This is a genomic window from Kluyvera intermedia (assembly GCF_021440345.1).
In the GTDB taxonomy this organism is placed as follows: Bacteria; Pseudomonadota; Gammaproteobacteria; order Enterobacterales; family Enterobacteriaceae; genus Kluyvera; species Kluyvera intermedia_A.
Genome location: NZ_JAKCNS010000029.1, coordinates 1 through 80952, shown reverse-complemented (window position 1 = coordinate 80952; position 80952 = coordinate 1). Strand labels below are relative to the sequence as shown.

Annotated in this window: 70 protein-coding genes and 1 pseudogene; 51 read left to right on the top strand and 20 right to left on the bottom strand. The window is 55.7% G+C overall.

Annotated elements, in window-relative coordinates; translation table 11 throughout:
* The coding region (locus tag LZ634_RS09755) for a MipA/OmpV family protein (protein WP_234504461.1) at window positions 1-563 on the top strand (563 nt) is incomplete at its 5' end.
* 78 nt (window positions 564-641) lie between these two features.
* Here the strand turns inward: LZ634_RS09755 and gorA are convergent.
* Both gorA and LZ634_RS09745 read right to left on the bottom strand, forming a co-directional pair.
* Window positions 642-1994, bottom strand: a complete 1353-nt coding sequence (gorA, locus tag LZ634_RS09750) for a glutathione-disulfide reductase (protein WP_234504458.1) — start codon at window positions 1992-1994, stop codon at window positions 642-644.
* Between the two features lie 105 nt (window positions 1995-2099).
* Window positions 2100-2942 carry a 23S rRNA (adenine(2030)-N(6))-methyltransferase RlmJ gene (locus LZ634_RS09745; protein WP_061282626.1) on the bottom strand — a complete coding sequence of 281 codons (843 nt, stop codon included), beginning with the start codon at window positions 2940-2942 and terminating at the stop codon, window positions 2100-2102.
* A 193-nt stretch (window positions 2943-3135) separates the two neighbouring features.
* Here LZ634_RS09745 and LZ634_RS09740 point away from each other — a divergent pair, with 193 nt between their 5' ends.
* On the top strand, window positions 3136-4407 hold the full coding sequence (locus LZ634_RS09740; protein WP_234504454.1) for an acid phosphatase: 1272 nt from the start codon (window positions 3136-3138) through the stop codon (window positions 4405-4407).
* Window position 4408: 1 nt separating this feature from the next.
* On the opposite strand, the gene LZ634_RS09735 is transcribed toward LZ634_RS09740, so the two are convergent.
* Window positions 4409-5302 carry a LysR family transcriptional regulator gene (locus LZ634_RS09735; protein WP_234504451.1) on the bottom strand — a complete coding sequence of 298 codons (894 nt, stop codon included), beginning with the start codon at window positions 5300-5302 and terminating at the stop codon, window positions 4409-4411.
* A 117-nt stretch (window positions 5303-5419) separates the two neighbouring features.
* On the opposite strand from LZ634_RS09735, the gene LZ634_RS09730 reads away from it, so the two are divergent.
* The 3 genes from LZ634_RS09730 to rsmJ all read left to right on the top strand — a co-directional run bounded on the left by LZ634_RS09730 (window position 5420) and on the right by rsmJ (window position 8923).
* Window positions 5420-6034, top strand: coding sequence for a LysE family translocator (locus LZ634_RS09730; RefSeq protein ID WP_234504448.1), 615 nt, complete (start codon window positions 5420-5422; stop codon window positions 6032-6034).
* 85 nt (window positions 6035-6119) lie between these two features.
* Entirely contained in the window at window positions 6120-8162 is a 2043-nt protein-coding gene (gene prlC, locus LZ634_RS09725) for an oligopeptidase A (protein WP_234504446.1), read from the top strand.
* A gap of 8 nt (window positions 8163-8170) precedes the next feature.
* A complete protein-coding gene (gene rsmJ / locus LZ634_RS09720; protein ID WP_234504444.1) occupies window positions 8171-8923 on the top strand; it encodes a 16S rRNA (guanine(1516)-N(2))-methyltransferase RsmJ in 753 nt (250 codons plus the stop codon).
* A gap of 140 nt (window positions 8924-9063) precedes the next feature.
* Here the strand turns inward: rsmJ and LZ634_RS09715 are convergent, their stop codons facing one another.
* On the bottom strand, window positions 9064-10263 hold the full coding sequence (locus tag LZ634_RS09715) for an NAD(P)/FAD-dependent oxidoreductase (protein WP_234504443.1): 1200 nt from the start codon (window positions 10261-10263) through the stop codon (window positions 9064-9066).
* A 232-nt stretch (window positions 10264-10495) separates the two neighbouring features.
* Between LZ634_RS09715 and LZ634_RS09710 the strand changes: the two genes are divergently transcribed.
* Window positions 10496-11002, top strand: coding sequence for an RrF2 family transcriptional regulator (locus tag LZ634_RS09710; protein ID WP_234504441.1), 507 nt, complete (start codon window positions 10496-10498; stop codon window positions 11000-11002).
* Between the two features lie 49 nt (window positions 11003-11051).
* Here the strand turns inward: LZ634_RS09710 and uspA are convergent, their stop codons facing one another.
* Window positions 11052-11489 (bottom strand): universal stress protein UspA, encoded by a 438-nt coding sequence (uspA, locus tag LZ634_RS09705; RefSeq protein ID WP_035894835.1) that lies wholly within the window; start codon window positions 11487-11489, stop codon window positions 11052-11054.
* Between the two features lie 381 nt (window positions 11490-11870).
* Here uspA and uspB point away from each other — a divergent pair, with 381 nt between their 5' ends.
* A complete protein-coding gene (gene uspB / locus LZ634_RS09700; protein WP_234504439.1) occupies window positions 11871-12206 on the top strand; it encodes a universal stress protein UspB in 336 nt (111 codons plus the stop codon).
* 50 nt (window positions 12207-12256) lie between these two features.
* Here uspB and pitA read toward each other — a convergent pair whose 3' ends face one another.
* Window positions 12257-13744 (bottom strand): inorganic phosphate transporter PitA, encoded by a 1488-nt coding sequence (gene pitA / locus LZ634_RS09695; protein ID WP_234504437.1) that lies wholly within the window; start codon window positions 13742-13744, stop codon window positions 12257-12259.
* Between the two features lie 230 nt (window positions 13745-13974).
* Between pitA and LZ634_RS09690 the strand changes: the two genes are divergently transcribed.
* On the top strand, window positions 13975-15165 hold the full coding sequence (locus LZ634_RS09690) for an NAD(P)/FAD-dependent oxidoreductase (protein ID WP_234504435.1): 1191 nt from the start codon (window positions 13975-13977) through the stop codon (window positions 15163-15165).
* Window positions 15166-15170: 5 nt separating this feature from the next.
* Here LZ634_RS09690 and LZ634_RS09685 read toward each other — a convergent pair whose 3' ends face one another.
* The gene (locus LZ634_RS09685) at window positions 15171-16031 is read right to left on the bottom strand and encodes a LysR family transcriptional regulator (RefSeq protein ID WP_234504433.1); all 861 of its coding nucleotides are present in this window, start codon (window positions 16029-16031) and stop codon (window positions 15171-15173) included.
* A 96-nt stretch (window positions 16032-16127) separates the two neighbouring features.
* Here LZ634_RS09685 and LZ634_RS09680 point away from each other — a divergent pair, with 96 nt between their 5' ends.
* The 9 genes from LZ634_RS09680 to LZ634_RS09640 all read left to right on the top strand — a co-directional run bounded on the left by LZ634_RS09680 (window position 16128) and on the right by LZ634_RS09640 (window position 25658).
* Window positions 16128-16637 carry a phenolic acid decarboxylase gene (locus LZ634_RS09680; RefSeq protein WP_234504473.1) on the top strand — a complete coding sequence of 170 codons (510 nt, stop codon included), beginning with the start codon at window positions 16128-16130 and terminating at the stop codon, window positions 16635-16637.
* 384 nt (window positions 16638-17021) lie between these two features.
* Window positions 17022-18161 carry a UDP-4-amino-4-deoxy-L-arabinose aminotransferase gene (gene arnB / locus LZ634_RS09675; RefSeq protein ID WP_234504430.1) on the top strand — a complete coding sequence of 380 codons (1140 nt, stop codon included), beginning with the start codon at window positions 17022-17024 and terminating at the stop codon, window positions 18159-18161.
* 1 nt (window position 18162) lies between these two features.
* Window positions 18163-19143 carry an undecaprenyl-phosphate 4-deoxy-4-formamido-L-arabinose transferase gene (gene arnC / locus LZ634_RS09670; RefSeq protein ID WP_234504427.1) on the top strand — a complete coding sequence of 327 codons (981 nt, stop codon included), beginning with the start codon at window positions 18163-18165 and terminating at the stop codon, window positions 19141-19143.
* Window positions 19143-21128 (top strand): bifunctional UDP-4-amino-4-deoxy-L-arabinose formyltransferase/UDP-glucuronic acid oxidase ArnA, encoded by a 1986-nt coding sequence (gene arnA / locus LZ634_RS09665; RefSeq protein ID WP_234504424.1) that lies wholly within the window; start codon window positions 19143-19145, stop codon window positions 21126-21128. Before arnC ends, arnA begins: the two co-directional genes overlap by 1 nt.
* Window positions 21125-22027: a 4-deoxy-4-formamido-L-arabinose-phosphoundecaprenol deformylase gene (gene arnD, locus LZ634_RS09660; RefSeq protein WP_234504421.1), complete on the top strand. Its 903-nt coding sequence runs from the start codon at window positions 21125-21127 to the stop codon at window positions 22025-22027. The genes arnA and arnD overlap by 4 nt, the downstream gene beginning before the upstream one ends.
* Window positions 22024-23679 carry a lipid IV(A) 4-amino-4-deoxy-L-arabinosyltransferase gene (arnT, locus tag LZ634_RS09655; protein ID WP_234504419.1) on the top strand — a complete coding sequence of 552 codons (1656 nt, stop codon included), beginning with the start codon at window positions 22024-22026 and terminating at the stop codon, window positions 23677-23679. The genes arnD and arnT overlap by 4 nt, the downstream gene beginning before the upstream one ends.
* A complete protein-coding gene (gene arnE / locus LZ634_RS09650) occupies window positions 23676-24014 on the top strand; it encodes a 4-amino-4-deoxy-L-arabinose-phosphoundecaprenol flippase subunit ArnE (RefSeq protein ID WP_234504417.1) in 339 nt (112 codons plus the stop codon). The genes arnT and arnE overlap by 4 nt, the downstream gene beginning before the upstream one ends.
* The gene (gene arnF / locus LZ634_RS09645; RefSeq protein ID WP_234504415.1) at window positions 24014-24403 is read left to right on the top strand and encodes a 4-amino-4-deoxy-L-arabinose-phosphoundecaprenol flippase subunit ArnF; all 390 of its coding nucleotides are present in this window, start codon (window positions 24014-24016) and stop codon (window positions 24401-24403) included. The genes arnE and arnF overlap by 1 nt, the downstream gene beginning before the upstream one ends.
* A 64-nt stretch (window positions 24404-24467) precedes the next feature.
* The gene (locus LZ634_RS09640) at window positions 24468-25658 is read left to right on the top strand and encodes an MFS transporter (RefSeq protein WP_234504413.1); all 1191 of its coding nucleotides are present in this window, start codon (window positions 24468-24470) and stop codon (window positions 25656-25658) included.
* A 33-nt stretch (window positions 25659-25691) separates the two neighbouring features.
* Here the strand turns inward: LZ634_RS09640 and LZ634_RS09635 are convergent, their stop codons facing one another.
* Window positions 25692-26249 (bottom strand): DcrB family lipoprotein, encoded by a 558-nt coding sequence (locus LZ634_RS09635; protein ID WP_234504410.1) that lies wholly within the window; start codon window positions 26247-26249, stop codon window positions 25692-25694.
* A gap of 73 nt (window positions 26250-26322) precedes the next feature.
* Entirely contained in the window at window positions 26323-26988 is a 666-nt protein-coding gene (locus LZ634_RS09630; protein ID WP_234504407.1) for a 7-cyano-7-deazaguanine/7-aminomethyl-7-deazaguanine transporter, read from the bottom strand.
* Window positions 26989-27169: 181 nt separating this feature from the next.
* Here LZ634_RS09630 and tusA point away from each other — a divergent pair, with 181 nt between their 5' ends.
* Window positions 27170-27415 carry a sulfurtransferase TusA gene (tusA, locus tag LZ634_RS09625; RefSeq protein ID WP_061282604.1) on the top strand — a complete coding sequence of 82 codons (246 nt, stop codon included), beginning with the start codon at window positions 27170-27172 and terminating at the stop codon, window positions 27413-27415.
* Window positions 27416-27642: 227 nt separating this feature from the next.
* Window positions 27643-29544 (top strand): bifunctional metallophosphatase/5'-nucleotidase, encoded by a 1902-nt coding sequence (locus LZ634_RS09620; RefSeq protein ID WP_234504405.1) that lies wholly within the window; start codon window positions 27643-27645, stop codon window positions 29542-29544.
* A gap of 77 nt (window positions 29545-29621) precedes the next feature.
* Here LZ634_RS09620 and zntA read toward each other — a convergent pair whose 3' ends face one another.
* Entirely contained in the window at window positions 29622-31832 is a 2211-nt protein-coding gene (gene zntA, locus LZ634_RS09615; protein WP_234504402.1) for a Zn(II)/Cd(II)/Pb(II) translocating P-type ATPase ZntA, read from the bottom strand.
* Window positions 31833-31910: 78 nt separating this feature from the next.
* Window positions 31911-32537 (bottom strand): lysoplasmalogenase, encoded by a 627-nt coding sequence (locus LZ634_RS09610; RefSeq protein WP_234504398.1) that lies wholly within the window; start codon window positions 32535-32537, stop codon window positions 31911-31913.
* Between the two features lie 140 nt (window positions 32538-32677).
* Between LZ634_RS09610 and LZ634_RS09605 the strand changes: the two genes are divergently transcribed.
* Window positions 32678-33034, top strand: a complete 357-nt coding sequence (locus LZ634_RS09605) for a DUF2500 domain-containing protein (RefSeq protein WP_234504396.1) — start codon at window positions 32678-32680, stop codon at window positions 33032-33034.
* 37 nt (window positions 33035-33071) lie between these two features.
* On the opposite strand, the gene LZ634_RS09600 is transcribed toward LZ634_RS09605, so the two are convergent.
* Both LZ634_RS09600 and rsmD read right to left on the bottom strand, forming a co-directional pair.
* Entirely contained in the window at window positions 33072-33353 is a 282-nt protein-coding gene (locus tag LZ634_RS09600) for a DUF1145 family protein (RefSeq protein WP_061282599.1), read from the bottom strand.
* Window positions 33343-33939: a 16S rRNA (guanine(966)-N(2))-methyltransferase gene (gene rsmD, locus LZ634_RS09595; RefSeq protein ID WP_234504392.1), complete on the bottom strand. Its 597-nt coding sequence runs from the start codon at window positions 33937-33939 to the stop codon at window positions 33343-33345. The genes LZ634_RS09600 and rsmD overlap by 11 nt, the downstream gene beginning before the upstream one ends.
* A 179-nt stretch (window positions 33940-34118) precedes the next feature.
* On the opposite strand from rsmD, the gene ftsY reads away from it, so the two are divergent.
* From ftsY to livJ, 6 genes are all read left to right on the top strand, one after another.
* A complete protein-coding gene (gene ftsY, locus LZ634_RS09590) occupies window positions 34119-35849 on the top strand; it encodes a signal recognition particle-docking protein FtsY (RefSeq protein WP_234504388.1) in 1731 nt (576 codons plus the stop codon).
* Window positions 35850-35851: 2 nt separating this feature from the next.
* On the top strand, window positions 35852-36520 hold the full coding sequence (gene ftsE, locus LZ634_RS09585) for a cell division ATP-binding protein FtsE (protein ID WP_234504385.1): 669 nt from the start codon (window positions 35852-35854) through the stop codon (window positions 36518-36520).
* The gene (gene ftsX / locus LZ634_RS09580; protein WP_234504384.1) at window positions 36513-37571 is read left to right on the top strand and encodes a permease-like cell division protein FtsX; all 1059 of its coding nucleotides are present in this window, start codon (window positions 36513-36515) and stop codon (window positions 37569-37571) included. The genes ftsE and ftsX overlap by 8 nt, the downstream gene beginning before the upstream one ends.
* A 256-nt stretch (window positions 37572-37827) precedes the next feature.
* A complete protein-coding gene (gene rpoH / locus LZ634_RS09575) occupies window positions 37828-38682 on the top strand; it encodes an RNA polymerase sigma factor RpoH (protein ID WP_234504383.1) in 855 nt (284 codons plus the stop codon).
* Between the two features lie 185 nt (window positions 38683-38867).
* Window positions 38868-40133, top strand: coding sequence for a 4-aminobutyrate--2-oxoglutarate transaminase (locus LZ634_RS09570; protein WP_234504382.1), 1266 nt, complete (start codon window positions 38868-38870; stop codon window positions 40131-40133).
* 258 nt (window positions 40134-40391) lie between these two features.
* Window positions 40392-41495: a branched chain amino acid ABC transporter substrate-binding protein LivJ gene (gene livJ / locus LZ634_RS09565; RefSeq protein ID WP_112203516.1), complete on the top strand. Its 1104-nt coding sequence runs from the start codon at window positions 40392-40394 to the stop codon at window positions 41493-41495.
* 83 nt (window positions 41496-41578) lie between these two features.
* Here the strand turns inward: livJ and panM are convergent, their stop codons facing one another.
* A complete protein-coding gene (panM, locus tag LZ634_RS09560) occupies window positions 41579-41962 on the bottom strand; it encodes an aspartate 1-decarboxylase autocleavage activator PanM (protein WP_234504381.1) in 384 nt (127 codons plus the stop codon).
* A 442-nt stretch (window positions 41963-42404) separates the two neighbouring features.
* On the opposite strand from panM, the gene livK reads away from it, so the two are divergent.
* The 10 genes from livK to ugpQ all read left to right on the top strand — a co-directional run bounded on the left by livK (window position 42405) and on the right by ugpQ (window position 52658).
* Complete coding sequence (gene livK / locus LZ634_RS09555; RefSeq protein WP_234504380.1) at window positions 42405-43514, top strand: high-affinity branched-chain amino acid ABC transporter substrate-binding protein LivK; 1110 nt, start codon at window positions 42405-42407, stop codon at window positions 43512-43514.
* A 54-nt stretch (window positions 43515-43568) separates the two neighbouring features.
* On the top strand, window positions 43569-44495 hold the full coding sequence (gene livH, locus LZ634_RS09550) for a high-affinity branched-chain amino acid ABC transporter permease LivH (protein ID WP_234504379.1): 927 nt from the start codon (window positions 43569-43571) through the stop codon (window positions 44493-44495).
* A complete protein-coding gene (gene livM / locus LZ634_RS09545) occupies window positions 44492-45772 on the top strand; it encodes a branched chain amino acid ABC transporter permease LivM (protein ID WP_234504378.1) in 1281 nt (426 codons plus the stop codon). Before livH ends, livM begins: the two co-directional genes overlap by 4 nt.
* Window positions 45769-46536 carry a high-affinity branched-chain amino acid ABC transporter ATP-binding protein LivG gene (gene livG / locus LZ634_RS09540; protein WP_234504375.1) on the top strand — a complete coding sequence of 256 codons (768 nt, stop codon included), beginning with the start codon at window positions 45769-45771 and terminating at the stop codon, window positions 46534-46536. The genes livM and livG overlap by 4 nt, the downstream gene beginning before the upstream one ends.
* A gap of 1 nt (window position 46537) precedes the next feature.
* A complete protein-coding gene (gene livF / locus LZ634_RS09535) occupies window positions 46538-47251 on the top strand; it encodes a high-affinity branched-chain amino acid ABC transporter ATP-binding protein LivF (RefSeq protein WP_234504373.1) in 714 nt (237 codons plus the stop codon).
* A gap of 331 nt (window positions 47252-47582) precedes the next feature.
* Window positions 47583-48899 (top strand): sn-glycerol-3-phosphate ABC transporter substrate-binding protein UgpB, encoded by a 1317-nt coding sequence (gene ugpB, locus LZ634_RS09530; RefSeq protein WP_234504370.1) that lies wholly within the window; start codon window positions 47583-47585, stop codon window positions 48897-48899.
* Window positions 48900-49118: 219 nt separating this feature from the next.
* The gene (gene ugpA, locus LZ634_RS09525; RefSeq protein WP_234504367.1) at window positions 49119-50006 is read left to right on the top strand and encodes a sn-glycerol-3-phosphate ABC transporter permease UgpA; all 888 of its coding nucleotides are present in this window, start codon (window positions 49119-49121) and stop codon (window positions 50004-50006) included.
* Window positions 50003-50848 (top strand): sn-glycerol-3-phosphate ABC transporter permease UgpE, encoded by an 846-nt coding sequence (gene ugpE, locus LZ634_RS09520; protein WP_234504364.1) that lies wholly within the window; start codon window positions 50003-50005, stop codon window positions 50846-50848. The genes ugpA and ugpE overlap by 4 nt, the downstream gene beginning before the upstream one ends.
* A 2-nt stretch (window positions 50849-50850) precedes the next feature.
* The gene (locus LZ634_RS09515) at window positions 50851-51921 is read left to right on the top strand and encodes a sn-glycerol-3-phosphate import ATP-binding protein UgpC (protein WP_234504361.1); all 1071 of its coding nucleotides are present in this window, start codon (window positions 50851-50853) and stop codon (window positions 51919-51921) included.
* Complete coding sequence (gene ugpQ / locus LZ634_RS09510) at window positions 51918-52658, top strand: glycerophosphodiester phosphodiesterase (protein WP_234504358.1); 741 nt, start codon at window positions 51918-51920, stop codon at window positions 52656-52658. Before LZ634_RS09515 ends, ugpQ begins: the two co-directional genes overlap by 4 nt.
* An 8-nt stretch (window positions 52659-52666) precedes the next feature.
* Here ugpQ and LZ634_RS09505 read toward each other — a convergent pair.
* A pseudogene (locus LZ634_RS09505) lies at window positions 52667-52978 on the bottom strand (DUF2756 family protein); the annotation flags it as partial.
* Window positions 52979-53100: 122 nt separating this feature from the next.
* Between LZ634_RS09505 and ggt the strand changes: the two are divergent.
* Entirely contained in the window at window positions 53101-54840 is a 1740-nt protein-coding gene (gene ggt, locus LZ634_RS09500) for a gamma-glutamyltransferase (protein ID WP_234504469.1), read from the top strand.
* 118 nt (window positions 54841-54958) lie between these two features.
* Here the strand turns inward: ggt and yhhY are convergent, their stop codons facing one another.
* Window positions 54959-55450, bottom strand: a complete 492-nt coding sequence (gene yhhY / locus LZ634_RS09495; RefSeq protein ID WP_234504355.1) for an N-acetyltransferase — start codon at window positions 55448-55450, stop codon at window positions 54959-54961.
* Between the two features lie 266 nt (window positions 55451-55716).
* Between yhhY and LZ634_RS09490 the strand changes: the two genes are divergently transcribed.
* From LZ634_RS09490 to gntU, 5 genes are all read left to right on the top strand, one after another.
* Entirely contained in the window at window positions 55717-56754 is a 1038-nt protein-coding gene (locus LZ634_RS09490; RefSeq protein ID WP_234504352.1) for an oxidoreductase, read from the top strand.
* 121 nt (window positions 56755-56875) lie between these two features.
* On the top strand, window positions 56876-57571 hold the full coding sequence (locus tag LZ634_RS09485) for a pirin family protein (protein ID WP_234504349.1): 696 nt from the start codon (window positions 56876-56878) through the stop codon (window positions 57569-57571).
* 101 nt (window positions 57572-57672) lie between these two features.
* A complete protein-coding gene (gntR, locus tag LZ634_RS09480; protein WP_234504346.1) occupies window positions 57673-58668 on the top strand; it encodes a gluconate operon transcriptional repressor GntR in 996 nt (331 codons plus the stop codon).
* A 147-nt stretch (window positions 58669-58815) separates the two neighbouring features.
* Complete coding sequence (gene gntK / locus LZ634_RS09475) at window positions 58816-59349, top strand: gluconokinase (protein WP_052282858.1); 534 nt, start codon at window positions 58816-58818, stop codon at window positions 59347-59349.
* Entirely contained in the window at window positions 59346-60686 is a 1341-nt protein-coding gene (gene gntU, locus LZ634_RS09470; RefSeq protein ID WP_052282857.1) for a gluconate transporter, read from the top strand. The genes gntK and gntU overlap by 4 nt, the downstream gene beginning before the upstream one ends.
* A 91-nt stretch (window positions 60687-60777) precedes the next feature.
* Here gntU and LZ634_RS09465 read toward each other — a convergent pair whose 3' ends face one another.
* Window positions 60778-61371, bottom strand: a complete 594-nt coding sequence (locus LZ634_RS09465) for a YhgN family NAAT transporter (protein ID WP_052282856.1) — start codon at window positions 61369-61371, stop codon at window positions 60778-60780.
* A gap of 234 nt (window positions 61372-61605) precedes the next feature.
* Between LZ634_RS09465 and asd the strand changes: the two genes are divergently transcribed.
* From asd to glgP, 6 genes are all read left to right on the top strand, one after another.
* Window positions 61606-62712 carry an aspartate-semialdehyde dehydrogenase gene (gene asd / locus LZ634_RS09460; protein WP_234504344.1) on the top strand — a complete coding sequence of 369 codons (1107 nt, stop codon included), beginning with the start codon at window positions 61606-61608 and terminating at the stop codon, window positions 62710-62712.
* 252 nt (window positions 62713-62964) lie between these two features.
* On the top strand, window positions 62965-65151 hold the full coding sequence (gene glgB, locus LZ634_RS09455; RefSeq protein WP_234504341.1) for a 1,4-alpha-glucan branching enzyme: 2187 nt from the start codon (window positions 62965-62967) through the stop codon (window positions 65149-65151).
* Between the two features lie 2 nt (window positions 65152-65153).
* The gene (gene glgX, locus LZ634_RS09450; protein ID WP_234504338.1) at window positions 65154-67130 is read left to right on the top strand and encodes a glycogen debranching protein GlgX; all 1977 of its coding nucleotides are present in this window, start codon (window positions 65154-65156) and stop codon (window positions 67128-67130) included.
* Window positions 67131-67209: 79 nt separating this feature from the next.
* The gene (gene glgC / locus LZ634_RS09445; protein ID WP_234504336.1) at window positions 67210-68505 is read left to right on the top strand and encodes a glucose-1-phosphate adenylyltransferase; all 1296 of its coding nucleotides are present in this window, start codon (window positions 67210-67212) and stop codon (window positions 68503-68505) included.
* The gene (gene glgA / locus LZ634_RS09440; RefSeq protein ID WP_234504466.1) at window positions 68505-69938 is read left to right on the top strand and encodes a glycogen synthase GlgA; all 1434 of its coding nucleotides are present in this window, start codon (window positions 68505-68507) and stop codon (window positions 69936-69938) included. The genes glgC and glgA overlap by 1 nt, the downstream gene beginning before the upstream one ends.
* 17 nt (window positions 69939-69955) lie before the next feature.
* The gene (gene glgP / locus LZ634_RS09435; protein ID WP_234504332.1) at window positions 69956-72403 is read left to right on the top strand and encodes a glycogen phosphorylase; all 2448 of its coding nucleotides are present in this window, start codon (window positions 69956-69958) and stop codon (window positions 72401-72403) included.
* 49 nt (window positions 72404-72452) lie between these two features.
* Here glgP and glpD read toward each other — a convergent pair whose 3' ends face one another.
* The gene (gene glpD / locus LZ634_RS09430) at window positions 72453-73961 is read right to left on the bottom strand and encodes a glycerol-3-phosphate dehydrogenase (protein WP_234504330.1); all 1509 of its coding nucleotides are present in this window, start codon (window positions 73959-73961) and stop codon (window positions 72453-72455) included.
* Window positions 73962-74162: 201 nt separating this feature from the next.
* Between glpD and glpE the strand changes: the two genes are divergently transcribed.
* From glpE to LZ634_RS09415, 3 genes are all read left to right on the top strand, one after another.
* The gene (glpE, locus tag LZ634_RS09425; protein ID WP_234504327.1) at window positions 74163-74492 is read left to right on the top strand and encodes a thiosulfate sulfurtransferase GlpE; all 330 of its coding nucleotides are present in this window, start codon (window positions 74163-74165) and stop codon (window positions 74490-74492) included.
* Between the two features lie 138 nt (window positions 74493-74630).
* Entirely contained in the window at window positions 74631-75461 is an 831-nt protein-coding gene (gene glpG / locus LZ634_RS09420) for a rhomboid family intramembrane serine protease GlpG (RefSeq protein ID WP_234504324.1), read from the top strand.
* Between the two features lie 17 nt (window positions 75462-75478).
* A complete protein-coding gene (locus LZ634_RS09415; protein WP_234504321.1) occupies window positions 75479-76237 on the top strand; it encodes a DeoR/GlpR family transcriptional regulator in 759 nt (252 codons plus the stop codon).
* Window positions 76238-76297: 60 nt separating this feature from the next.
* Here the strand turns inward: LZ634_RS09415 and LZ634_RS09410 are convergent, their stop codons facing one another.
* Together LZ634_RS09410 and malT are read right to left on the bottom strand one after the other, a co-directional pair.
* Window positions 76298-77665 carry a glycoside-pentoside-hexuronide (GPH):cation symporter gene (locus LZ634_RS09410; RefSeq protein ID WP_234504318.1) on the bottom strand — a complete coding sequence of 456 codons (1368 nt, stop codon included), beginning with the start codon at window positions 77663-77665 and terminating at the stop codon, window positions 76298-76300.
* 225 nt (window positions 77666-77890) lie between these two features.
* Window positions 77891-80596: an HTH-type transcriptional regulator MalT gene (malT, locus tag LZ634_RS09405; RefSeq protein WP_234504315.1), complete on the bottom strand. Its 2706-nt coding sequence runs from the start codon at window positions 80594-80596 to the stop codon at window positions 77891-77893.
* Between the last annotated feature and the right edge of the window lie 356 nt (window positions 80597-80952).

Genomic DNA, 80952 nt, shown 5'->3' with positions numbered 1-80952 from the left:
ATAAGTTGGAGTCATTACCTGCTTTATTTAAAGATAAACGCGATGAACTGAGCCTGACGGCTTCGTGGATGCCGCTGACGTTTGACCCATCGGAAAACGATGACCGCGATATGAAGATGCTGGATAAGCGTGAGAGCACGGCGATGGCCGGCGCCGCGTGGTATCACCATGAAAAATGGGGCAGCCTGAAGCTGTCGGCGGCGGCGGATGTTCTGGATAACAGCAACGGTTGGGTCGGTGAGTTTTCCTATTTCCGCGTGCTGCCCGTTGGCAAGCTGTCGATTACGCCTGCGCTGGGGGTTTATTACTACGACGCGAGCTTTAACCGTTACTACTACGGCGTGTCGGGCGCGGAGTCCCAGCGCAGCGGTTTGGCACACTGGTCGCCGGGCAGCAGCTGGATGCCGTACGCAGGATTAACGCTGAAATATCCGCTCACCCGAAACCTGGTGCTGCTGGCGAACGCGTCCTACAGCGTGTTGCCGGACGAGGTCAAAAACAGTCCGATGGTCGATAGAGACGATAGCTTTACTCTGTTAACCGGCTTGAGTTGGCGCTTCTGATAACCCTCGCCGGCAGATAGCCGATATAAAAAAGCCAGACTCAGGTCTGGCTTTTTTGTCTCACCGCGTCGCGCTGAATTAACGCATGGTGACGAATTCTTCTGACGCCGTTGGGTGAATGGCGACGGTGTTGTCGAAGTCTTTCTTAGTCGCGCCCATTTTCAGCGCCACGGCGAAGCCCTGCAGCATTTCATCCATCCCGAAGCCGATACCGTGAATGCCAACAATTTTCTCTTCCGGGCCGACGCAAACCAGCTTCATACGGCACGGCTGACGGTGCGAGGTCACGGCGGTATACATGGCGGTGAAGGAGGATTTATACACCTTCACGGCGTCGTCGCCGTACTGCTCACGCGCCTGCGGCTCGGTTAAACCGACGGTACCGATTGGCGGGTGGCTGAAGACCACGGTCGGAATATTGCTGTAGTCCAGATGCTCGTCCGGTTTGTTGTTAAACAGACGTTCGGACAGGCGACGGCCTGCGGCCACCGCGACCGGCGTCAGTTCAACGGCACCGGTGTTATCGCCCACCGCATAAATTCCGGACACGTTAGTGTTCTGGAACTTATCCACCACGATATAGCCTTTATCGTTGGTTTTCACGCCCGTTACCGACAGATTGAAATCATCGGTCGCCGGTTCACGACCAATCGCCCAGATCAGGCAATCGACGGTCTGGCTGCGGCCATCTTCCAGCTCCAGGGTCAGGCTGCCATCGGCATTCTTCACCACGGCTTTTGGAATGGCGTTGGTGTGCAGCTGCGGGCCTTCAGCGTTCATCACTTCGACCAGCGTCTCGACGATCAGCGGATCAAAGGTACGCAGCGGCGCGTGTTTACGCACGAACAGGTGAGTCTCTGCGCCCAGGCCATTAATCACGCCGGCCAGCTCAACGGCAATGTAGCCTGCGCCGACCACCGCAACGCGTTTTGGCAGCGCGGGCAGTTCGAAGAAACCGTTGGAGTCGATACCGAACTCGACGCCCGGAATGTTCGGGTGACTAGGGCGGCCGCCGGTGGCGATCAGAATGTGATCGGCAGTGATCGTTTCACCGTTCACTTCAATGGTTTTCGCATCGACGAAGCGGGCAAAACCTTTAATTACGTCGACCTTGTTCTTACCCAGTACGTTGTCGTAGGAGGTATGAATACGGTCGATGTAGGCGGTACGGCTGGCGATAAGACGGTCCCAATCGAAGTTATTGATGGTGGCGTCAAAACCGTAATCCGGGCCATACAGGTGGATGGCTTCGCGAATTTGCGCGGCATGCCACATCACTTTCTTCGGTACGCAACCGACGTTGACGCAGGTGCCGCCCAGGTCTTTGGCTTCAATCAACGCACACTTCTGGCCGTACATGGCTGCACGGTTAATCGAGGCGATACCGCCGCTGCCGCCGCCGATGGCGATGTAGTCGTAATGTTTGGTCATGGCCGCTCCTCAAACGTTCAATGTCGGACGGGTGGGCGTCGTGCCCACCGTCAAAATACTCACGATTGTATACCTGAAATTAATAGGTTCCACCGATGTCTGTGATTACTCCGGCACAATCCAGTTGACCAGCGTATGGCCGATGCCGGTCGGTACCAGCTTGCTGTGCAGCCACGGCAGAACGTTGTTCATCTGGGCTTCCAGCTTCCACGGCGGGTTGATAACAATCATCCCGGAAGCGGTCATGCCGCGCTGATCGCTGTCGGGACGAACCGCCAGTTCGATCTGTAGAATTTTACGAATGCCGGTGGCTTCAAGATCTTTAATCATGCGCTTGATCTGCGCGCGCAGTACCACGGGATACCACAGCGCGTAGGTGCCGGTGGCAAAACGTTTGTAGCCTTCGTGAATACCGGCAACTACCGCCTGATAGTCGCTTTTAATTTCGTACGGCGGATCGATAAGGATCAGGCCGCGACGAGAAGCCGGTGGCAGTTTGGATTTAAGCTGCTGGTAGCCATCGGCTTTTTCCACGCGTGCGCGATTGTCTTTCTGGAACTCCGAGCGCAGCAGCGGGAAATCGCTTGGGTGCAGTTCGGTCATCTGCAGGCTGTCCTGCTCGCGCAGCAGCTGGCGGGCAATCAGCGGTGAGCCTGGGTAGTAGCGCAGCTGGCCGCTACGGTTGAAGTGCTCCAGCACGGAGATATACGGCTTGAGCTCTTCCGGCAGATCGTCTTGCTGCCAGATACGCGAGATGCCTTCGAGGTATTCCCCGGTGCGCTCGGCGTGCTCACCGCTCAGCTGATAGCGGCCTGCACCGGCGTGGGTGTCCAGATAAAGAAATGGTTTTTCTTTCTCTTTGAGTGATTCAATTATCAGACTCTGAACGGTATGTTTTAGGACGTCGGCGTGGTTGCCAGCGTGAAAGCTGTGGCGATAACTGAGCATGGATGCAGAGATTCCGGGAATTAAACAAGATAACCGACAGTTTACCGCAGATCCGTACAGATTACCGCTGTACCGCGACGACGTTTCCATTGTGGCATTTATGTTGCAAAACATGACGGTGTCATAAAAACGTCAAGCAGCAGGATTAGCGTCAACGGCAGGCAAGGTAATTGTTTGAATAAAAGGAAAAATAATGAAACTGCAAATCACGTTATTGGCATCGGCGCTGGTGCTGGCGCTGCCGGTACTGGCAAAAGACGTTTCGGTGTCTCAGGCGGCGGCAATCGCCAACAGCGTCACGCCGACGGCGGAGCGCCCGGCATTTGATGCGCTGGAAGCCCAGTCGCTCACCGCGCTGCGTGCGGCGCTAAAAGGCACTGCTGCCAGCCTCACGCGCGACCAGCTGGAGAAGGCTAAACAGAATAAAACGCAGGCCGACAAAGCCTGGCTGAAAGCCAGCGGCTATGATTTCCAGGCTAAAGCCAATCAGCAGGCCGGAATCGAATTGCTCTCTTCTTTCAGCACGCTGCCGGAAGCGGTGGTGAAGCAGAACCTGGCGACGGTCACCGACATTAACCGCGATGCCAGCCAGAGCACGCGTCATCAGGCGCTGGCCGATGCCGAAGGCATTAACTATCTCTATTTCCTCAGCGATGCGATGGGGCCGCGTCTGGGCAAAGCGTTTATCGCCGCCTACGACAAAGGCGAATTGAGCAAAGCGGCGGCGCTGATTAAAGCTTCAGAGATCAGCACCGGGGCGGCGAAAAAACACTTCAACAACCCGCGTCCGTTCCTTATCCAGGGGAATACCATTCACCTGGTGCCGGATGACGTGGTGGTGAAAGATAACCACCCTTACAGCGCGGATGCGGGCTCGTTCCCTAGCGGCCACACCAATACCGGCTATACCGACGCGCTGCTGATGGCGCAGATGATCCCCGAGCGATTCGATGCGCTGGTCACCCGCGGTGCACGCTACGGTTATTCGCGTATTGTGCTTGGCGTGCACTATCCGCTGGATGTGATGGGCTCTCGCATGGTGGCAGAGCGCAATGTAGCCCACTACCTGAACGATGCAAAATACCGCGCGCTGTTTAATGAAGCGCGCGATCAGCTGCGCACGGCGCTGGAAAAAGAGTGCGGTACAACGCTTGCCGAATGTGCGAAAACGGCGGGCAAAGATGACCCGTATCGCGACCCGGCGATGCGGGATTTCTATCGCTTCACCATGACCTACGATTTGCCGCAGCAAAAAGGTGAAAAGCAGGTCCTGAATGTACCGGATGGGGCGGAAGTGCTGCTCGAAGCCGCACTACCAAACCTGTCTGCCGCCCAGCGCCGCGCGTTGATGGTGAAAACCGCGCTCCCGGCGGGCTATCCGCTCTCCGGGGCGACGGTCGATCAGCAGTTCTGGCAGCGTGTGAACCTGCCAGCCGCTTATCAGATGGCGAAAAAAGCGCATTAATCTAGCGTAGATAGTTGAGCGAGGGCGGTACCGGCTGCGGTATCGCCTGTTTTAACCCCTGATACAGCGCATCGATGGCCGGTGCATGGGGTGTCCCTTTCGGCCACACCAGCCAGTAGCCGTCGCCTGTCGCCACCGCCTCGTGAAACGGCAGCGCCAGCAGCCCACTCTCAATGGCTTCCAGGCTTAGCAATAAATCCCCAACCGACACGCCGTGGCCGCCGATGGCCGCCAGATAGCCATGCTCAAGGGTATCGAACACTTTTCCGTGCGCGGTATTGAGGGCGTCGTGCTGCTGCGTTCGCTTGAGCCAGCGCCGCCAGTCCCGTCGGTCGGAGGAGGGATGAATCAGTTCACAGCCCGCGATATCGTTCCGCGCTTTAGCGACGAGCGTTGGCGCACAGATTGGCACCAGCCACTCCTCAAACAGCAGGCGGCTCTCGGTGTCCGGGCCAAAATGCCCGTTGCCGAGCAAAATCGCACAATCGTAAGGTTCACGCTTAAAGTCCACGCTATCGGTATCCATCCAGACGCTCGCCAGTTCAACCGGCGGCGTCGGGTGGTTCTTTAACGCCGCCAATAGCCAGCGTAGGGTGAGCGTGGAGGGGGCTTTTAGGCGCAGCTCCCGGCGACGGCGGGCAAACGCCTCGCAGGCCAGCTCCAGGCTGTGAAAACCTTCGCCAAGCTGGGCGGCGAGAACGCGGCCGGTGGCGGAAATCTCCACCCGCGGCCCGCGGCGGCTGAAAAGCTCGCAATCAAACCACTGCTCCAGCGTGCGGATATGACGGCTCACGGCACCGGGCGTGACGTTGAGTAATTCGGCGGCTTTACTGAATGAGCCTAAGCGGGCGGCGGCTTCAAAGGCGCGCAGGGCATACAGCGGCGGTAAGGGCATGAGGATTGTCTATGTTGAGTTTGACTCACATTGAAGCGCAGTTTTTTACGTTTTTCAACGCGCGGCGTCCACTCAATAATGACGGGCATTGCTCACTCTGGTTTAAGGATTTTCTGGATGAATTTTCCCCTGCTGACGGCCTATATACTGGCCGTTTTACTGCTGCTGGCTACCCCTGGCCCGGTGGTGGCGTTGATCACCGCCACCGCTGCGCGCGATGGCCGACGCCGCGCATTCGCCACGCTGGTGGGCACCAACTCTGCCTCGCTGGTGCTGATGCTGCTGGCGATGTTGATGCTGCTGGGCGTGGTTGCGATCGCCCCGGTTTACCTTTCCCTACTGGGCATTGCTGGGTCGCTATACATTGGCTGGAGCGCGCTGAGCGGGCTGGTGAGTCAGGCCCAGTCTTGTGAGACGGTGAACCATCGTGGCGGCGTCATCAAAGGTTTTCTGACCGGGATTGCCAACCCGAAAGATATTCTGTTTTTCGTCGCCTTCTTCCCCCAGTTTATCGCCGTCACCGATAATTTTGCCCTCAGCATGGTGACGCTATCGCTGGTGTGGACGGTTTTTGATGTGCTGGTGCTGTCGCTGTACATTCTGGCAGTGACGCAGTGGCTGCCCGGACGGCATCACCGTCGTCTTGAACGGCTTTCATCGCTGATTTTGCTGGCTATCGCGGCGGTCGGTCTGTTCTACAACGTGGGTGAAATGAGTCGCCACTATCATTGAAATTCCCCTAACTATCCCCCATTCTAGATCTATCGCTAAAGCGCCGTTGAGCGCTTCATTTCTTTCTTAGACCAGGACTGCGCATATGACCAATCCATTACTGACCCCCTTCGAGCTGCCGCCGTTTTCCCAGATTCAGCCAGAGCACGTTGTTCCTGCCGTCACCAAGGCGCTGAACGACTGCCGTGAAAATGTGGAACGTGTCGTCGCGCAAGGGGCGCCGTATAGCTGGGAAAACCTCTGCCAGCCGCTGGCGGAAGTGGACGATGTGCTGGGGCGTATTTTCTCGCCGATTAGCCACCTGAACTCGGTTAAAAACAGCCCGGAGCTGCGTGAAGCCTATGAGCAGACGCTGCCGCTGCTGTCTGAGTACAGCACCTGGGTTGGGCAGCATGAAGGGCTGTACAAAGCCTACCGCGACCTGCGCGATGGCGATAACTACGCGACGCTGAGCGTGGCGCAGAAGAAAGCGGTGGATAACGCACTGCGTGATTTTGAACTGTCCGGTATTGGTCTGCCGAAAGAGAAACAGCAGCGCTATGGCGAAATCGCTACCCGCCTGTCTGAACTTGGCAACCTCTACAGCAACAACGTGCTCGACGCGACCATGGGCTGGACCAAGCTGGTGACCGATGAGTCCGAGCTGGCTGGCATTCCGGAAAGCGCGCTGGCCGCGGCGAAAGCCCAGGCCGAAGCCAAAGAGCAGGAAGGTTTCCTGCTGACGCTGGATATCCCAAGCTACCTGCCGGTGATGACCTACTGCGACAATCAGGCGCTGCGTGAAGAGCTGTATCGCGCTTATTCGACTCGTGCTTCCGATCAGGGGCCGAACGCCGGTAAATGGGACAATAGCCCGGTGATGGCAGAGATCCTCGCGCTGCGCCACGAGCTGGCACAGCTGCTGGGCTTTGAAAGCTACGCCTTTAAATCGCTGGCCACCAAAATGGCCGAGAACCCGCAGCAGGTGCTCGACTTCCTGACTGACTTAGCAAAACGCGCCCGTCCGCAGGGTGAAAAAGAGCTGGCCCAGTTGCGTGCCTTTGCTAAAGCTGAATTTGGCGTCGATGACCTGCAGCCGTGGGATATCGCCTACTACAGCGAAAAACAGAAACAGCATCTGTACAGCATCAGCGATGAGCAGCTGCGCCCATACTTCCCGGAAAACAAAGCCGTTAACGGCCTGTTTGAGGTGGTAAAACGCATTTACGGTATCACCGCCAAAGAGCGTACCGACGTGGACGTCTGGAACCCGGAAGTGCGCTTCTTCGAGCTGTACGATGACCACAACGAACTGCGTGGCAGCTTCTACCTTGACCTGTACGCGCGCGAACACAAACGCGGCGGGGCGTGGATGGATGACTGCGTGGGGCAGATGCGCAAGCTGGATGGCACGCTGCAAAAACCGGTTGCCTACCTGACCTGTAACTTCAACCGTCCGGTCAGCGGCAAACCCGCGCTGTTCACCCACGACGAAGTGATCACCCTGTTCCACGAATTTGGTCACGGTCTGCACCATATGCTGACCCGTATTGAAACCGCAGGCGTGTCCGGCATTAGCGGGGTACCGTGGGATGCCGTCGAGCTGCCGAGCCAGTTTATGGAAAACTGGTGCTGGGAGCCGGAAGCGCTGGCGTTTATCTCCGGCCACTATGAAACCGGCGAGCCGCTGCCAAAAGAACTGCTGGATAAAATGCTGGCGGCGAAGAACTACCAGGCCGCGCTGTTCATTCTGCGTCAGCTGGAGTTTGGCCTGTTCGATTTCCGCCTGCACGCTGAATTTAGCCCGCAGCAAGGGGCGAAAATTCTCGAGACGCTGGCCGAGATTAAAAAGCAGGTTGCCGTGGTGCCAGGCCCAAGCTGGGGCCGCTTCCCGCACGCCTTCAGCCACATCTTTGCCGGTGGCTACGCGGCGGGTTACTACAGCTATCTGTGGGCCGACGTGCTGGCAGCTGACGCCTTCTCCCGCTTTGAAGAGGAAGGCATCTTCAACCGCGAAACCGGCCAGTCGTTCCTCGATAACATCCTGACCCGCGGCGGTTCTGAAGAGCCAATGGCGCTGTTCAAACGCTTCCGTGGCCGTGAACCTCAGCTCGACGCGATGCTGGCGCATTACGGGATTAAAGGCTGATTATTCGCGTGAAAATCTGCTTAATGGATGAAACGGGCGCCGGAGACGGCGCCTTATCTGTTCTTGCCGCCCGCTGGGGGCTGGAGCACGACGATGACAACCTGATGGCGCTGGTGATGACGCCAGAACATCTGGAACTACGTAAACGCGATGAGCCGAAGCTTGGCGGAATCTTTGTCGATTTTGTCGGCGGAGCGATGGCGCACCGGCGTAAATTTGGCGGCGGTCGCGGCGAAGCGGTGGCGAAAGCCGTAGGCGTCAAAGGTGACTATCTGCCGGATGTGGTGGATGCGACGGCAGGACTGGGGCGCGATGCGTTCGTTCTGGCCTCGGTGGGTTGCCGCGTACGGATGCTGGAACGTAACCCGGTTGTGGCGGCGCTGCTCGACGATGGTCTGGCGCGCGGTTATGCCGACCCGGAAATCGGCGGCTGGTTGCAGGAGCGCTTACAGCTTATCCACGCGTCCAGCCTGACGGCGTTAACCGATATCACGCCGCGCCCGCAGGTGGTGTATCTCGACCCGATGTTCCCGCATAAGCAGAAAAGCGCGCTGGTGAAGAAAGAGATGCGCGTGTTTCAGTCGCTGGTGGGGCCGGATTTAGATGCCGATGGGTTATTGGAGCCAGCGCGATTGTTGGCGACCAAACGGGTGGTGGTGAAACGCCCGGATTACGCCCCGCCGCTGGCAGACGTGGCCACGCCGAATGCGGTGGTGACCAAAGGACATCGCTTTGATATTTATGCCGGGACGGCAGAGTAGTTTCCCCTCACCCTAACCCTCTCCCCACAGGGGAGAGGGGATCGTTCAGAACTGGCTGTGGGCTGGGTTCGTTATGCGCCCTCTCCCTGTGGGAGAGGGCTGGGGTGAGGGCAACAGCAAGAGCTATTGCCTCTTATCACTTAAACAAACGGTGCGTACGGATCCGCCATGTCAAACGCAGCCTTTCTTTCCGCTTTCGGCGGGTAAATCAGCTCGCTGACAATCGACACCTTCAGCTTTTTCGCTTCTTCGCGGGTCAGTTTAACCTGCTGATCCCAGCCTTCAGAGTACACCGCACCCCATGCGCCCAGATCCAGACAGGTGACGTACATCTCCTGACGATACGGCAGAGGCTCGACCTCCAGCAGGCTCGCCGCCGCATTGTTACCGGCAAATTTACCCAGCAAAATCGCATGCTGACAGGTCATCAGCGCATGGTTGCCTTTGTCATCGGTGGCCGCGTAGGCCACGTCGCCGGTGGCAAAGATATCGTCATGGCCCAGCACCTGAAGATTGCTGTCCACGTGCAGACGCCCCTGGCGGTCGCGCGGTGCGTCAATCTGCGATGTCAGGCTGCTCGCCTGAACGCCAACCGTCCAGATAACCGTCTGTGAGGTGATAACCTGACCGTCTTTGAGCGTTACGCCGGAGGCATCAACGCTTTCAACTTCGGTATTCACCAGCCACTCAACGCCCAGCTCGGCAGACGCTTCGATAATCACGTCGCGCAGTTCTTTGCTCCAGCGACCACCCGGCTGGGCACCGCGTTCAACTACGACCACTCTGGTCTTAGCATCGTGACCCAGAATTTCGCGCAGACGGCCCGGCAGCTCCAGCGCCATTTCAATGCCGGTGAAGCCACCGCCGCAGACGACGACGGTATTACGCGCATCGCTTTCCGGCTGCTGGGCCAGACCTTGCAGGTGTTGCTCCAGTACGCTGGCGCTTTCCAACTGGTCAAGATCGAAGGCGTGTTCTGCGGCTCCCGCGACCATACCGCGGTTGACGTGGCTGCCGCTGGCCAGAACCAGACGGTCATAGCGACGCAGGCGGATTTCACCGTTGTCATCTTTCCAGCTCACCTCTTTGGAGGCGGGAAGAATTTGCTCAACGGTGCCGCGCAGGAAGTTAACGCCGGTCACGTCGAACAGCGGCTGCAGCGGAGCAACCAGCGTCTGAACGGCGCTTTCATAGAAACGTGGACGCACGCGCAGCTCGGGCTGTGGCGCAATCACCGTAATATCAATGGATTGCTTATTTAGCTCCGCCAGACGAGCGGCGCTCAGGGCTGCCCACATACCGGCAAAGCCAGCGCCGACGATCAGAATTTGTTTACGCATTGGGTTTTTCTCACTGGTGACTACGATTTATTTACTCGGATTTTATTGGTCGTAGTTAAGAATTGCAATGCGGATCCACATTTAATAACAAATTAGCCGGGCATTATGTGGTTATTTTATTGATATTTAACTAATTATATTTTTATCTTTCCGGGCGTGATGTTGACCATCTGGAATCTTTAAGCTGAAAAAGATACAATTAACTCAGATTAATTTTGGCTGAGATAAGAGCATGGCATTCTACAGTTCTGGGGTTGAGTACGGCATTCATAGCCTGATGTGTATGGTAGACAGCAAAGGTGATGCCCGCGATATGAGCGTGCGTGAAATCGCCGAGCTGCAAAGCGTGCCCTACGACTATCTGGCCAAGATTTTCACCCGTCTCTCTAAGGCCGGGCTGGTGCGCAGTATCGAAGGCAAGGGCGGCGGATTCCAGCTGGCGAAACCTGCCGAGCACATTACGGTGCTGGACGTGGCGAATGCGATTGATGGCGATAAGCGTATTTTTGAATGTCGTGAGATTCGTCAGCGTTTAGCGGTTTTTGATGAGCAGCCGCCGGAGTGGGCCTGCGAAGGGATTTGCGGCGTGCGTTCGGTGATGGATATGGCGCAGCAGCGAATGGAAGAGGCGCTGGGCCAACATACGATTCTCGATCTGGCGCGCAAAATGTACCGCAAAGCACCGGACACCTTTGTGGTGGAAGTGCAGGAATGGATTGCCGGACGTAAGCAAGGGTGAGAAATAAAAACGCCTGCATCAGCAGGCGTTTCTCGATGCTCGACGGGACTTATTCTTCTTCGTCGTCGCGCAGCGGAACAATCAGCATATCGACGTGGACGGTGTTGATCAGCTGACGTGCAGACGACATCAGTTTGCTCCAGAAATCCTGGTGATGACCGCAAACAACCAGATCCATATCGTATTTCTTAATGGCATCAACCAAGACCTGACCCAGGTCGCCGCTGCCGCTCAGGGTTTCGGTGATTGGATAGCCAGCGCCAGTGGACAGCTCGCTCAATGCGTGGTGGGTTTCTTCAGAGATACGTTTTTGCATATCGCCCAGATTAACGTCGATAAGACCGGTGTACAGGTCTGAATAGTTCACATCAACGTGAATCAGAGAGACTTTGGCATTGTAAGGGCGAGCCATAGATACCGCTTTCTCGACCAGCACTTTGCTTTCTGGTGAAAGGTCGACGGCAATGAGAATGTGTTTGTAAGCCATGGTGTTACTCCTTCCATAAAGTTGTCGATGACTGTTGGACCAGACAGCCCATACGCTGTCCCTTGCCCGCGTCCTGCGTGCAACATGCGCGGGGTAGCCATTAAAGACCTAATTGTAGTAGATATTTCTACCTTATCTTGGCCTTCAGGCGCCGTCAATGCATCCGGTTCACCAATTAGTTAAACAAATTTTTCTGTTCTACGTATTGATAACGATTAACCTTGTGGTAAAAAATTTAACGGATCTCCTACACTATTAAATGAGCCGATCGAATATTTAAACGTGATCGGTATCTCACTCTTATACTGAGCCGATGGTTGGATATGGGGAAGCGGTATGTTCCTGGAGATGTCTTTGGGAACTGGTCGCCGGGGAGGCGTTATGATCAGCACGATTGCGCTGTTTTGGGCCCTGTGTATCGTTTGTGTTGTAAATATGGCACGTTACTTTTCATCATTGCGTGCGTTATTGGTTGTACTACGTGGTTGCGATCCCTTGCTCTATCAGTACGTTGATGGCGGTGGTTTCTTTACCTCCCACGGCCAGCCTGGCAAGCAGGTGCGCCTGGTCTGGTACATTTACGGACAGCGCTACCGCGATCATCACGACGACGAGTTTATCCGTCGCTGCGAGCGGGTGCGTCGGCAGTTCATTTTGACCAGTTCCCTGTGTGGGCTGGTGGTGATTAGCTTGATTGGCCTGATGATTTGGCACTAAGCAAAAAAAACGGGCCAGTTTCCTGACCCGTTTCTCTTTGTTTCTGACGCTTAGATAAGCTTCAGAGACAGCCAGTACAGCACACCAGACAGCAAAATTGATGCCGGTAAGGTGAAGATCCAGGCCATCAGGATGTTGGTCACGGTTTTTCTTTGCAGACCACCGCCGTCAACCACCATGGTACCCGCCACGGAGGACGACAGTACGTGGGTTGTTGATACCGGCATCCCGGTATAGCTCGCCAGACCGATGGAGACAGCAGAGGTCATCTGCGCCGCCATACCCTGTGCGTAGGTCATGCCTTTCTTACCGATTTTCTCACCGATAGTGGTTGCCACGCGACGCCAGCCGATCATCGTACCCACGCCCAACGCCAGAGCGACGGCCATGATAATCCAGATTGGAGCGTACTCAATGGTGCTCAGCATGTCGGTTTTCAGCTTTTTCAGCAGACGCTGATCGTCGGCATTCACTTCCGGCATCTTCGCCACTTTATCGGTGGTATCGGAGATACAAAGCATAATGCGGCGCAGCTGGCCACGCTGTTCAACGGAGAGCTTATCGTAGCTTTCGATGTTGGCCAGCATTGCTTTCGTGCGGTCGAGCGCGTTGATGGTATTCGCCGGGTGACAGTGGAATTCCACCGCCGCCGCCGCTTCTGGGGTCAATTGCTCAGCGTTGTTGGCCACTTTCTGCAGCAGCTCAGGGCGCTGCTGGAAGAAGGTTTCAACGTTGTTGATTGCATCACGGGTACGGGTAATTTCGTAACCGGAAGCATTCATATTGACCACGAAACCAGCCGGGGCAACGCCAATCAGCACTAGCATAACCAGACCAATGCCTTTCTGACCGTCGTTAGCGCCGTGGGAGAATGCCACGCCAATCGCCGAGAGAATCAGAGCAATACGGGTCCAGAATGGCGGTTTTTTCTTACCGTCTTTCTTTTCACGTTCAGCAGGAGTCAGGTGGATACGGGCGCGTTTTTTGGTACCGCTCCAGTAACGACGCAGCAGGAAAATCAGGCCGCCAGCGACAACCAGACCCACGATTGGCGAGATGATCAACGACGCGAAAATGTTAATCACTTTCGGGATGTTGAGGGCATCAACCACTGACGTGCCGGTCATCAGCGCATTGGTTAAACCAATACCGATGATAGCGCCGATCAGCGTGTGGGAACTGGACGCAGGCAGACCGAAGTACCAGGTGCCGAGGTTCCAGATGATAGCAGCCAGCAGCATGGAAAAGACCATGGCGAGGCCGTGCGCGGAGCCCATATTGAGCAGAAGATCCGTCGGCAACATATGCACAATCGCATAGGCTACACTCAGACCGCCCAATAGAACGCCGAGGAAGTTAAAGATTGCTGCCATTGCAACCGCAAGCTGCGAGCGCATGGCACGAGTATAAATCACGGTGGCAACCGCGTTAGCCGTATCATGGAAGCCGTTAATGGCTTCATAGAAAAGAACAAACACAAGTGCCAAAACTAACAACAGCCCGGTATGTAAATCCAGGCCAGCGAACAAATGTAACATAGGACGTTACGCCATTTTGAGGACATGAACGCGCGGCATTATCAGGGACTTTGGCAGCGCGGGCAAAGTGAAATCTCTATTTTTTTTGATAATTATCTGCGCCTTGTCAGTGAATGCAAATAATTATTTCTATTGTATCAATCAGATAAGTCGGGTTTGTGGATATTTCACTGGTATGACATCCATGAAAAATTTACACTTCCCGACAATACCTATGTTGAGGATAGTGCGTGGAAAGGTTTGATGCCATTGTAGTGGGTGCCGGAGCGGCAGGAATGTTTTGTGCAGCCATGGTCGGGCAGGCGGGGCGTCGCGTTTTGCTGCTGGATAACGGTAAAAAACCGGGGCGTAAAATCCTTATGTCCGGCGGTGGTCGTTGCAATTTCACTAACCTTTATGTCGAACCCGCGGCCTATCTCAGCCAAAACCCGCATTTTTGCAAATCTGCGCTCGCGCGTTACACCCAGTGGGACTTTATCGACATGGTTGGTAAGCACGGCATTGCCTGGCATGAAAAGACGCTGGGGCAATTGTTCTGCGATGACTCTGCCGAGCAGATTGTCGCAATGCTGGTCGCCGAGTGTGAAAAAGGCAACGTGACCACCCGCCTGCGCAGCGAAATTCTTAGCGTCACTCAGGATGAAACGGGCTATACCCTGCAGCTTAACGGCGACGCGGTGGCGGCGGATAAACTGGTTATTGCCAGCGGCGGCCTGTCGATGCCGGGTCTGGGTGCTTCACCATTCGGTTATAAAATTGCAGAGCAGTTTGGTCTGAAGGTGCTGCCAACTCGCGCAGGGCTGGTGCCATTTACGCTGCACAAACCGATGCTGGAACAATTCCAGGTACTTTCTGGCGTCTCCGTTCCATCGACGATTACCGCTCAGGACGGCACGCTATTCCGCGAAAGTCTGCTTTTCACCCACCGCGGGCTTTCTGGTCCGGCAGTCCTGCAAATCTCCAGCTATTGGCAGGCGGGCGAGTTTGTCAGCATTAACCTGCTGCCAGATGTTGATCTCGCCGACTTCCTCGATGTGCAGCGGGCCGAACACCCTAATCAGAGTCTGAAGAATACCCTGGCGATGCAGCTGCCAAAACGTTTGGTGGAATGCTTGCAACAGCTTGGGCAGATCCCCGACGTGACGCTAAAGCAGCTCAACGTGCGTGAGCAGCAAACGCTGGTAGAGACGCTGACAAATTGGCGCGTTCAGCCAAACGGCACCGAAGGCTACCGTACGGCGGAAGTGACCCTCGGCGGCGTTGATACCAACGAGCTTTCCTCGCGCACGATGGAAGCGAAGAAAGCACCGGGCCTGTATTTTATTGGCGAAGTGATGGACGTGACCGGCTGGCTGGGTGGCTACAACTTCCAGTGGGCGTGGTCGAGCGCCTGGGCCTGCGCGCAGGCGCTGGCTGAATAACCGCCTTATCTCTCCTGCTGGCTAAACAGCGCCAGCAGCATTTCCACCTGTTCGTCGAGCGGGGCCAAATCCTGTTTGACGATCAGATGCAGCGGCGTGGCGCGCCTGATCCCGTGACTCAGCGGCAAAAGTTTTAACGTCCCTTGGGCTAGCTCCTCCGCAATTCTCTCCTCCGGCAGCCAGCCGTAACCGACCTGATACATCACCGCATCGATAGCGGCATCAATGGTGGAGAAGGTCCATGCATCGCGGCCCGCCTGCCGGTCGCTGTCGGCGATACGAATCAGCGGCCACGGGCGCAGCAGCTCATCGTTGAGGGGTTCTGGCTGATTGAATAAAGGGTGAGCGCGATGGGCCACGGCAACAAAATCGATATTCATCAACCATTCGCCGCGTCCGGTGATGTCCTGACGACGCGTCAACACCATCACATCCGCCTCGCTCTGCGCAACATCATTGCCACTGGCGTTTTCCAGCACTTCGGTCAGCCGCACCTGGGTTTGCGGGTAGCGCTGCTGAAACTGACGCAGTATGGCGAACAGCCGTTGGCGAGGGAAAATACTGTCGACCACCAGATCCAGCCGGGTACGCATCCCCTCGCGCAGCGTGGCGGCGCGGCTTTCAACCCGGGTAAAGGCTTTCAGCAGCGGTTTTACTTGGCCCAGCAGCAGTTCGCCCGCTGGTGTTAATACCGCCCGCCGACCTTCTGCGACCAGCAGCGCCACTCCCAGCCGTTCTTGTAACAGCGCCAGGTTATAGCTCACCGACGACTGGCTACGGTTGGTCTGCTCTGCGGCTTTGGCAAAGCTACCTAGCTCGACCACGTTCTCCAGTAAAGCCCATTGTTCCAGCGTCGTTCTATGCATAATTGATTTAATAATTAGATGAATTTCATTAAAACATAGCGTTATTCATTCGCTTTTTAAAGCAATAAGATCTCTGCATCGACACAAGGAGATTTCATTATGAGCAACTTTGATAAACATGATTTGAGCGGTTTCGTTGGCAAACATTTGGTCTATACCTACGATAATGGCTGGAACTACGAAATTTACGTTAAAAACGGCAGTACTCTGGATTACCGTATTCACAGCGGCATTGTGGCGAATCGGTGGGTGAAAGATCAGCAGGCGTACATTGTGCGCGTTGGCGAAAGCATCTACAAAATTTCCTGGACTGAGCCGACCGGTACCGACGTAAGCCTGATTGTGAATCTGGGCGATAAACTGTTCCACGGCACGATCTTCTTCCCGCGCTGGGTGATGAATAATCCAGAAAAAACGGTGTGCTTCCAGAATGACCACATCCCGCTGATGAACGCTTATCGTGATGCGGGGCCCGCTTATCCAACGGAAGTGATTGATGAATTTGCCACAATCACCTTTGTTCGCGACTGTGGTGCCAATAACGATAGCGTAATTAACTGCCCGGCGAGTGAATTACCAAAAGATTTTTCTGCTAATTTACGTTAATTGTTAAGTTCATCTATATGCATTATTTATTACACTAATATGCAACGAAGGTTAATTTAGTCACTAAATAAAATTCTTGTTTAGATGGCGTTGAATAATGTGATTTCGCGCTCAGTTAGCATGTAAGCTGGGCGCTTTATTTTCATTATTAAGCTGACGTAATTAATTGATAAACAATTAATTTCGTTTATTTCTCATTTATTGTCTCAACCCGCCCACCTTTCTTAATCTTATCCTAAGATAACACTGTTACTTTTACCGCAATCGAATGTTGCCGGTTTAAATATCATGTCTATTCATTCCTGATTTTAACAAAACAACTGTCGTTGGGTTTTATTCACTGTTCAGGCGTGCTCATTTTAGGTAATAGGGTAAGGAACATTCATGAGTGATTTTCTGCCGTTTTCCCGCCCCTCCATGGGCGAGGCGGAGTTCGCGGCGCTCAAAGAGGTGCTGCAATCCGGTTGGATCACCACCGGGCCAAAAAATCAGGCGCTGGAAGAGGCGTTCTGCGCCTTAACGGGGAACCGTTTTTCTATCGCTGTCAGCTCCGCTACCGGTGGGATGCACGTAACGCTGATGGCGATGGGCATTGGCCCCGGCGATGAAGTGATTACCCCGTCCCAAACCTGGGTCTCCACCCTCAATATGATCGTTCTGCTGGGGGCTACGCCGGTGATGATCGACGTCGATCCCGACAATCTGATGATCACCCCGGAGGCCGTTGAAGCCGCCATTACGCCGCGGACTAAAGCGATTATCCCGGTGCACTATGCCGGCGCACCTGCTGATATCGATGGCATTCGCGTCGTCGCCGACCGCCACGGTATTCCGTTGATTGAAGATGCCGCGCACGCCGCTGGCACCTACTACAAAAATCGTCACGTTGGCTGGCAAGGGACGGCGATTTTCTCCTTCCACGCTATCAAGAACATGACCTGTGCTGAAGGCGGGTTGATTGTTACCGACGATGAGCAACTGGCGAACCGTATTCGTAGCCTGAAGTTCCACGGCCTGGGCGTGGATGCCTATGACCGTCAGACTCTTGGCCGCGCTCCGCAGGCGGAAGTTATCAGCCCGGGCTTTAAGTACAACCTGGCGGATATCAATGCCGCGCTGGCGTTGGTGCAACTGGGGAAACTCGGGCTGGCCAATCAGCGCCGTAGCGAGATAGCAACGCGCTATACCAAAGAGTTGGCCGACACGCCTTTCCAGCCGCTGGCCGTTCCGGCCTGGTCGCATCTACACGCCTGGCATCTGTTCATTATCCGCGTAGACGAGCAACGCTGTGGTATCAGCCGCGATGCATTGATGGAACAGCTGAAGGCGAAAGGCATCGGCACCGGGCTGCATTTCCGCGCAGCGCATACACAAAAATATTACCGCGAGCGTTTTCCTGACCTGTCGCTGCCGAATACCGAATGGAACAGCGCGCGTATCTGCTCGATCCCCTTGTTCCCGGATATGACCGATGACGATGCCACCCGCGTGATTACGGCGCTCCATCAGCTCGCAGGACGTTGAAATGTTTGAATACCCGAAAGTTAAAAAAGTTTCCGTGGTGATCCCGGTGTACAACGAGCAGGAGAGCCTGCCGGAGTTGATTCGTCGTACCGACGAAGCCTGTGCCCTGTTGGATTGCGAATATGAAATTCTGCTGGTTGACGACGGCAGCGTTGATGACTCGGCGCAGATGCTGGTTGCCGCCGCCGAAGCCCCGGACAGCCATGTGGTCGCGGTGCTGCTCAACCGTAACTATGGTCAGCATTCGGCGATTATGGCCGGGTTCAGCCACGTGACCGGTGATTTGATTATCACCCTTGATGCCGACCTGCAAAACCCGCCGGAAGAAATTCCGCGCCTGGTTGAGAAGGCGAACGAAGGCTATGACGTGGTCGGCACCGTACGACAAAACCGCCAGGACAGCGTATTCCGTAAGACCGCATCGAAGATGATTAACCGCCTGATCCAGCGGACCACCGGTAAAGCGATGGGCGATTACGGCTGCATGCTGCGCGCTTATCGTCGCCACATTATTGACGCGATGCTCAACTGCCATGAACGCAGCACCTTTATTCCGATTCTGGCAAATACCTTTGCCCGCCGCGCCGTGGAGATCCCGGTGCACCACGCCGAGCGCGAGTTCGGCGACTCGAAATACAGCTTTATGCGCCTGATTAACCTGATGTACGACCTGGTGACCTGTTTGACCACCACACCGCTGCGTCTGTTGAGCGTGGTCGGCAGCATTATCGCCGCCCTCGGTTTTGCCTTCTCGATTCTGCTGGTGGTACTGCGTCTGGTGCTCGGTGCGGAATGGGCGGGCGACGGCGTGTTCATGCTCTTTGCCATTTTGTTCATGTTCATCGGCGCCCAGTTCATCGGTATGGGGCTGCTTGGGGAATATATCGGCCGTATCTACAACGATGTGCGCGCCCGTCCCCGCTACTTTATTCAACGAGTTGTACGCCAGGAAAGCCTGGTGTCTGAAGAGGAAAATCAGTAATGAAAGCTGTTGTATTTGCCTATCACGACATGGGTTGCACTGGTATTCAGGCACTGCTGGACGCCGGATACGACATTGAGGCTATCTTCACGCACCCGGATAACGCCGGTGAGAATAATTTCTTCGGCTCCGTTGCCCGTCTGGCGGCTGAACAGGGCATTACTGTCTATGCCCCTGAAGATGTTAACCACCCGCTGTGGGTTGACCGCATTCGTGCGATGTCTCCAGAAGTCATTTTCTCTTTCTATTACCGCAATCTGCTGAGCGATGAGATCCTCAAGCTGGCCCCGAAAGGCGCATTCAACCTGCACGGTTCGCTGCTGCCGAAATACCGTGGCCGTGCGCCGCTGAACTGGGTGCTGGTTAACGGCGAGAATGAAACCGGTGTGACTTTGCATCGCATGACTTCTCGCGCCGACGCGGGCGATATCGTTGCCCAGCAGTCCGTGGCGATTGCTGACTCTGATGTGGCGCTGTCGCTCCACCGTAAACTCTGTTCTGCCTCCCAGATGCTACTGGGCGATGCGCTGCCGAAAATCCGCAGCGGTCAGGCACAGGAGCGTGCGCAGGATGATTCTCAGGCCACCTATGTGGGCCGCCGTACTCCGGAAGATGGCCGTCTGGAGTGGGAAAAACCGGCGCAGACGCTGCACAACATGGTTCGCGCGGTGAGCGATCCGTGGCCGGGCGCGTTTGGCTTTGTGGGGACCAGCAAATTTATCGTCTGGAAATCCCGCGTACGTACCGATCTGCCGGCAGTGAAACCGGGCACCGTACTTTCCGTTGCGCCGCTGGTTGTCGCTTGTGGTGAAGGCGCGCTGGAAATCGTCACCGGCCAGAGCGCCAACGGCGTCTACATGCAGGGCGCACAGCTGGCACCGGCGCTGGGCCTGGTCGCCGGCGCGCTGCTCTCCAGCCGTCCGTTTACTGCCGTAAAACGCCGTACCCGCGTGCTGATTCTGGGGGTTAACGGCTTTATCGGTAATCACCTGACCGAACGCCTGTTGCAGGATGATAACTACGAAATCTACGGTCTGGATATTGGCTCCGATGCCATCAGCCGTTTCCTCGACTGCCCGCGCTTCCACTTTGTTGAAGGGGATATCAGCATTCACTCCGAGTGGATCGAATATCACATTAAGAAATGCGACGTGGTACTGCCGCTGGTGGCGATCGCCACGCCAATTGAATACACCCGCAACCCGCTGCGCGTGTTCGAGCTGGATTTCGAAGAGAACCTGAAGATTATTCGCGACTGCGTGAAGTACAACAAACGCATCATCTTCCCGTCGACTTCGGAAGTGTACGGTATGTGTACCGACGCCAATTTCGATGAAGATACCTCGAACCTGGTGGTGGGGCCTATCAACAAGCAGCGCTGGATCTACTCAGTGTCCAAGCAGCTGCTTGACCGCGTAATTTGGGCCTACGGTGACAAAACCGGCCTCAAGTTTACGCTGTTCCGTCCGTTTAACTGGATGGGGCCACGTCTTGATAACCTGAACGCCGCGCGTATCGGTAGTTCACGCGCCATCACCCAGTTGATTCTGAACCTGGTTGAAGGCTCACCGATTAAGCTGATTGAAGGCGGTAAACAGAAGCGTTGCTTCACCGACATCAGCGACGGTATCGAAGCGCTGTTCCGCGTTATCGAAAACAAAGATGGCCGTTGCGACGGGCAGATTATCAACATCGGTAATCCGGACAACGAAGCGAGCATCAAAGAGCTGGCGGAAATGCTGCTGGATTGCTTCGAGCGCCACCCTCTGCGCGACCGTTTCCCTCCGTTTGCCGGTTTCCGCGAAGTGGAAAGCAGCGACTATTATGGTAAGGGTTATCAGGACGTTGAGCACCGTAAGCCGAGCATCCGCAACGCGAAACGCTGTCTCGACTGGCAGCCAACCGTTGAGATGCAGCAGACGGTTGAAGAGACGCTGGACTTCTTCCTGCGTACGGTGGAACTGACGGACGAAAAACCATCATGAAAAAAGTAGGTTTGCGCGTTGATGTGGATACCTTTCGCGGTACGCGTGAAGGGGTTCCCCGGCTGATGGCGGTGCTAAAAAAGCATCGCGTCCAGGCCAGTTTTTTCTTCAGCGTCGGGCCGGATAACATGGGGCGCCATCTGTGGCGCCTGGTAAAACCGAAGTTCTTGTGGAAGATGCTGCGCTCGCGCGCGGCATCGCTGTATGGCTGGGATATTCTGCTGGCCGGTACCGCCTGGCCTGGCCGTCGTATTGGCACGGCTAACGCTGAGATTATCCGCAATGTGGCGCAGGTCCATGAAGTCGGGCTGCATGCCTGGGATCACCACCGCTGGCAGCAATGGAGCGGCGTGTGGAAAGAGCAGCCGCTGGTGGAGGAAATTGGTCGCGGTCTGCGTGAACTCGAGTCCATTCTTGGGCGTCCGGTTTCCTGTTCTGCGGTAGCCGGTTGGCGCGCCGATCAGCGGGTGGTGAAGGCCAAAGAGTCGTTTGATTTTCACTACAACAGCGATTGTCGCGGCACGCAGCCGTTTCGCCCGCAGTTGAGCAACGGTGAACTCGCCACGGTGCAAATCCCCGTGACGCTGCCGACCTGGGATGAAGCGGTGGGAACCGTAGTCAGCGCCGATGGCTTTAACCGCTGGCTGCTGGAAAAAATTCGCCTCGATAGCGGAACGCCGGTTTATACCATTCACGCGGAAGTTGAAGGCGGCGTTTGTGCCGAGCAATTCGACCATTTGTTGACTCTGGCCGCCCAGCAGGAAATTCATTTTTGCCCATTGAGCCAGCTTCTGCCGGATGACTTTGGTCAGCTTCCGGTTGGGAAAGTGGTGCGTGGAGAGATTGCCGGTCGTGAAGGCTGGCTTGGTTGCCAACAACTTTTGAGCCCCGATGTATGAAATCCCTTCGCTACGGAATTTCGTTAGTTGCATTGTTCGTGCTGTATTACCTGGTTCCACTCAACTTCCGGCTGCTGTGGCAGCCGGATGAAACCCGCTATGCGGAGATCAGCCGTGAGATGCTGGCGACCGGCGACTGGGTCGTCCCTCATTTCCTGGGGTTACGCTATTTTGAAAAGCCAATTGCCGGTTACTGGATTAACAGTATCGGACAGTGGCTGTTTGGCCACAACAACTTTGCCGTGCGCTTTGGCGTGGTGTTCTCCATTACCGTTTCCGCACTGCTGGTAGTCTGGCTGGCGTGGAAAATCTGGCGTGACCGCAAGGTAGCGCTGCTCTCCGGCGTGATTTTTTTAACCGCGTTCCTGGTTTACGGGATTGGCACCTACGCGGTTCTCGACCCGATGATCACCCTGTGGATGACCATGGCGATGGTCAGCTTTTGGCTGGCGGCGTCGGCTGAAACAACCGGCCAGCGATTCTGGGGTTATGTGCTGCTGGGTATCGCCTGCGGGATGGGGGTGATGACCAAAGGTTTCCTCGCGCTGGCGGTGCCGGTGATTGGCGTTCTGCCGTGGGTGATTGCCCAAAAACGCTGGCGGGAAGTGCTGATGTGGGGCTGGCTGTCGGTGCTGGTTTGTGTGCTGACCGTCTTGCCGTGGGGGCTAGCGATTGCCGAACACGAAGGTGATTTCTGGCGCTATTTCTTCTGGGTGGAGCATATTCAGCGTTTCGCCCAGAGTGATGCCCAACACAAAGCGCCATTCTGGTACTACATCCCGTTCCTGATCGCCGGAAGCTTACCGTGGCTGGCGTTACTGCCGGGAGCGCTCAAACGTGGCTGGCGCGAGCGCGAAGGGCACGGGGGAGCGCTGTACCTGCTGGGCTGGGTTGTCATGCCGTTCCTGTTCTTCAGTATCGCCAAAGGCAAGCTGCCAACCTATATTCTGCCGTGCTTTGCGCCGCTGGCGATGCTGATGGCACGCTATGCGGTCGAGGCCGCCAAAACCGGCACCAAAGCGCTGCGGGTGAACGGTATTATCAACATCGTCTTCGGCGTTGTGGGCCTGATTGCCGTGGTGGTCGTCTCGCCGTGGGGGCCGATGAAGCACCCGGTGTGGATGCAAATCGAGTTGTATAAATGCGTACTGGCTGCGGTGGCGTTCTTTGTCTGGGCGCTGATGGGCTGGCTGTCGATAAAACCGGGAACCCAGCGCTGGACGCTGGCTGCGCTCTGTCCGTTGGGGCTGGCGCTGCTGGTGGGTTTTGCGATTCCTGACCGCGTAACCGACAGCAAGCAGCCGCAGTTCCTGGTCGACATAGTGAACGAGTCGCTGGCACCGAGCCGCTACGTGCTGAGCAACAGCGTCGGGGTGGCCGCAGGGCTGGCGTGGGAGCTTAAGCGCAGCGATGTGATGCTGTATGGTCAGCAGGGGGAGCTGAAATATGGCCTTTCATATCCTGACGCCAAAGACCGCTATCTCTCAAGCGATGATTTCCCGCAGTGGCTGGCGGCACACCGTCAGGAAGGCCCAATCTCATTGGTGCTGCTACTGTCGCGCAACGTGAAGTTGGCGGATCTGCCGCTGCCAAAACCAGATGAGGTGTACATGATGGACCGCACCGTCTTTATTCAGTATCGCCCGCAATGATTGTTTGGGCCTGCTTGCTGCTCGCCAGCCTATTGAGCTGCGCCGGGCAGCTGTGCCAAAAACAGGCGACGCGTCCCGCCCCACGAGGGCGGCGTGGTCGTCACCTGCTCACCTGGCTTGGGCTGGCGCTGGCGCTGCTCGGGCTGGGAATGCTGCTGTGGCTACTGGTATTGCAGCAGATCCCGGTCAGCGTGGCCTATCCGATGCTGAGCCTGAACTTTGTGTGGGTGACGCTGGCGGCGCGAATCATTTGGCGTGAACCGGTAAGCCGTCGCCACTGGGCGGGCGTGGTGCTGATTATTATGGGCATCATGCTATTGGGGAGCAGCGTCTGATGGGTCTGTTATGGGCATTAATGAGCGTTGCGCTGGTGAGCGCTGCGCAGCTGACGCTGCGTACGGCGATGACCACGCTGCCGTCAGCGGAACAACCGTGGGTTCTGGTGCTGCATCTGCTGCACTTCGGCGATGGAACGCTGGCGCTGCTGTTGGGGCTGCTGGGCTATGTGGCGTCGATGGCCTGCTGGTTCTTCGCGTTGAAGCGCCTGCCGCTGGCGAAGGCGTATGCGTTACTGAGTCTGAGCTATATGGTGGTGTGGCTGGCCGCCATTTGGCTACCCGGCTGGCATGAGCCGTTCTCATGGCGCGGGCTGCTGGGCGTGGTGCTGATTGTGGGCGGGGTGATTACCATTTTCTGGCCGAATAAATCAGCGCGCACTTCCTGACGCGTCTCGCCCCGGCGACAAAATATGCAATAATGCCGTTTTGTCGCGCTTTAAGGGATTATCTATGCCAGCGGCCGACGCAGAGGTGCAGCTTAGCGGTCTGCGCCTCAACTTGCGTATTGTCTCCGTCGTTATCTTTAACTTCGCCAGCTATCTTACGATTGGCCTGCCGCTAGCGGTGCTGCCAGGCTATGTCCATGATGTCATGGGATTTAGCGCTTTTTGGGCGGGGCTGGTGATTAGCCTACAGTATTTCGCCACGCTGCTCAGTCGCCCTCACGCCGGGCGTTATGCCGACCAGCTAGGGCCGAAAAAAATCGTCGTCTTCGGTTTATGCGGCTGCTTCCTCAGCGGGGTTGGCTATCTGCTGGCGTCACTGGGTAGCGGCTGGCCGCTGGTGAGCCTTGTGCTGCTGTGCATTGGCCGCGTGATCCTCGGTATTGGCCAAAGTTTTGCGGGAACCGGCTCCACCCTGTGGGGCGTTGGCGTGGTCGGTGCTCCCCATATTGGGCGGGTTATTTCCTGGAATGGTATCGTCACCTACGGTGCGATGGCGATGGGCGCGCCGCTGGGTGTGCTTTGCTATCGCTATATCGGCCTGCAAGGGCTGGCGCTGGCGATCATGGCGGTAGCCGCGGTGGCTATTCTGGCAGCACTTCCACGTGCAGAGGTGAAAGCCACCAAAGGCAAACCGATGTCGTTTCGTGCCGTGCTGGGCCGCGTCTGGCCCTATGGAATGGCGCTGGCCCTGGCATCGGCCGGGTTTGGCGTCATCGCCACCTTTATCACTCTGTTCTACGACGCTAAAGGTTGGGATGGTGCGGCCTTCGCGCTCACGCTGTTTAGCTGTGCTTTCGTCGGCACCCGGCTGCTGTTCCCCAACGGTATAAATCGTCTGGGTGGTCTGAACGTGGCGATGATCTGTTTTGCCGTTGAGGTGATCGGTTTGCTGCTGGTGGGCGTCGCGGCGACGCCGCTGATGGCAAAAGTGGGCACCTTCCTGGCAGGCGCGGGCTTTTCGCTGGTTTTCCCGGCTCTGGGCGTCGTTGCCGTTAAAGCGGTGCCGCAGCAAAATCAGGGCGCGGCGCTGGCCACCTATACCGTGTTTATGGATCTGTCGCTGGGGATAATCGGGCCGCTGGCCGGGCTGATGATGGCGTGGATGGGCGTGTCGACTATCTATATTGCGGCGGCAGGGCTGGTCATGCTGGCGCTGCTGCTGGGATGGCAGCTAAAAAAACGGCCTCTGGCGTAACCACGCGAGAGGCCGTTGGGTCATCAAACGAAATTAGTTGATGACCAGCGTATTAATGATTTTTTCCGCATCGGCCTGCGCCTGCTGCTGGTTGTCCGCTGGCAGCGTAACCTGCAGGGTCAGCAGTTTGTCGTCGACTTTACCCAGCACCACGGAAGAGTAAGCGGTCTGCCCTTTGGCAGAAATGATGCTATCGAGCTGTTGCAGGGTATGGCCCTTCACGTCGATAGATTTGTTGGTGACAACCTGCAGCTGTGGATCACGACTGCGCTGTTGTTCTTCCAGACGATTGGTCAGTACGGCCAGATCTTCATTGGTGCCGTCGCCGACGATAACGATGATTGCTTTCTGGCCGGTGGCATCGGAATAAACGTGCATGTTGTTGCTTTGGGTACCGAGCTTACCGCTCTGGTCGGTCATCCCGGCCGGCAGCGTGAAGCTGAGTTTACCGTCTAACAGGCTGATAGCCTGACCGGCGGCGTCACTTGCGGCAGCCGAACCCTGTGCTGGGGTGCTGGTATCGCTGTTGTCACAGGCAGCAAGACCCATAACCAGCAGGCCAATACCAACGTATTTCACCATTTTGCGCATTGACTTCTTCCTTTCGATAAACAGCCACTAACGGCTCATTCCGCTATCTTATCACAACCAATGTCATGAACTCTTAGCCGGGCTGTGCTGCGGATAAATCGGATTTATCTGCCAGCCTTTTCATCAGCATATTCAACAATACGCCATACATCGGCAGGAAGAAAACAATGCTGATCAGCACCTTAAAGGTGTAGTCCACGAGGGCGATTTCCACCCAATGGGCCGCCATAAAGGGATCGGTGCTGCGCCAGAAGGCGATGAAGAAGAACGCCAGCGTATCGCTGATGTTACCGAACAGCGTGGAAGCCGTAGGCGCCAGCCACCAGTGTTTGCTTTGACGCAGACGGTTAAACACGTGGACGTCGAGAATCTGCCCCAGGGCGTAGGCCATAAAGCTCGCGGCGGCGATACGGGCGACAAACAGGTTGAAGTGCGCCAGCGCGCCGAAGCCCTGCCATTCTCCCATGTAAAACAGAGAGGAAATGACGTAGGAGATCATCAGCGCCGGGATCATCACCGCGAAGACGATGCGACGAGCCAGTGGTGCGCCAAAGATCCGCACGGTGAGGTCGGTTGCCAGGAAAATAAACGGAAAGCTAAACGCGCCCCAGGTGGTGTGGAATCCGAAAACGGACACCGGTAGCTGCACCAGATAGTTACTGGAGGTGATCACCAACAGGTGAAATAGCGATAGCCAAACAAGCGCATGACGGCGCTGCGTGGAGGTAAAGGGAGTCATATTGTACCTTTTTAGTGGTTGGGGTGAGGGAACCCAATAATCTGCAAAACAATTGCAGGGGCGGAATGATACTGCTTTCCCGTTTCATTGCAATGGTTGTTTTTCACGCAATCGTTAACCTTGTTGCGTTGCGAGAGGGTCGGCGTAAACTAATGCCGTTTTTTCACATGACGAGATGATAATGACCGATTTGTTCTCCAGCCCCGACCACACTTTAGACGCGCAGGGACTCCGTTGCCCGGAGCCGGTCATGATGGTGCGCAAAACCGTGCGTACGATGCCGGTGGGCGAAACGCTGCTGATCATTGCCGACGACCCCGCGACTACGCGCGATATCCCCGGTTTTTGCCGTTTTATGGAACATGAACTGATTGCTGAGCAGACCGAGTCGCTGCCGTATCAATACCTGTTGCGTAAAAGTCACTAATGCCGGATGACGGCTGCGCCTCTATTAATGAGCATGCTTATCATAACATATTGATTTTATTTGTTTGGTAGGCGCAGCCCCTCTCTGCTTCCCCCTGAAGGAGGGTTCGTAGGGCTAATCTTGAGCTGCCTCTCAGTTTCAATGTCTATCCTGTAAAGCCGCTAGCCAATTTATTGATGTGAATCGCATAATTTCCCCTCATTTTCCTTCCGGCACATCAAATAAAAATGAAAAAATCGATTCTTGCGCTTTTACTTGGCTTAGGTACCTCTGCGGCGATGGCTGAACCCGTCAATATCACTATCCTCGGCACCTCCGATCTTCATGGCACTTTTGTGCCATGGGACTATTCCACCGATACCGAAAATCTGGCGGGTAGCCTGAGTCAGATTGCCACCCAGGTGCGCAAAGTTCGCAGTGAACAACCGAACGTCATTTTGGTCGACGCGGGCGATACCATTCAGGGCAACTTTGTCGAAACCTTCAAGAACGACAAAACCAGCCCGATGATCCTCGGATTTAACGCGCTGGACTATGACGTCTGGGTGATGGGCAATCATGAATTCGACTTCGGCCTGAAATCGCTGTCGACCTCGCTAAACCAGTTCAAGGGCACGGCGCTGGCCGGCAATATTCTGTGGGACAGCGGTAAACCGTATCTCCCGGCGTCTAAAATCATTGAACGTCAGGGCGTGAAGATCGGCATTATCGGAATGGATACGCCGATGACCGCCGAGTTCGCCAAAGGCACCGACCGGGTGAAAGGGCTGAATTTCACCGATCCGGTCGACGCGGTGAAAAAGACCATTGAGCAACTTCAGGGGCAGGTAGATGCCATTGTGCTGGTGGCGCATATGGGTATTGATAACGAAAACCAGCGTCCGGGCACCGGCGTGGGTGATATCGCGCGCGCGAACCCTGAGCTGGCGGCAATTGTTGCTGGGCATATGCATGTGAAGGTCGATAAAGAGGTCATTAACGGCGTTATCGTCACCGAGCCGGACAAATATGGCCGCGCGCTGTCGCGTATCGACCTGCAGTTTGAGCAGCACAACGGTAAGTATGTGTTGATCAATAAAGACAGCTACACCTACACCATCAAAGGCATGGCTTCTGATAAGACTCTGGAAGAGGTGTATCAGCCGTATCACAAGATTTTACGCGCCAACGCCAATCGCCCGATTGCTCAGTTGAGCGGCCAGGATCTGGTGCCGCCGGATGCGGTGAAGGGCATTCCGCAGGTGCATATCCAGGATACCGGTATTAGCAAGATGTATCAGGAGGCCAGCCGCCACTACGCGCCGAAGGCACAGGTGATTGCGTTGCAGATTGATAACGACCGTCCGAAATTAAACGTCGGCACCATCACAGCGAAAGATATCGCCTTTAACTATCAGTATGCGGGCGGGGAAATCACCGTCTATCAGCTGACGGGCAAAGAGCTGAAGAAATACATGGAGTGGTCTGCGGGTTACTTCAATCAGCTGCATGACGGTGACGTAACCTACAGCTTTAATCCGCAGCGCCGGGCGTCCAAATATTCTACCAACGATTTCTTCGACGGGGTGACCTACAAAATCGATCTGCGTCAGCCCGCCGGGCAGCGTATTCAGGACCTGAAAATGACCGACGGGACGCCGGTGACGGACAGCACGCCGATTCGCCTCGGAATGAACAGCTACCGCATGGGCCATCTGACGCAAAAAGGCGGCGCGCTGGAAGGCATGCAGTTCCCGGTGCTCTCGGACAGTAAAGCGGAGTATGGCGAAGAGGCCGGTACGATTCGCAATCTGACGATCCGTTATCTGACCGAAGTGAAAAAGGGGCAATATCAGGGCGTGACGGAGCAGCGCTGGCAGCTGGTTGGCCTGCAAGGCTATGACCGTGAACGTAAAATCGTCGAAACGCTGCTCAATGAAGGCAAAATCAGCGTCCCAACCACTGACGATGGGCGCTACAGCAACGTGGCGTCATTCAATGTGAAAGAACTGCTGTTCAGTGACCAACAAGCGAAGCAGCAGAAAAAGGCGGCATTGCAGGCGGAGCTGGCGGCGGCAGGTTCTCCGGCAGCGAAGAAATTCGTCAGTGACCAGCTGGTGGTGCTTGAGGCGATAAATCAGCCTGGATGATATTGATAGGCCGGGCGGTCGGGTTGACCGCCCGGAACGTGGGCTGGATAAGTATCGTGCCAGCCCGCCACTCCCCATTAAGCGCTAAATTTCCCTCGCAGCAGACGCAGTGCGTTGAGCGTCACCAGCACCGTAGCGCCGGTATCGGCCAGCACGGCCAGCCACAGCCCGGTCATCCCCAGCAGGGTGGTGACAAGGAAAATCCCTTTCAGCCCCAGGGCGATGGTGATGTTCTGCCGCACGTTGGCATGGGTGGCGCGTGCCAGACGAATCATCTGTACCAGCCCGGTTAAACGGTTGTGGGTCAGCGCCGCATCGGCGGTTTCCAGCGCCACATCGGTACCGCTGCCCATCGCAATCCCCATCGCCGCCGCTTTCATTGCCGGAGCGTCGTTAATACCGTCGCCGACCATCGCCAGCGGCCCCTGGGCGTTAAGCGCGGTGACTTCTGTCACCTTATCGGCTGGCAGCAGGTTGGCGCGGTAGACCATACCAAGTTCATCGGCAATCGCTGCCGCTGCCCGCGGGTTATCGCCGGTCAGGATAATCCCCTGAATCCCTAGTTCGCGCAGGCCATCGACCGCCTGACGGGCTTCCGGACGCACCGTATCGCGCAGCGCCAGAATCCCCAGTAGCGTGTTGTCGCGAGTCACCAGCACCACCGTGTTACCCTGGTTTTCTAATTGTTCAATCTGCGCCTGCTGCGTATCGGCGGGGAACTTGCCCGCTGCGCAGATAACGATACGCTGACCGTCAACTTCCGCCTCAATCCCCGAGCCGACCAGCGCGCGCTGTGCCTGAGCCTGCGGAATGGTCAGATTGCGCTGCTGTGCTTCACGCACCACCGCCTGGGCCAGTGGATGAGTTGAACCCTGCTCGACGGCGGCCGCCATCGCCAGCAGCGCTGCTTCATCGACATCCGCCGTTGGGATGACCGCCGTCACCTGCGGTTTGCCCAGCGTCAGGGTGCCGGTTTTATCAAAGGCCATCTGGGTGATGCGGCCTAACTGTTCCAGCGCCGCGCCGCCTTTAATCAGCGCACCGTGGCGTGCGGCGGTCGCCAGACCCGAGGTAATCGCCGCCGGCGTGGAGATTACCAGCGCACATGGACAGCCAATCAGCAGCAGGGTCAGTCCTTTGTAAATCCACTCTTCCCATGATGCGGAAAGCAGCAGCGGCGGGACTAGCGCGACCAGCAGTGCAATCGCCATAATCACCGGCGTGTAAATGCGGCTGAAACGGTCGATAAAGCGTTCGATTGGCGCGCGGCGTTCTTCCGCTTCTTCAATCAGACGCAGGATGCGGTCGATGGCGCTGTCGCCGGGTTTGGAAATCACGCAGAGCTGCACCAGACGGTCGGCGCTGGTCGCGCCAGCCGGTACGCTTTCGCCCGCGCTGCGTTCAACCGGGATCGACTCGCCGGTGAGGGCGCTTTCATCGAAGCTGGCGAATGGCGTGATGAGCTTACCGTCAGCAGGCAGACGACCACCGGCGGCGACTTCAATCACATCACCGGGCTGTAAATCTTTCTGCGCCACCGTTTCACGCTGACCGTCGCGCACCCGCACGGCGGTATCGGGTTTTAGCGCCATCAGCGCGCTTACGCCCTGACGCGCGCGGTTGGCGGCCCAGCCTTCGAGCCGTTCGCCGATTAAAAACAGCAGCAGTACCATCGCCGCTTCCGCCGTCGCGCCGATAAATAGCGCACCAATAGCCGCCACGCTCATCAGCGTTTCGATGGCAAACCAGCTGCCGCTCTTAATCAGGCGCAGTGACTGTCGAGCGATCGGGAACAGCCCGACCAGGGTGGTGGCGATAAAGGCTAAATTGCCGAGCGGATGGTTGAGCTGCTCCAGCCCCCAACTGATGGCCATCATCACGATGAGGGCTATCAGCGGCAGGTTTTCCTTCAGGCGGGAGACTTCAACTTCTGGTGTGGAGGCGTCCTCGCCGCGCAGTGTATAGCCCGCGGCGCTGACCGCTTTTTCAATCTGTGCGCGGACGTCTTCGTCGGCGTCGACCAGCAGTTTTTCCGTGGCGAACAGCACTTTGGCCTGTTTCACGCCGGGGACCTGGCGCGCGGCGGTTTCCACTTTGCGGGCGCAGGCGGCGCAGTCCATCCCGTTAACCACCCAGCTGTAGCGTGCTTCCAGTGCGCTTTCTACCGGTGTTTCCACGGTGGAGCATTGGCTATCGCAGCAGCAATCGTCCTGCGCCTGCGGGGCAGGAGCCAGCTTGAATGAGGAGAACTGCGGGGCTTTTTTGTCATGCGTCTCTGGAGTCGACATCGTATCCTCCGGTTAATGATCGTTGTTTCATTAAGCGCAGCATACACTCTGGAGTCGACTCCAGAGTCAAGCAGGAAATTACAAATAAAGTGCGCGAACGATAAAGAAGTGTCCAGCAAAGTAGCAGGCGGCGTAAATGGCGGTATCCGCGCGGAAACGGCAGCGATACTGACTCACCAGCCATATAATATTGCCGAGCAGCAATAGCGCGGCGCCGAAGAATCCGGACATCGCGGTATCGGTTGGGCGCAGGAACCACAGTTCGCCCGCCACCCAGACCATCACCAGGGTAATGCCAACAAAGGCCAGCACCGGCAGACGCATCTCTTCCAGCCTTGTCCAGATCGTGACTAGCAGCAGCGCGCCAATCACCAGTAATATTACCGGCAGCGGCCAGAAGAAGGTGAAGGTCAGCTGGCCGGCAAACCAGATGGTATAAAGCAGGTGCGAGAGGAAAAAGGCCCCCACCGCGTAGAGCATGCGCTGTCGCGGCAGCAGCGTTAGCGCATCACCGACCAGCGCGGCACACAGACCCGCCAGCACCAGATAGCTGATGGCGTTAAACATCGGCGCCTGCCAGGCGAGAAACAGCAATAAAATGAGGGTGATAGGTTTGAATGCCCAGCGCTGCCAGGTTGGGCCACGGTAGGCGGCGTCAACGTAGAGCCACCCGGAGAAGAAAACTGCGATAAACGACCAAAGCATATTAAGTCCCTGTATCTGTTATCTTAATAGGTACGGTGTTGCCAGTCCTGAATGTCCAGTGTAGTAGTGGGGAATGCAGGATGACAATGACTGACTGCACCGTTTACTCTGATTTGCGTAAATTCTTATGAGAACCTGAAATGAGCAAAATGCCTTTGTTTTTCGTCGTTGTGGTGGCGATTATCGTCATTGCCGCTTCGTTTCGCTACGTTCAGCAGCGCCGGGAAAAAATGGATAACGACGCCGCGCCGCTACTGCAAAAGCGGGTGGTGGTGAGCAACAAACGGGAAAAAGTGCTCAACGATCGCCGTTCGCGTCAGCAGACGGTGGCGCCCGCAGGCAGTGAAATGCGCTATGACGTGAGCTTTAAGCCCGAACAAGGGGGGCTGGAGGTGAGTTTCCGCGTGGAAGCCGCGCAGTATCACCAACTGACGGTCGGAGATAAAGGAACGTTGAGCTATAAAGGCTCGCGCTTTGTCGAGTTTAAGGCGGATTAAGTCATGCGGGCCTGGTGTGGTCACCAGGCCGACAGGTTTATTTCTTCTTTTTCAGGCTGGCAGCCGTTTTCTTTTGCCACACCAGCAGCTCAAACACGCCAAAGAGGAAGATGCGGACTTTCTCGCCGAACGTCATCTGTGGGCCATCTTTTGGCATCGTGGATTGCAGCAGTGCCATCTGCATACCGTGCATTAACACCATAAAAATCAGCGCGACGTTGACGAAAATATTCAGCGGGCGCGGGAACGGCTGAATGACATTCAGCACCAAAAATGCCCATACGCATAGCATCAACAAGCGACCCAGATTAATCAGCATCCTTTTCTCCCTGAACTTCACGATGATAGAGGCGGTAAGCGACCTGACCGGCAATTTTCTCCCGGTGCAGATCCCAGCTGGCGGGTACCGGTGGCATACCGTTTTCCACTTCACTTTCAACGTAGATGAGCGCGCTATCCGCTAGCCAGCCGTTTGTTTCCAGCAGATTTAGCGTCTCTTCCAGTAGCCCTTTACGGAACGGCGGATCGATAAACACCACATCATGCGGTGTGCCGCTTTGGTTAAGGTAGGTCAGGGTGTTGGTGTTCACCACTTTGCCGTGTTCGGCTTTTAGCGTGGCAAGATTTTTTTGCAGCTGCTGAGCAACGTGACGTTCCATCTCCAGCAGCGTCGCGCTGGCGGCATAGCGGGAGAGTGCTTCCAGCCCTAACGCGCCGCTACCGGCGAAACAGTCCAGACAGCGGGCGTCTACCATTGACGGTGCCAGCCAGTTAAAAAGGGTTTCACGCACGCGGTCGGTGGTGGGTCTGAGACCTGGGCTGTCGGGGACAGGAAGTTTACGGCCGCGCCACTGCCCGCCAATAATGCGGATCTGGCCACTGCCGCCGGAGGTTGGTTTTTTCATTTGCTCGCTCTGATCGCTCTTTCAGCCTGCTATTCTAGCGATCTGCTCTGCCGGGTGAAAGCGGTGAAGCCAGGGAAGTTAAGTGGTAGACTAAGCGACTAATTTCATCATTATTTCAGCCTTCGCGTCGATTGTGGCGAAGTGGCGCCATCAATTATCTGCGGGGAGTGTGGTTGCAAATGGCAAAAGAGAAAAAACGCGGGTTTTTTTCCTGGCTGGGCTTTGGTCAAAAAGAACAGGATCAGGTTGTTGAATCAGAAGAAAAAATTGAAGAACAGCCGGCGGTAGAATCGTCGGCCGTCGAGCCTGAAACGGTTGTTGAAACGCCCGCTGTTGAAGATGTGGTGGCCAAAGAGACTGCCGTAGCGCATACGGTTGAAGAAAGTGAAGTTTTCGCCGCCGATGTGGTTGACGTCACTGAACAGGTTGCGGAAAGCGAAAAATCGCACGAAGTTGCTGACGAAGTTGTACCTGCCGTTGAAGAGACTCTGGTCGCCGAAGAGGCCGCACCGGTGCGGGCGGAAGAGCTGCCGGTGGTTGAGGACAACGCGCCAATCGTCATGGCCGAAACGCCGAGCGTCGAAGAGCCGGTACGGGTAGAAGATTTCCCGGTGGCGGAAGAAAACGCACCTGCCGCGGTAGAAGAGGCTCCGGTTGTCGAAGAGATTGCCCCGGTATTGGTTGAAGAGCTGCCGGTCGTTGAAGACAACGCGCCAGTGGCCCCGGAAGAAACGCTGGTTGTCGAAGAAACTGCGCCGGTACGCGTTGAAGATCTGCCGGTCGTTGACGTGATTGCGCCTGAAGTTGAAGCCGTTGCCGAAACCGTCGCGACCGAAGAAGCCGACGCTGAAGAGACTGAGCTGACCGACGAAGAGTTGGAAGCCCTGGCGCTGGCCGCCGAGCCGCAGGACGAGACGGCGGTTGAAGATATTGAAGAAGAGGCGGTGAATGAAGCGCCCGCCGCGCAGCAGGAACAGGAAAAACCGACCAAAGAAGGTTTCTTCGCGCGCCTGAAACGCAGCCTGTTAAAAACCAAAGAAAACCTCGGTTCCGGATTTATCAGTCTGTTCCGCGGCAAGAAAATCGACGATGATCTGTTTGAAGAGCTGGAAGAGCAGCTGCTGATTGCCGACGTCGGCGTGGAAACCACCCGTAAAATCATCGCCAGCCTGACCGAAACGGCCAGCCGTAAGCAGCTTAAAGATGCGGAAGCGCTGTACGGCCTGCTGAAAGATGAAATGGGTGAAATCCTCGCAAAAGTGGATGAACCGCTTAATATTGAAGGCAAAACCCCGTTCGTTATTCTGATGGTCGGCGTCAACGGTGTGGGTAAAACCACCACCATCGGCAAGCTGGCGCGTCAGTTCGAACAGCAGGGTAAAACGGTGATGCTGGCGGCGGGCGATACCTTCCGTGCGGCAGCGGTTGAGCAGCTCCAGGTGTGGGGCGAGCGCAACAATATTCCGGTGATTGCGCAGCATACCGGCGCGGATTCCGCCTCGGTGATTTTCGATGCGATTCAGGCGGCAAAAGCGCGTAACGTTGATGTGCTGATTGCCGATACCGCAGGGCGCTTGCAGAACAAGTCGCACCTGATGGAAGAACTGAAAAAAATCGTCCGCGTGATGAAGAAGCTGGATGTTGAAGCACCGCATGAAGTGATGCTGACGATTGACGCCAGCACCGGGCAAAATGCCATTAGCCAGGCCAAACTGTTCCATGAAGCGGTGGGGCTGACCGGCATCACGCTGACTAAACTCGACGGAACTGCCAAAGGCGGGGTGATATTCTCCGTGGCAGATCAGTTCGGCATTCCGATTCGTTATATCGGCGTCGGCGAACGTATTGAGGACTTACGTCCGTTTAAAGCGGGCGATTTTATTGAGGCACTTTTTGCCCGAGAGGATTAATCATGATTCGCTTTGAACACGTCAGCAAAGCCTATCTCGGCGGGAGACAAGCGCTGCAGGGGGTGACTTTTCACCTGCAGCCAGGCGAGATGGCATTCCTGACCGGCCATTCCGGCGCAGGTAAAAGTACTTTGCTGAAACTTATCTGCGGGATTGAGCGGCCAAGCGCCGGGAAGATTTTGTTCGGCGGCCACGATATCAGCCGCCTGCAAAACCGTGAGGTGCCGTTTCTGCGCCGCCAGATCGGCATGATTTTCCAGGATCACCATCTGCTGATGGACCGCACCGTGTTTGATAACGTGGCTATCCCGCTGATTATCGCGGGGGCGAGCTATGATGATATTCGCCGCCGTGTCTCTGCGGCACTGGATAAAGTTGGCTTGCTCGATAAAGCGAAAAATCTCCCGATTCAGCTATCCGGCGGTGAACAGCAGCGCGTGGGGATCGCCCGTGCGGTGGTCAACAAACCGGCAGTTCTGCTGGCGGATGAACCAACCGGTAACCTCGATGACGCGCTGTCGGAAGGCATTCTGCGCCTGTTCGAAGAGTTCAACCGCGTGGGGGTGACGGTGCTAATGGCGACGCACGACATCAATCTGATTTCTCGTCGTTCATACCGCATGCTGACGCTGAGCGACGGCCACTTGCATGGAGGCTTGACGGGTGAATAAGCGTGAAGCAATGAATCAAATTCGCCAGTTCGGCGGTCGTCTCGATCGTTTTCGCAAGTCGGTAACGGCATCTGGCGATGCGGGGCGTAATACACCGAAGCGCGGCAAACCGGCACCAAAGCCTAATTCGCGTAAAACCAACGTGTTCAATGAACAGGTGCGTTACGCCTGGCAGGGCGCGGTGCAGGACCTGAAAAGTAAGCCTATTGCCACTTTCCTGACGGTGATGGTTATCGCTATTTCCCTGACGCTGCCAAGTGTTTGCTACATGGTTTACAAGAACGTCAACACGGCGGCTTCGCAGTACTATCCTTCTCCGCAAATCACCGTCTATCTGGAAAAAACGCTGGATGACGATGCGGCGGCGAAAGTGGTTGGACAACTCCAGGCCGAGCAGGGTGTCGACAAGGTTAACTATCTTTCCCGCGATGAAGCATTGGGTGAGTTCCGTAACTGGTCGGGCTTTGGCGGTGCGCTGGATATGCTGGAAGAAAACCCGCTGCCTGCCGTGGCGGTGGTTGTGCCGAAAATCGATTTCCAGACCACCGATGCCTTAAACACATTACGTGACCGTGTGGCGCAGATTCAGGGCGTCAACGAAGTGCGTATGGATGACAGCTGGTTCTCCCGTCTGGCGTCCATTACCGGACTCGTTGGTCGCGTATCGGCGATGATCGGCGTGCTGATGGTGGCGGCGGTCTTCCTCGTCATCGGTAACAGCGTGCGTCTGAGTATCTTCGCCCGCCGTGACACCATTAACGTGCAGAAGCTGATTGGTGCAACGGATGGCTTTATTCTGCGCCCGTTCCTCTACGGCGGCGCGCTGCTGGGCTTCTCCGGCGCGTTCCTGTCGCTGATTCTGTCGGAAATTCTGGTGATGCGGTTGTCATCGGCGGTGACGGAAGTGGCGCGGGTATTTGGCACTCAGTTTGAGCTAAGCGGGCTGTCGTTTGATGAATGCTTGCTGCTGCTCCTGCTGTGCTCGATGATTGGCTGGGTGGCAGCCTGGCTTGCCACGGTCCAACATTTACGCCACTTTACCCCCGATTAAAAAAGTTCTGTTATACTCTCCCCCTGCGACGACTCACGTCCGCAGGGGATGCGTTATAAACCCCATCTTTCTGCCCTCGCGGCTATCGCGTGTCACATTTTGTGCGTAATTTGTTCACACTGTTGCATTGAACTTGTGGATAAACTCACTGTCTGATAAAAGAGCGGATGATATTCTCGTTGCTCATAGAGCCTGGCATGTTTGTTGCGTCTAGCGGCAAGCCTACGTCAGTATGAAGTGAATTGAGAGGATTTGAATGACCAAAGAAATGCAAAATTTAGCGTTAGCCCCTGTCGGTAACCTGGAATCTTATATCCGGGCTGCGAACACATGGCCGATGTTGACGGCTGATGAAGAAAAGGCGCTTGCTGAACGGCTGCATTACCAGGGCGATCTGGAAGCAGCTAAAACGCTGATCCTGTCTCACCTGCGCTTTGTTGTTCATATTGCTCGTAATTACTCGGGCTATGGCCTGCCGCAGGCGGACCTGATTCAGGAAGGCAACATTGGCCTGATGAAAGCGGTGCGTCGTTTTAACCCGGAAGTGGGCGTTCGCCTGGTCTCCTTTGCCGTGCATTGGATCAAAGCGGAAATCCACGAGTACGTGCTGCGTAACTGGCGTATCGTCAAAGTGGCCACCACCAAAGCACAGCGTAAGCTGTTCTTTAACCTGCGTAAAAACAAGCAGCGTCTGGGCTGGTTTAACCAGGATGAAGTGGAAATGGTTGCCCGTGAGCTGGGCGTATCCAGCAAAGACGTGCGCGAGATGGAATCTCGTATGTCAGCGCAGGACATGGCGTTTGATATGTCCTCTGACGATGATTCTGAAAGCCATTCCGTTGCACCGGTGCTCTATCTGCAGGATAAATCGTCTAACTTTGCTGACGGCATCGAAGACGATAACTGGGAAGAGCAGGCAGCCAACAAGCTGACCGACGCGATGCAGGGTCTGGACGAACGTAGTCAGGACATCATTCGCGCCCGCTGGCTGGACGAAGACAACAAGTCCACGCTGCAAGAACTGGCTGACCGTTATGGTGTTTCCGCCGAGCGTGTTCGTCAGCTTGAAAAGAATGCGATGAAAAAGCTGCGCGCGGCGATTGAAGCATAATAACGCCGGTTAGCTCGTTGCCCCGATAACCCCTGGATGCCCATCCGGGGGTTTTGTTTTTTATCCCGCCGTCATCACGCTTTCCTCTGTTTATTTCCATTTTGCCGCTGGCGTTAATGCAAACGATGGCAAAGACTGAATATGCGCTACGTATTTTTCCGTCTTTTATCGGCAGGGGGTTTACCGTGAGTAACGAGTCACTGAATCATCGGCGTTTACAGGCGACGCCACGCGGCGTTGGCGTGATGTGCGGTTTCTACGCAGAGCGCGCGGAGAACGCCACGCTGTGGGATATTGAGGGCAATGAGTATATTGATTTTGCCGCCGGGATTGCGGTGCTGAATACCGGCCATCGCCACCCGCAGGTGATTACCGCCGTGGAGAATCAGCTCAAGGCGTTCACCCATACCGCCTATCAAATCGTACCCTATGAAAGCTATGTATCATTAGCAGAACGTATTAATGCTGCGGCGCCAATTGCCGGGAATGCCAAGACCGCATTCTTCAGTACCGGGGCCGAGGCGGTGGAAAACGCGGTGAAGATTGCCCGTGCCTATACCAAACGCCCGGGACTTATCACCTTCGGCGGCGGATTCCATGGCCGTACCTTTATGACCATGGCGCTGACTGGCAAAGTCGCTCCGTACAAAATTGGCTTTGGCCCGTTCCCGGGCTCGGTCTATCACGGTATTTATCCGAACGCCGCCCACGGTGTCACCACCGAAATGGCGCTGAAAAGCCTGACCCACATCTTTAAAGCCGATATCGCGCCCGATCAGGTAGCAGCGATTATCCTCGAGCCGGTACAGGGCGAAGGCGGTTTTAACGTCGCGCCAGCCGACTTTATGCAGGGCCTGCGTGCGCTGTGCGATACCCACGGTATTTTGCTGATTGCCGACGAAGTGCAGACCGGTTTTGCCCGCACCGGCAAACTGTTCGCCATGGATTACCACAGCGTGAAGCCTGACCTTATCACCATGGCCAAAAGCCTGGCCGGCGGCTTCCCGCTTTCCGGCGTCGTTGGACGCGCGGAAGTGATGGATGCACCGGCACCGGGCGGTTTAGGCGGCACCTACGCCGGTAACCCGCTGGCGGTGGCCGCGGCGCATGCCGTGCTGGACGTTATTGAAGAAGAGGCATTGTGCACGCGGGCTAACCATCTTGGTCAGCATCTGATTGAAGTGCTCAATAAAGCGCGCGAGTCCTGCCCGGCGATTGCCGATGTGCGCGGCTTAGGATCGATGGTAGCGGTCGAATTTATCGACCCGCAAAGCGGCGAGCCGTCGCCGGAGTTTACGAAATTAGTTCAGGAGCGCGCGCTGGCGGAAGGCGTTCTGCTGCTGAGTTGCGGTGTGTACGGCAACGTTATCCGCTTCCTCTATCCGCTCACCATCCCAGAGAAACAGTTCCAGCAGGCGCTGGAGGTCATTCGTCGGGCGCTGACCGCATAGTTCTCTGCTGAACCCTGCCAGCCATTAAGCCACTCCGATGAGTGGCTTTTTTTTGTCATTTTTGCGTTACAAATCCGTCAAAATTATCGTTTCAATTCCATAAAAATGGGGTATGTTTTAGCAGAGTATGCTGCAAAAGCACAGGCAGTATCCCTTAATATTAATATCTTATACTTAGCGTGAGCCGCATATAAGAATAATGTGCTAAATAACAACATCACAACAAATGCAATAACCATAACAATGGGGAACCTCAGGATGAATATGAAGGGTAAAGCGTTACTGGCAGGATGTATTGCACTGGCATTCAGCAATATGGCATTAGCAGAAAATATTAAAGTTGCTGTCGTGGGTGCTATGTCTGGTCCGGTTGCGCAGTATGGCGATCAGGAGTTCAGCGGTGCAGAACAAGCGGTATCGGATATCAATGCTAAAGGCGGTATCAAAGGCAACAAACTGGAAATCGTGAAGTACGACGATGCCTGTGACCCGAAACAAGCGGTCGCGGTTGCTAACAAAGTGGTCAACGACGGCATCAAGTACGTTATCGGCCACCTGTGTTCCTCTTCCACTCAGCCAGCGTCTGATATCTATGAAGATGAAGGCATTCTGATGATCACCCCAGCGGCGACCGCTCCAGAGCTGACCGCGCGTGGCTATAAGCTGATTCTGCGTACCACCGGCCTGGACTCCGATCAGGGCCCAACTGCGGCCAAATACATCATCGACAAAGTGAAGCCGCAGCGCATCGCTATCGTGCATGACAAGCAGCAGTACGGTGAAGGCCTGGCACGTTCCGTACAGGATGGCCTGAAGAAGGGCGGTGCTAACGTGGTCTTCTTCGACGGTATCACCGCCGGTGAGAAAGACTTCTCCACGCTGGTGGCGCGTCTGAAGAAAGAAAATATCGACTTCGTTTACTTCGGTGGCTATCACCCGGAAATGGGGCAGATCCTGCGCCAGGCGCGCGCGGCGGGTCTGAAAACCCAGTTCATGGGTCCAGAAGGGGTCGCGAACGTGTCGCTGTCTAACATCGCGGGTGATTCTGCGGAAGGCCTGCTGGTGACTAAGCCGAAGAACTATGATCAGGTTCCGGCGAACAAACCAATCGTGGATGCGATCAAGGCGAAGAAACAGGATCCGAGCGGCGCATTCGTGTGGACCACTTACGCAGCGCTGCAATCTTTGCAGGCTGGCCTGAACCACTCCGACGATCCGGCTGAGATCGCCAAATACCTGAAAGCCAGCACCGTTGATACCGTGATGGGCCCGCTGTCATGGGATGAGAAAGGTGACCTGAAAGGCTTTGAATTCGGCATCTTTAACTGGCACGCCAACGGCACTGCAACCGACGCGAAATAAGATTCACCGCGCGGTGTGAGAACGTCAGACGCCCGGGCTACATGCGAGTAGTCCGGGCGTCATTCGCTAAGCCGGGGTCTGCGTTACCCTCTAACCCAGCCGTCATTCTGCATCGTAAAGCCCAATGCTTTGGCAAACGCCGCTATTTCCTGGCTCTCTTCTACGCCAGATTGGCTGAGCACCCAGCGGCTAACCTGCAGGTTGTCGTGCATGACCTCTTCAATCAGGTACTGACCCACGCCGCGGCGGCGGGTGATTTCGCGTACGCAAAGATCGTCCAGCATGCCCTGATTGCCGTTGAGCGTGACCCGCACCGCCGCAAGCAGGCGCTCGTTGAAACGCGCGGCGTACAAACGGTGGGTGTCATCGAGAGGAAGGTCGGTGGCGGTAACGCCAGGCCAGATCTTACCGAGACAGATACGATCCTGGTCGCTAAACGTGGTTAAACGAATGATGGTCAGTTTCATGGACGGTTTGCTCAAATCGAAAAAATTGCGGTCAGTTTACTCAATTTATCCTGCTGGCGGCTTTCTCTTTTTACGGCGTCTAACAGGGGATTAGTTTTTCGATACCGACACAGGCAGTTTGAAACATTATAGATAGAAAAATAACCAGAATTTTAACCTGAAAACCAGCGTTTTATTCGGCCATATGTGTCGTTATTTTATGCTGAAATCTGACTTATTTTTGTTTATCTATGACAAAAATCAGAATATTATCTTTTCTTAATAGACTGAAAAATAGAGAATTTAGTCTGTATTTGGTTAAAAAGCTGCGCTAACCCATTAAAGATAATGGTAAAAGTAGCGTTGTATAATAAAAGTACAGAATGCTTTTTAACCGCACAATTACAAAATATATACACGCCACGACGTGTAAACACGACATCACGAATGGGGATCCCGAAGCATGAAAAGGAATACAAAAACAGTAATCGCAGGGATGGTCGCACTGGCTATGTCACACACGGCGCTGGCGGCTGATATTAAAGTCGCGGTGGTAGGGGCGATGTCCGGCCCGGTCGCGCAGTGGGGCGACATGGAGTTCAACGGTGCGCGCCAGGCGATCAAAGACATCAACGCCAAAGGCGGCATCAAGGGCGACAAACTGGTGGGTGTGGAGTACGACGACGCCTGCGATCCAAAACAAGCGGTGGCGGTTGCCAACAAGATCGTCAATGACGGTATTAAATACGTGATTGGCCACCTGTGCTCTTCTTCCACGCAGCCTGCTTCTGATATCTATGAAGACGAAGGCATTCTGATGATCTCTCCGGGTGCGACTAACCCAGAGCTGACCCAGCGTGGCTATCAATACATCATGCGTACCGCGGGCCTCGACTCCTCCCAGGGGCCAACGGCGGCCAAATACATCCTGGAAAAAGTCAAGCCGCAGCGTATCGCCATCATTCATGACAAGCAGCAATACGGTGAAGGTCTGGCGCGTTCCGTCCAACAAAGCCTGAAAGCGGCGAAGGCCAACGTAGTCTTCTTTGACGGGATCACCGCCGGTGAAAAAGACTTCTCCGCGCTGCTCGCCCGTCTGCAAAAAGAGAACATCGACTTCGTTTACTACGGCGGCTACTACCCGGAAATGGGCCAGATGCTGCGCCAGGCGCGCTCGGTGGGCCTGAAAACTCAGTTCATGGGGCCGGAAGGCGTCGGTAACGCTTCGCTGTCGAACATTGCCGGTGATGCGGGTGAAGGGATGTTGGTGACCATGCCAAAACGCTATGACCAGGATCCGGCAAACAGCGCTATCGTCGATGCTCTGAAAGCGCAGAAGAAAGATCCGAGCGGTCCGTACGTGTGGATCACCTATGCCGCCGTGCAGTCTCTGGCAACCGCCATGGAACGTACCGGCAGCGACGATCCGCTGGCGCTGATTAAAGATTTAAAAGCTAACGGGGCAAAAACCGTGATTGGGCCGCTTTCCTGGGATGAAAAAGGCGATTTGAAAGGATTCGAGTTTGGCGTCTTCCAGTGGCATGCCGACGGCTCGTCCACGATCGCGAAGTAACCTTCATTCCCCCCTGGCGGGCGTAGATCCGCAGGGGTAGCAAAAGGCTAATGTATGTCAGAGCAGGTTCTCTACTTTGTGCAGCAGATGTTTAACGGCGTTACGCTGGGAAGCACCTATGCACTGATCGCCATCGGTTACACCATGGTGTACGGAATTATCGGCATGATTAACTTCGCCCACGGCGAGGTCTACATGATCGGTAGTTATGTCTCCTTTATGATCATCGCCGCGCTGATGATGATGGGCATCGACACCAGCTGGCTGCTGGTGGCGGCTGGCTTCATCGGGGCGATTGTGATTGCCAGCGCCTACGGCTGGAGCATCGAACGGGTGGCCTATCGCCCGGTACGTAACTCCAAGCGCCTGATTGCGCTGATCTCCGCTATCGGGATGTCTATTTTCCTGCAGAACTACGTCAGCCTGACCGAAGGCTCACGCGATATCGCGCTGCCAAGCCTGTTCAACGGCCAGTGGATTGTCGGCAGCAGCGATAACTTCTCCGCTTCTATTACCACCATGCAGCTGGTTATCTGGATTGTGACCTTTGCTGCGATGCTGGCGCTGACGCTGTTTATCCGTTACTCACGGATGGGCCGCGCCTGCCGCGCCTGCGCGGAAGACCTGAAAATGGCCAGCCTGCTCGGCATTAATACCGACCGCGTAATTGCCCTGACGTTCGTTATCGGCGCGGCAATGGCGGCGGTAGCGGGCGTGCTGCTGGGTCAGTTCTACGGCGTAATCAACCCGTACATCGGCTTTATGGCCGGGATGAAAGCCTTTACCGCCGCAGTGCTTGGCGGCATTGGCAGCATTCCTGGTGCGATGATTGGCGGGCTGATTCTCGGTATCGCGGAAGCGCTGTCGTCGGCGTATTTGAGTACTGAATACAAAGACGTGGTGTCGTTCGCGCTGCTGATCGTGGTGCTGCTGGTGATGCCGACCGGCATCCTGGGCCGCCCGGAGGTAGAGAAAGTATGAAACCGATGCAATTTGCGATGGCGCTGCTGTCGGCGGCGATGTTTTTTGTTCTGGCAGGCGTCTTTATGGGCGTGCAGCTGCAGCTTGACGGCACCAAACTGGTGGTCGGCAGCGCGGCGGACATTCGCTGGCAGTGGATCTTTATCGGTACCGCCGTGGTGTTCTTCTTCCAGATGCTGCGTCCGCTGTTCCAGAAAGGGCTGAAAAGCGTCTCCGGGCCGAAGTTTATTCTGCCGGCGATTGACGGTTCGACCGTCAAACAAAAGCTGTTCCTGATTGCGCTGCTGGTGATTGCCGTGGCGTGGCCGTTTATGGTGTCGCGCGGCACGGTGGATATCGCCACCCTGACCATGATTTACATCATTCTTGGTTTGGGGCTGAACGTGGTGGTAGGGCTGTCGGGCCTACTGGTGCTCGGCTACGGTGGCTTCTACGCGATTGGTGCTTACACCTTTGCGCTGTTGAACCACTATTACGGCCTGGGCTTCTGGACCTGCCTGCCGTTGGCCGGTCTGGTGTCGGCGGCTGCAGGTTTCCTGCTGGGCTTCCCGGTACTGCGCCTGCGCGGTGACTATCTGGCGATTGTGACCTTAGGCTTTGGCGAGATTGTTCGTATTCTGCTGCTGAACAACACTGAAGTCACCGGCGGCCCGAACGGTATCAGCCAGATCCCGAAACCGACCTTCTTCGGCCTCGAGTTTAGCCGTAGCGCCCGTGAAGGCGGCTGGGATACCTTCAGCAACTTCTTTGGCGTCAAGTATGACCCTTCCGATCGCGTCATTTTCCTCTACCTGGTGGCGCTGCTGCTGGTAGTGCTGAGCCTGTTCGTGATTAACCGCCTGCTGCGTATGCCGCTGGGCCGCGCATGGGAAGCGCTGCGTGAAGATGAAATCGCCTGCCGCTCGCTGGGGTTAAGCCCAACGCGTATCAAGCTGACCGCCTTCACCATCAGCGCCGCGTTCGCGGGCTTCGCCGGTACGCTGTTTGCTGCGCGCCAGGGCTTCGTCAGCCCGGAATCGTTCACCTTTGCCGAGTCGGCCTTCGTACTGGCGATTGTGGTACTGGGTGGCATGGGCTCACAGTTCGCGGTGATCCTTGCGGCGATTCTGCTGGTGGTGTCGCGTGAACTGATGCGTGACTTCAACGAATACAGCATGTTGATGCTCGGTGGCCTGATGGTACTGATGATGATCTGGCGTCCACAGGGACTTCTGCCGATGACCCGTCCACAGTTGAAAATGAAAAACGGGACAGCGAAAGAAGGAGAGCAGGCATGAGTCAGCCATTATTATCGGTTAACGGTCTGATGATGCGTTTTGGCGGCCTGCTGGCGGTCAACAACGTCAATCTGGAGCTGCGACCTCAGGAAATCGTCTCGCTGATTGGCCCCAACGGGGCCGGTAAAACCACGGTCTTTAACTGCCTGACCGGCTTCTACAAGCCTACCGGCGGCACTATCATGCTGCGCGACCAGCATCTGGAAGGGCTGCCGGGGCAACAGATTGCCCGCATGGGCGTAGTGCGTACTTTCCAGCACGTGCGTCTGTTCCGCGAAATGACGGTGATTGAAAACCTGTTGGTGGCACAGCATCAGCAGCTGAAAACCGGCGTCTTCTCGGGCCTTTTGAAAACGCCATCGTTCCGCCGCGCGCAGAGCGAAGCGCTGGATCGCGCCGCCACCTGGCTTGAGCGTATTGGTCTGCTGGAGCACGCAAACCGTCAGGCCAGCAACCTGGCCTACGGCGATCAGCGTCGCCTGGAGATCGCCCGCTGCATGGTGACGCAGCCGGAAATTCTGATGCTCGATGAACCCGCTGCTGGCCTCAACCCGAAAGAGACCAAAGAGCTCGACGAGCTGATTGCCGAACTGCGTAATCATCACAACACCACCATCCTGCTGATTGAGCACGATATGAAACTGGTGATGGGCATTTCTGACCGCATCTACGTGGTGAATCAGGGCACGCCGCTGGCCAACGGGACACCGGAAAAGATCCGCAACAACCCGGACGTGATCCGCGCTTATCTGGGTGAGGCATAAAATGGATAAAGTGATGTTATCGTTTGATAGAGTCAGCGCCCACTACGGGAAGATTCAGGCGCTGCACGAGGTCAGTCTGCATATTAATCAGGGCGAAATCGTGACGCTTATCGGGGCTAACGGCGCGGGGAAAACCACGCTGCTCGGCACGCTGTGCGGCGACCCGCGAGCCACCAGTGGACGGATTGTCTTTGATGATAAAGATATTACCGACTGGCAGACGGCGAAAATCATGCGCGAAGCGGTGGCGATTGTTCCGGAAGGGCGTCGTGTATTCTCGCGGATGACCGTGGAAGAGAACCTGGCGATGGGCGGCTTCTTTGTTGAACGTGACCAGTTCCAGGAACGCATCAAGTGGGTCTATGACCTGTTCCCACGCCTGCACGAACGCCGTATTCAGCGTGCGGGCACCATGTCCGGCGGTGAACAGCAAATGTTAGCCATTGGCCGTGCGTTGATGAGCCAGCCGCGTCTGCTGCTGCTGGATGAGCCGTCCCTGGGACTGGCGCCGATCATCATCCAGCAGATCTTCGACACCATTGAGCAGCTGCGCGAGCAGGGCATGACCATCTTCCTCGTCGAGCAAAACGCCAACCAGGCGCTGAAGCTCGCCGACCGCGGTTACGTGCTCGAAAACGGTCACGTGGTGTTGGAAGATACCGGCCATGCGCTGCTGGCCAACGAGGCGGTGCGCAGCGCCTATCTCGGCGGCTAAGTACTGCTGTTAGCGGCATAAATCCCTTGCCCAGCCTACACTTTTCGTCGGCCGGGCAAGGCGTATTATCTTCCTGTTGGTTCTGTCCTTTCTCCGCGAATGTCGGGCAGCGCGCCCGCGTTCCGCTTTCGTAACTGTTTATTTCCTATACGTGTCTCAGCTCCCACTTTGCCTTCTTCGAAGCGTCACCGCCTTGCCATCCCTTTGTCGCCTTACTATCTTTTTTTTGTAATAAAAAAGTTATTTTTCTGTCATTCGAGCATGTCATGTTACCCCCGCGAACATAAAACGCGTGATATCGCGCATCCCGGCACAAAAAGAGAGATAACCGATGATATCGTTACGACATACAGCTTTAGGGTTGGCAATGAGCCTGGCCTTTGCCAGCCAGGCAATGGCAGTCACCACCATTCCATTCTGGCATTCAATGGAAGGTGAACTGGGGAAAGAGGTCGACTCTCTGGCGCAGCGCTTCAACGCCGCCAACCCGGATTATAAAATTCAGCCGATCTACAAAGGTAACTACGAGCAGAGCCTGAGCGCAGGTATCGCCGCGTTCCGTACCGGCAACGCTCCAGCGATTTTGCAGGTGTATGAAGTCGGTACCGCCACCATGATGGCCTCGAAGGCGATTAAACCGGTCTATCAAGTGTTCAGCGATGCCGGTATTAAGTTCGATGAATCTCAGTTTGTGCCAACGGTTTCCGGTTACTACACCGATTCCAAAACCGGCCATCTGCTCTCCCAACCGTTTAACAGCTCCACGCCGGTGCTGTACTACAACAAAGACGCCTTCAAAAAGGCGGGCCTCGACCCAGAGCAGCCGCCAAAAACCTGGCAGGATCTGGCTGACTACACTGCGAAGCTGAAAGCGGCGGGGATGAAGTGCGGCTACGCCAGCGGCTGGCAGGGTTGGATCCAGATTGAAAACTTTAGCGCCTGGCATGGCCTGCCGGTAGCGACCAAAAACAACGGCTTCGACGGTACCGATGCGGTGCTGGAGTTCAATAAGCCAGAGCAGGTAAAACACATCGCTCTGCTGGAAGCGTTGAACAAGAAGGGCGACTTCAGCTACTTCGGGCGTAAAGACGAATCCACCGAGAAGTTCTACAACGGCGACTGCGCCATCACCACCGCGTCATCCGGCTCGCTGGCTGACATTCGCCAGTACGCTAAATTCAACTACGGCGTAGGCATGATGCCTTACGACGCTGACGTGAAGGGCGCGCCGCAGAACGCCATTATCGGCGGGGCAAGCCTGTGGGTGATGCAGGGGAAAGACAAAGAAACCTACACCGGCGTAGCTAAATTCCTCGAGTTCCTGGCGAAACCGGAAAATGCCGCCGAATGGCACCAGAAAACCGGCTATCTGCCGATTACGACCGCCGCGTATGACCTGACCCGTCAGCAGGGCTTCTACGATAAAAACCCTGGGGCGGATATCGCTACTCGTCAGATGCTGAACAAACCACCGTTGCCGTTCACCAAAGGGCTGCGTCTGGGCAACATGCCGCAGATCCGCACCATCGTTGATGAAGAGCTGGAAAGCGTATGGACCGGGAAGAAAACGCCTCAGCAGGCGCTCGATTCTGCGGTTGAGCGCGGTAATCAGCTGCTGCGTCGCTTTGAGCAGTCAACCAAGTCTTAATTTTTAGCCTGACCCCTCACCCTAACCCTCTCCCCATAGGGGAGAGGGGACCGTTCGGAGCGATCTGGTAAGAAGCGCTCGGTGCCGCCTTTCCTCTCTATCCATAGAGGTGAAGGGACTGTTCGGAGCCGTCTGGTCACTATCGCTCGGTTCGGCCTTTCTCCCTCGCCCCTTTGGGGAGAGGGCCGGGGTGAGGGGAAACCAACTCAGAGTTTAACTATGTCATCATCCCGTCCGGTGTTTAAATCCCGCTGGCTGCCTTACGCATTGGTCGCCCCGCAGTTGATTATCACCGTTATCTTCTTTATCTGGCCCGCGGGTGAAGCGCTGTGGTACTCGTTACAGAGCGTCGATCCGTTCGGCCTCTCCAGCCAGTTTGTCGGCCTGGATAACTTCGTGACGCTATTCCACGATGGCTATTACCTTGACTCGTTCTGGACGACGATTAAGTTCAGCGCGATGGTCACGGTGAGCGGCCTGCTGGTGTCGCTGTTCTTTGCGGCGCTGGTCGATTACGTGGTGCGCGGCAGCCGCCTGTATCAAACGCTGATGCTGCTGCCTTATGCCGTCGCACCTGCCGTCGCGGCCGTGCTGTGGATATTCCTCTTTAACCCCGGGCGCGGGCTTATCACCCATTTCCTCGGTGAGTTCGGCTATGACTGGAACCACGCGCAGAACAGCGGCCAGGCGATGTTCCTGGTGGTGTTTGCGTCGGTCTGGAAGCAAATCAGCTACAACTTCCTGTTCTTCTTTGCCGCCCTGCAGTCGATTCCTCGCTCGCTGGTTGAAGCCGCCGCGATTGATGGCGCAGGCCCGATTCGCCGCTTCTTCAAGCTGGCGCTGCCGCTGATTGCGCCGGTGAGCTTCTTCCTGCTGGTGGTCAATCTGGTGTACGCCTTCTTCGACACCTTCCCGGTGATTGATGCCGCCACCGCCGGTGGGCCGGTGCAGGCGACCACCACGCTTATCTACAAGATTTACCGCGAAGGCTTTGCCGGGCTCGACCTCTCGGCCTCTGCCGCCCAATCGGTGGTGCTGATGTTCCTCGTCATCATCCTGACCGTGGTGCAGTTCCGCTACGTGGAAAGAAAGGTGCGCTACCAATGATTGAGAACCGTCGCGGGCTGACGATATTCAGCCACACCATGCTGATCCTCGGGATTATCGTGATTCTGTTTCCGCTGTACGTCGCGTTTACGGCGGCGACGCTGGATAACAACGCGGTGTTTGAAACGCCGATGACGCTTGTCCCCAGCACGCATCTGCTGGAGAACATGAAGGCGATTTGGGTGAATGGCGTTGGCGCCAACAGCGCGCCGTTCTGGCTGATGATGCTCAACAGTTTCATCATGGCCTTTGCCATCACGGTCGGCAAAATTGCGGTTTCCATGCTTTCGGCTTTTGCCATCGTCTGGTTCCGCTTTCCGCTGCGTAACCTGTTCTTCTGGATGATTTTTATCACCCTGATGCTGCCGGTTGAAGTGCGTATTTTCCCGACGGTGGAAGTGATCGCCAACCTGAAAATGCTCGACAGCTACGCCGGGCTGACGCTGCCGCTGATGGCTTCCGCCACGGCAACGTTCCTGTTCCGCCAGTTCTTTATGACGCTGCCGGATGAGCTTATCGAAGCGGCGCGTATTGATGGTGCTTCGCCGATGCGCTTCTTCCGCGACATTGTGCTGCCGCTGTCGAGAACCAATCTGGCCGCGCTGTTCGTTATCACCTTTATCTATGGCTGGAACCAGTATCTGTGGCCGCTGCTGATTATCACCGACGTGAATCTCGGCACCGCCGTGGCGGGCATCAAAGGGATGATCGCCACCGGTGAAGGCACCACGCAATGGAATCAGGTTATGGCAGCGATGTTGCTGACGCTTATCCCTCCGGTTGTCATCGTTTTAGCCATGCAGCGCGCTTTCGTGCGTGGCCTGGTCGATAGTGAGAAATAAAAATGGCAGGTTTAAAACTACAGGCAGTAACCAAAAGCTGGGATGGCAAAACCCAGGTGATTCAACCGCTGACGCTGGACGTGGCGGACGGGGAATTTATTGTGATGGTCGGCCCATCTGGCTGCGGCAAATCGACGCTGCTGCGTATGGTGGCCGGGCTTGAGCGAGTGACCAGCGGTGATATCTGGATTGACCGCAAGCGTGTGACCGAAATGGAACCGAAGGATCGCGGCATCGCGATGGTGTTTCAGAACTACGCGCTCTATCCGCACATGAGCGTAGAAGAGAATATGGCCTGGGGCCTGAAGATTCGCGGTATGGGTAAAGCGCATATTGCGGAAAAGGTGCAGGAGGCGGCGCGCATTCTGGAGCTGGATGGCCTGCTTAAACGTCGCCCGCGCGAACTCTCCGGCGGCCAGCGCCAGCGTGTGGCGATGGGGCGCGCTATCGTGCGTGACCCGGCGGTATTCCTGTTCGATGAACCGCTATCTAACCTCGATGCCAAGCTGCGCGTGCAGATGCGTCTTGAGCTACAGCATCTTCATCGTCGCCTGAAAACCACTTCGCTGTACGTCACCCATGACCAGGTCGAAGCGATGACGCTGGCCCAGCGGGTGATGGTCATGAATAAAGGCATCGCCGAGCAGATTGGGACGCCGGTAGAAGTGTACGAAAAGCCGGCCAGCCGCTTTGTGGCAAGCTTTATCGGCAGCCCGGCGATGAACCTGCTGGATGGGCAGATGGATGAGAGCGGAACCCGTTTCGTGCTGGCAAACGGAATGCAGCTGCCGCTGCCCGGCACGCGCCGTGAATTTGCCGGACGCCGTATGACGCTGGGTATCCGCCCGGAACATATTGCGCTAAGCTCGCAGGCGGAAAACGGCGTGCCGATGGTGGTCGATACGCTGGAAATTTTAGGTGCAGATAACCTGGCACACGGGCGCTTTGGCGAACAGAAGATGGTGGTTCGTCTGCCGCATCAGCTGCGCCCGCATGCAGGTACCACGCTGTGGCTGCATCTGCCGGACGAACATCTGCACCTCTTTGAAGGTGAAACAGGATTACGCGTATGAGCAACTGGCCTTATCCCCACATCGTCGCCCATCGTGGCGGCGGTAAGCTGGCACCGGAAAACACCCTCGCGGCGATTGATGTTGGCGCGCACTACGGTCATACCATGATCGAGTTTGACGCGAAGTTATCGAAAGACGGTGAGATTTTCCTGCTGCACGATGACAACCTCGAACGCACCAGCAACGGCTGGGGCGTGGCGGGTGAGCTGAGCTGGCAGGATCTGCTGCGGGTGGATGCGGGCAGCTGGTTTAGCAGCAGTTTTAAAGGCGAACCGCTACCGCTGCTTTCTCAGGTGGCGGAGCGCTGCCGCCAGCACGGCATGATGGCGAATATCGAAATCAAACCAACCACCGGCACCGGGCCGCTGACTGGCAAGGTTGTGGCGCTGGCCGCGCGTGAACTGTGGGCGGACATGACGCCACCGCTGCTGTCGTCGTTTGAAATCGACGCGCTGGAAGCGGCGCAGCAGGCTGCTCCTGAGCTGCCGCGCGGTCTGTTGCTCGATGAGTGGCGTGACGACTGGCGCGAGCTGACGACGCGTTTAGAATGCGTCTCCATCCACCTCAATCACCGCTTACTGGATGAAGCGCGGGTGGATGCGCTGCATGAAGCCGGCCTGAAGATTCTGGTCTATACGGTGAATAATCCCCAGCGCGCCGCGGAGCTTCTGCGCTGGGGCGTGAACAGCATCTGTACCGATGCGATTGACGTGATTGGCCCGAACTTCCAGCCTTAATACTGTTTCAGCATGTCGCCGTTTCTTTTCGGAACGGCCTGCTGGCTCGGCGCATTCAGCATACCTGGTTGCGTTTGCTGAATACGTTGCTGATTGGTATTGAGCTGATTTTGCAGATGCTGATCCTGTTGCTGTGTCTGCAACTTAAGCTGTTGATTCAGCATTCCCTTATTCTGCTGCTGCTGGTTCAGCATCCGCGATTGCATCCGCTGCTGGCTGGGGATTTCATAGCCCGGTTGGTTCGGGTTATTGTCGATATTTAATGGCGCGGCAAGCGCCGTGAACGGCAAGAGTGCCGCCAGAATCAGTAGTCGTTTCATCGTCTTTCCTCCTTTGAGGGATCCTCTAAGTTTACTCCTTTCCCACCAAAACGAGGATTATTTCAGCATTATGAACCAGGCTTAATCCGGGACGTCCCCGTACACTCTGGAGAACTATGCTAATGATAAAGCCGTCATTTTTATGTCGGGTAGCGCTTGCTGCTCTGCTGGCAGGGAGCTGTTACAGCGCCGTCGCCGCACCACCGCCGCCGGTTTCCTATGGCGTTGAAGAAGATGTTTTCCATCCTGTTCGTGCGCAGCAAGGCATGGTGGCCTCGGTCGATGCGATGGCCACTAACGTGGGTGTCGAAATACTCAAGCAAGGCGGGAATGCTGTAGATGCCGCGGTTGCCGTAGGCTATGCGCTGGCGGTGACCCATCCGCAGGCGGGGAATCTGGGCGGCGGCGGTTTTATGATGCTGCGCACCAAGGATGGAAAAACCACGGCGATAGACTTCCGTGAAATGGCGCCGGAGCAGGCATCGCGCGATATGTTCCTCGACTCGCAGGGCAACCCGGACAGTAAAAAATCCCTCACTTCGCATCTGGCCTCCGGTACGCCGGGCACCGTGGCGGGCTTTTCGCTGGCGCTGGAGAAGTACGGCACGATGCCGTTGAATAAAGTGGTTCAGCCCGCCATCAAGCTGGCGCAGGACGGCTTTATCGTGAACAGCGCGCTGGCCGACGATCTCAAAACCTACGGCAGCGAAGTGTTGCCGAATCATGCCAGCAGTAAAGCGATTTTCTGGAAAGATGGTGAGCCGCTGAAGAAGGGCGACAAGCTGGTGCAGACCAATCTGGCAAAAAGCCTGACGCTCATCGCTGAACATGGCCCGGATGCCTTCTATAAAGGCGCTATCGCCGATCAGATTGCCGAAGAGATGCACAACAACGGCGGCCTGATGAGCAAAGCCGATCTCGCCAACTATAAGGCGGTAGAGCGTGCGCCGATTAGCGGCGAATATCGTGGCTACGAAGTCTTCTCTATGCCGCCGCCGTCTTCCGGTGGGATCCATATCGTCCAAATTCTCAATATCCTCGAAAACTTCGACCTGCATAAATACGGCTTCGGCAGCGCCGATGCGATGCAGCTGATGGCGGAAGCGGAAAAACACGCTTATGCCGACCGCTCGGAGTACCTCGGTGACCCGGACTTTGTGAAGGTGCCGTGGCAGGCGCTGACCAGCAAAGCCTACGCCAAAGCGATAGCCGGGGAGATTGACCTCAACAAAGCTAAACCGTCGAGCGAGATTAAACCGGGCAAGCTGGCACCGTACGAGAGCAATCAAACCACCCATTTCTCGGTGGTGGATAAAGACGGGAACGCGGTGGCGGTGACCTATACGCTGAACACCACTTTCGGCACTGGTATTGTGGCGGGGAACACCGGCATTCTGATGAACAACGAGATGGATGACTTCTCTGCAAAACCAGGCGTACCAAACGTCTATGGGCTGGTGGGCGGAGACGCGAACGCGGTGGGGCCGAAGAAACGCCCGCTGTCGTCAATGTCGCCGACGATTGTGGTGAAAGATGGCAAAACCTGGTTAGTCACCGGTAGCCCCGGCGGTAGCCGGATTATCACTACGGTACTGCAAATGGTGGTGAATACCGTTGATTTCGGGATGAATGTGGCGGAAGCAACCAATGCGCCGCGTTTCCACCATCAATGGCTACCGGATGAGCTGCGGGTGGAGAAGGGCTTTAGCCCGGATACGCTGAAGCTGCTGGAAGGAAAAGGGCAGAAAGTGGCGGTGAAAGAGGCGATGGGCAGCACCCAGAGCATTATGGTGGGGCCTGATGGCACGCTGTACGGAGCGTCCGACCCGCGCTCACCGGATGATTTGACTGCGGGGTACTAGTTTTCCCTCAGCCCTTTCCCCTTAGCTTCAGGTGAGTCTCTGAAAATCCGAAGATGGATGCAGGATTAGAGCACTAAACGGTCCCCTCTCCTTTTTAGGGAGAGGGTTAGGGTGAGGGTTACCCCTTCAACCGAGCCATAAAGTAGGCATCCACATACTCGCCGTTGCGCAGGGCATACTTGCGCCCGGTACCTTCAATCTCAAAGCCATGTTTCTGATAAACAGCCACCGCCGGCGCGTTATCCACAAACACCGTCAATTCAATGCGATCGACGCGCAGCCAGTTGTCGCACATCTCTATCATGGTGCGAACCAGCGCGCTGGCAACACCGCGATTATGCCAGCGCGAATCCACGCAGATGCCAAAATCGGCAACGTGGCTACGGCGCGGACGCTGAGCAACATCAATCGTCAGATGCCCGACGACCTGCTCATCAATGCAGGCGACTAACTGTTTAATGCCGGGCCGGTCGGCTAGCCGTTCGTGCCACATATGGCTGGAAGGATGAGGGACCTGTAGCGTGTTGTGATACACCTCCGGCTGGGCGTGGATTTGACGGATTGCGTCGTAATCGTTGGCTTTGGCATGGCGAATCACTATGTCACTCATTCTTCATTTCCTTTTGGGGTTAAAAGTCCCTTTTAACATCATTGATTTTTAAATGTGCGTCAATTAGCTTTTTTTGCAAAAAACGGTAGACAAGTGCGAATGAGAATGATTATTATTGTCCTGCATTCAGGGCGTCCTTGCGGAGCTTCTGAAAGCACGACATTGCTCACATTGCTTCCAGTATTACTTTAGCCAGCTTAATGCTGGCTTTTTTTTGCCTGTAGTTACGTTATGGTATTCAGCAATTATTTCAAAAGGACTGAATCATGACCCTACACTGCGCCTTCATTGGCTTTGGCAAAAGCGCCACCCGCTACCATCTCCCGTACGTTTTACACCGTAAAGCCGACTGGCACGTTGCCCATATTTTTCGCCGCAGCCCGAAGCCGGACGAACAGCAGCCGCAGTACGCGCATATCCACTTTACCAGCGAGCTAAACGACATCCTGCACGATCCTCAGGTCAAGCTGGTGGTGGTTTGTACCCATGCGGACAGCCATTTTGAATATGCGAAGAAAGCGCTGGAAGCGGGCAAAAACGTGCTGGTGGAAAAGCCGTTTACCCCCACGGTTGCGGAAGCAAGAGAGCTGTTCGCATTGGCGAAAAGCAAAGGCTTGACCGTATCGCCGTATCAGAATCGCCGCTTTGATGCCTGTTTCCTGACGGCGAAAAAAGCCATCGAGAGCGGTAAGCTGGGCGATATCGTGGAAGTGGAAAGCCACTTCGACTACTTCCGCCCGGACGCGCCTACTCAGCCGGGACGCCCGCAGGACGGCGCGTTTTATGGTCTCGGCGTTCATACCATGGACCAAATCATTTCGTTGTTTGGTCGTCCGGATCATGCAGCATATGACATCCGTAGCCTGCGCAACCCGGCCAATCCTGACGATATCTTCGAAGCACAGCTTTTCTACGGCAACCTGAAAGCGATTGTGAAAACCAGCCACCTGGTGAAAATCGACTATCCGAAGTTTATCGTTCACGGCACCAAAGGGTCGTTTGTCAAATACGGCATCGACCAGCAAGAGACCAGCCTGAAGGCGGGAATTATGCCGGGTGATGCGGGCTTCGCGGCGGACGACACTCTGGCGCGGCTGGAGTACGTCAACGAGGCGGGCGAAACGGTAAAAGAAGAGTGGCGAGCCGAACAGGGCGACTATGGCCGCGTGTATGACGCTCTGTATCAAACGCTGCTCAACGGAACGCCGAATTTCGTCAAGGAAATTGAGGCTCTCACCAATATGGAACTGCTGGAAAGGGCCTTCGAACAGCCATCTCCTGCCACGATAACCCTCGCCAAATAAGCAATATTGGCTCCTCTGCTCTTGTTCATATTTTTTGAATAGAGGAGTCAATTTTCACCCACTATCATCCCAGGCTGTTTACGTCCAAACTTGTTTCATCGAAAACATGAGGGGGTAAAAAATGATTTTCTTACGCAAAGCAAACGAACGTGGTCACGCAAATCATGGTTGGCTGGACTCCTGGCATACCTTCTCTTTTGCTGATTATTACGATCCGAATTTTATGGGCTTCTCCGCGCTGCGCGTCATTAACGATGACGTGATTGATGCCGGTCAGGGGTTCGGTACCCATCCGCACAAAGACATGGAAATCCTGACCTACGTTCTGGAAGGCGCCGTTGAGCACCAGGACAGCATGGGTAATAAAGAACAGGTTCCGGCGGGTGAGTTCCAGATTATGAGTGCGGGTACCGGGATTCGTCACTCCGAGTACAATCCGAGCGCCACCGACAAGCTGCACCTGTACCAGATCTGGATCATTCCAGAAAAAACCGGTATCACGCCGCGCTACGAACAGCGCCGCTTCGACGCCGAACAGGGCAAACAGCTGGTGCTGTCGCCGGATGCGCGTGAAGGTTCGCTGAAAGTGTATCAGGACATGGAGCTGTACCGCTGGGCGCTGACGAAAGACGAACAGTCGATTCATCAGATTGCCGCTGACCGCCGCGTGTGGATTCAGGTGGTAAAAGGTAACGTGAGTATCAACGGCACCAAAGCTACCACCAGCGATGGCCTGGCCATTTGGGATGAGCAGGCGATTTCAATCCATGCGGATAGCGACAGCGAAATTTTACTCTTCGATCTGCCGCCAGTTTGATCAGGCTTAAATAAATAACGTAACCTCCCCAATCTTGCGGGGAGGTTGCGCCATCTCCGTGGTAAACTTCAGCAATATTTCACCTTGCTTGCCTCTGGACGATGAAAAAGAAAAGACCCGTACTTCAGGATGTTGCCGATCGCGTTGGCGTGACCAAAATGACGGTTAGCCGTTTTCTCCGTAATCCGGAACAGGTTTCCGTAGCGTTGCGCGGTAAAATTGCGGCGGCTCTTGATGATTTGGGTTACATCCCCAATCGTGCTCCCGATATTCTTTCCAACTCCACCAGTCGCGCCATCGGCGTACTTTTACCGTCATTAACTAACCAGGTCTTCGCAGAAGTGCTGCGCGGCGTGGAAAGCGTCACTGACGCCTACGGCTACCAAACAATGCTGGCGCACTACGGCTATAAGCCGGAGATGGAACAGGAACGTCTGGAGTCAATGCTCTCGTGGAATATCGACGGCCTGATCCTCACCGAACGCACCCACACTCCTCGCACCCTGAAGATGATTGAAGTCGCTGGGATCCCGGTGGTCGAGTTGATGGACAGCCAATCGCCGTGCCTCGACATCGCCGTTGGCTTCGACAACTTTGAAGCGGCGCGCCAGATGACGGCGGCCATTATTGCCCGCGGCCACCGACACATTGCCTATTTAGGCGCGCGTCTTGATGAGCGTACTATCATCAAGCAGAAAGGCTATGAGCAGGCGATGCTGGATGCGGGATTAACGCCGTATAGCGTGATGGTTGAGCAATCATCGTCGTACACCTCGGGGATTGAACTGATGCGCCAGGCGCGTCGGGAATTCTCGCAGCTTGACGGCATCTTCTGTACCAACGATGACCTTGCGGTCGGCGCTGCATTTGAATGTCAGCGTCTGGGCCTCAAAATTCCTAATGATATTGCCATTGCCGGTTTCCACGGCCACGACATCGGCCAGGTGATGGAACCCCGTCTTGCCAGCGTCCTGACGCCGCGTGAGCGCATGGGCCGCATTGGCGCAGAGCGACTGCTGGCGCGCATCCGTGGTGAAGCAGTTACGCCAAAAATGTTAGATTTAGGTTTCACTTTGTCACCGGGCGGTTCTATTTAGCTCTGACAAATTTGAACTAGATCACACATATTCACTTAGAATTCACTTCCGGCACGAATGGTTATTGCTTATCCACTTGCCCGGCAGGACAATGTTACCGATAACAGTTACCCGTAACAATTCCTTAGTGCCCAACAGGAGGACGCCTTGAGCACGACTAACCACGATCACCACGTCTATGTACTGATGGGCGTATCCGGCAGCGGTAAATCTGCGGTTGCCAGCGAAGTCGCGCATCGCCTGAACGCTGCATTTCTGGACGGCGACTTCCTGCATCCACGTTGCAATATCGTCAAAATGTCCTCCGGTGAGCCGCTGAACGACGACGATCGCAAACCATGGTTGCAGGCACTGAACGACGCTGCATTCGCGATGCAACGCACCAACAAGGTTTCGCTGATTGTCTGCTCTGCGCTGAAAAAAGCGTACCGCGACATTCTGCGCGAAGGTAATCCAAATCTCTCTTTCATCTATATGAAAGGTGATTTTGAAGTGATTGAAAGCCGCCTGAAGGCGCGTAAAGGCCACTTCTTCAAAACGCAGATGCTGGTGACCCAATTCGAAACCCTGCAAGAGCCGGGCGCTGAAGAACGCGATGTGCTGGTGGTTGATATCGATCAGCCGCTGGAAGGCGTTATCGACAGCACGATTGAATTGATTAACAAAGGCCGTATCGCGTGACAACTCTAACGCTCGTTTTAACAGCAGTCGGTTCTGTTTTGCTGCTGCTGTTTTTAGTCATGAAGGCGCGTATGCACGCCTTCCTGGCTTTGATGGTGGTTTCTATTGGTGCAGGTCTGTTCTCCGGTATGCCGCTGACCAAAATCGCGGCCACCATGGAGAAAGGCATGGGCGGCACGCTGGGCTTCCTGGCGATTGTGGTCGCGCTTGGCGCAATGTTCGGCAAAATTCTGCATGAAACCGGCGCGGTCGATCAGATTGCCGTCAAGATGCTGAAGTCATTCGGCCATAACCGTGCGCACTTCGCGATTGGCCTGGCTGGCCTGATTTGCGCGCTGCCGCTGTTCTTCGAAGTGGCTATCGTGCTGCTGATTAGCGTTGCGTTCTCGATGGCGCGTCACACCGGTACCAATCTGGTGAAACTGGTGATCCCACTATTTGCCGGTGTCGCCGCTGCCGCGGCGTTCCTGGTCCCTGGCCCAGCGCCAATGCTGCTGGCCTCCCAGATGCACGCGGACTTTGGCTGGATGATCCTGATTGGCCTGTGTGCCGCTATCCCAGGGATGCTGATTGCCGGTCCGCTGTGGGGCAACTTCATCAGCCGTTACGTTGAACTGAACATTCCAGAAGACGTCACCGAGCCGCACCTGGGCGAAGGCAAAATGCCTTCCTTCGGCTTCAGCCTCGCGCTGATCCTGCTGCCGCTGGTGCTGGTCGGTCTGAAAACCGTTGCTGCACGCTTTGTGCCGGAAGGTTCTGAAGTTTATCAGTGGTTTGAATTTATCGGCCACCCGTTCACGGCGATTCTGGTTGCCTGTCTGGTTGCTATTTATGGTCTGGCGTTCCGTCAGGGCATGGCGAAAGATAAAGTGATGGAAATCTGCGGCCACGCGCTGCAGCCTGCGGGGATTATCCTGCTGGTTATCGGTGCCGGTGGCGTGTTCAAACAGGTGCTGGTGGACTCCGGCGTTGGCCCGGCGTTGGGCGAAGCGTTAACCGGGATGGGCCTGCCTATCGCGCTGACCTGCTTCATCCTGGCCGCAGCGGTACGTATTATTCAGGGTTCGGCGACGGTCGCCTGTCTGACTGCGGTTGGCCTGGTGATGCCTGTCATTGAACAGCTGCATTACAACGGTGCACAGCTGGCAGCACTGTCTATCTGTATCGGCGGCGGTTCTATCGTGGTGAGCCACGTGAATGACGCTGGCTTCTGGCTGTTCGGTAAATTTACCGGCGCTACCGAAGCACAGACGCTGAAAACCTGGACCATGATGGAAACCATCCTTGGTACCGTGGGTGCGATCGTCGGTATGGTGGCGTTTACGCTGCTGAGCTAATGCTTGTACCTAACCCGGCGCAGTGCCGCTGGGTTTGCTAAATTTTCGCCCGGGCTCACGTCAGTGACGCCCGGGCGAATTGTTTCTACGGCTATCCTTTCATCCACGCCCGAATACCGTCCAGGAACATCTGGGTGGCCATCATCACCAGAATCAACCCCATCAGACGTTCTAAGGCGTTGACGCCTTTCTCGCCCAGCAGGCGCAGGAATAGCGACGATTGCAGCAGAATGACCACCGTACCGCCCCAGGCAATCAGCAGCGCAATCACCAGATGCGACAGGTTATTGGGATACTGGTGCGAAAGCAGCATCAGCGTCGCTAACAGTGATGGCCCGGCTACCAGAGGAATCGCCAGCGGTACAATAAATGGCTCTTCACCCGCGGGTAAACCATTGCTGCCGCCCTCGGCGCTAGGGAAAATCATCTTGATGGCAATCAGGAACAAAATAATCCCGCCGGAGATAGAAACGGTCTCTGCGCTCAGGTTCAGGAAGGCGAGAATTTTTTCACCGGCGAACAAGAAAATGAGCATTATCAGCAGTGCGATTAAAAGCTCACGTATCATGATCGCCTTGCGGCGCTTGGGCTCCGTGTGTTTTAGCACCGACATAAAAATGGGTAAGTTTCCCAGTGGATCCATAATCAGGATCAATAAAACTGCGGCGGAAAAGATTTCACTCATCACTCATATTCCCTGATAATCGTTAAGGACTTTCTGCTTTACGCATCACCCAAGCCATGGATTCTGACGAGGGTAAATGTGGCCCCCAGGGTCGGGGGAATAAGTTGCATTTCTGATTGCTCTGCAATCATTGATTAATTTCACTTGCGACTTTAGCTGCTTTTTGTAATGTGATGGGATGGCCAGTGGGACTGGCAAGCATAAACAGCACACATATCTGCAGGAAAATACGCTATGAAAAATGTTGGTTTTATCGGCTGGCGCGGGATGGTCGGCTCTGTACTCATGCAACGCATGGTGGAAGAGCGCGATTTTGACGCCATTCGCCCGGTCTTCTTCTCTACCTCTCAGTTAGGCCAAGCTGCGCCAACGTTTGGCGGCAGCACTGGAGGTACGCTTCAGGATGCTTTCGATCTTGAAGCGCTGAAGGCGCTCGACATTATCGTCACCTGTCAGGGCGGAGATTATACCAACGAAATCTATCCGAAGCTTCGTGAAAGCGGCTGGCAGGGCTACTGGATTGACGCGGCCTCTTCGCTGCGCATGAAAGATGACGCCATTATCATTCTCGACCCGGTTAACCAGCAGGTGATCACCGACGGTCTGAACAACGGCGTGAAAACCTTTGTCGGCGGCAACTGTACCGTCAGCCTGATGCTGATGTCTCTGGGCGGTCTGTTCGCCAATGACCTGGTTGAGTGGGCTTCTGTCGCCACCTATCAGGCCGCTTCCGGCGGCGGCGCGCGTCATATGCGTGAACTGCTGACCCAGATGGGCCAACTGCATCAACACGTCGCCAGCGAGCTGGCAGACCCGGCTTCCGCCATCCTCGAGATCGAACGTAAAGTGACTACCCTGACCCGTAGTGGTGACCTGGCGGTAGATAACTTTGGCGTTCCGCTGGCAGGCAGCCTGATTCCGTGGATCGACAAACAGCTCGATAACGGCCAGAGCCGCGAAGAGTGGAAAGGCCAGGCTGAGACCAACAAAATTCTTGCGACCTCCTCGGTTATCCCGGTTGATGGCCTGTGCGTGCGCGTCGGCGCGCTGCGTTGCCACAGCCAGGCATTCACCCTGAAATTGAAAAAAGATATTTCCATAAGCTCTGTAGAGGAATTGCTGGCGGCGCATAACCCGTGGGCGAAAGTGATTCCAAACGACCGTGAAATCACCATGCGTGAGTTAACCCCTGCGGCCGTCACCGGTACGCTGACTACGCCAGTTGGGCGTCTGCGTAAGCTGAACATGGGGCCGGAGTATCTGTCTGCCTTCACCGTCGGCGACCAGCTTCTGTGGGGCGCCGCCGAGCCGCTGCGCCGCATGTTGCGCCAGCTGGCGTAAACATTTGTTCATTGATGAGGGGTGGCGATTCACCCCTTTTTTTTGCGTAATACAAGGAGTAAAACGCAGATATGTTTAATTTTCTATCAGGAGTCAGGTAAAGCGTTGGCTATGCTTTAATCAGGGTCTATCGCCTTGACTGAAGGTTGAATGGAGCTGAGAAAGCACTCTTCTTTGTGCTGCACCGTTCGGGTCACAAATGTCGCCATTTACATTGGATTGAGGCGATACAAAAACAAAGGATAATGAAACATGTCCGATCGTATTGATAGAGACGTGATTAACGCGCTAATTGCAGGCCATTTTGCGGATCCTTTCTCCGTATTAGGGATGCACCGAACGGAATCGGGACTGGAAGTCCGGGCATTGCTGCCCGACGCGACCGACGTTTGGGTGATTGAACCTAAAACCGGACATAAAGTTGGCAAACTGGAGTGCGTAGACGCACGAGGTTTCTTTTGTGGCATTCTGCCGCGACGTAAAAATTTCTTCCGTTATCAATTAGCTGTTGTCTGGCATGGCCAGCAGAACCTGATTGACGATCCCTACAGTTTTGGCCCATTGCTCCAGGAAATGGACGCATGGCTGCTGTCTGAAGGGACCCATTTACGCCCATATGAAACGCTGGGCGCGCATGCGGATACTATGGACGGCGTAACCGGGACGCGCTTTGCCGTCTGGGCACCCAACGCGCGTCGGGTCTCCGTGGTGGGTCAGTTCAACTACTGGGATGGTCGCCGCCATCCGATGCGCCTGCGTCGGGAATCAGGGATCTGGGAGCTGTTTATTCCCGGTGCGCACAACGGTCAGTTGTATAAATTCGAGATGATCGACGCCAACGGTGCGCTGCGGGTGAAGGCTGACCCGTACGCCTTTGAAGCGCAAATGCGCCCGGACACGGCCTCGTTGATTTGCGGCCTGCCGCCTAAGGTTGAACAGAGCGAAGAACGCAAAAAAGCCAACCAGTTTGATGCGCCTATCTCTATCTACGAAGTGCATCTGGGTTCCTGGCGTCGTCATACCGACAACAACTTCTGGCTGAGCTATCGCGAGCTGGCCGACGAGCTGGTGCCGTACGCTAAATGGATGGGCTTTACCCATCTGGAACTGCTGCCGATTAACGAGCATCCGTTCGATGGCAGTTGGGGCTATCAGCCAACGGGTCTGTTCGCGCCGACCCGCCGCTTCGGTACCCGCGAAGATTTCCGCTATTTCATCAATGCCGCACACGCCGCTGGTTTGAACATCATTCTCGACTGGGTGCCCGGTCACTTCCCGTCGGATGATTTCGCGCTGGCTGAATTTGACGGCACCAACCTGTACGAGCACAGCGATCCGCGCGAAGGCTACCACCAGGACTGGAATACCCTGATTTATAACTACGGCCGCCGCGAAGTGAGTAACTTCCTGGTCAGTAATGCCCTGTATTGGGTGGAGCGCTTTGGCATTGACGCGCTGCGCGTGGATGCTGTGGCATCGATGATTTACCGCGACTACTCTCGTAAAGAGGGGGAGTGGATTCCGAACGAATTCGGCGGGCGCGAAAACCTCGAGGCTATCGAATTCCTCCGTAATACCAACCGGGTGCTGGGCGAGCAGGTGCCGGGTGCGGTAACGATGGCGGAAGAGTCAACGGACTTTGCCGGTGTGTCGCGCCCTGCGGATATGGGCGGCCTGGGCTTTTGGTTTAAGTGGAACCTGGGCTGGATGCACGACACCCTGGACTACATGAAGCTCGACCCGGTTCACCGTCAGTACCATCACGACAAAATGACCTTCGGCATGCTGTACAACCACACGGAGAACTTCGTGTTGCCGCTGTCGCATGACGAAGTGGTTCACGGTAAGAAATCGATTCTGGACCGTATGCCGGGCGATGCGTGGCAGAAATTTGCCAACCTGCGCGCCTACTACGGCTGGATGTTTGCCTTCCCGGGGAAAAAGCTGCTGTTTATGGGCGATGAGTTTGCCCAGGGCCGCGAGTGGAACTTTGACGGCAGCCTCGACTGGCATCTGCTGGAGGGCGGCGATAACTGGCATAACGGGGTTCAGCGTCTGGTACGCGACCTCAACCTGACCTATCGCCACCATAAAGCCATGCACGAGCTGGACTTCGATCCGTACGGTTTTGAATGGCTGGTGGTTGATGATAGCGCCCGCTCGGTGTTTGCCTTTGTCCGCCGCGACAAAGAGGGCAACGAAATCATCGTGGTCAGCAACTTTACGCCGGTCCCACGCCATGATTATCGCTTTGGGATCAATCAGCCGGGCCGCTGGCGCGAAGTGCTCAACACCGACTCCGGGCACTACCACGGCAGCAACGCCGGCAACGGTGGCGAAGTGCGTAGCGACATGATTGAAAGCCACGGTCGCGCACAGTCGCTGAGCCTGACGCTGCCGCCGCTGTCGACTCTCTGGTTGGTACGGGAAGGGGATTGATAATGGGCCAGCTCGCAGCAGGGAAACCCGCGCCGCTGGGCGCCAGCTTCGACGGCGAGGGCGTGAACTTCACCCTCTTTTCAGCGCACGCGCAGCGGGTAGAGCTCTGCGTGTTTGACGCGCAGGGCAACGAGTTGCGCTATGACTTACCCGCGCGCAGCGGCGATATCTGGCACGGCTATTTGCCGCAGGCGCGTCCCGGTTTGCGCTACGGTTATCGGGTGCATGGCCCGTGGGATCCGCAGCAGGGCCACCGCTTTAACCCGGCAAAGCTGCTGCTCGATCCGTGCTGTTTCCGCGCGGAAGGCGATCCGAACGACGATCCGCGCTTTCATGGCGGCTTCGATGCGCCGGACAGCCGCGATACTGCGGAGATTGCGCCGAAATCAGTAGTCGTAGATCTGACCTACGACTGGCAGGACGACGCGGCACCGCGCACGCCGTGGGGCAAAACCGTTATCTACGAAGCGCACGTGAAAGGGCTGACCTATCTCCATCCGGGATTGCCGGAAGCGATTCGCGGCACCTATAAGGCGCTGAGCCATCCGCTGATGATTGCGTATTTCAAGCGATTGGGGATCAGCGCGCTGGAGCTGCTGCCGGTGGCGCATTTTGCCAACGAGCCGCGCCTGCAGGAGATGTGCCTGAAAAATTACTGGGGCTACAACCCGCTGGCGATGTTTGCGCTGGCGCCGCGTTATGCCTGCCAGCCTGAACGGGCGCTGGATGAGTTTCGCGATGCGGTGAAAGCGCTGCATAAAGCCGGCATCGAGGTGATCCTCGACGTGGTGTTAAACCACAGCGCCGAGTTGGATCTCAACTGTCAGACCTTCTCGCTGCGAGGGATCGATAACCGTAGCTATTATTGGTTAAGAGACGACGGCGACTATCACAACTGGACCGGCTGCGGTAACACGCTAAATCTCAGCCATCCGGGCGTCGTGGAATATGCCCGCCAGTGCCTGCGGTTCTGGGTCGACGTGTGCCATGTTGATGGTTTTCGCTTTGATTTAGCGTCGGTGATGGGCCGGACGCCGGGCTATCGCCAGGATGCGCCGCTGTTTAACGCCATTCATCAAGACCCGGTGCTCTCTGAGGTGAAGCTGATTGCGGAGCCGTGGGATATTGGCGACGGCGGCTATCAGGTGGGGAATTTCCCACCACCGTTTCGCGAGTGGAACGACCATTTCCGCGATGCGGTGCGTCGTTTTTGGCTTGAGGAGTCGCTTTCGCTGGGTGAGTTTGCCCAACGTTTCGCCGCCTCAAGTGATGTTTTTCAGCACCAGGATCGCCGCCCCAGCGCGGCTATCAATCTGGTGACGGCGCACGACGGTTTCACGCTGCGCGATTGTGTCAGTTTTAACGAAAAGCACAATGAGGCGAACGGGGAAGAAAACCGCGACGGCACGAGCAATAACCATAGCAATAATCATGGTATAGAAGGATTAGACGCGGATCCTGAGGTGATGGCGCGTCGGCAGGCCAGCGTTCAGGCGCTGCTGACCACGATGCTGTTATCGCAGGGGACGCCAATGCTGCTGGCCGGGGATGAACACGGCCACAGCCAGCAGGGGAATAACAATGCCTACTGCCAGGACAATGCTTTGACCTGGCTTGATTGGGAAAACGCGGATGATGGGCTGACGGAGTTTACCGCCGCCTTAATTCACCTGCGACAGCAGATCCCGGCCTTAACCCGCGATGAGTGGTGGCAGGAGGGCGACGGCAACGTGCAGTGGCTCAATCGGGATGGACAGCCGCTCAGCGCAGATGAGTGGCAGCACGGCGTGCATCAGATGCAAATCCTGCTTTCCCATCAGTGGCTGATGACGATAAATGCAACACAAGACGTGGCAAGTCTAACGTTACCCGTGGGGGAATGGCGCGCCGTTTCCCCCTTCGCCGGGGATGCTAACCCGGCGATCATGGATGTCTGGCATGGGCCCGCGCACGGAGTGTGCGTATTTCAAAGGTCATAGTCTCTGAATTACCCGGAACCCGGCGGTATCGCTGGGAAACCCTATTACCCGGAAGGACGAGCAACAAAAGGAGTTAATCATGGTTAGGCTAGAAAAAAACGATCCCTTAATGCTGGCTCGCCAGTTACCTATTAAATCCGTCGCCCTGATTCTGGCAGGCGGACGCGGTTCGCGGCTTAAGGATCTCACCAATAAACGGGCAAAACCGGCGGTCCATTTCGGCGGGAAATTCCGCATTATCGACTTTGCGCTATCAAACTGTCTGAATTCTGGGATCCGACGGATCGGCGTTATCACTCAATATCAATCGCATACCCTGGTACAGCACATTCAGCGCGGCTGGTCTCTGTTTAGCGAAGAGATGAACGAATTCGTCGATCTGCTGCCCGCGCAGCAGCGAATGCACGGTGAAAACTGGTATCGCGGTACCGCCGATGCGGTGACCCAGAACCTCGATATTATCCGCCGTTATAAAGCGGAGTATGTGGTCATCCTGGCTGGCGACCATATCTACAAGCAAGATTACTCGCGCATGCTTATCGACCACGTCGAAAAAGGCGCGCGCTGCACCGTGGCGTGCATTCCGGTGCCCATTGAAGAGGCACCGGCATTTGGCGTCATGGCGGTCGATGAGAACGAAAAGATTATCGACTTCGTGGAAAAACCGACAAATCCACCGGCGATGCCGGGTGATCCAACCAAATCCCTCGCCAGCATGGGTATCTATGTCTTTGATGCCGATTACCTTTATGAACTGCTGGAGCAGGATGATAGCGATGAAAACTCCAGCCACGATTTCGGCAAAGATTTAATTCCTAAAATCACCAAAGCTGGCGCGGCTTATGCACATCCATTCCCGCTGTCCTGCGTACAGTCCGATCCGCATGCGGAACCGTACTGGCGCGACGTGGGGACGCTGGAAGCCTATTGGAAAGCGAACCTCGATCTGGCGTCCGTGACCCCTGAGCTGGATATGTACGACCAGCACTGGCCTATCCGTACGCACATGGAGTCTCTGCCACCGGCGAAATTTGTCCAGGACCGCTCCGGCAGCCACGGGATGACGCTGAACTCGCTGGTGTCCGGCGGTTGTATTATTTCAGGCTCGGTGGTGGTGCAGTCGGTGCTGTTCCCCCACGTACGTGTGAATTCATTCTGTAACATTGATTCGGCAGTCTTATTGCCAGACGTCTGGGTTGGACGTTCCTCGCGCCTGCGCCGCTGCGTTATCGACAGGGCCTGCGTGATCCCGGAAGGCATGGTTATCGGTGAAGACGTGGAAGAAGATACGCGTCGATTCTACCGTTCAGAAGAAGGGATCGTGCTGGTCACGCGCGAGATGCTGCGGCAGTTGGGGTATAAACAGGAGCGATGATGCAGGTTCTACATGTTTGTTCAGAGATGTTCCCGTTGTTAAAAACGGGCGGCCTTGCGGATGTTATCGGCGCGCTACCGGCAGCACAAATTGCTGAAGGCACCGATGCACGCGTACTGCTACCGGCGTTCCCCGACATCCGTCGCGGGATCCCGGATGCCAAAGTGGTCGCCCGCCGCGAGACTTTCGCCGGGCGCATTACGCTGCTGTTCGGCCACTACAACGGGGTCGGCATCTATCTGATTGATGCGCCGCATCTCTACGATCGCCCAGGGAGTCCGTATCACGACACCAATCTGAACGCTTATCCCGATAACGTGAAGCGCTTCGCGCTGCTAGGCTGGGTGGGCAGTGAAATGGCCTGTGGATTAGATCCATTCTGGCGTCCGGATGTGGTGCATGCCCACGACTGGCACGCGGGGCTGGCTCCCGCTTACCTGGCGGCCCGCGGTCGCCCGGCGAAGTCGGTCTTTACCGTCCACAATCTGGCGTATCAGGGGCTGTTCTATAGCCACCATATGGATGAGATCCAGCTGCCGGGCGAATTCTTCAACATGCACGGGCTGGAGTTCCATGGACAAATTTCATTCCTGAAAGCCGGGCTTTACTACGCCGATCACATTACGGCGGTGAGCCCAACCTATGCGCGGGAAATTACCGAACCGCAGTTTGCCTACGGGATGGAAGGGCTGCTGCGCCAGCGCCATCGGGAAGGGCGCCTGTCGGGGATCTTAAACGGCGTGGATGACAACGTCTGGAGCCCGGAAAAGGATCTGCTGCTGCCCGCCAGCTACAGCCGCGATACGCTGGAGAAGAAGGCGGAGAACAAACGCCAGCTGCAGGTGGCGATGGGGCTGAAGGTGAGCGATACCGCGCCGCTGTTTGCGGTGGTCAGCCGTCTGACCAGCCAGAAAGGTTTAGATCTGGTGCTGGAGGCGCTGCCGGGCCTGCTTGAACAGGGCGGCCAACTGGCGCTGTTGGGCGCGGGCGATCCGGTTCTGCAACAAGGTTTCCTCGCCGCTGCCGCCGAACATCCGGGGCAGGTAGGCGTACAAATTGGCTATCACGAAGCGTTCTCGCACCGCATTATCGGCGGTGCCGACGTTATCCTGGTGCCGAGCCGCTTTGAGCCTTGCGGCTTAACGCAGCTGTATGGCTTGAAATACGGCACGCTGCCGCTGGTTCGCCGTACCGGTGGCCTGGCAGATACCGTTGCGGACAGCTCGCTGGAAAACCTCGCCGATGGCATTGCCAGCGGTTTTGTTTTCGAGGACAGCAACGCCTGGTCGCTGCTACGAGCCATTCGTCGTGCTTTCGTATTATGGTCTCGTCCTTCGCTCTGGCGCTACGTTCAGCGCCAGGCGATGAATATGGATTTCAGCTGGCAGGTTGCTGCGCACTCTTATCGTGAGCTTTATCAACGCCTGATCTAACTACGGGGATCTTAGTTATGAATGCACCATTTTCCTATGCATCACCGACCCTCAGCGTTGAGGCACTGAAGCATTCTATTGCCTATAAGCTGATGTTTATCATTGGGAAAGATCCGGCTATCGCCAACAAGCATGAATGGCTGAACGCCACGCTGTTTGCCGTGCGCGATCGCCTGGTCGAGCGCTGGTTGCGCTCCAACCGCGCCCAGCTTTCCCAGGAAACCCGGCAGGTCTACTACCTGTCGATGGAATTTTTGATTGGCCGCACGCTCTCCAACGCGCTGTTATCTTTAGGTTTGTATGAAGATGTCAAAAACGCGCTGGAAGAGATGGGGTTAGATCTGGAAGAGCTGATCGACGAAGAGAATGACCCCGGGCTGGGTAACGGCGGCTTAGGGCGCTTAGCGGCCTGTTTCCTCGACTCGCTGGCGACCCTGGCGCTGCCGGGGCGCGGCTACGGTATCCGCTATGACTACGGCATGTTCAAACAAAACATCGTCGATGGCCGTCAAAAAGAGTCGCCAGATTACTGGCTGGAATACGGCAACCCGTGGGAATTCCCGCGCCACAATACGCGCTACAAAGTGCGCTTCGGTGGCCGCGTGCAGATGGAAGGGAAAACCAGCCGCTGGCTGGAGACGGAAGAGATCCTTGCGGTTGCTTACGATCAAATTATCCCGGGCTATGACACCGACGCCACCAACACGCTGCGTTTGTGGAACGCGCAGGCCAGTAGCGAAATCAACCTCGGTAAATTTAACCAAGGCGACTACTTCGCCGCGGTAGAAGATAAAAACCACTCGGAAAACGTGTCGCGGGTTCTTTATCCGGACGACTCGACCTATTCCGGGCGTGAACTGCGTCTGCGTCAGGAGTACTTCCTGGTATCGGCGACGGTGCAGGATATTTTAAGCCGCCACTACATGTTGCATAAAACCTATGCCAACCTGGCGGACAAAATAGCCATCCACCTGAATGACACCCACCCGGTGCTGTCGATTCCAGAGCTGATGCGCCTGCTGATTGATGAGCATAAGTTTAGCTGGGACGAGGCCTTCTCAGTGGCTTGTCAGGTCTTCTCCTACACCAACCACACGTTGATGAGTGAAGCGCTGGAGACCTGGCCGGTCGATATGTTGGGTAAAATCCTGCCGCGCCACCTGCAGATTATCTTCGAGATTAACGACTACTTCCTGAAGACGCTGCAGGAGCAGTATCCGAATGATACCGGCCTGCTGAGCCGTACTTCTATCATCGACGAGTCGAATGGCCGTCGCGTGCGTATGGCGTGGCTGGCGGTAGTGGTGAGTAAAAGGGTGAACGGCGTTTCCGAGCTGCACTCCAATTTGATGGTGCAGTCGCTGTTTGCCGACTTTGCCGCTATCTTCCCGATGCGCTTTACCAACGTCACTAACGGCGTGACGCCGCGTCGCTGGCTGGCGCTGGCGAACCCGGCGCTCTCCAACGTGCTGGACGAGAATATCGGCCAGACCTGGCGCTCCGATCTCAGCCAGCTCAGCGAGCTGGAGCAGCATATTGATTATCCGAAGGTTAATCAGGCAGTGCATCACGCCAAGCTGGAAAATAAAAAGCGCCTCGCGAACTTTATTGCCCAGAATCTGAACGTGGTGGTGAACCCAACGGCGCTGTTCGACGTGCAGATAAAGCGTATCCACGAGTACAAACGTCAGCTGATGAATGTGCTGCACGTGATTGCTCGCTATAACCGCATTAAGGCCGATCCGAGCGAGAGTTGGGTGCCAAGGGTCAATATCTTCGCTGGTAAAGCCGCATCGGCCTACTACATGGCGAAGCATATTATTCATCTGATCAACGATGTGGCGAACGTTATCAATAACGATCCGCAGATTGGTGACAAGCTGAAAGTGGTCTTTATCCCGAACTACAGCGTGAGCCTGGCGCAGATGATCATCCCGGCGGCGGATCTTTCTGAACAGATCTCGCTGGCGGGGACCGAAGCGTCCGGGACCAGTAACATGAAGTTTGCGCTCAACGGGGCGTTAACGATTGGTACGCTGGACGGCGCTAACGTCGAGATGCAGGAGCACGTCGGGGCGGAAAACTTCTTTATCTTCGGTAATACCGCCGAGGAGGTGGAAGCGCTGCGTCGTAAGGGCTACAGCCCGCGTGATTACTACGAGCAGGATGCCGAGCTGCGCCAGGTGCTGACGCAAATCGCCACCGGTGCGTTTAGTCCGAACGAACCGGGACGCTACCGTGATTTGGTGGATTCTCTGATTAACTTTGGCGACCACTATCAGGTGCTGGCCGACTTCCGCAGCTATGTGGACTGCCAGGATAAGGTGGATGAACTGTACCGCGAGCCGGAGCAGTGGACCAACAAAGCGATGCATAACATCGCCAATATGGGCTACTTCTCCTCGGACCGTACGATTCAGGAGTATGCCGAGAACATCTGGCATATTGAGCCGGTGAAGCTGTAAATAGCAACGGGGCCATTTGGCCCCGTTTTTTTATCATCAAATTACGTCATTAAGACGCCAGCGACAGCTCAGGCTTTCCCAGCGTTTTCACCAGCCATTCGCTGATACGTGACTGCTGTTCGGCGTTCAGCCACATACCCTGCTTGGTACGACGCCAGATGGCATCGTCCAGACGACGCACCCATTCGTGTTGCACCAGATAGCGCAGCTCGGCTTCATAAAACTCATGGCCGAAATCTTCCCCCAGCCCGGCAACATCGCGCGCATCGCCGATAATCAGTTCGCTGTTGCTACCGTAGGTGCGGGCATAGTGGCGCGCCAGCGATTCGGTGATGAACGGATAGCGGCGACGTAGCTTCGCGGCGTAGTCATCGCGATCGCTGCCAATCTCACCGCCGGGCAGGACCGCGCCTTTGGTCCACGCCGGTCCGATGCCGTGATAGTACGGTGCCAGTTTCTCCAGCGCGTGTTCTGCCAGCTTACGGTAGGTGGTGAGCTTGCCGCCGAATACCGACAGCAGCGGTGCTTTGCCGTGGTCATCATGAATATCCAGCGTATAGTCGCGGGTGATGGCCTGCGGTGAGTCGGATTCATCGTCGCACAGTGGGCGTACGCCCGAGTATGTCCAGACGATATCTTCGCGGGCGAGCTGCTTTTTAAAGTGGCCGTTGTAAACCTTCAGCAGGTAGTTAATCTCGCTTTCATCGATCTCAACGTTCTTCGGATCGCCCTGGTATTCGACGTCGGTGGTGCCGATGATGGAGAACTCATCCATCCACGGGATCACAAACACGATGCGCTTGTCTTCGTTTTGCAGAATGTAGGCCTGTTTTTGCGTGTGTACGCGCGGCACCACAATGTGGCTGCCTTTAATCAGGCGAATACCGTACGGTGACGGCAGCTGCATGCCATCATCAAAGAACTGTTTCACCCACGGGCCGGTAGCGTTGACCAGACCGCGAGCCTGCCAGCAGAAGCGCTCTCCGCTGTCGATATCTTCGGCTTCTACAATCCACAGACCGTTTTCGCGTTTGGCGGAGATGGCGCGCGTACGCGTGCGAACTTCACCGCCTTTCTGTACCACCATTTGCGCGTTGGCTAACACCAGGCGGGCATCGTCTACCCAGCAGTCGGAATATTCGAAACCGCGCACGATTTCCGGCTTCAGGACCGATTCTGCGCCAAAACGCACACCGGTAGAGGCGGGCAGGCTGGTGCGCTTACCCAGATGATCGTACATAAACAGGCCGGTACGGATCATCCACGCCGGGCGCAGATGCGGACGGTGCGGCAGGCGAAAACGCATCGGAATGGCGATGTGCGGGGCCATTTTCAGCAGTACTTCACGCTCGGCTAGCGCTTCGCTGACCAGACGGAATTCATAGTGCTCAAGGTAGCGTAGACCGCCGTGGATAAGCTTTGAGCTGGCGCTGGATGTGGCACACGCTAGATCTCTGGCTTCCAGCATCAGCACGGATAGACCACGTCCCGCCGCGTCAGTCGCAATGCCTGCGCCGTTGATGCCGCCACCTATCACAATCAGATCTTTGGTTTCCATTATTGCTACCTCAAGGACTTTCGTTATAGCTCATCAATGTTCGTTATCGCTCATAATAGCAAGTAAACGCGCTTTTGGTAACATAGAAAAAACATTTTAGAGTGATGTGCATAACATATTGGCGTTTACGTGGCGTGACGACGTACACTTGGCGGTAAAATGTCGTCAGCAAGACACCTGCCATAATGATAAGAGAGCACCATGGATCAGTTTGAATGTATTAACGTAGAACAGGCGCACCAGAAGCTGCAGCAGAAAGCGGCCGTGCTGGTGGATATTCGTGACCCGCAGAGCTATGCCGTTGGCCATACGCCGGGCGCGTTTCATCTGACGAACGACACGCTGGGCGCGTTTATGCGCGATAACGACTTTGAAACGCCGGTTATGGTGATGTGCTATCACGGCAACAGCAGTAAAGGCGCGGCGCAGTACCTGCTTCAGCAGGGTTATGACCAGGTTTACAGCGTGGACGGCGGCTTTGATGCCTGGCATCGCCACTTCCCGGCAGAGGTCGAACACGCGGTATTTTAACCACCGCGCGTTTGCCGTAGCGATTTTTACCCTCAATACCGCCTGCTAATGGGCGGTGATAGTGTCGCGTTGCAACCTATCCGTCAGGGTTTGGGTATATACTGTCCTCTTTTGTGTGGAATAGAAGCGACCTGCTGTATGTTGATGATCACCTCTTTTACCAACCCTCGCGTGGCCCAGGCCTTTGTGGACTATATGGCGACGCAGGGCGTTATTCTGACTATCCAGCAGCATGAGCGTAGCGATATCTGGCTTTCCGATGCCTCGCAGGAGGCACGCGTTCGCGCAGAGCTGGAACAATTCCTCGATAACCCGGCCGACCCGCGCTATCTGGCGGCGAGCTGGCAGTCCGGGCAAACCAATAGTGGCCTGCACTATCGTCGTTTCCCATTCCTGGCAACCCTGAAAGCCGGAGCGGGCCCGGTGACGATGAGCGTCATGGCGGCCTGCATCCTGGTGTTTATTCTGATGAGCGTGGTGGGCTCGCAGCCGGTGATGCTGATGCTGGCCTGGCCGTACGATGATTCGCTGAAATTTGAGGCCTGGCGCTACTTTACTCATGCTTTAATGCATTTCTCCTTCATTCATATCCTCTTCAACCTGCTATGGTGGTGGTACCTCGGCGGTGCGGTAGAAAAGCGCATCGGTAGCGGTAAGCTGGTGGTGATTACCTTAATCAGTGCACTGCTGAGCGGCTTTATGCAGCATCAGTTCAGCGGCCCGTGGTTTGGTGGTCTATCCGGCGTGGTTTATGCCTTGATGGGCTATGCCTGGCTGCGCGGTGAGCGCGACCCGCAAAGCGGTATTTTCCTGCCGCGCGGGTTGATGATGTTCTCGCTGATTTGGCTGGTGGCCGGATGGTTTAATGTATTTGGCATGTCGATTGCGAACGGCGCACACATCACCGGGCTGGTGATTGGGCTGGCAATGGCCTTCGTCGATACGCAGAATGTGCGAAAACGAGCATAATTTTCCAGGGATTCATCATGAAACAAACACAACGTCATGACGCGATAATCGAGCTGGTAAAACTACAGGGTTACGTCAGCACGGAAGAGCTGGTGGAACATTTCTCCGTCAGCCCGCAGACGATTCGCCGCGATTTGAACGACCTTGCTGATCAGAAAAAAATCCTGCGTCATCACGGCGGGGCTGCGCTGCCATCGAGCTCGGTGAACACGCCGTGGCACGACCGTAAGGCGACGCAAACGGCTGAAAAAGAGCGGATTGCCCACAAGGTTGCCAGCCAGATCCCAAATGGTTCTGCGCTGTTTATTGATATCGGCACCACGCCGGAAGCGGTGGCGCATGCGCTGTTGAATCACAGCGATTTGCGTATCGTGACCAACAACCTCAATGTCGCCAACACGCTGATGGTGAAAGACGATTTCCGCATTATTCTGGCGGGCGGCGAGCTGCGTAGTCGGGATGGCGGCATCATTGGCGAGGCGACGCTGGACTTCATTTCTCAGTTCCGCCTCGACTACGGAATTCTGGGGATCAGCGGTATCGACAGCGACGGTTCGCTGCTGGAGTTTGATTATCATGAGGTGCGCACCAAGCGCGCGATTATCGACAATTCTCGTCACGTGATTCTGGTTGTCGACCATTCGAAGTTTGGCCGTAACGCGATGGTGAATATGGGCAGTATCAGCATGGTGGACGCGGTGTATACCGACGTTCTTCCGCCGCCGGGCGTGATGCAGGTGATTGCTGAAAATGAGGTGCAGCTGGAGCTGTGCTAAAAGAAAGGGCGCTTACGAAGCGCCCTTTTTGTTGCGCCTCCCGAGGAGGCGATGATGGCTTTATGACATCTGCTGCTGGAATCTTCCTTCGCTCAGATCGGCCACGATAGCGTTCATGCGGTCTTCAGTCAGGCGATAGTAGCGGATAGAAACTGCAGTAATCAGGTAGAAGATAGCCGGCAGTACCGTAAACAGGATTAACACCCCACGGATAGCTTCTGCTGATTGCTGTTCAACGCCCGCTTGATAGCCGTAAAACGCCAGCCCCCAACCGGTCAACGCGCCGCCGATAGCGACACCCAGTTTGATAATGAAAATGTTGGCCGCCACGTTCATCCCCGTAATGCGGCGCTGAGTTTTCCATTCCCCGTAGTTATTGGCATCGGTGATCATCGACCACTGTAGCGGGGCGTTAATCCCTTGCAGAATATTGAGGATAATGTGGACGATAAACGCCGGGATCCAATAATCTGAAGGCAGTACGAGGAAGGCTAAGCCAAATAAAGCGCTGAGGACGTTCACCCACACCGAAGCGCGGATTTTACACATCCATGAACCGACCTGTTTAGCCATCAGGCTGCCCACGACGGCGGCAACGGTGGTTGCCAGCATAAACAGGGAAATAATACTGCTGCCCTGGTGAAGAATATATTGTACGAAATAAACCAGCAGACTGCCGCGCACCACAACACCGCAGAGCATAGCCAGGTTATATATTGACAGGACCCGCCACTGATCGTTTTTCATCAAAATACGCACGTCGCGTAAAATGTTCAGATTCTCTTCTTTCACCGGCGTAATTCGTTCACGGGTGGTCATAAAGCAAATCAGGAACATAATGCAGCCAATGACCCCGAAAATGCCCATAGCCCACTGCATACCGGTGGCTCTGTCACCCGGTGCGATGAGATCGGCCAGTGGCAGGATAAGCGCGGTACCCATGGCTCCGCCAATTGGCGCAACGGCAAAACGCCAGGACTGCAGAGACAGGTTTTCTTTTGGATCGGCGGTAATTGCGGCACCCAGCGAGCAGTAAGGAATATTAATTGCCGTATACATTAGAGTCATAAATATATAGGCCACAACGGCGTAGACAATTTTCCCTGTTTGTTCAAAATTTGGTGTGGAATATACCAGCACGCAGCTTACGGCAAACGGAACACAGATAATTAATAACCATGGGCGGAAACGCCCCCAGCGACTTTTGGTCTGATCGGCAATGGCTCCCATAATCGGATCGGTAATGGCATCCAATACCCTGACGACTAAAAATAATGTCCCCATGACCGCCGGGGGTAAGCCATAAATGTTCGTATAGAAATAAGCAAGAATAGCAACTGAAGAATCAAAAACGATATGGCTTGCGGCATCGCCCAAACCAAAGCCAAATTTCTCTTTATTACTGATTTTTCCGGTTAATGCCGACATAGGTTCACCTGTTTATTATTACGTGCCAACATACGACATCATTTATAAAAGGTGACGGTGAACCTGAGTATTCTAATTTTTCACTTTGTAGTTATGTTAATTCTCTATTGTGACACAGCTATCTCTTTGTCATTCATTGGGCGGCGGGTGGTGTTGAGAATATTTGAGGGGGTGATGTTTACCCGGCTGACATCGTAAGGATGCCAGCCGGGTTAGGCGTAACGGCTAGACTCCGTAACCCATCATCTTCAGCAGTTTCTGCGCATGCTGTACCGCATCCTGACGATGCGCCACGCCAAGCTTCTGATACAGGTTACGGATATGCGTTTTGATGGTGGTTGCGGCGACATCGAGTTCGCCGGCAATCTGCTCATTGCTGTAGCCGGAATAGATAAGCCCCAAAACCTGCCACTCACGCTGGGTGAGAGGGCTGGTGCGGATAAGCTCCGGTACTTCCGGGTGGTTAAGCAAGCGCTCCACGAAGCTCTCATCGAAGTGGGCGAACTTATGCCGATGATGCTGGTTAATTTCGCGCAGAATGCGCTGGGCACGGTGCTGGTCAAGCTCCGGCAGCGTATTCAGTTGGATCAACTGACGCAGCTGCTGCGCCATGGCTTCACCTTCAATCACGAAGTGGCTGATAAACCCGGTGCGGTTTGCTAATTGCAGCGCTTCCAGCAGCATACGCTGGGCTTCGTTCTTATTACCGGACTGCCAGTGCAGCTGATTAAGCAACAGCAGGTTGCGGTTGAGATCGCTCATCAGACGCAGCGAACGGGCGTTTTCGTTGAGCTCTTCCAGCACCATTTCGGCAGAATCAAATTCACCGAGTAAAATCTGTACCCGGGCGATATTGCGCCATTGGCCCTGCAAGAAGTGGTTATTGGCAAATTCAGGTTTCGGGGTATGGCGAAGCCAGTTGGCGGCGGACTTTTTGTCGCCGACCATCTGCCAGTAAATCACCCGGACTTTGTCTGCGTTGGAGACCCAGTCGCTGTGATACGCGCCGTTGCCCAGTAAATTCTCGAGACGATTCAGGTGATTGCGAGCGTTGTCCAGATCGCCACGCGCCAGCGAGCACTGAACCTGCAAGGACAGACACTGAAGCTGTTGCTGCGGCTGGAAACTGCTGAGTACTTCAATGCCGGTGCGAGCAGCGGCTTCCGCTTCGTCGAGACGCGCCCACGCCCACAGTAGCTGTGAACGAATACGCAGCAGGAACTCATGCATCGGCAGCTGTTCAAGATGCTGTTCGCGGATCAGCTGGAAGCCTTTCTCCTGACATTCCCACGCGGCCTGTAGGAAGCCCTGGGCGAACAAAATTTCGCTTTGCTGGATAAGGCTCCACAGCGCGTAGTGCCAGATATCGTGACGACGCGCCATTTGTTCGGTTTGCTGCATCACCGCGATGGATTGACTCAGTAGCCCTTTGCAGTGCAGCACCTCGCCATGTACCGAGGTGGCGACGATGCGGCTATAGAAATTAGCCAGCGGCAGCTCTTCCAGCGCGACGGTTGACAGGCGCTCCGCTTCATCCTGATCGCCGTCGTTGATGGCGACCTGGGCGCGCAGGGCGTTGAAATCACCATGCAGCGATGCGTCCATTTCTGAGGTCATTTCCTGCTCGGCGCGGGCCAGCAGGGTATTCACTTCGCTGTAGCGGTGCTGGCTTTGCATCAGCCAGGCCTGTAGCAGCACCAGGCGCGGGTTCTCCAGCAGACTTTGCCACGGCAGCGCAGAAAGCGACTCTTCGAGCAGCGTCAGTTCGCTGTGGTGGAACAGTCCCCACGCGTGGTTTAGCAGAATGTCGCGCAGCATTTTCGGATCACCCGCGGCCAGCGCGTGGTGAATGGCTTCGCTTGGGAAACCTTGTGCCATCCAGCTTTCTGCGGCGGCACGGTGAATTTCCGGCAATTCGGCCGCCAGTTCCCACTGGCAGCGCTGACGCAGGAAGCTGCAAAACAGCGGATGGTAGTTGAACCATTCGCCGGAGTTATCCATGCGTTGCAGAAACAGCCCCTGGCGCTCGATCTCTTCGAGGCGCATTTGGCCGTTTTCTTCGCCGGTGACGCGGGCGATAAGCGAGTCGTTCATCGAGCGCAGCAGCGAGCTTTTCAGCAGGAAGTTACGCGTCTCCCGATCGACGTTATCGAGGACTTCATCGACCAGATAATCAGACAGGTGGCTGGCATTAATTCCCGCCAGACGACGTGCAGAGTGCTGGGTGGCGTTATTACGTTGACGGGCAGACAGCGCAATCAGCTGTAGCGCGGTGGCCCAGCCGGCGACGTCGTCACACAAACGGCTGCTTTCCGCCACTTCAATCGGCGAGGCTAAGCGGCAGTCAAAAAATTGTTTGGTTTCGGCATGCGTGAAAGAGAGCTGTTGGCTACCCACTTCCAGCAGTTGATCGCGCACGCGCAGGTTGGCAATGCCAAGCTGCGGTAGGTTACGCGACAGCACAACCAGCGTGAGATTCTCCGGCTGGTGGCGCAGGAAAAAACGCATCGCATCGTGGATCACCGGATTGGTGATCAGATGGTAGTCATCAATGACCAAATAGAGCGGACGCTGCCATTCGCTGAGTTCAATGAAAAGCTGAGAGAAAAGGGAGCTCAGGCTGGCGTACTGGCGCTTTTGCACCATGTTTTCGCTGGCCTCGCAATGGCCGCCCGTCGCCTGCTGAATTGCAGCGATCAGGTAGCTGGCAAAACGCTCCTGCTGGTTGTCACCTTCATCAAGTGAATACCAACCGAGATCGCTCATCCCTGCCGCCCATTGTGACACGAGCGTGGTCTTTCCATAGCCAGCCGGACTGGTTATCAGCGCCAGACGATAATTGTTCGCGCCTGAAAGTTTCGCCAATAGCCGCTCACGAACCACCGTGTGTTCGAGACGGACTGGTCGACTTAGTTTTGACGGAATCAACATAGCTAATCACTTCACTGTGAGGATTGGAAAACGAGATTTTTTTTGCGCTTCGTAATTAATCCATACAAAGGTCGGTCAAATAGCTATGTATTGCAAGTTATGTCCCGTTTTCATGCTTGCGAATTTGCTATATGTCACAATTCTTTATATTTGATGCCATCTTCGTATTATGCCTTGCAGGGTGCGAAAATGCTGACTTCCGTAAGTGTTTGTAGTTACAAATGAAATAGATTATCGGTAATTTGCCGAATAAAACTCGCTTAAAGATGTTTCATACCAGGTAATTTTCCGTAGAAACAATACGTATTAAATTGTTGCGTATTTTCGTTGAGAAATAGGGTGATGCTGCCAACTTA

Bases quoted from the DNA above. Each gene is read 5' to 3' on its own strand.
- gorA (WP_234504458.1), bottom strand. From the start codon at position 1,994: ATGACCAAACATTACGACTACATCGCCATCGGCGGCGGCAGCGGCGGT.
- LZ634_RS09745 (WP_061282626.1), bottom strand. From the start codon at position 2,942: ATGCTCAGTTATCGCCACAGCTTTCACGCTGGCAACCACGCCGACGTC.
- LZ634_RS09740 (WP_234504454.1), top strand. From the start codon at position 3,136: ATGAAACTGCAAATCACGTTATTGGCATCGGCGCTGGTGCTGGCGCTG.
- LZ634_RS09735 (WP_234504451.1), bottom strand. From the start codon at position 5,302: ATGCCCTTACCGCCGCTGTATGCCCTGCGCGCCTTTGAAGCCGCCGCC.
- LZ634_RS09730 (WP_234504448.1), top strand. From the start codon at position 5,420: ATGAATTTTCCCCTGCTGACGGCCTATATACTGGCCGTTTTACTGCTG.
- prlC (WP_234504446.1), top strand. From the start codon at position 6,120: ATGACCAATCCATTACTGACCCCCTTCGAGCTGCCGCCGTTTTCCCAG.
- LZ634_RS09715 (WP_234504443.1), bottom strand. From the start codon at position 10,263: ATGCGTAAACAAATTCTGATCGTCGGCGCTGGCTTTGCCGGTATGTGG.
- LZ634_RS09710 (WP_234504441.1), top strand. From the start codon at position 10,496: ATGGCATTCTACAGTTCTGGGGTTGAGTACGGCATTCATAGCCTGATG.
- uspA (WP_035894835.1), bottom strand. From the start codon at position 11,489: ATGGCTTACAAACACATTCTCATTGCCGTCGACCTTTCACCAGAAAGC.
- uspB (WP_234504439.1), top strand. From the start codon at position 11,871: ATGATCAGCACGATTGCGCTGTTTTGGGCCCTGTGTATCGTTTGTGTT.
- pitA (WP_234504437.1), bottom strand. From the start codon at position 13,744: ATGTTACATTTGTTCGCTGGCCTGGATTTACATACCGGGCTGTTGTTA.
- LZ634_RS09685 (WP_234504433.1), bottom strand. From the start codon at position 16,031: ATGCATAGAACGACGCTGGAACAATGGGCTTTACTGGAGAACGTGGTC.
- arnB (WP_234504430.1), top strand. From the start codon at position 17,022: ATGAGTGATTTTCTGCCGTTTTCCCGCCCCTCCATGGGCGAGGCGGAG.
- arnC (WP_234504427.1), top strand. From the start codon at position 18,163: ATGTTTGAATACCCGAAAGTTAAAAAAGTTTCCGTGGTGATCCCGGTG.
- arnA (WP_234504424.1), top strand. From the start codon at position 19,143: ATGAAAGCTGTTGTATTTGCCTATCACGACATGGGTTGCACTGGTATT.
- arnD (WP_234504421.1), top strand. From the start codon at position 21,125: ATGAAAAAAGTAGGTTTGCGCGTTGATGTGGATACCTTTCGCGGTACG.
- arnT (WP_234504419.1), top strand. From the start codon at position 22,024: ATGAAATCCCTTCGCTACGGAATTTCGTTAGTTGCATTGTTCGTGCTG.
- arnE (WP_234504417.1), top strand. From the start codon at position 23,676: ATGATTGTTTGGGCCTGCTTGCTGCTCGCCAGCCTATTGAGCTGCGCC.
- arnF (WP_234504415.1), top strand. From the start codon at position 24,014: ATGGGTCTGTTATGGGCATTAATGAGCGTTGCGCTGGTGAGCGCTGCG.
- LZ634_RS09640 (WP_234504413.1), top strand. From the start codon at position 24,468: ATGCCAGCGGCCGACGCAGAGGTGCAGCTTAGCGGTCTGCGCCTCAAC.
- LZ634_RS09635 (WP_234504410.1), bottom strand. From the start codon at position 26,249: ATGCGCAAAATGGTGAAATACGTTGGTATTGGCCTGCTGGTTATGGGT.
- LZ634_RS09630 (WP_234504407.1), bottom strand. From the start codon at position 26,988: ATGACTCCCTTTACCTCCACGCAGCGCCGTCATGCGCTTGTTTGGCTA.
- tusA (WP_061282604.1), top strand. From the start codon at position 27,170: ATGACCGATTTGTTCTCCAGCCCCGACCACACTTTAGACGCGCAGGGA.
- LZ634_RS09620 (WP_234504405.1), top strand. From the start codon at position 27,643: ATGAAAAAATCGATTCTTGCGCTTTTACTTGGCTTAGGTACCTCTGCG.
- zntA (WP_234504402.1), bottom strand. From the start codon at position 31,832: ATGTCGACTCCAGAGACGCATGACAAAAAAGCCCCGCAGTTCTCCTCA.
- LZ634_RS09610 (WP_234504398.1), bottom strand. From the start codon at position 32,537: ATGCTTTGGTCGTTTATCGCAGTTTTCTTCTCCGGGTGGCTCTACGTT.
- LZ634_RS09605 (WP_234504396.1), top strand. From the start codon at position 32,678: ATGAGCAAAATGCCTTTGTTTTTCGTCGTTGTGGTGGCGATTATCGTC.
- LZ634_RS09600 (WP_061282599.1), bottom strand. From the start codon at position 33,353: ATGCTGATTAATCTGGGTCGCTTGTTGATGCTATGCGTATGGGCATTT.
- rsmD (WP_234504392.1), bottom strand. From the start codon at position 33,939: ATGAAAAAACCAACCTCCGGCGGCAGTGGCCAGATCCGCATTATTGGC.
- ftsY (WP_234504388.1), top strand. From the start codon at position 34,119: ATGGCAAAAGAGAAAAAACGCGGGTTTTTTTCCTGGCTGGGCTTTGGT.
- ftsE (WP_234504385.1), top strand. From the start codon at position 35,852: ATGATTCGCTTTGAACACGTCAGCAAAGCCTATCTCGGCGGGAGACAA.
- rpoH (WP_234504383.1), top strand. From the start codon at position 37,828: ATGACCAAAGAAATGCAAAATTTAGCGTTAGCCCCTGTCGGTAACCTG.
- livJ (WP_112203516.1), top strand. From the start codon at position 40,392: ATGAATATGAAGGGTAAAGCGTTACTGGCAGGATGTATTGCACTGGCA.
- panM (WP_234504381.1), bottom strand. From the start codon at position 41,962: ATGAAACTGACCATCATTCGTTTAACCACGTTTAGCGACCAGGATCGT.
- livK (WP_234504380.1), top strand. From the start codon at position 42,405: ATGAAAAGGAATACAAAAACAGTAATCGCAGGGATGGTCGCACTGGCT.
- livH (WP_234504379.1), top strand. From the start codon at position 43,569: ATGTCAGAGCAGGTTCTCTACTTTGTGCAGCAGATGTTTAACGGCGTT.
- livM (WP_234504378.1), top strand. From the start codon at position 44,492: ATGAAACCGATGCAATTTGCGATGGCGCTGCTGTCGGCGGCGATGTTT.
- livG (WP_234504375.1), top strand. From the start codon at position 45,769: ATGAGTCAGCCATTATTATCGGTTAACGGTCTGATGATGCGTTTTGGC.
- livF (WP_234504373.1), top strand. From the start codon at position 46,538: ATGGATAAAGTGATGTTATCGTTTGATAGAGTCAGCGCCCACTACGGG.
- ugpB (WP_234504370.1), top strand. From the start codon at position 47,583: ATGATATCGTTACGACATACAGCTTTAGGGTTGGCAATGAGCCTGGCC.
- ugpA (WP_234504367.1), top strand. From the start codon at position 49,119: ATGTCATCATCCCGTCCGGTGTTTAAATCCCGCTGGCTGCCTTACGCA.
- ugpE (WP_234504364.1), top strand. From the start codon at position 50,003: ATGATTGAGAACCGTCGCGGGCTGACGATATTCAGCCACACCATGCTG.
- LZ634_RS09515 (WP_234504361.1), top strand. From the start codon at position 50,851: ATGGCAGGTTTAAAACTACAGGCAGTAACCAAAAGCTGGGATGGCAAA.
- ugpQ (WP_234504358.1), top strand. From the start codon at position 51,918: ATGAGCAACTGGCCTTATCCCCACATCGTCGCCCATCGTGGCGGCGGT.
- ggt (WP_234504469.1), top strand. From the start codon at position 53,101: ATGATAAAGCCGTCATTTTTATGTCGGGTAGCGCTTGCTGCTCTGCTG.
- yhhY (WP_234504355.1), bottom strand. From the start codon at position 55,450: ATGAGTGACATAGTGATTCGCCATGCCAAAGCCAACGATTACGACGCA.
- LZ634_RS09490 (WP_234504352.1), top strand. From the start codon at position 55,717: ATGACCCTACACTGCGCCTTCATTGGCTTTGGCAAAAGCGCCACCCGC.
- LZ634_RS09485 (WP_234504349.1), top strand. From the start codon at position 56,876: ATGATTTTCTTACGCAAAGCAAACGAACGTGGTCACGCAAATCATGGT.
- gntR (WP_234504346.1), top strand. From the start codon at position 57,673: ATGAAAAAGAAAAGACCCGTACTTCAGGATGTTGCCGATCGCGTTGGC.
- LZ634_RS09465 (WP_052282856.1), bottom strand. From the start codon at position 61,371: ATGAGTGAAATCTTTTCCGCCGCAGTTTTATTGATCCTGATTATGGAT.
- asd (WP_234504344.1), top strand. From the start codon at position 61,606: ATGAAAAATGTTGGTTTTATCGGCTGGCGCGGGATGGTCGGCTCTGTA.
- glgB (WP_234504341.1), top strand. From the start codon at position 62,965: ATGTCCGATCGTATTGATAGAGACGTGATTAACGCGCTAATTGCAGGC.
- glgX (WP_234504338.1), top strand. From the start codon at position 65,154: ATGGGCCAGCTCGCAGCAGGGAAACCCGCGCCGCTGGGCGCCAGCTTC.
- glgC (WP_234504336.1), top strand. From the start codon at position 67,210: ATGGTTAGGCTAGAAAAAAACGATCCCTTAATGCTGGCTCGCCAGTTA.
- glgA (WP_234504466.1), top strand. From the start codon at position 68,505: ATGCAGGTTCTACATGTTTGTTCAGAGATGTTCCCGTTGTTAAAAACG.
- glgP (WP_234504332.1), top strand. From the start codon at position 69,956: ATGAATGCACCATTTTCCTATGCATCACCGACCCTCAGCGTTGAGGCA.
- glpD (WP_234504330.1), bottom strand. From the start codon at position 73,961: ATGGAAACCAAAGATCTGATTGTGATAGGTGGCGGCATCAACGGCGCA.
- glpE (WP_234504327.1), top strand. From the start codon at position 74,163: ATGGATCAGTTTGAATGTATTAACGTAGAACAGGCGCACCAGAAGCTG.
- glpG (WP_234504324.1), top strand. From the start codon at position 74,631: ATGTTGATGATCACCTCTTTTACCAACCCTCGCGTGGCCCAGGCCTTT.
- LZ634_RS09415 (WP_234504321.1), top strand. From the start codon at position 75,479: ATGAAACAAACACAACGTCATGACGCGATAATCGAGCTGGTAAAACTA.
- LZ634_RS09410 (WP_234504318.1), bottom strand. From the start codon at position 77,665: ATGTCGGCATTAACCGGAAAAATCAGTAATAAAGAGAAATTTGGCTTT.
- malT (WP_234504315.1), bottom strand. From the start codon at position 80,596: ATGTTGATTCCGTCAAAACTAAGTCGACCAGTCCGTCTCGAACACACG.